The 114182-nt window shown below is 42.5% G+C and carries 116 protein-coding genes and 2 tRNA genes (2 of these 118 cut by a window edge); 55 read left to right on the top strand and 63 right to left on the bottom strand.

All coding sequences use genetic code 11. The annotated features are described in order from the left end of the window. The 3 genes from holB to MAR181_RS08675 form a co-directional block, all read left to right on the top strand. Window positions 1–248 carry the final stretch of a DNA polymerase III subunit delta' gene (gene holB, locus MAR181_RS08665; RefSeq protein ID WP_013796207.1) on the top strand. Its footprint begins 688 nt before the window's first position, so 248 of the gene's 936 nt are visible here — the last part of the coding sequence; the start codon falls outside the window, past its left edge; the stop codon is at window positions 246–248. A 7-nt stretch (window positions 249–255) separates the two neighbouring features. After that, complete coding sequence (locus MAR181_RS08670; RefSeq protein ID WP_013796208.1) at window positions 256–1062, top strand: TatD family hydrolase; 807 nt, start codon at window positions 256–258, stop codon at window positions 1060–1062. A 111-nt stretch (window positions 1063–1173) separates the two neighbouring features. Further along, window positions 1174–3618: a Lon protease family protein gene (locus tag MAR181_RS08675; RefSeq protein WP_013796209.1), complete on the top strand. Its 2445-nt coding sequence runs from the start codon at window positions 1174–1176 to the stop codon at window positions 3616–3618. Here the strand turns inward: MAR181_RS08675 and MAR181_RS08680 are convergent. Beyond that, window positions 3615–3908 carry a hypothetical protein gene (locus MAR181_RS08680; RefSeq protein WP_013796210.1) on the bottom strand — a complete coding sequence of 98 codons (294 nt, stop codon included), beginning with the start codon at window positions 3906–3908 and terminating at the stop codon, window positions 3615–3617. The two genes, MAR181_RS08675 and MAR181_RS08680, sit on opposite strands and share 4 nt — an antisense overlap. Window positions 3909–4090: 182 nt before the next feature. Here MAR181_RS08680 and MAR181_RS08685 point away from each other — a divergent pair, with 182 nt between their 5' ends. From MAR181_RS08685 to MAR181_RS08725, 9 genes are all read left to right on the top strand, one after another. Then, entirely contained in the window at window positions 4091–4522 is a 432-nt protein-coding gene (locus MAR181_RS08685) for a cytochrome b562 (RefSeq protein ID WP_013796211.1), read from the top strand. A gap of 60 nt (window positions 4523–4582) precedes the next feature. Next, window positions 4583–4930, top strand: a complete 348-nt coding sequence (locus tag MAR181_RS08690; protein ID WP_013796212.1) for a hypothetical protein — start codon at window positions 4583–4585, stop codon at window positions 4928–4930. Between the two features lie 101 nt (window positions 4931–5031). Next, window positions 5032–6105: an AraC family transcriptional regulator gene (locus MAR181_RS08695; protein WP_013796213.1), complete on the top strand. Its 1074-nt coding sequence runs from the start codon at window positions 5032–5034 to the stop codon at window positions 6103–6105. Between the two features lie 128 nt (window positions 6106–6233). Continuing rightward, complete coding sequence (locus MAR181_RS08700; protein ID WP_013796214.1) at window positions 6234–8003, top strand: acyl-CoA dehydrogenase family protein; 1770 nt, start codon at window positions 6234–6236, stop codon at window positions 8001–8003. Between the two features lie 46 nt (window positions 8004–8049). Then, complete coding sequence (locus tag MAR181_RS08705) at window positions 8050–9699, top strand: electron transfer flavoprotein-ubiquinone oxidoreductase (RefSeq protein ID WP_013796215.1); 1650 nt, start codon at window positions 8050–8052, stop codon at window positions 9697–9699. 117 nt (window positions 9700–9816) lie between these two features. Further along, window positions 9817–10266 (top strand): YaiI/YqxD family protein, encoded by a 450-nt coding sequence (locus MAR181_RS08710; protein WP_013796216.1) that lies wholly within the window; start codon window positions 9817–9819, stop codon window positions 10264–10266. A 92-nt stretch (window positions 10267–10358) separates the two neighbouring features. After that, on the top strand, window positions 10359–11648 hold the full coding sequence (locus tag MAR181_RS08715) for an NAD(P)/FAD-dependent oxidoreductase (RefSeq protein WP_013796217.1): 1290 nt from the start codon (window positions 10359–10361) through the stop codon (window positions 11646–11648). A 158-nt stretch (window positions 11649–11806) separates the two neighbouring features. Next, window positions 11807–12259 (top strand): MerR family transcriptional regulator, encoded by a 453-nt coding sequence (locus tag MAR181_RS08720; protein ID WP_013796218.1) that lies wholly within the window; start codon window positions 11807–11809, stop codon window positions 12257–12259. Continuing rightward, window positions 12243–14804: a heavy metal translocating P-type ATPase gene (locus MAR181_RS08725; protein WP_013796219.1), complete on the top strand. Its 2562-nt coding sequence runs from the start codon at window positions 12243–12245 to the stop codon at window positions 14802–14804. Before MAR181_RS08720 ends, MAR181_RS08725 begins: the two co-directional genes overlap by 17 nt. 597 nt (window positions 14805–15401) lie before the next feature. Here the strand turns inward: MAR181_RS08725 and yjjG are convergent. The 6 genes from yjjG to sppA all read right to left on the bottom strand — a co-directional run bounded on the left by yjjG (window position 15402) and on the right by sppA (window position 20701). After that, on the bottom strand, window positions 15402–16073 hold the full coding sequence (gene yjjG, locus MAR181_RS08730; protein WP_013796220.1) for a pyrimidine 5'-nucleotidase: 672 nt from the start codon (window positions 16071–16073) through the stop codon (window positions 15402–15404). 27 nt (window positions 16074–16100) lie between these two features. Continuing rightward, a complete protein-coding gene (gene yjjX / locus MAR181_RS08735) occupies window positions 16101–16646 on the bottom strand; it encodes an inosine/xanthosine triphosphatase (RefSeq protein ID WP_013796221.1) in 546 nt (181 codons plus the stop codon). Between the two features lie 75 nt (window positions 16647–16721). Next, complete coding sequence (gene aroC, locus MAR181_RS08740; protein WP_013796222.1) at window positions 16722–17819, bottom strand: chorismate synthase; 1098 nt, start codon at window positions 17817–17819, stop codon at window positions 16722–16724. Window positions 17820–17828: 9 nt separating this feature from the next. Next, window positions 17829–18737, bottom strand: coding sequence for a 50S ribosomal protein L3 N(5)-glutamine methyltransferase (prmB, locus tag MAR181_RS08745; protein ID WP_013796223.1), 909 nt, complete (start codon window positions 18735–18737; stop codon window positions 17829–17831). A 50-nt stretch (window positions 18738–18787) separates the two neighbouring features. Continuing rightward, the gene (locus MAR181_RS08750; RefSeq protein ID WP_013796224.1) at window positions 18788–19555 is read right to left on the bottom strand and encodes a hypothetical protein; all 768 of its coding nucleotides are present in this window, start codon (window positions 19553–19555) and stop codon (window positions 18788–18790) included. Window positions 19556–19690: 135 nt separating this feature from the next. Continuing rightward, window positions 19691–20701 (bottom strand): signal peptide peptidase SppA, encoded by a 1011-nt coding sequence (gene sppA / locus MAR181_RS08755; protein WP_013796225.1) that lies wholly within the window; start codon window positions 20699–20701, stop codon window positions 19691–19693. A gap of 78 nt (window positions 20702–20779) precedes the next feature. On the opposite strand from sppA, the gene MAR181_RS08760 reads away from it, so the two are divergent. After that, window positions 20780–21202, top strand: a complete 423-nt coding sequence (locus tag MAR181_RS08760; protein ID WP_013796226.1) for a MaoC family dehydratase — start codon at window positions 20780–20782, stop codon at window positions 21200–21202. Between the two features lie 75 nt (window positions 21203–21277). Here the strand turns inward: MAR181_RS08760 and sdhD are convergent, their stop codons facing one another. The 3 genes from sdhD to adhP form a co-directional block, all read right to left on the bottom strand. Continuing rightward, window positions 21278–21628 (bottom strand): succinate dehydrogenase, hydrophobic membrane anchor protein, encoded by a 351-nt coding sequence (gene sdhD / locus MAR181_RS08765; RefSeq protein WP_013796227.1) that lies wholly within the window; start codon window positions 21626–21628, stop codon window positions 21278–21280. Beyond that, entirely contained in the window at window positions 21619–21999 is a 381-nt protein-coding gene (sdhC, locus tag MAR181_RS08770; RefSeq protein WP_013796228.1) for a succinate dehydrogenase, cytochrome b556 subunit, read from the bottom strand. Before sdhC ends, sdhD begins: the two co-directional genes overlap by 10 nt. A gap of 300 nt (window positions 22000–22299) precedes the next feature. Further along, entirely contained in the window at window positions 22300–23316 is a 1017-nt protein-coding gene (adhP, locus tag MAR181_RS08775) for an alcohol dehydrogenase AdhP (protein ID WP_013796229.1), read from the bottom strand. 212 nt (window positions 23317–23528) lie between these two features. On the opposite strand from adhP, the gene MAR181_RS08780 reads away from it, so the two are divergent. Both MAR181_RS08780 and MAR181_RS08785 read left to right on the top strand, forming a co-directional pair. After that, on the top strand, window positions 23529–23828 hold the full coding sequence (locus tag MAR181_RS08780; RefSeq protein WP_013796230.1) for a hypothetical protein: 300 nt from the start codon (window positions 23529–23531) through the stop codon (window positions 23826–23828). 48 nt (window positions 23829–23876) lie between these two features. After that, the gene (locus MAR181_RS08785) at window positions 23877–24470 is read left to right on the top strand and encodes a CBS domain-containing protein (RefSeq protein ID WP_013796231.1); all 594 of its coding nucleotides are present in this window, start codon (window positions 23877–23879) and stop codon (window positions 24468–24470) included. Between the two features lie 45 nt (window positions 24471–24515). Here MAR181_RS08785 and tusA read toward each other — a convergent pair whose 3' ends face one another. Both tusA and MAR181_RS08795 read right to left on the bottom strand, forming a co-directional pair. Continuing rightward, window positions 24516–24749, bottom strand: coding sequence for a sulfurtransferase TusA (gene tusA / locus MAR181_RS08790; RefSeq protein ID WP_013796232.1), 234 nt, complete (start codon window positions 24747–24749; stop codon window positions 24516–24518). A 33-nt stretch (window positions 24750–24782) separates the two neighbouring features. Continuing rightward, the gene (locus tag MAR181_RS08795) at window positions 24783–25379 is read right to left on the bottom strand and encodes an alpha/beta family hydrolase (protein ID WP_013796233.1); all 597 of its coding nucleotides are present in this window, start codon (window positions 25377–25379) and stop codon (window positions 24783–24785) included. A 137-nt stretch (window positions 25380–25516) separates the two neighbouring features. Between MAR181_RS08795 and hemN the strand changes: the two genes are divergently transcribed. The 3 genes from hemN to MAR181_RS08810 are packed head-to-tail and all read left to right on the top strand — an operon-like array spanning window position 25517 to window position 28237. Continuing rightward, entirely contained in the window at window positions 25517–26887 is a 1371-nt protein-coding gene (gene hemN / locus MAR181_RS08800) for an oxygen-independent coproporphyrinogen III oxidase (protein WP_013796234.1), read from the top strand. A 22-nt stretch (window positions 26888–26909) separates the two neighbouring features. Further along, window positions 26910–27671: a fumarate/nitrate reduction transcriptional regulator Fnr gene (fnr, locus tag MAR181_RS08805; RefSeq protein WP_013796235.1), complete on the top strand. Its 762-nt coding sequence runs from the start codon at window positions 26910–26912 to the stop codon at window positions 27669–27671. 23 nt (window positions 27672–27694) lie between these two features. Next, window positions 27695–28237, top strand: a complete 543-nt coding sequence (locus tag MAR181_RS08810; RefSeq protein ID WP_013796236.1) for an adenine phosphoribosyltransferase — start codon at window positions 27695–27697, stop codon at window positions 28235–28237. Window positions 28238–28321: 84 nt separating this feature from the next. On the opposite strand, the gene MAR181_RS08815 is transcribed toward MAR181_RS08810, so the two are convergent. From MAR181_RS08815 to MAR181_RS08830, 4 genes are all read right to left on the bottom strand, one after another. Next, window positions 28322–28891 carry a YfaZ family outer membrane protein gene (locus MAR181_RS08815; RefSeq protein ID WP_013796237.1) on the bottom strand — a complete coding sequence of 190 codons (570 nt, stop codon included), beginning with the start codon at window positions 28889–28891 and terminating at the stop codon, window positions 28322–28324. Window positions 28892–28901: 10 nt separating this feature from the next. Then, complete coding sequence (gene ttcA, locus MAR181_RS08820) at window positions 28902–29738, bottom strand: tRNA 2-thiocytidine(32) synthetase TtcA (RefSeq protein ID WP_013796238.1); 837 nt, start codon at window positions 29736–29738, stop codon at window positions 28902–28904. A gap of 102 nt (window positions 29739–29840) precedes the next feature. Next, window positions 29841–30377 (bottom strand): SprT family zinc-dependent metalloprotease, encoded by a 537-nt coding sequence (locus MAR181_RS08825; RefSeq protein WP_245546229.1) that lies wholly within the window; start codon window positions 30375–30377, stop codon window positions 29841–29843. Window positions 30378–30400: 23 nt separating this feature from the next. Next, on the bottom strand, window positions 30401–32149 hold the full coding sequence (locus MAR181_RS08830; RefSeq protein ID WP_013796240.1) for a RecQ family ATP-dependent DNA helicase: 1749 nt from the start codon (window positions 32147–32149) through the stop codon (window positions 30401–30403). Window positions 32150–32245: 96 nt separating this feature from the next. Here MAR181_RS08830 and MAR181_RS08835 point away from each other — a divergent pair, with 96 nt between their 5' ends. Then, the gene (locus tag MAR181_RS08835) at window positions 32246–32881 is read left to right on the top strand and encodes a UPF0149 family protein (RefSeq protein ID WP_013796241.1); all 636 of its coding nucleotides are present in this window, start codon (window positions 32246–32248) and stop codon (window positions 32879–32881) included. 13 nt (window positions 32882–32894) lie between these two features. Here the strand turns inward: MAR181_RS08835 and MAR181_RS08840 are convergent, their stop codons facing one another. The 7 genes from MAR181_RS08840 to MAR181_RS08870 are packed head-to-tail and all read right to left on the bottom strand — an operon-like array spanning window position 32895 to window position 40571. Beyond that, window positions 32895–34037: a SpoIIE family protein phosphatase gene (locus MAR181_RS08840; RefSeq protein WP_013796242.1), complete on the bottom strand. Its 1143-nt coding sequence runs from the start codon at window positions 34035–34037 to the stop codon at window positions 32895–32897. 8 nt (window positions 34038–34045) lie between these two features. After that, on the bottom strand, window positions 34046–34348 hold the full coding sequence (locus tag MAR181_RS08845) for an STAS domain-containing protein (RefSeq protein ID WP_013796243.1): 303 nt from the start codon (window positions 34346–34348) through the stop codon (window positions 34046–34048). Between the two features lie 24 nt (window positions 34349–34372). After that, window positions 34373–34678 carry a BolA family protein gene (locus tag MAR181_RS08850; RefSeq protein ID WP_013796244.1) on the bottom strand — a complete coding sequence of 102 codons (306 nt, stop codon included), beginning with the start codon at window positions 34676–34678 and terminating at the stop codon, window positions 34373–34375. Window positions 34679–34689: 11 nt separating this feature from the next. After that, window positions 34690–38106 (bottom strand): SbcC/MukB-like Walker B domain-containing protein, encoded by a 3417-nt coding sequence (locus MAR181_RS08855; RefSeq protein ID WP_013796245.1) that lies wholly within the window; start codon window positions 38104–38106, stop codon window positions 34690–34692. Window positions 38107–38115: 9 nt separating this feature from the next. Then, window positions 38116–38763, bottom strand: a complete 648-nt coding sequence (locus MAR181_RS08860) for a DUF4194 domain-containing protein (RefSeq protein ID WP_013796246.1) — start codon at window positions 38761–38763, stop codon at window positions 38116–38118. Beyond that, window positions 38763–40154, bottom strand: a complete 1392-nt coding sequence (locus MAR181_RS08865) for a Wadjet anti-phage system protein JetA family protein (RefSeq protein WP_013796247.1) — start codon at window positions 40152–40154, stop codon at window positions 38763–38765. The genes MAR181_RS08860 and MAR181_RS08865 overlap by 1 nt, the downstream gene beginning before the upstream one ends. A gap of 39 nt (window positions 40155–40193) precedes the next feature. After that, complete coding sequence (locus tag MAR181_RS08870) at window positions 40194–40571, bottom strand: sirohydrochlorin chelatase (RefSeq protein ID WP_013796248.1); 378 nt, start codon at window positions 40569–40571, stop codon at window positions 40194–40196. A 162-nt stretch (window positions 40572–40733) separates the two neighbouring features. Between MAR181_RS08870 and MAR181_RS08875 the strand changes: the two genes are divergently transcribed. Further along, entirely contained in the window at window positions 40734–41612 is an 879-nt protein-coding gene (locus MAR181_RS08875; RefSeq protein ID WP_013796249.1) for a TIGR01777 family oxidoreductase, read from the top strand. Window positions 41613–41628: 16 nt separating this feature from the next. On the opposite strand, the gene MAR181_RS08880 is transcribed toward MAR181_RS08875, so the two are convergent. From MAR181_RS08880 to MAR181_RS08905, 6 genes are all read right to left on the bottom strand, one after another. Continuing rightward, on the bottom strand, window positions 41629–42138 hold the full coding sequence (locus MAR181_RS08880) for a DNA topoisomerase family protein (RefSeq protein WP_013796250.1): 510 nt from the start codon (window positions 42136–42138) through the stop codon (window positions 41629–41631). A 5-nt stretch (window positions 42139–42143) separates the two neighbouring features. After that, entirely contained in the window at window positions 42144–42521 is a 378-nt protein-coding gene (locus tag MAR181_RS08885; protein ID WP_013796251.1) for a hypothetical protein, read from the bottom strand. Further along, window positions 42518–43252, bottom strand: coding sequence for an HAD family hydrolase (locus MAR181_RS08890; protein WP_013796252.1), 735 nt, complete (start codon window positions 43250–43252; stop codon window positions 42518–42520). The genes MAR181_RS08885 and MAR181_RS08890 overlap by 4 nt, the downstream gene beginning before the upstream one ends. A gap of 1 nt (window position 43253) precedes the next feature. Continuing rightward, window positions 43254–44246, bottom strand: a complete 993-nt coding sequence (gene hemH / locus MAR181_RS08895) for a ferrochelatase (protein WP_013796253.1) — start codon at window positions 44244–44246, stop codon at window positions 43254–43256. 106 nt (window positions 44247–44352) lie between these two features. Beyond that, entirely contained in the window at window positions 44353–45156 is an 804-nt protein-coding gene (locus MAR181_RS08900; protein ID WP_041651263.1) for a TSUP family transporter, read from the bottom strand. Window positions 45157–45227: 71 nt separating this feature from the next. After that, window positions 45228–46163, bottom strand: coding sequence for a chemotaxis protein CheV (locus MAR181_RS08905; RefSeq protein WP_013796255.1), 936 nt, complete (start codon window positions 46161–46163; stop codon window positions 45228–45230). Between the two features lie 115 nt (window positions 46164–46278). Here MAR181_RS08905 and MAR181_RS08910 point away from each other — a divergent pair, with 115 nt between their 5' ends. Together MAR181_RS08910 and MAR181_RS08915 are read left to right on the top strand one after the other, a co-directional pair. Further along, entirely contained in the window at window positions 46279–47466 is a 1188-nt protein-coding gene (locus tag MAR181_RS08910) for an EAL and HDOD domain-containing protein (RefSeq protein WP_013796256.1), read from the top strand. Next, on the top strand, window positions 47463–48254 hold the full coding sequence (locus tag MAR181_RS08915) for a TatD family hydrolase (protein WP_013796257.1): 792 nt from the start codon (window positions 47463–47465) through the stop codon (window positions 48252–48254). Before MAR181_RS08910 ends, MAR181_RS08915 begins: the two co-directional genes overlap by 4 nt. Here MAR181_RS08915 and MAR181_RS08920 read toward each other — a convergent pair. Genes MAR181_RS08920 through MAR181_RS08930 form a run of 3 tightly spaced genes read right to left on the bottom strand, consistent with a single transcriptional unit; the run spans window position 48251 to window position 53747 of the window. Further along, entirely contained in the window at window positions 48251–50584 is a 2334-nt protein-coding gene (locus tag MAR181_RS08920; protein ID WP_013796258.1) for a DNA polymerase II, read from the bottom strand. The genes MAR181_RS08915 and MAR181_RS08920 overlap by 4 nt on opposite strands. Before the next feature lie 23 nt (window positions 50585–50607). After that, window positions 50608–53067 carry an ABC transporter permease gene (locus MAR181_RS08925; RefSeq protein ID WP_013796259.1) on the bottom strand — a complete coding sequence of 820 codons (2460 nt, stop codon included), beginning with the start codon at window positions 53065–53067 and terminating at the stop codon, window positions 50608–50610. Continuing rightward, window positions 53064–53747 (bottom strand): ABC transporter ATP-binding protein, encoded by a 684-nt coding sequence (locus tag MAR181_RS08930; protein WP_013796260.1) that lies wholly within the window; start codon window positions 53745–53747, stop codon window positions 53064–53066. Before MAR181_RS08930 ends, MAR181_RS08925 begins: the two co-directional genes overlap by 4 nt. A gap of 24 nt (window positions 53748–53771) precedes the next feature. Here MAR181_RS08930 and MAR181_RS08935 point away from each other — a divergent pair, with 24 nt between their 5' ends. From MAR181_RS08935 to MAR181_RS08945, 3 genes are read left to right on the top strand one after another with little or no spacing between them, the layout of a single operon-like run. Beyond that, the gene (locus MAR181_RS08935; RefSeq protein ID WP_013796261.1) at window positions 53772–54389 is read left to right on the top strand and encodes an arylesterase; all 618 of its coding nucleotides are present in this window, start codon (window positions 53772–53774) and stop codon (window positions 54387–54389) included. A 15-nt stretch (window positions 54390–54404) separates the two neighbouring features. Next, window positions 54405–55340, top strand: coding sequence for a D-2-hydroxyacid dehydrogenase (locus MAR181_RS08940; protein WP_013796262.1), 936 nt, complete (start codon window positions 54405–54407; stop codon window positions 55338–55340). Beyond that, window positions 55340–56068 (top strand): pseudouridine synthase, encoded by a 729-nt coding sequence (locus MAR181_RS08945; protein ID WP_013796263.1) that lies wholly within the window; start codon window positions 55340–55342, stop codon window positions 56066–56068. The genes MAR181_RS08940 and MAR181_RS08945 overlap by 1 nt, the downstream gene beginning before the upstream one ends. Here the strand turns inward: MAR181_RS08945 and MAR181_RS08950 are convergent. Beyond that, window positions 56037–56585 carry a GNAT family N-acetyltransferase gene (locus MAR181_RS08950; RefSeq protein ID WP_013796264.1) on the bottom strand — a complete coding sequence of 183 codons (549 nt, stop codon included), beginning with the start codon at window positions 56583–56585 and terminating at the stop codon, window positions 56037–56039. The two genes, MAR181_RS08945 and MAR181_RS08950, sit on opposite strands and share 32 nt — an antisense overlap. Before the next feature lie 152 nt (window positions 56586–56737). Between MAR181_RS08950 and yciH the strand changes: the two genes are divergently transcribed. The 5 genes from yciH to MAR181_RS08975 all read left to right on the top strand — a co-directional run bounded on the left by yciH (window position 56738) and on the right by MAR181_RS08975 (window position 60566). Then, window positions 56738–57082 (top strand): stress response translation initiation inhibitor YciH, encoded by a 345-nt coding sequence (gene yciH, locus MAR181_RS08955; protein ID WP_013796265.1) that lies wholly within the window; start codon window positions 56738–56740, stop codon window positions 57080–57082. A 152-nt stretch (window positions 57083–57234) separates the two neighbouring features. Next, window positions 57235–58245: a GGDEF domain-containing protein gene (locus tag MAR181_RS08960; RefSeq protein WP_013796266.1), complete on the top strand. Its 1011-nt coding sequence runs from the start codon at window positions 57235–57237 to the stop codon at window positions 58243–58245. 12 nt (window positions 58246–58257) lie between these two features. Further along, a complete protein-coding gene (locus MAR181_RS08965; RefSeq protein ID WP_013796267.1) occupies window positions 58258–58665 on the top strand; it encodes an acyl-CoA thioesterase in 408 nt (135 codons plus the stop codon). A gap of 267 nt (window positions 58666–58932) precedes the next feature. Continuing rightward, window positions 58933–59256, top strand: a complete 324-nt coding sequence (locus MAR181_RS08970; protein WP_171810332.1) for a helix-turn-helix transcriptional regulator — start codon at window positions 58933–58935, stop codon at window positions 59254–59256. Then, window positions 59256–60566: a type II toxin-antitoxin system HipA family toxin gene (locus MAR181_RS08975; protein ID WP_216086360.1), complete on the top strand. Its 1311-nt coding sequence runs from the start codon at window positions 59256–59258 to the stop codon at window positions 60564–60566. The genes MAR181_RS08970 and MAR181_RS08975 overlap by 1 nt, the downstream gene beginning before the upstream one ends. 224 nt (window positions 60567–60790) lie before the next feature. Here the strand turns inward: MAR181_RS08975 and MAR181_RS08980 are convergent. Then, window positions 60791–60878, bottom strand: a tRNA-Ser gene (locus tag MAR181_RS08980). Window positions 60879–60972: 94 nt separating this feature from the next. Beyond that, window positions 60973–61539 carry a nitroreductase family protein gene (locus MAR181_RS08985; protein WP_013796270.1) on the bottom strand — a complete coding sequence of 189 codons (567 nt, stop codon included), beginning with the start codon at window positions 61537–61539 and terminating at the stop codon, window positions 60973–60975. 112 nt (window positions 61540–61651) lie between these two features. Between MAR181_RS08985 and MAR181_RS08990 the strand changes: the two genes are divergently transcribed. Then, complete coding sequence (locus MAR181_RS08990; protein ID WP_013796271.1) at window positions 61652–63178, top strand: coiled-coil domain-containing protein; 1527 nt, start codon at window positions 61652–61654, stop codon at window positions 63176–63178. Window positions 63179–63263: 85 nt separating this feature from the next. Here the strand turns inward: MAR181_RS08990 and nadA are convergent, their stop codons facing one another. The 13 genes from nadA to MAR181_RS09055 form a co-directional block, all read right to left on the bottom strand. Beyond that, window positions 63264–64310 (bottom strand): quinolinate synthase NadA, encoded by a 1047-nt coding sequence (gene nadA, locus MAR181_RS08995; RefSeq protein ID WP_013796272.1) that lies wholly within the window; start codon window positions 64308–64310, stop codon window positions 63264–63266. A gap of 116 nt (window positions 64311–64426) precedes the next feature. Beyond that, a tRNA-Lys gene (locus MAR181_RS09000) sits at window positions 64427–64502 on the bottom strand. A 41-nt stretch (window positions 64503–64543) separates the two neighbouring features. Further along, complete coding sequence (gene ybgF / locus MAR181_RS09005; protein WP_013796273.1) at window positions 64544–65353, bottom strand: tol-pal system protein YbgF; 810 nt, start codon at window positions 65351–65353, stop codon at window positions 64544–64546. Further along, window positions 65353–65937 carry a peptidoglycan-associated lipoprotein Pal gene (gene pal, locus MAR181_RS09010; protein WP_013796274.1) on the bottom strand — a complete coding sequence of 195 codons (585 nt, stop codon included), beginning with the start codon at window positions 65935–65937 and terminating at the stop codon, window positions 65353–65355. The genes ybgF and pal overlap by 1 nt, the downstream gene beginning before the upstream one ends. 19 nt (window positions 65938–65956) lie before the next feature. Continuing rightward, complete coding sequence (gene tolB / locus MAR181_RS09015; protein WP_013796275.1) at window positions 65957–67252, bottom strand: Tol-Pal system beta propeller repeat protein TolB; 1296 nt, start codon at window positions 67250–67252, stop codon at window positions 65957–65959. Window position 67253: 1 nt separating this feature from the next. Next, entirely contained in the window at window positions 67254–68216 is a 963-nt protein-coding gene (locus MAR181_RS09020) for a cell envelope integrity TolA family protein (protein ID WP_013796276.1), read from the bottom strand. A gap of 2 nt (window positions 68217–68218) precedes the next feature. Further along, window positions 68219–68644 (bottom strand): protein TolR, encoded by a 426-nt coding sequence (gene tolR / locus MAR181_RS09025; RefSeq protein WP_013796277.1) that lies wholly within the window; start codon window positions 68642–68644, stop codon window positions 68219–68221. After that, window positions 68644–69324 (bottom strand): protein TolQ, encoded by a 681-nt coding sequence (gene tolQ, locus MAR181_RS09030; RefSeq protein WP_013796278.1) that lies wholly within the window; start codon window positions 69322–69324, stop codon window positions 68644–68646. The genes tolR and tolQ overlap by 1 nt, the downstream gene beginning before the upstream one ends. Before the next feature lie 9 nt (window positions 69325–69333). Beyond that, window positions 69334–70347 (bottom strand): Holliday junction branch migration DNA helicase RuvB, encoded by a 1014-nt coding sequence (ruvB, locus tag MAR181_RS09035; RefSeq protein ID WP_013796279.1) that lies wholly within the window; start codon window positions 70345–70347, stop codon window positions 69334–69336. Between the two features lie 2 nt (window positions 70348–70349). After that, the gene (ruvA, locus tag MAR181_RS09040) at window positions 70350–70952 is read right to left on the bottom strand and encodes a Holliday junction branch migration protein RuvA (protein WP_013796280.1); all 603 of its coding nucleotides are present in this window, start codon (window positions 70950–70952) and stop codon (window positions 70350–70352) included. Then, window positions 70949–71506, bottom strand: a complete 558-nt coding sequence (ruvC, locus tag MAR181_RS09045; RefSeq protein ID WP_013796281.1) for a crossover junction endodeoxyribonuclease RuvC — start codon at window positions 71504–71506, stop codon at window positions 70949–70951. Before ruvC ends, ruvA begins: the two co-directional genes overlap by 4 nt. Before the next feature lie 160 nt (window positions 71507–71666). Then, window positions 71667–73436: an aspartate--tRNA ligase gene (gene aspS / locus MAR181_RS09050; protein WP_013796282.1), complete on the bottom strand. Its 1770-nt coding sequence runs from the start codon at window positions 73434–73436 to the stop codon at window positions 71667–71669. Window positions 73437–73624: 188 nt separating this feature from the next. Further along, the gene (locus MAR181_RS09055) at window positions 73625–74113 is read right to left on the bottom strand and encodes a GreA/GreB family elongation factor (RefSeq protein WP_013796283.1); all 489 of its coding nucleotides are present in this window, start codon (window positions 74111–74113) and stop codon (window positions 73625–73627) included. 158 nt (window positions 74114–74271) lie between these two features. Between MAR181_RS09055 and MAR181_RS09060 the strand changes: the two genes are divergently transcribed. Both MAR181_RS09060 and MAR181_RS09065 read left to right on the top strand, forming a co-directional pair. Then, window positions 74272–74706 (top strand): MarR family winged helix-turn-helix transcriptional regulator, encoded by a 435-nt coding sequence (locus MAR181_RS09060; RefSeq protein WP_013796284.1) that lies wholly within the window; start codon window positions 74272–74274, stop codon window positions 74704–74706. Between the two features lie 10 nt (window positions 74707–74716). Continuing rightward, window positions 74717–75451 carry a siderophore-interacting protein gene (locus MAR181_RS09065; RefSeq protein ID WP_013796285.1) on the top strand — a complete coding sequence of 245 codons (735 nt, stop codon included), beginning with the start codon at window positions 74717–74719 and terminating at the stop codon, window positions 75449–75451. A gap of 95 nt (window positions 75452–75546) precedes the next feature. Here MAR181_RS09065 and cysN read toward each other — a convergent pair whose 3' ends face one another. From cysN to MAR181_RS09080, 3 genes are all read right to left on the bottom strand, one after another. Beyond that, the gene (gene cysN, locus MAR181_RS09070) at window positions 75547–77160 is read right to left on the bottom strand and encodes a sulfate adenylyltransferase subunit CysN (RefSeq protein WP_013796286.1); all 1614 of its coding nucleotides are present in this window, start codon (window positions 77158–77160) and stop codon (window positions 75547–75549) included. A 17-nt stretch (window positions 77161–77177) separates the two neighbouring features. Beyond that, window positions 77178–78083 (bottom strand): sulfate adenylyltransferase subunit CysD, encoded by a 906-nt coding sequence (cysD, locus tag MAR181_RS09075; protein ID WP_013796287.1) that lies wholly within the window; start codon window positions 78081–78083, stop codon window positions 77178–77180. 198 nt (window positions 78084–78281) lie between these two features. Further along, complete coding sequence (locus MAR181_RS09080) at window positions 78282–79223, bottom strand: hypothetical protein (RefSeq protein ID WP_144011230.1); 942 nt, start codon at window positions 79221–79223, stop codon at window positions 78282–78284. Between the two features lie 156 nt (window positions 79224–79379). Here MAR181_RS09080 and MAR181_RS09085 point away from each other — a divergent pair, with 156 nt between their 5' ends. Beyond that, a complete protein-coding gene (locus tag MAR181_RS09085) occupies window positions 79380–79964 on the top strand; it encodes a superoxide dismutase (protein ID WP_013796289.1) in 585 nt (194 codons plus the stop codon). Window positions 79965–80088: 124 nt separating this feature from the next. On the opposite strand, the gene MAR181_RS09090 is transcribed toward MAR181_RS09085, so the two are convergent. Beyond that, on the bottom strand, window positions 80089–80529 hold the full coding sequence (locus tag MAR181_RS09090; RefSeq protein ID WP_013796290.1) for a tellurite resistance TerB family protein: 441 nt from the start codon (window positions 80527–80529) through the stop codon (window positions 80089–80091). Beyond that, on the bottom strand, window positions 80530–80991 hold the full coding sequence (locus tag MAR181_RS09095; protein WP_013796291.1) for a DUF6942 family protein: 462 nt from the start codon (window positions 80989–80991) through the stop codon (window positions 80530–80532). Window positions 80992–81097: 106 nt separating this feature from the next. On the opposite strand from MAR181_RS09095, the gene MAR181_RS09100 reads away from it, so the two are divergent. From MAR181_RS09100 to MAR181_RS09115, 4 genes are all read left to right on the top strand, one after another. Continuing rightward, window positions 81098–81496, top strand: coding sequence for a YeeE/YedE family protein (locus MAR181_RS09100; protein ID WP_013796292.1), 399 nt, complete (start codon window positions 81098–81100; stop codon window positions 81494–81496). A gap of 10 nt (window positions 81497–81506) precedes the next feature. Next, a complete protein-coding gene (locus MAR181_RS09105; RefSeq protein ID WP_013796293.1) occupies window positions 81507–81926 on the top strand; it encodes a DUF6691 family protein in 420 nt (139 codons plus the stop codon). A gap of 262 nt (window positions 81927–82188) precedes the next feature. Beyond that, window positions 82189–83355 carry a type III PLP-dependent enzyme gene (locus tag MAR181_RS09110; protein WP_013796294.1) on the top strand — a complete coding sequence of 389 codons (1167 nt, stop codon included), beginning with the start codon at window positions 82189–82191 and terminating at the stop codon, window positions 83353–83355. A gap of 139 nt (window positions 83356–83494) precedes the next feature. After that, window positions 83495–84331: an MOSC domain-containing protein gene (locus tag MAR181_RS09115; protein WP_013796295.1), complete on the top strand. Its 837-nt coding sequence runs from the start codon at window positions 83495–83497 to the stop codon at window positions 84329–84331. A gap of 78 nt (window positions 84332–84409) precedes the next feature. Here the strand turns inward: MAR181_RS09115 and MAR181_RS09120 are convergent, their stop codons facing one another. Next, complete coding sequence (locus MAR181_RS09120) at window positions 84410–85996, bottom strand: ABC-F family ATPase (protein ID WP_013796296.1); 1587 nt, start codon at window positions 85994–85996, stop codon at window positions 84410–84412. A gap of 317 nt (window positions 85997–86313) precedes the next feature. Here MAR181_RS09120 and MAR181_RS09125 point away from each other — a divergent pair, with 317 nt between their 5' ends. Next, entirely contained in the window at window positions 86314–86805 is a 492-nt protein-coding gene (locus tag MAR181_RS09125; protein ID WP_013796297.1) for a cyclic nucleotide-binding domain-containing protein, read from the top strand. Window positions 86806–86854: 49 nt separating this feature from the next. Here MAR181_RS09125 and MAR181_RS09130 read toward each other — a convergent pair whose 3' ends face one another. From MAR181_RS09130 to metH, 3 genes are all read right to left on the bottom strand, one after another. Next, on the bottom strand, window positions 86855–87208 hold the full coding sequence (locus tag MAR181_RS09130) for a RidA family protein (RefSeq protein WP_013796298.1): 354 nt from the start codon (window positions 87206–87208) through the stop codon (window positions 86855–86857). 106 nt (window positions 87209–87314) lie between these two features. Then, window positions 87315–87923: a cob(I)yrinic acid a,c-diamide adenosyltransferase gene (gene cobO, locus MAR181_RS09135; protein ID WP_013796299.1), complete on the bottom strand. Its 609-nt coding sequence runs from the start codon at window positions 87921–87923 to the stop codon at window positions 87315–87317. An 11-nt stretch (window positions 87924–87934) separates the two neighbouring features. Continuing rightward, window positions 87935–91669 carry a methionine synthase gene (metH, locus tag MAR181_RS09140; protein ID WP_013796300.1) on the bottom strand — a complete coding sequence of 1245 codons (3735 nt, stop codon included), beginning with the start codon at window positions 91667–91669 and terminating at the stop codon, window positions 87935–87937. Between the two features lie 266 nt (window positions 91670–91935). Between metH and MAR181_RS09145 the strand changes: the two genes are divergently transcribed. From MAR181_RS09145 to MAR181_RS09180, 8 genes are all read left to right on the top strand, one after another. Continuing rightward, complete coding sequence (locus MAR181_RS09145; protein ID WP_013796301.1) at window positions 91936–92649, top strand: response regulator transcription factor; 714 nt, start codon at window positions 91936–91938, stop codon at window positions 92647–92649. A gap of 12 nt (window positions 92650–92661) precedes the next feature. Continuing rightward, window positions 92662–94269, top strand: a complete 1608-nt coding sequence (locus tag MAR181_RS09150) for an ATP-binding protein (protein ID WP_013796302.1) — start codon at window positions 92662–92664, stop codon at window positions 94267–94269. Between the two features lie 133 nt (window positions 94270–94402). Further along, window positions 94403–94966, top strand: coding sequence for a porin family protein (locus MAR181_RS09155; RefSeq protein ID WP_013796303.1), 564 nt, complete (start codon window positions 94403–94405; stop codon window positions 94964–94966). Between the two features lie 415 nt (window positions 94967–95381). After that, entirely contained in the window at window positions 95382–96152 is a 771-nt protein-coding gene (locus MAR181_RS09160) for a transporter substrate-binding domain-containing protein (protein WP_013796304.1), read from the top strand. A 119-nt stretch (window positions 96153–96271) separates the two neighbouring features. Next, complete coding sequence (locus MAR181_RS09165; RefSeq protein WP_013796305.1) at window positions 96272–96976, top strand: ABC transporter permease; 705 nt, start codon at window positions 96272–96274, stop codon at window positions 96974–96976. Next, the gene (gene hisM, locus MAR181_RS09170; protein ID WP_013796306.1) at window positions 96973–97740 is read left to right on the top strand and encodes a histidine ABC transporter permease HisM; all 768 of its coding nucleotides are present in this window, start codon (window positions 96973–96975) and stop codon (window positions 97738–97740) included. The genes MAR181_RS09165 and hisM overlap by 4 nt, the downstream gene beginning before the upstream one ends. Continuing rightward, window positions 97737–98855 carry a succinylglutamate desuccinylase/aspartoacylase family protein gene (locus tag MAR181_RS09175; protein WP_013796307.1) on the top strand — a complete coding sequence of 373 codons (1119 nt, stop codon included), beginning with the start codon at window positions 97737–97739 and terminating at the stop codon, window positions 98853–98855. The genes hisM and MAR181_RS09175 overlap by 4 nt, the downstream gene beginning before the upstream one ends. A gap of 28 nt (window positions 98856–98883) precedes the next feature. Next, window positions 98884–99654 carry an ABC transporter ATP-binding protein gene (locus MAR181_RS09180; RefSeq protein ID WP_013796308.1) on the top strand — a complete coding sequence of 257 codons (771 nt, stop codon included), beginning with the start codon at window positions 98884–98886 and terminating at the stop codon, window positions 99652–99654. Here MAR181_RS09180 and MAR181_RS09185 read toward each other — a convergent pair. Next, the gene (locus MAR181_RS09185; RefSeq protein WP_171810313.1) at window positions 99651–100496 is read right to left on the bottom strand and encodes a helix-turn-helix domain-containing protein; all 846 of its coding nucleotides are present in this window, start codon (window positions 100494–100496) and stop codon (window positions 99651–99653) included. The genes MAR181_RS09180 and MAR181_RS09185 overlap by 4 nt on opposite strands. 602 nt (window positions 100497–101098) lie before the next feature. On the opposite strand from MAR181_RS09185, the gene MAR181_RS09195 reads away from it, so the two are divergent. Beyond that, the gene (locus MAR181_RS09195) at window positions 101099–102424 is read left to right on the top strand and encodes a GGDEF domain-containing protein (protein ID WP_013796310.1); all 1326 of its coding nucleotides are present in this window, start codon (window positions 101099–101101) and stop codon (window positions 102422–102424) included. 250 nt (window positions 102425–102674) lie between these two features. Here the strand turns inward: MAR181_RS09195 and MAR181_RS09200 are convergent, their stop codons facing one another. Together MAR181_RS09200 and MAR181_RS09205 are read right to left on the bottom strand one after the other, a co-directional pair. Continuing rightward, window positions 102675–103187: a cyclic nucleotide-binding domain-containing protein gene (locus MAR181_RS09200; protein ID WP_013796311.1), complete on the bottom strand. Its 513-nt coding sequence runs from the start codon at window positions 103185–103187 to the stop codon at window positions 102675–102677. Then, window positions 103177–103713 carry a cyclic nucleotide-binding domain-containing protein gene (locus tag MAR181_RS09205; protein ID WP_013796312.1) on the bottom strand — a complete coding sequence of 179 codons (537 nt, stop codon included), beginning with the start codon at window positions 103711–103713 and terminating at the stop codon, window positions 103177–103179. Before MAR181_RS09205 ends, MAR181_RS09200 begins: the two co-directional genes overlap by 11 nt. A gap of 607 nt (window positions 103714–104320) precedes the next feature. Here MAR181_RS09205 and MAR181_RS09210 point away from each other — a divergent pair. From MAR181_RS09210 to MAR181_RS09220, 3 genes are read left to right on the top strand one after another with little or no spacing between them, the layout of a single operon-like run. After that, entirely contained in the window at window positions 104321–105097 is a 777-nt protein-coding gene (locus MAR181_RS09210) for a metal ABC transporter ATP-binding protein (protein ID WP_216086361.1), read from the top strand. Next, entirely contained in the window at window positions 105094–105984 is an 891-nt protein-coding gene (locus MAR181_RS09215) for a metal ABC transporter permease (RefSeq protein WP_013796314.1), read from the top strand. The genes MAR181_RS09210 and MAR181_RS09215 overlap by 4 nt, the downstream gene beginning before the upstream one ends. Further along, a complete protein-coding gene (locus tag MAR181_RS09220; protein WP_013796315.1) occupies window positions 105981–106877 on the top strand; it encodes a metal ABC transporter solute-binding protein, Zn/Mn family in 897 nt (298 codons plus the stop codon). The genes MAR181_RS09215 and MAR181_RS09220 overlap by 4 nt, the downstream gene beginning before the upstream one ends. A gap of 186 nt (window positions 106878–107063) precedes the next feature. On the opposite strand, the gene MAR181_RS09225 is transcribed toward MAR181_RS09220, so the two are convergent. Together MAR181_RS09225 and MAR181_RS18470 are read right to left on the bottom strand one after the other, a co-directional pair. Next, a complete protein-coding gene (locus tag MAR181_RS09225) occupies window positions 107064–108194 on the bottom strand; it encodes an FAD-dependent oxidoreductase (protein ID WP_013796316.1) in 1131 nt (376 codons plus the stop codon). A 445-nt stretch (window positions 108195–108639) separates the two neighbouring features. Continuing rightward, a complete protein-coding gene (locus MAR181_RS18470) occupies window positions 108640–108804 on the bottom strand; it encodes a hypothetical protein (protein ID WP_013796317.1) in 165 nt (54 codons plus the stop codon). A 132-nt stretch (window positions 108805–108936) separates the two neighbouring features. Here MAR181_RS18470 and MAR181_RS09230 point away from each other — a divergent pair, with 132 nt between their 5' ends. Next, entirely contained in the window at window positions 108937–109884 is a 948-nt protein-coding gene (locus tag MAR181_RS09230; protein WP_013796318.1) for a helix-turn-helix domain-containing protein, read from the top strand. A 255-nt stretch (window positions 109885–110139) separates the two neighbouring features. Here the strand turns inward: MAR181_RS09230 and MAR181_RS09235 are convergent, their stop codons facing one another. Further along, the gene (locus MAR181_RS09235) at window positions 110140–110826 is read right to left on the bottom strand and encodes a GntR family transcriptional regulator (RefSeq protein WP_013796319.1); all 687 of its coding nucleotides are present in this window, start codon (window positions 110824–110826) and stop codon (window positions 110140–110142) included. 272 nt (window positions 110827–111098) lie between these two features. On the opposite strand from MAR181_RS09235, the gene MAR181_RS09240 reads away from it, so the two are divergent. The 3 genes in view from MAR181_RS09240 to MAR181_RS09250 are tightly spaced (at most 52 nt apart) and all read left to right on the top strand, a layout consistent with a single transcriptional unit that may run on beyond the window. Then, complete coding sequence (locus tag MAR181_RS09240) at window positions 111099–112148, top strand: ABC transporter ATP-binding protein (protein WP_013796320.1); 1050 nt, start codon at window positions 111099–111101, stop codon at window positions 112146–112148. A gap of 22 nt (window positions 112149–112170) precedes the next feature. Beyond that, a complete protein-coding gene (locus MAR181_RS09245) occupies window positions 112171–113502 on the top strand; it encodes an ABC transporter substrate-binding protein (RefSeq protein WP_013796321.1) in 1332 nt (443 codons plus the stop codon). 52 nt (window positions 113503–113554) lie between these two features. Then, window positions 113555–114182: the 5' portion of an ABC transporter permease gene (locus tag MAR181_RS09250; RefSeq protein WP_013796322.1), read on the top strand. Its footprint extends 227 nt past the window's final position; only the first 628 of its 855 coding nucleotides appear in the window; the start codon lies at window positions 113555–113557; its stop codon lies off the right edge, out of view.

The raw sequence follows: 114182 nt of genomic DNA on the forward strand, positions 1-114182 counted from the left end.
GACTTGATAGTCAAAATATAGAAGATTATTGCAATGGTTTAGCGGCCATTCTTCATCAGTCATTATGCCATTCGGCTGGGGCACCAATACATCCTGCACTTGAGGCGGTTTATGCAAACCTGATTCGACGAATTGGCATTCGTGCTCTGATGGATCGTTATCAGGCCATACAAAATTTAAAATTGGCCCTACAAAAAACAAATTTAAACCCCATTATGCAATTAACAAACGAATTAAATCAGTGGTAACTCTTGTATGTTGATCGATACCCATTGCCATTTAGATATGTTGGATTTGGCGCCTTACGATAATAATTTAGATCTTGCGATTGATGCGGCTTACCAGCAGGGCGTACGTCAACTTCTCAGCATTTCAGTTGACCTTGACAAAATAGACACCATCCTTGGTTTTACCCAGCGTGACGGTGTTTTTGCTAGCTGTGGCGTACATCCATTGCAAACAGAAGGCTTGTTAACCAGTCCTGACTCTCTGCTTGATTTGGCTCAACACCCTAAAGTGGCAGCCATTGGCGAGACGGGATTGGATTATTTTTATGAGAAATCTAGTGACATTCACGCCGCACAGCAAGACAGTTTTAAACATCATTTGATGGCCGCAGGTCAGCTTGGTTTGCCTGTTATCGTTCATACTCGTGAAGCAAAACAAGATACTTTGGCGCTGATTCGACAATACGGCAACCCCAACTCCGCTGGTGTTCTGCATTGCTTTACGGAAGATTATGACATGGCCAAAGCCGCTGTGGATGAGAATTATCTGATTTCCATTTCTGGTATTGTGACCTTTAAAACAGCACAAGATTTAAAAGAAACGGTGCAAAAATTACCCCTCGAGTCTTTGATAGTGGAAACCGATTCGCCTTATCTTGCGCCTGTGCCATATCGTGGTAAGAAGAATGAGCCTAAATATGTTGCCGAGGTGGCGCAATATGTGGCGGATTTAAAAGGCATTCGTTATGAAGAATTATTAGAGGCAACGGCGAGAAACTTCCACCGAGTCTTTAACCGAGTGTCCGCGAGCGAGAGCTTAGTTCTCAGTGCTTAGTATTTTTGTGGGACTGACCTCAACTGAGTGTTAGTCTTACGTATTTATCATTTTCAGACCCAAAGCATGACAAGCCATCTGCTGCTTGTTATCTCATAAGGAAGCTCATTGATGTCCAATATGGTTACTGCTTTACCTTACCAAGCGCTTGCTGCCAAAGTACCAACCGATCATTTACCTTTTAAAACTCTAAAAGACATTGAGCCTCTAAGTGGCATTCTAGGTCAGGAGCGTGCCGTAGAGGCGATTCAGTTCGGTGTGGCCATGCAACGCCCTGGTTACAATATCTATGCGATGGGCGATTCTGGAACGGGCCGCTCTTCCTATGTGATGAGTTATTTGAAAAGCGAAGCCAAGCGACGATCTGCGCCAACCGAATGGGTTTATGTCAACAACTTTACAGAAAGCTATCGCCCTAAAGCCATCGAATTTGCGCCAGATATGGCGTCTGAATTTGAAAAAGAAATTCGTGGTTTGATTGATGGTTTAATGGCGACCTTTCCTGCGGCCTTTGAAAACCCAACTTACCAACAGCAAAAGAGCATCATAGATCGCGCTTTTAATGATAAATACGAAGCGGCAATTAATCGTGTTGAGCGGGTGTCGGGCAAGATTGGTGTGGCCATGTTCCGTGATGCTTCGTCAGTCAGTTTTGCGCCGATGAAAGAAGGCAAAGCGCTGGAAGAAAATGAATTTGCTGCGTTAACAGATGAAGAGCGTGATGCCTTCCAAGAGGGCGTCTCGACACTAGAAGGGCTGCTTAACGAAGAGCTATTAGGTTTGCCTCAATGGAAGCGAGAAACCTATGATTTGTTGCGTCAATTAAATTTAGATACCGTCAAAGAAGCACTCGACCCCTTGATGCAGCCGTTGCTGGAAAGCTATCAAGAGCATGAGCAAGTGACAGAGTATCTATCAGCACTGCGCGCGGATCTCGACAAAACCATCATAGATCAAATGGCAGACGATAAAGCCTCAGAAAATCGTGATGAGGTGGGGCGTCGACAAATGTACGAAGATTTGTATTTGCCAAACATTGCGGTGACAAACGAAAAAGACGGTGGGCAGCCGGTTATTTATGAGCCACACCCAACTTATCGTAATTTGTTTGGCCAAGTCGAACACAGCAGTGATCAAGGCATGTTGGTGACCAGTTACCGTCTTATTCGCTCAGGCAGTTTGCACGCGGCAAACGGTGGTTATTTGATCTTAGATGCTGAAAAATTGCTGACGGATCATTACTTATGGGAAGCTTTGAAGCGAGCTTTAAAGAGTAAGACGCTTAAGATTGAGCACCCTTATTCTGATATGGGGCTAATGAATACTACCACCTTGACACCACAAGATTTGCCTTTGCAGGTCAAAGTGGTGTTGATTGGGGCTCGGGATATTTATTACTTGTTGCAAGATGCCGATCCAGATTTTCAAGAAATGTTTCGTGTGCTTGTGGACTTTGATGACAGCCTAAAGCGTACTAAGGATTCCGAATACGCGTTTGCTCGTTTGATGAAAGACCGAGTCGATAAAGAAGAGTATGCCAACGTGACTCGCGATGGTGTGGCGGCATTAATTGAATACAGTAGTCGTCTTGCGGAGCATCAGCGAGAAATGGCGGCAAAAATTGGTGATGTCTTTGAATTGCTTGGGGAGGCGGATTTTGTTCGTCAAATGGCCAAGGACGGCGAAATTACGGCTGATCATATTCAACGAGCGTTGAAAGCCAAGAAACACCGTACGGGTCGTGTCAGCGAGAAAATCATTGAAGAAATCATCGAAGGTACTGTGTTACTGGAAAGCGATGGTTATGCTGTGGGTAAAATCAATGGCTTAACCGTGATGCAGATTGGTGACAGCAGCTTTGGTGCACCAGCGCGTATCTCCACCACAGTGTATCCTGGTGGTAAGGGTATTATCGACATTGAGCGTGAGTCTAATCTAGGTCAGAACATTCACTCGAAAGGTGTGTTAATTCTGTCTGGTTACTTAGGTAACAAATACGCGCAACGTTTCCCGCTTGAGATTTCGGCTTCCATTGCCATGGAGCAAAGTTATGGTTATGTGGACGGAGACAGTGCCTCAACCGCTGAATTGTGTTGCCTGTTGTCTGCTTTGATTCAAGTGCCGTTACGTCAGGATTTAGCCATCACTGGCTCATTAAACCAATATGGTGAAGTGCAAGCCATTGGTGGTGTGAATGAAAAAATTGAAGGCTTCTTTAATGTTTGTCGTGCGCGTGAATTAACCGGCAAACAAGGTGTGATTGTCCCCAAGTCGAATGCCAACAACCTGATGTTAAATGATGACATTCTTGAGGCGGTAAAAGCAGGCTTGTTCCATATTTATGTGATTGAGTCGGCTGATGAGGCATTACACCTGCTAACGGGCATTGAACCTGGTGTACCAGATGAAAATGGCGATTATAAAGAAGGCACCTTGTCCTTCAAAGTGATCCAGCGTTTGGAAGAAATTGCCAAACTTGGAGAGGATGAAGAAGAGGAAGATGACGATAATGATGAAAGCGATGAGAGTACAGAAGCAAACACTAAGAAGGGTTAGTGTTTGCCATTGGTGCGTTTAATAATTTGTGCGTTGCATTTTGAATTAATCAATGCATAAACTGTGTAGTAGAGGTCGTCCGCTTTCACGTAAATATAGCTGGCGACCTCTTTGCGTTTACTGGGTAAATGTTTTTTTAGCACCATGCCACGTTTAAATATTTTACCTGATACATATTTTTCGGCGGCCTTATCTGCGGCGGCTCTCGCATCCCAATCAGGGCATTCAGCATAGGCTTGTGCAGCACTTAAAATGAGGATTAAAGTGCATAGGGTTTTTGCCAGATACATCGATATGTCTCTTAATCAATAATGCTCTCTAGTATCCATTAATGGTGCCTCTACTGGCAAGCTTAGAAATGAAAACCAAAAACTGCTTCCATTCTCTAGTGCTTTTCACTTTGAAAATGCTATTTTAATAACATGGGAAGAGTTCAAAACCAAATTACAGTGAACAATGAAAGGGTATTATTATGAAAAAAGGTTTGCTTGCCGGGGCAATCTTGTTGTCAACATTATCGTCTGTCAGCATTGCGCATGGTTCGTGTGGTGATACGGATTTACATGGTTATATGCAGGACATAAAAAGCGAAATGCGCCAAATGTCATCGGCTGTGAAGTCCGGTGATCATGATGCGGCAACAGAGTACGTTGATCAGTTAATCGTCTCTTTTCAAAAGTCTCGTAATACTCACCCACATCAGTTTGAAATAGAGGGTTTGGAAGGTGAAGCGCTGGCTCAACAAACTGAACAATATGTTCAGTTGATCGATAGCACGATCAAAACCTTACAAGATTTGAATGTCGCATTGGTGGCAAATGATAAAAAAACCATTCGGCAGCTTGTTGGAGAGATGGGGAAACATCGGAAAGCAGGTCACAGCACTTTTAAAGGAAGTTGCTAATCCCCTTGATGACCTAGACTTTAATCGCTGCTACAATGCGCGCGTTAAAGAGAGGAAATTATGGCTCGTGTAAAAAAATCACGTTCAATGCGTGGAAAGTTAGGTAAAACTGGCTCAAAAGAGATGATGAAAGAGCAAAATAAAGCTCGTAAGGCATCGTCTGTACGCCGTTTTGCAACAAAGAAATCGAAGCAGCGTAAAGATCAAGCTCATAAGAAATTAGAGCGTTTGGGGCTTTTACCAGACAAAGAAGAGGCGGTTCCAGCAACGCGTCCTCGTCGTTTTGTGTTTGTTAAGCCTGAAGCGGAAAAGTCCTCAGAGCCTACTAAGGTGTCTGAATCTGTCCAGTCTGACCGCGAAGATTTATCTGTAGATGAACTTTTGTCCGCATTTACAGAAGAAAATTAAGCAAAAGTATGTAGAATTAGAAAGGCTGCCTTGCAGCCTTTTTTTATGCCCCAAGTTTCTGATTCGTATTGATTAAATTCTGACTGATTAAGGTGACAACATTGAAAGCTTCCGTTCCTATGTCGAGTGTTCGATATCTTCTAAAAGCAGTAGAGAAGCAGGGGCTCGATCGAGAAGCAGTGTTAGAAAGTTTGGAGATAACCGCTGAAGAGTTGGAGCAGAGTGATGCTTTCTCCGCTTATCGATTTGGTATGCTGTATCAAAAGATCATGTGGCTGATGCAGGATGAGTCATTTGGTATGTTAAGTGGCGGAAAAATTCCCAATGGTACTTTTCGCATGATGTGTTTGTGTATTATTCATGCGCGCAGTTTGGCGCATGCTTTGTACCGTTGTAGTGATTTTTATGAAATTTGTCGTGGTCCAACCGTCAAGCCTGTGTTGATCAAAAAAGGTCGCTTTGCCATGGTGACCTTTGGGCCATTAAGCTCCTCTGATGAAGACATAGACAGTTTGGTGTTAGCGGAATCGAATGAACAGCTGAGAACGACGTTGTCCATGTGGCATCACTTCATTTGTTGGCTAATTGGTCGTCGTTTAAATCTAAAAGCAGCGTATTTTACCAATGATCGACCGGATGATGTGGAATACTACAAAACCATGTTCCAATCGGAAGTAAGGTTTAATCAACACGCCAATGCGTTGGTTTTTCCAGCCAGTTATCTTGATATGCCCATTGTCCAGACCGAGGACAGTCTGCGTGGTTTTTTGAAAACCGCACCTTATCAATTGTTGGTGATGGTCGAAAACGACAACAGCTTAAAGTCTCAAGTCATGGCCATGTTAGGAAAGGATTTCTCTAGAGAAATGCCAAGTGCTGAAGAAGTGGCCAGTGGTTTAAACATGAGTGTTTCAACCTTGCGTCGTCGATTAAATGACGAAAAAACCTCTTATCAGCAGATCAAAGATGAGTGTCGTAAGGAAGCGGCGATCACCTATATGAATGCACCACAGTTAAGTATTAATGATATTGCTGCCTTGATGGGCTTCGATGAACCCAGTGCTTTTTTTCGCTCATTTAAGAAATGGACAGGTATGACGCCTGGCGAATACCGAAAAAGTGAGGAATATTTGAAGTTCGGTAAGGACATGAAACGCCCTGATAGTAAGCCTTGAGTGACACCTTATTAGGTATGTGAATGTATTTGTTAGAAATATAGGTTTGAAATGTTATTGAGGAATTGGCTTTCTTTTTCCATTCTATAGGTATACATCCGCTCGGATAACTTACCGGAGAATAAAAAATGAGCGAATACCAATACCCTTATAATGATATTTTATTCAGTCTTTTGTCCGTGGCCGATATTGAAAAATTGACGCCTTACCTAGACGAACCTGTTGACCAAGAATTGCTTGAAGCCATTCTTGGCGAAGCTGGGAAACTTTCTGAACAAGTCATTGCCCCTATTAATGCCAGTGGTGACAGTGAAGGTTCAAGAGTTGAGAACGGTGAAGTAATTGAAGCGAAAGGTTTTAAAGACGCTTTCAAGGCTTACACAGAGGGTGGCTGGGTTGGACTGTCTGGTGACCCAGAGTATGGCGGTCAAGGCTTACCATCCTTCATTGCGACAGCCGTCAATGAAGGCGTTCAATCCGCTAATCTAGCGTTTTCCTTATGTCCATTGCTGAGTCATGGTGCGATTGAAGCCATTAGCTCTCACGCCAGTGAGGCTTTAAAAGCCGAATACCTACCTAAAATGTTGTCTGGTGAATGGGCAGGCACCATGAATCTGACAGAACCTTCAGCCGGTTCAGACCTGGCCGCAATTGCGTGTAAAGCCGAAGTGGATGGCGATGCCTTCCGTGTGAAGGGGCAGAAAATTTTCATTACTTGGGGCGATCATCAAATGAGTGACAACATCATTCATCTGGTGCTAGCTCGTCTTCCTAATGCACCATCCGGTGTGAAAGGCATCTCTTTATTTTTAGTGCCAAAATTCTTACTAGATGACGCAGGCAATCCTTCTCAACGCAATGATGTTCAGGTGGTATCCGTTGAACACAAACTCGGCATTCATGCGTCACCAACCTGTGTTATGAGCTTTGGTGAACAAGAAGGGGCGCTTGGTTATTTGGTCGGAGAAGAAAATCAAGGCATTAAAGCCATGTTTACCATGATGAACAATGCTCGACAGGGTGTTGGCCTTCAAGGATTGGCGATTGCCGAGCGCGCTTATCAACAAGCTTTATCTTATGCCAAAGATCGTAAGCAGGGCATGAAAGCAGATCGTTCTGGTAAAGCGGCCATCATTGAGCATCCAGATGTGCTTCGTATGCTGATGACGATGAAATCTCAAATCGATGCGATGCGTTCATTGGTGTATGTTGCGGCCATCGAGAATGACCTTTCTCACTTGGCCGATGGCGAAGTTAAGCAAAAGGCCGTCGCGAGAACAGCGCTTTACACGCCAATTGTCAAAGGTTGGATCACTGAGCAAGCTCAAGAGATTACTTCTCTTGCCCTTCAGGTGCATGGTGGTATGGGCTTTATCGAAGAGACAGGTGTTGCACAGCACGCAAGAGATGCTCGTATCTTACCAATTTATGAGGGTACCAATGGTATTCAGGCAATTGATTTGATTGGCCGGAAACTGTATTCAGATAAAGGGGTTGCCATGACGGCATTGCTTGAAGAAATTTCTGCAGATATAAAACTGTGGTCTTCAAGCGGCCTGGCAGATCAATTGCGTAAAATCGAGGCGGCGCTTGAACAGGCGCAAAAGGCCACTCAGACCTGCTTACAGTCAATGGAAAAAAACAGCACATTAGGGACGGCTTCAGCCTATTCTTATATGATGCTAATGGGGTATGTGATTGGTGCTTGGTTACAGGTAAAAGCCCTGTATTCGAGTCAACGCCATGACGGTTTTGATCAGAGCCAAAAACAGTCTTGGGCACATTCTGTTTCATTTTATTGTGATCAAATTTTACCTAGGGCCACAAGCTATTTTCAGGCCATTGAGTCCGGCCGCGATTCTGTTGAATCTTTAACTGAATCGAGTTTTATTCGTTGATTAGCGATGAGTGACAAGAATAAAAGTGCCGTTGTTGGGAGGCAGTATGACAGATAGAGAAGTAATGGAATTTGATGTGGTAATCGTAGGTGGTGGTCCAGCGGGTCTTTCCACCGCTTGTCGCATCATGCAAAAAGCCCAAGCTGACGAAAAAGAAATCAGTGTTTGTTTGGTGGAAAAGGGTTCAGAAATCGGTGCTCATATTTTATCTGGCGCCGTTGTGGACCCTAAAGCCTTGACTGAGTTGTTCCCAGATTGGCAGGAAATGGGCGCACCCCTTGAAACCAAAGTGAATGTAGACGAATTGCACTGGTTAAGTTCAGATACTTCTGGTCGTCAACTGAGCAGCTGGATGATGCCAAAAACACTTCATAATGATGGCAACTACATCATCAGTTTAGGCAACCTGACACGCTGGCTGGCTGAACAAGCTGAAAATTTAGGTGTTGAAGTCTTCCCAGGTTTCTCAGCCGCACAATTGGCTTACGATGAAGAGGGCAATGTTGAAGGTATTATCACAGGCGATATGGGGGTTGCTGAAGATGGTTCTGAAAAAGACAGCTACATGCCTGGTATGTTGTTAAAAGCCAAATACACCATTTTCTCAGAAGGTTGTCGTGGTCATTTAGGTAAAGAGCTTATTGCCAAATACAAGCTGGATGAAGGTAAGGCACCACAGCATTATGGTTTGGGCATTAAAGAGCTTTGGGATGTACCGGCAGGAAGCAGTAAACCTGGTACCGTCATTCACACAGCAGGCTGGCCATTAGGGAAAGAGGCTGGCGGCGGTGGTTTCCTATATCATCTTGAGAATAACCAAGTGGTTGTGGGTTTGATTGTCGATCTTAATTATAAGAATCCTCATTTAAGCCCTTATGATGAATTCCAGCGTTATAAACATCATCCTGTTATAGCGGAACATTTAGATGGTGCCAAACGGGTTTCTTACGGTGCACGAGCTATTGCCAAAGGCGGTTGGTCTTCATTGCCTAAATTAAACTTCCCTGGTGGTCTTATTATTGGTTGTGATGCTGGCACGCTAAACCCAGCTAAGATTAAAGGAACTCATACGGCAATGAAGAGTGGCATGATAGCCGCCGACACTGTCTATGATGCATTGCAAGCGGATGAGTTTTTAGCTGAGCTTGCTCATTTTGATGAGGCGCTCGCTTCATCTTGGTTGGGTAAAGAGTTGCAGCAAGCACGTAATTTTGTTCCTGTGATGCACAAATTGGGGACTTTTTTGGGTGGCGCTTACAACTGGTTGGATCAAAATATCTTTGCGGGAAACCTGCCTTTTACATTTAATGATTTGACGCCAGATTACGCTTGTCTTGAAACCGCAGATAAACACATTGCGCCGGATTATCGTAAGCCAGATGGCTTGCTAAGCTTTGATAAACCATCCTCTGTATTCCTTTCTAATACCAATCATGAAGAGGATCAACCTTGTCATTTGAGGTTGAAAGATGCTGCCATTCCATTAAATCACAATTTGCCTAATTTTGATGAGCCTGCTCAACGATATTGCCCGGCCGGTGTGTATGAAGTGGTTACATCCGAAGGTGAGTCGCATTTTCAGATCAATTCGCAAAACTGTGTTCATTGTAAAACCTGTGATATCAAAGACCCTGCTCAAAATATCACTTGGGTAACACCCGAGGGAGCCGGTGGTCCAAATTACCCTAATATGTAATTTAAGCTGGGTTAAACAGAGCAGGGAGACGGTTGTCTCCTTGTTTTGTTTCCTATTCCTCACTGGATTTAACTCACAGCCTGTTTAATAATGTGCTCCACAATATAAGGGGTTATTATGCGTTTATGGGTTGATGCGGACGCCTGTCCAAATGTGATCAAGAATATTCTATTCCGTGCGGCTGAACGTGTTCAGGTGCCATGCATTTTAGTGGCGAATCAGGCCATCGCCATTCCACCTTCGAAATGGGTTGAGCGTCGTGTTGTTAGCTCAGGTTTTGATGTGGCGGACAATTATATAGTAGAGCAAGCGTCTCCTGATGATTTAGTTGTCACGGCTGACATTCCATTAGCATCGGAAGTGATTGACAAAGGGGCGTTGGCAATTAACCCTCGTGGTGAGCTTTATACGAAAGAAAACATCAAGCAACGTTTAAATATGCGCGATTTTATGGAGCAAATGCGTTCCTCTGGTGTACAAACAGGTGGCCCAGCCAGCTTTAGTCAACAAGATAGAATGGCCTTCGCCAATACACTCGACAAGCTGTTAGCTCAACGGGCAACCTAGTTGCCTGTTAGTTGGCTGAATGAGAATTGTGTTATCGGGAAAGGGTTTCGCGAAACCTTTTCCCGATAATTCAAATTTATAGGTGAGCACATATGAAAAAGATTGTGGTTGTAGGTGGTGGTGCAGGTGGCTTAGAACTGGTTACCAAGCTTGGCAAGGCGTTTGGGAAAAAGCGTCAAGCAGAAGTGGTGCTGATTGATCGGAGTCAGACACACATCTGGAAACCCTTATTGCATGAAGTTGCTACCGGTTCTCTAGACATCAATAACGATGGGGTAAACTATCGAGCCCACGCCGCGAAACACCACTATCAGTTTCAGTTGGGCACACTAATTAATGTTGACCCAGCGCAACGTGTGCTTACCTTGGCTGCTATTTCGGATGATAAGGGCCATCAAGTCCTGCCTGAACGTTCAGTCTCTTATGATGTGCTGGTGATGGCTGTTGGTAGTGTCAGTAATGATTTCGGTACACCAGGTGTCGCTGAACATTGTTATTTCCTCGATTCGCACCGGCAAGCCGAGCGCTTTCAACAAGCCTTATTACAACAATTTTTACGAGTTAACCAAGAAGGTGCCGATTCTAAGCTCAAGCTTGCGATTGTGGGCGGTGGAGCAACGGGTGTTGAATTGTCGGCTGAATTATTCCATGTAGCGGAATTGATGAAATCTTACGGTATGCCAGACATGTCAGGTAAACGTGTTCAGGTGCAATTGATCGAAGCGGGTGAGCGAATATTGCCGGCTTTGCCCGAGCGTATTGCCGGTTTGGCCAGCAAAGAGCTACAGCATCTTGGTGTTCATATCAGTGAAAAAACTCGAGTGGTACGTGCCTTTGATGGCGGATTCCAGACAGCGGAAGAAGAAACCATCGATGCTCATTTAATGATTTGGGCCGCAGGGGTGAAAGCGCCGGACTTTGTCGCAAAAATTGAAGGGTTTGAAACCACGCGTAATAACCAAATATTAGTAAAAAACACCTTACAGGCCACCGGATTTGATAACGTTTATGTTATTGGCGATTGTTGTGCTTGCAAGCAAGCGGATGGCTCTTTTGTACCACCAAGAGCACAATCAGCGCATCAGATGGCATCATTAGTATTTGTTAACATTAAAGCGTCATTTTTGGGAGAAACTCAAAAAGAATATACCTATAAAGACTATGGTTCTTTGGTGAACTTAAGTCGCTACAGTACAGTCGGTAGTTTAATGGGGAATTTAAGTAGCCGTTCTATGTTTATAGAAGGTCGCTTAGCACGTTTTGTTTATGTGTCTCTTTACCGTCTACACCTGATTGCCATACACGGATGGTTCAAGGCGACCATTATTATGGCGGCGCAGAAGGTTGGTAAAGTCGTTAAGCCTAAGTTAAAGCTCCACTAATTAACTTTTGGCGAGAATCATTGTAGGGTCAAATTGGCTTTAGTTGAGGTCTAAAACCGATATACAGGGTTGTGTATCGGTTTTTTTTGCTCTGGCATTTGACCTATGTGTTACTCATAGGTTTTATACTCTTTAGGATTATTTCAGATGGAGGTGTTATGCGAGTCAGTGAAATAGCAAAAAAAGCCCTAGTCACTCCAGATACGGTTCGGCATTACACACGCATAGGCTTAATCTCAGCTGAGCGAAATCCTGATAACGACTATCAGCTTTATGACAATACGGCTTTACAAAGGTTGAAGTTTATTCGCCAAGCAACGGAATTGGGTTTTAGTCTTAAGCAAGTGGAGAATATCCTACAGCAATCTGACAGTGGTGATTCTCCTTGTCCTATGGTGCGAGATCTGTTGCAGCAAAAGGTTCCGGAAACAAAAGCCAAGATAGCACAGTTGCAAGCACATCTAGCAAAAATGGAAACGGCTTTAGCGGCTTGGGAATCCATGCCAGACGGTGTGCCGAATGGTCATTCTATTTGTTGTTTAATTGAAGATTGGGAAGGCGTTTCTCTACAAGATAAAGCATTGGAGGATTGTCATGACGGATGCAAATAACGATAAAGTGTTTTTGTCTGTTTATGGTATGAGCTGCCAAGGCTGTATTCGAAAAATCCGCGAACAGATTCAAGCAATAAGCCCGAATGCTGAGGTGATTGGTGAGCCAAAGGCTAATCATTTAGAGGTTTTATCGGATTTAAACTTGGTGCAAATTCAGGGAGCAGTTGAGCAAGCAGGGTTTTCAATAAGCGAAAATGAACCAAAGCAAGAAGCAAATACTTTGTCATCGAGTGATCATGCTGAATTGGAAAAGCAGTCCATAGAACGAGAGACAATACAGGCAGTGGATTATCAAATTGCGATCTCGGGAATGACTTGTGCAGGTTGTGTGAATACCGTTCAGTCAGCGTTAGCCAAAGTTGATGGTACCAAAAAGGTTGAGGTGAATTTTGCCAGTCACCTTGCTCAAGTGTCCAGTTCTGCCCGTTATCAAGACTTGTTGACGGCGATAAGTGATGCAGGTTATCAAGGTGAGTTAGTGACTGATGCGCAACAGAATGCAGAACAAAAAATGGCTAAGGATGCTAAAGAATATCGTCACAAAATCACCTCATCCTTAATGGGGCTTTCCCTTGGCGTACCACTTATGTTGTACAGTCTATTAGGTGGAAGCATGAAAGTGAGCTCGCTCATCGAGCAGTTTGTTTGGTTTTTCATTGGCTCTGTATGTGCGCTTATCATGTATTTCGCAGGCAGACATTATTTCATAAGTGCATGGAAAGCGGTGCGCTCACATCATGCCAATATGGATTTGTTAATCGCCATTGGTACTGGTAGTGCTTGGTTATATTCTATGTTTGTGGTGTTGTTTCCAGACTTTTTGCCAACGAATATTCGGCATTTGTATTTTGAAGCCGCGGTGATGATTATTGGTTTAATCAATCTTGGTCAGGCGCTTGAGGTCAAAGCGAGAAGCAAAACCAACCAAGCACTGCAGAAATTGTTAGATCTAGCCCCCAAACAAGCCATTCTTGTTCGTGGTGGACAGGATGTTCAGGTCCCTGTTGCACATGTAAATGTGGGGGATGCACTCCGATTGCGCTCCGGCGATGCGGTACCTGTTGATGGCAAGGTTGTAGAAGGGCAATCCTATTTAAATGAAGCCATGTTAACGGGTGAATCCGTTCCAGTTCACAAAACCATAGGGGATTTAGTCAAAGCTGGCACCATTAATACCAATGGTAGCCTAGTAATTAAAGTGCTTAAAACAGGCAAACAAACTCAACTGGCTAAGATAGTTGATATGGTCAGTCGCGCACAAAACTCAAAACCGCCGATCAGTCATTTGGCGGATAAAGTCTCTGCAGTTTTTGTTCCAAGCGTGATCATCATCGCCATATTGACTGCATTGGCTTGGTTTAACTTTGCAGATGCCGATGATTATTCCTATATGTTAGTGACGGCTGTTTCGGTGCTAATTATTGCTTGTCCATGTGCGCTTGGATTGGCGACACCAATTTCAACTATGATTGGGGTAGGCAAAGCCGCAGAGGTTGGCGGATTGATTCGTAATGGTGAAGCGTTACAGGTAGCAAGTAACATTGACTGCCTAGTTTTCGATAAAACTGGCACCATTACGCAAGGAAAACCCTGTGTTACCAAGGTTGATTACTTTAATGAGCAAGCTCAATATGAATTTATTAATTCTTTGGTTAAATCCCTTGAAAGCAAAGTAAGCCATCCGTTAGCTCATGCTTTACTTGAATACATTGATCGACAAGGCTCAAAACAAACCACAGATAAAGGCTCAGTTGATCACATCACATTGAGTGAATATGAAAACTTGCCAGGTTTAGGGGTTCGTGGTCGATATCAAAATGACTGGTATTACCTTGGTAATGAAAAGCTGCTTAACCAAGCAGGCCTTTCTGTACTGCCGTCAGTTAATACAGAGGAGGCGGGTAGTCATGTTTACTTGTTTTCGAGTGACACATTGCTAAGCCATTATTTGTTACAAGATCCGATTCAAGAAAGTGCCGCTAATGCATTGAAAAACCTTAAACGCATGGGCGTAAAATTGATAATGCTGACCGGCGATCAAAAATTGAACACATCACAGGTTGCTGCTCAATTAGACTTAGATGAGTATCACGCAGAATTGCTACCTGAAGACAAATTAGAATGGATTAAGTCTCTACAGCATCAAGGGAATGTTGTTGGCATGATAGGCGATGGTATTAATGATGCACCTGCATTAGCACAGGCAGATGTGGGCTTTGCCATGGGCGAAGGAACGGATGTGGCCATGGAAAGCGCGGATGTCACCTTATTGCATAATAACCTTAATGCCTTGGCAGATGTGATTTCTGTGAGTAAAGCAAGCATTCGTAATATCAAACAAAACCTCTGGGGGGCCTTTGCTTACAACACATTAGGGATACCTATTGCTGCAGGCTTGTTGTATCCCATAACGGGTTGGTTATTGAGCCCAATTATTGCTGGTGTGGCCATGTCGTTATCGTCCGTCACAGTCGTATTGAATGCTAATCGACTTAGACAGGTGGTTAAAAAGCAATTAAAGGGTATTGAGCATGCTCATTAATATTTTAGGGATGGCCGCAATTGGCTTTGTTATTTACTGGTTCTGGTTTGCAAATAAATGATCAATGTATTTTTGTCGAGATCTATCAAAATGGTGGCTTGTTTTATAGCTCAAGACTAGGTGCAATATTAATCAATCACTAATGCGAGCAGACAGAGCGAAGTGACGATAATAAACAGCATGGATGATATCACTATCATTTGAGCTTGTTAGCGTAATGGGCAGCAATCTCATATGGCACATGAAGACAGCTACCAACTTAGCCATTGATTTAATGTTGCGCATTTATAACGTCAATTATGAAGTGGATACGAGAAGACAACATTTGGATCAATTGAACATACCTTGCATCAGGCAAAATAGAAGTCATTTATTTTACAGCTAGGGCCAGAAAAATTTAGACAAGCCTTGTTATTTTCTTCAATGTCTTAGTTTATAAAGTATCTTAATAATCAACTTAACTCATTGATAAATCATTATTACAACAGAAACTGTAGAGCGCATATGGATAATATACTATTTCCGATAATAACATTTATCGGAAATAGTGAAGATAAATTAGAGTCCTATTTTGACTCTAATTCGTTACATATGCTTCTATAGATGATTCTTCAGTTCGGCTAGATGATTAACGGTATACGTTGGCTTAATGGTTTCATGCTCATCGAGTTTGTGATGATTCAACCAGCATGTGTCGACACCAAACTGGTTACCTCCCAAGATGTCAGATTCCAGCGTATCGCCAACCATGAGTACGTTTTCTTTGCTTGGTTGCGACATCTTATCAAAAGCGTATTCGAATATTCTTGCGTCTGGCTTAGCTACACCAACTTGCTCTGAAATGATTAGGTGTTCAAAATATTGACTCATACCGGTTTTTTGAAGGCGAATTTCTTGTAACTGAGTAAAACCATTGGTGATGATGGCCATTTTAACGCCTGATTGATGAAGGCTTTTGACCAGTTCATCTGCTCCAGGTAATGTCTGACAAATCTCCGCCATGGCATTGAGAAACTCTTGATTGAGCTGATTCGAACTTACGTTGAGTTTATCTGACCAGGAATCGAATCGTCTGGTTTGCAGCTCTAAGGCGCTGATATCACCGTTCTGATAATCCACCCAAAGTGGCTTGTTGATGTTTTGGTAGGCTTGAAAATCGTCTTTTTCAAAGGTTACGCCATACTGGCTGAACATGCGTTTCAGGCCTGAAAAGTTATCGAAGTGAAATAAGGTTTCGTCGGCGTCAAATAGTACCCACTGATACTTCATAGTTAGGCTTCTTTTCTGTCATTAATGTTAAAAGTGTTGAGGATGTAAAATCGGTGCCAAGGCTAAAATAATGGCTTGTGAATAAACGCTTTGCCTCGTTGCAGCATGATTGGTAAACAGTCCGATGGCGCCGCCTTTTTGACGAATGTTTTGTGTGTTAAACACTTCATCCATTATTGGCCCCAATTCTTCTCGGTTTTGAAGTCGTTTAAATATTTGATCTGGAAGTGGCAAATTAGCGGTTCGGCCTATATGCTGGGTGTCATTTTGATCAACAATTGCAATATAGGCAAAGGTTGCAGCGCCCTCCTCAAATTGATCAACGCCGCCTTCCATGGAAATATAAAAATCGAATTGCTGGTTGATGTCGTCTTGTTGGCAAGTTAATGCTCTATTAACCGCGCCAAGACGTGTTTCTGACTCTGTCATTGGCTGATCCGCTACACCTGATGGTGCCGACCGACCTTCACAATGAATAATATGATCAGGATGACATTGTTCAAAAGCCTGCTTGGCCGCGGCGACTTTTACAGGATTGCTTGAGCCAACTTGAATGCGAATCACGGAAGTCATATGTTCCTCATTAATATACCGTGTGAAACAAAAAAAGCCGCAACCAAAGGGTGCGGCTTTTGGGTGTGCTTACAGCTACGCTTGCCCTTTAATGATAGGTGTTGGGCACATTACATCGGCATTTTGACCTCGGTGACGAAGCAAGTGGTCAATGAGCGTGATGGCTAACATAGCTTCTGCGATTGGTGTCGCACGAATGCCGACACAAGGATCGTGACGTCCCTTAGTAATGACGTCAATGGCATTGCCATCACGGTCAATACTTTTGCCAGGTGTGGTGATGCTGGAGGTTGGTTTTAATGCCATGTTCACGACAATGTCTTGTCCTGAAGAAATGCCACCCAATACACCGCCAGCATGGTTTGTCAGGAAGCCTTCTGGTGTCATCTCGTCTCTATGTTGACTGCCTTTTTGCTCAATGACATCGAAACCATCTCCAATTTCAACCCCTTTAACCGCATTGATGCCCATCATGGCCTTAGCGATGTCTGCATCCAAACGATCAAATACGGGTGCACCGAGTCCTGGCATAACATTCTTGGCGATTACCGTAATTTTAGCGCCAATCGAATCACCTTCTCGGCGAAGGGCTGTCATATAAGTTTCCAATTCTGGAATGGCGTCTGGGTCTGGGCTAAAGAAGCTGTTGTCATAGACTTGAGATAGATCTTTAACCGCCAGTTTGATGGGACCTAGCTGCGACAAATAGCCTTGTATTTCGATGCCGAAAGTTTGTTTCAGGTATTTTTTGGCGATGGCACCAGCCGCAACTCGCATGGCTGTTTCGCGGGCCGAAGAGCGACCGCCACCTCGATAATCTCGGAAACCGTACTTTTGATCATAAGTGTAGTCGGCATGTGCTGGTCTAAAAGTATTGGCGATGTTGCCATAATCTTTTGAGCGCTGATCGGTGTTTTCAATCAACAATCCAATCGGTGTGCCGGTCGTTTTTCCTTCAAACACACCGGATAAAATTTTGACTTCGTCTGCTTCACGTCGCTGTGTCGTGTGTTTTGACGTGCCGGGTTTTCTAAGATCCAGATCGCGTTGTAAATCGGCTTCGCAGATTTCAATACCTGGTGGGCAACCATCTACGATAGCGCCTAATGCTAAGCCATGACTTTCACCAAATGTGGTGACTTTAAATAGGGTTCCGAACGTATTGCCTGACATAGGTTTATTCTACTCGTTTAATAATTCGATTAATTGTTCTTTGGTCAAAATGAATACGCCATTACCGCCCTGTTCCAGTTCCATCCACATAAATGGTGTGTCAGGGTATGCGGCTTGCAATGCCACTTCAGAATTGCCAACTTCGTACACCAGAATGCCATCATCATTTAAGTAATGTGCAGCTTGCGATAAAAACTGATGCGTAAAATCCAAACCATCTTCACCTGATGTTAGTGCGATTTCAGGTTCATTATGAAACTCTTCAGGTGCGCTCTGAAAATCATCTTGATCGACATAGGGCGGGTTGCAAATGATGAGGTCGTATTGCTTATTTTCTAGCCCTGCAAACATATCTGAATGAATGGTTTGAACTCGATCGTCAACGTCATGGCGATGAATGTTCTGCTGTGCGACGGTTAAAGCGGCGTCACTGATGTCGCTCAGATCAACCTCTGAATCCTCAAAGATTAAGGCTGCCGCAATACCAAGGCAACCGGAGCCAGTGCACATGTCCAAGATATTGAATGGGTAATGCATCAACCAGGGGGAAAACTCGGTCTCAAGTAACGATAATATGGGCGACCTTGGGATGAGAGTATCTTTGGTAACGTGAAAAGGTAAGCCCATGAACCAAGCTTCACCTAATAAATAAGGCAAGGGTTCTCGTTGATTGATTCGACGATGAACCAATTTGAGTATGTGTTTTTTTTCATTTTGCGTTAATGTGCAATCCAACATGTCGCGATCAAAGTCCAGTGGCAGTTTGAGTGCCCCCATAACCAACTGGACGGCTTCATCCCAAGCGTTGTCGGTACCATGTCCATAAAATAAATTGGCATTTTGAAAGCGCGTAAAAGTCCATCTAATGAAGTCTTTGATGCTGTGTAAATCGCGAATGGCTGTTTGTTTACGGCTCATTGTCTCTTCTTTGTGGTTGGATCGTTAAATAGCGTGCTTCATTATAACGATTATTTTCGCCTGCCTCTATCATTGTCTTTATCTTGCAGGCTATTTACGGATGAATTGAGAGACCGTAATTGATCTCGAATCTCTTGCCACTGTTGATTCGTTTGATCTGTAAATTGCTTTTCTTTTTGTTGTCGGGACAGTTCATCAGCGTGTGTTTGCTTCAAACTTTGAATGTGAGCGTCTTGTTTGGCGAGATCTAACTCTCGTTGCGCCAGATTGAGTCTTAAAGTTTCATTCGCTAGAAGAGCCTCTTCTAGTTGTGTCTTTAGTTGTTGGTTGTACGACATGACGTCATTTAGGCGTTTTTCTAGGTACTGATTTTCTTGGCTAAGGCGGTTTGTAAGAATTTGATGACTATGATGCTCTTCTTTTAATTCTTGATGTGTTTCTTCTAGTGTCGTAAGGCTCTCACTTAACGATAAATATTCTGAATCAATCGCGGACTGCTTTTGCTTGTGTCCCGCTTCCATATCAAAGGCTTTTTCTTCAATCAGTTGGTTTATCTGCTTAGCGGCTTCTCGCATGAACTGATTTATGGGGGTGGCGAGTCGATCATTCAGATTGCTTTCGATTTGTTTTTCATGGGCATCATAATCCAGCTGCCATTGATTAATCGCATTCAATAGAGTTGTGTTTGAACACTGTCGACCATCTTTATCAAGAAAATACTGAGCGACTCTTGGTATGTTTGGGTATTGATGTTTGTCGATTAACGTCCAGCACGCTTGCAGGATCTCTTGTCTTGAAATGTTCGCTTTTCTGGCCATGGAAAACTCTAAAAAAAATTAAGTAATTTATGTAAATAATTTATTAAATTTATCATTTAATGGAATTTTTTCCTATCTTGATATTCTAAGCACAAAAAAAGCGCCATTAGGCGCTTTTTTTTAAACTCATAAATCTTATTGCCACTGAAACTGGTTCATGGCTTTGACGGCAAATTCCACTCCCAGTTCTTTTGCCAATTCTTTTAAAGGCTCTTCCTTGGGTTCGAACACGACGGGGCTGGCATTTGGGAAGCGAGTTTCAAGCAATTGATTGATACTTGCCAGACCGTCAATTAATCCGATCTTTTCTGCTTGAGTACCTGTAAAGATAATGCCTGAAAAAACATCATCCGTGATGGTTAGTCGATCTTTACGACCTGCTTTAACTGCATCGATAAATTGCTGGTGAGTCTCGTTTAAAACAGACTGCCATTTTAGTGCTGCTTCATCTGTCATAGGGGTAAATGGATCAAGAAAGGCTTTATTTCGACCTGCTGTAAAGACTCGACGTTCTACGCCAATTTTCTCTAACAACTCTGATGCCTCAAAACCGGCGGAAATGACTCCGATAGAACCCACTAAACTGGCTTGATTGGCATAGATTTCCGTTGCTGCAGACGCAATGTAATATCCGCCCGATGCGGCCATGTCTTCGACAACCACTAGAATAGGAATATCAGGATAAACTGCTTGTTTGTTGCGGATTGCATCATAAATAATGCCTGAATGTACTGGGCTGCCACCAGGACTGTTCATTTCGATGATAACGCCCTGCAATTTATTGCTGCGGTAAGCGCTGTCCAATAAAGACACCATTTCGGAAGATTCAATATCGGCCTCGGCACCAATGATACCTTGCATCTCAATAATGGCGACGGTATCCCCTTGTATTTGCATATCGCTCAATTCGGCACGAGTAAACCAAGCGGCGAATATACCAACAAAGATGGCTAGAGTGGTAAATCGGAAGAAGATTTTCCAGCGTCTTGCTCGCCTCTTTTCAACCATGTTTTCAAGCAAGGTTTTCTCTAGCAAAGTCCAAATTTCGTTGTTTGCATCAATGCCCTGTTGTTGTGATTTACTTTCTGCCTTGATGGTAGGTTGATTGTGCTTCGCTGCCTTGTCTTCTTCTTCCGTCCAACTCATGAATTTAAGCCTTAAAGATTTGTTAATGTATTGGCTGAAAGTGTACCATAGCGAAAATTTTCACGATAAGGATTAGCAATGAATTCAGGCTTGACGTTAGAAGAATTGTCATTAGATCAAACTGTTGAATATAGAAAAACGGTGACGCAACAAGATGTTCATGCATTTGCTGAAGTAACGGGAGACACAAACCCTGTGCATTTAGATGCTGATTATGCGGCCACTACCTCTTTTGGACAGCCCATTGCGCATGGCATGCTTACTGCGGGCTTTATCTCAGCAGCCATTGGCACACAATTACCTGGACCGGGTTGCATATATTTGGAGCAAACTCTGAAGTTTCGGTCTCCAGTGTTTATTGGTCAAGAAGTCGTCACAAAAATTACCGTCGCTGATATTAATGAGCGTCGTCGCCGTGTGACATTGAAAACCGTTTGTGAGTGTGAAGGAAAAGCGGTCGTGACAGGTGAAGCAACTATTATGTTGCCAGCGGCTAAATAGAAGAATGAACAGCAAGGTGTTATTTATAAACGTTCGTTCGTGATGACACCTTGCTGTTTTAACTGAGATCAGCGTCTAGCTTAATCCCCACAAAACATACAAGCCAACCACTAGGTACGCCAAACTTATCAATCGAACTAAAAGATTGAAGATTAGATTGATCGCAACACCTTTAACGTAGTCGGTGCTTATTTGCCAACCAGCCAGCACTGAATTGAAAGCCGCTAGAATCAGCACAACACTCGACAAAGCCTTGTACCAAATAGGCGCAAGCAAAGCAGAAAAATCCGCTAGACTAGTTGGTTGATGATCAATAAGTAAAATCACCGTAATGATTGCCCAAAGACAAATTAAGGCATTTGATATACGTTGAAACAACCACTCTTTAGTGCCACTTCTGGCTTTATCTGCTGCACTTATAGCCATACCCAAACTCCCGATAAAATACTTAATACAATGCCAACTGCAATAGCAAGTTTGGAAACGAACATGCCACTTTCTAGTTCTTCAAAGTGTCCAAAGTCTTGGATAATATGTTTTATTGTAGCGACCACATAATAACCTAGTGCTGTCAGAATACCCCAGACAACAAATTGACCAACAACGTGATCAGTCATGAAGTTGTAAACTAAGTTAAAGCTGTCGTCAGACTGCAAAGAGAAGTAACCTGCTGTCAGTGACATGCCCAAGCCAACCCAAATGATGACGGCTGAGATGCGATGCAGGATAGAGGCGATAGCCGTAATCGGCAGGCGAATAGTCTTCAGATCTAGGTTGATCGGTCGAGCTTTGCTCATTATTGAGCTCCTTTATCAATCATTACGCAGTGAGATGATTTAATCTGGTCAAGATTATTAGTCAAGTTAATGCCAATATAGTCATGACATCGAAAAAACGCACACATTCTAATACAAACTGGCGCAGAACAAGAGCGTTAAATTCTTAGTTTAGGCTTAAATCGATCAGAATGGTGAAAATAGATACTGAAAATGGTGCTGCTTTAGATCACAAAATTAGGTTTCGTACGGTGAGGAAATTAAAAAAGGGCCGTGTATGCGGCCCTTTTTTAGGATTTTGGAGAAGATGTCTTTTGGTTGTTAATGATTTAATGACATCACGATCCGCCCTGTAATGTCGCCTTTTTCCATGTCGGAAAAAATGTCATTAATGTCTTCGAGTTGCTTCTCTTCAATAATGGCTTTCACTTTGCCACGTGCAGCGAATTCAAGACACTCTTCTAAGTCTTTTCGAGTACCAACGATGGACCCCACCACACTAACACCATTTAAAACGGTATTAAAAATAGGTAAAGGCATGTCTTCTGGTGGTAGTCCTACCAATACGCATTTTCCTCCTCGTCGGACCACATCGTAACTTTGTCGAAAGCCAGCTTTGCTCACAGCAGTACATACCGTCGCATGAACTCCCCCTGTAAGGTTTAATATTTCATCTACGACATTGTCTGTTTTAAAGTCAAAATACTGCTCAGCACCGAGTTTTGTGGCCAATTGACGTTTAGCGTCACCAGTATCGACTGCAACAACACGTAATCCCATGGCAGCCGCATACTGAACCGCTAAGTGCCCTAACCCACCAATTCCAAAAATTGCGACCCAGTTTCCTGGCTTAGCCTGGGAAACTTTTAAGGCTTTATAAGTGGTCACGCCAGCACAAAACAAAGGGGCAGCGTCCACATAACTTAAACCATCAGGTACTTTAATGACATAATCCGCATGCGCAGCACAGTATTCAGCATAACCACCATCAACAGAATACCCTGCATTTTGTTGAGATAAACAAAGGTTTTCATCTCCTGAAAGACAGTATTCACAATGTCCACAAGCACTGTACAACCAAGGGATGCCGACCCTGTCACCAATATTGAGATGCTGAACATTGGCACCAATTTCAACAATTTCACCGACACCTTCATGTCCTGGGATTAATGGTAGGCTTGGTTTGACCGGCCAATCACCATGACAAGCATGTAAATCCGTATGACATACACCACAAGCATGTATTTTGACTAAGACTTGATGAGAACTTATTTGAGGTTTGGCCACCTCTTCTATTTTCAATATGTTGCCAAATTGGTTTGCGACAGCCGCTTTCATCAACTTCTCCTATTTAATATAGAGTGATTTCGTCGGGGTGATGTTAGTCGATAGCGTGGTGAAGAAAGGCGACATAGGTCAAGTTCAGGGGAATTCTTTATACAAAAAACTGCGTCACATAGTGCAAATACTGGGCAATTTAATAAAAAAGGCTGTGATTTAGCTTTAAGCAGGCCTATATTAATTTCTTAGAGCATGGCTTTGGGTGTGATATGAAAGTGCAGTTACTCGTAATATTAGCGGTTTTGTTATCGTCTTTGTTGACGATATCTCAACGCGCCAATGCAAAAGAAGTGAGTCAATTGCGCTGGATTGAACCCAGTTTAGACCAAAGATTTTGCGAAGCCGCTGTCCCAGATCAGGATTTTGGTTCAGATAAGAGTCTTTTGTTGGTCTACAGCGATTATATTCCGCTGAACAAGGCTCTAATCAACCGATATATCTCACCTATTAAGATATCGTCCAATAATTGCATCAATCAAACTGAACCAAGAGCACCACCCATTTCATAGCGTTTTCAGAATAGTTGTATTAATACTGAATTTTGAAGGAGTTTCGTTATGAAAACACTTACCTATGTTTCAACAAAAGATGTAAATGAATTAACTTGGCCTCACGCGGCAGACAACACTAACTTGTATTCCTCTGCCCTAACAGTGTTTACTGACTTCACTGCAGGTGGACCAAGGGTAATAGAATCAAATGTTCGGGCCGATGAATTAGTGACTTTAATGCGCAAAGAGCATGTACGAATGAAGTTGGTTGTCGATTCAAACAATCATTTTATTGGTGTGATCAGTTTGGAAGACTTGTCTGAAGACGTGTTTATTCGCCAAGTGGCGGATGGTTATCAAAGATCTGAATTACTTGTAGCCGATTTAATGCGCCCAAAAGAAGTGCTTTTGGCTTTGTCCTACAAGTCTTTAAAGAATTCAGATATTGAGTCTCTTTTGTTTAGTCAGCGTAATAATCACTACCAACACTTGCTAGTCATTGACGAAGCAACTAAGGCGATTCGTGGATTGGTTTCATCTAATGATGTGGCTAGAGAATTAAGATTGGACATAGACGTGTCCTTCTCAAGTTTTCAACAGGTCTATAAAATCGCACTAGAAGAGGATAAAAAAGTGGCTCAAAAACTTAGAGTGGCTTAGTTTTTGAGGTTGCTTGCTCTTATATAAGGTGAGGCCTAATCATGATTAGGCCTCTTTCTTTTGAATCCAATAGTAATAGGTATCTTCTTCCTGAATCTGCTTCACTAAAGCGTGACCAAGAAATTGACAAAATTTTGGGATATCTCGAGTCGTTGACGGATCTGTTGCGGTGACTTTTAGTACCTCTTTTGCAGAGATCTCTCTCATTTTGGCGTGCAACATCATTACGGGTTCAGGGCACAATAATCCAGTCGCATCAAGCTCGGCTTGGTGTTCCATGTATATCCTCTATATAGAATTTGAACAATGAAATTAGGATGGCGACAGGATTAGCTTTTTCTGTAGCCATTCAGATGTAACCTGAGCAATCTCCTCGATCACTTCAGCTTGGTCCTTATTGTATTTCTTTAAAACTTTGAAGTCATGATCAGCGCCATTAACCCAATGAATTTCTACATTTTGGGGCAACTTTTGTTGGCTAACCCAATCCAAATTCCCCAATGGGTCTCGAGTTCCCTGAATAATCAAACATGGCTTTTCTAGGTTCTCTAAAAAAGACAAACGGTGCTTTTCTGGCTTTCTAGGTGGATAAAATGGAAAACCATAACACACAATCGCTTTAACCTGATCAAGTTTTGATAACTGGGTCGCAACACGCCCTCCCATTGATTTACCAGCTACCACACACGCCGTTTCATTCAATAGACAGTGTTCATATTCTACTACCAATCTCTTAAATTGAGTCGGCGGTCTTCGTTTGCCAGTGGCCTCTTGTTGTGTCATATAATCAAAGGTAACCGGGGTTACTTTTGTCGATGATGCATTCTGTAGAGACTGTTTAAGCTGAATCAAAAAGTCACTTAGATGCCCTGCTCCAGCACCGTGAGCCACATAAAAAGGTAGTGTCATAAGGTTTTAAATCTGTGGAAAATAAAGCTTATTATAAAGTTTTGTGTTGAGTTGGTCTAAGTTTATTGATCTGTGTCAGGCATCCACATCAAACGAAAGAGTAAACTTTCTATTAGAAATTTTAATAGGAACACATCATGATTTGGGATGACGCTTTAATTGCAAAGTATGACTTGTCCGGCCCTCGTTATACTTCTTACCCTACGGCACCACAATTTGATTCAAGCATCAATAAGATTGCCTTGATTGATCGAATGATGGCGCCATCCGATTTACCACTAAGCTTATATTTTCACATCCCTTTTTGTGCCAATCTTTGTTATTACTGTGCCTGCAATAAAATTGTGACAAAGCAATACCACAAGGCCACAGACTATGTTGAACTTCTTGGTGAGGAAATGCGCCTAAGAAGCCTAATGATGGACAATCAACGTCAGGTAACGCAATTACACTTTGGCGGTGGCACACCGACTTTTCTAAGCCAAGAGAACATTAAAACCTTGTTCGATTACATTCGTCAGCACTTTAATCTGATCAATGATGGCTCCCAAGATTACAGTATTGAAATTGATCCTAGGGAAATTGATCGTGAAAAATTAGCGCTGTTAGTGACGATGGGCATTAATCGGATTAGTTTGGGAATTCAGGACTTTGATGCAAAAGTTCAGCAGTCTATTCATCGTATCCAATCGATCGATCTGGTGACTAATTTGGTGAAGGAGGCTCGTGAACTCGGTATCCAATCCATTAACTTTGATTTAATTTATGGTTTACCATTTCAGTCTGAGACAGCATTTCGTAAAACCCTTGATGAAGTGATTAAACTATCGCCTGAGCGGATCTCTTTATTCAATTATGCTCACTTACCCGAACGTTTTCGGTCGCAAAAGCGCATTCCAGAAGAAAGTTTGCCTATCGCCAGTGAAAAGTTATCTATACTAAAAATGAGCATTCAATATTTGGTTGACGCAGGTTATGAATACATTGGTATGGACCATTTTGCCAAACCTGAGGATTCCCTTGCGCTGGCCCAAAAAACGGGTCATCTTCATCGTAACTTCCAAGGCTATACGACACATGCAGATACGGATCTGGTGGCATTTGGTGTCTCTGGTATCAGTAACCTGCATGGTGTTTATATGCAGAACCATGTAGATTTAACTGATTATAAAGGCAGTATAGAAAAGGGTCAGTTAGCCATTGCGAGAGGCTATATCAGCCATACAGATGACAAAATACGTCATGATGTCATTATGTCCTTAATATCCCAGTTTTCATTACACTTTGACAAGATTGAAAATCAATATAACATTAGATTTTCCGAATATTTCGAAAATGAACTTGAGAAGCTCCAACCTATGCTTAATGATGGCATGTTAGAGTTTATCGGTTCTCAAAAAAAGACAGGGATTCAAGTCACAGGGCGCGGCAGGTTGTTAATACGTGGCATTTGTATGGTTTTTGACAAATACCTTAATGGGACAATCAAATATTCTAAAGTTATCTAGATCAGGATTAGGGAGAATATACATGGCTATCACACACACGCAGCCAAGGTTCAGCAGTAAACTAACGTCTCAATGCCAAAATTGCAGTTTGAGTGCATTGTGTTTGCCCATCGCTTTAGCGGATGAAGACATCAACCGATTAGATCAAATTATTGAGCGAAAGAAACCTCTTAAAAAAGGCGAGTTCTTATTTAGGCAGGGTGATAGTTTTGATTCTTTATACGCCGTTCGCTCAGGCACGCTCAAAACCTATAACATCACCTCATTAGGTGAAGAGCAAATTACTGGATTTTATTGTCCGAGTGAATTGCTTGGTTTGAGTGGGATTGACTCAAGCACCTACCCTGTTTCTGCAAAAGCACTAGAAACAACGACGGTATGTGAAATACCATTTAGTCATTTGGAAGAACTATCTACACAAATCCCCTCACTTAAACATCAAATTTTCAAGATCATGAGTCGTAAGATCTCTGATGATCAGCAAATGATGGTTTTGCTAGGGAAAAAAAATGCAGATGAAAAAGTGGCCTCATTCCTACTTAACTTATCAAATCGCTTTAAACGTCGTGGTTACTCTGCTTCGTCTTTTCGATTGTCCATGTCTCGAGGTGAGATTGGTAATTACCTTGGTCTTGCGGTCGAAACTGTTAGTCGTGTCATCACACGTTTTCAAAAAAATGAATTGATTCATGTGGATGGTAAAGAGATTGAGATTGTTAATTTTGAAGAAATGCAAAAACTCGTTGGCGTGGCCAATGATTGTGATAAAATTGCACACTTTTGATTAATACAGAGGCAATTTTAGAGATGCTCTACGATGATTTTTATGTCAAATCACTCATTCAAACGGTAGAAGACTGGCCAAAGGAAGGTATTAGTTTTCGGGATATCACCCCGATTTTTAGTGACCCAAAAGGAATGAGGATGGTTGTGGATGCATACATTCATCGCTATATTGACTCTGATATCACTCACATTGCTTGCATTGATGCGCGTGGTTTTTTGATTGCGGCCGTTCTAGCGTATGAACTGCAAAAGCCGCTTATTCTAGTGCGTAAGAAAGGAAAATTACCAGGTAAGACAATTTCTCAGAAATACGCATTGGAATACGGCGAAGCGGAACTTGAAATTCAACAAGGCTCTGTGAAAGAAGGCGATCATGTTTTGCTTTTTGATGATCTCATTGCTACTGGTGGTACCTTATTTGCGGCGATAAAGCTCCTTACTCAGCAAGGTGCTGATATTAAAGAAGTCGCTGCCATTATTGATTTACCTGACTTAGGTGGTAGCCAAAAGTTGAGAGACAGTAATGTGCCTGTTTACAGTCTTTGTGCTTTTGACGGCGAATAATAAGTGATTCCATAAATAAAAAAGGTGACCTTATGGTCACCTTTTTTATTACAAGCGTTTAGTCTCTTTTGACATTAAGCTTTGTTAGAAATCAACCGTTGCACCAATAGATACGCCTTTGTTTGTTTCTTTACGAGATCCATTTTCATAGACAATGACAGTATTGCCATACTTCAAATAAGCGCGGGCGTTTCTCATGGTCATATATTCTAAGCGGAAATCATAAGTGTACATATGATTCAAGTTGGTAAAGGAAAGGACTTCTGGTGAATAATAAACAGAACCATAGAGGCTGATTCGATTCGCCTGTTGCAATGTATAGCGGTACCAGCCACCTAGGGTTAAGGCAAGAGAGAGTTCATCATCGTCATTTTCAAGCTCTGCATCTATTGCGTATAAACGCACTCCAATACCTATTTCTAGTGGTCCACCGCCACCTTCTGAATCTTGAACACTTAAGCCAAGATAACCAGTTGAAGTGGATTCATCTTTATCGTGAGATAGACCAGCGCCAATTCCAAAAGAGCCCATATCTAGGTTTACATTACCTTGAACCGTTTCGTTTGTTAAGTTGACTCCAGCCGTAGATGCTCCTGCAATAGTAGAACCCAAAAGGCCAAACGCTAAAAAAACGGTTTTAATATTCAAATTCATTTCTCAAATCCTATAGTGAAATAATGTTCAATCGATCAAAAGCTGATGGGGATTGCTTCAGCTCTTTAAAGTCAAAAAGTTCTGTGTCTGCTAAATGAGAAGGTACAACATTTTGCATCGCAGTGAACATAGTGTCCGTTCTGCCTGGATAGTCTTTTTCCCATTTTTGTAGCATGTCTTTAACTACTTGGCGTTGTAAGTTTTCCTGGGAACCGCATAAGTTACATGGAATGATTGGGTAGTTTTTCAATTCGGAAAAAGCCTCAATATCCTTTTCTTTGCAATATGCGAGAGGACGAATGACTACATGCTTGCCATCATCACTTAATAGTTTAGGTGGCATAGATTTGAGACGTCCACCAAAAAACATATTCAAAAATAATGTTTCTAGAATGTCATCACGATGATGCCCTAGTGCAATTTTTGTCGCACCAATCTCTTCTGCAAATCCATAAAGTGAACCCCGGCGTAGACGTGAGCAAAGTCCACAAGTGGTTTTACCATCTGGCACCACTTCCTTCACAATACTGTAAGTATCACGCTCCAATATATGAAAATCTACCCCCGTTTCTTTCAGGTAGGCTGGCAAAATATGTTCTGGGAAGCCGGGTTGTTTTTGGTCCAAATTCACCGCCACAATTGAAAAATCAATGGGGGCGCTGGCTTGTAAATTTCTTAAGATCTCCAACATAGTGTAAGAGTCTTTGCCGCCTGAAAGACAGACCATGACCTTATCGCCTTCTTCAATCATATTGAAATCCGCAATGGCTTGGCCCGTTTGTCTTCTCAAACGCTTTTGAAGCTTATTAAGCTCCAGTTTTTCTTTGGGACGATTTGTTAAATCCATTATTCACACACTAAAAATAAAACAAGATCATTTTACTATAAGCTCAGCAACATCGCATCAAAAATGAAATAGAAGCATAAAATGTGCATGAAAATCCATTATTTACATGTCGTTTGACGTGGCGCTTTCTGTCTGATGCATGTCTTTGATGAAGGTTAAACAGGAATGGCATTGCTTGCAAATGTATTCAACCCCCTTTTGGGCACGCGAATGACGCCGCTTGGTAAATTCATGCTGACGACAAGTACAAGCGTATAGGTAGCTGTTTTTGGTTGGGGGTAAGTCGAATGTGTGGGTTCGGTTAGGAGAAAGCTGATACACCTTTTTCATAACGGCTTGCCATTCTTTACCATGCGGGCGAACTGAAGTGCCGTAAATTTGATAGACGATAATATGTGCCACTTCATGAGGAACGACCGTGTTTAAAAATTCAACTGGGTCTTGTTGATACATAAAATGGTTAAATCTAAGTTCATTTTTCTGTAAATGAGCGGTGCCAGCGGCTCGCCCTTTTTGTTTGAAATTACAATGAGAAGGTTGGAATTTATGATTGAAAAACGTTTCAGCAAGCTCAAAGCAGAGCTCAACCTGGTGTTGCAGCTCAAGGATTTCTAAGTCTATGCTCGTATTGGTATTCATACAATCAAACATCAAGAAAGTGGTTAGTTAATGCTTTTTTCATGCAAAAGGCTTAAAAGAGAATCTGAGAACCGACTGACTTCGTCAATTGAAATACCCGACAAACGACTAAGTGAGGCAGCTGTTGTCGGTTTATGCTGACAGATTTTTCGTAATTGTCCATCTGTCATATTAATTTCTTGTTGGTTGTACAGCCAAGTTTTTACTTTGTGCCAATTAGCATGATCTTTCATCAATTCTTCTTCCGTCATCCTTGGGTAATAATGGTCGTTTGCTAGAATGACTTGACTTTGTCCCTTTAGTACTTGGCGGGCTTTTTCATTCAACTGGATAAGGAAAGAGTGGTTTCCTACTAGCTGAATGTATTCAAACGCCAAAAGGTGTCTAATAACGGTTTTCCATTGAGCTTCTGTTAGCTCCTTACCCTTTCCAAATAATGGCAATTTCTCAGCTTGAATGCTGGAGGTTGTTTTGGTTCTTTTGCCGAGCAAAATTTGAATGAGAGTAGAGAAAGCTTGAGTGCCTTTGGTGTAATAGATTAAGGACAAGAGTTTCTGGCTGGCAATAGTGGCATTATGTTCTGCCTGCTTACTAATACAGCGATCACAAATGCCACATGGTGTCGATATCTCATCAAAATGCGCCAATAAACTGAGTTTACGACATTGCCGATTTTCCAATATCTGAAATAAGCGCGTGAGTTTTGCTAATTCCACTCGCGCTTGCTCAGGCGTATCGCTCACCAGTTGTTGGGCTTTTAACATATCTTGCAACCCATACAAGAGCAGTGCTTTCGCTGGCTCATTATCACGACCTGCACGACCTATTTCCTGGTAATAGGCTTCAGGAGTGTTAGGAATATCCATATGAATCACGAAACGTATTTGAGGTAAATCAATTCCCATGCCGTATGCGGTTGTGGCGACCATAATGGTGCCTGTTTCTCGAGAGAATGTGGCATGGTTTCGTTGTTTGTCTTCATCTTTCATCGCAGCATGATAGGTTAAGCTATTGAAGCCTAGATGGCTTAGCCAAGCGCACAATTCTTCTGTTTTATTACGTGATCGGCAATAAATAATACCGGATTGACCAGAGACTTCATGATGAAGAAAATACAATATCTGTTGCTTGGCTTGTTTTTTCTGGGCAATTTGAATTTGGATGTTGGGTCGATCAATGCTGCCCTTAATCAAGTCCGCGTTTGGAATGCCTAATGAGGTTTGAATGCCTGCTAGAGTCTGTTTGTCAGCACTTCCTGTTAGCGCAATGATTGGAATAGTCGGAAAAGATTGCTTAACTTTCCCAAGTTGGCTGTATTCGGGGCGGAAATCCCCTCCCCATTGCGCAATGCAATGGGCTTCGTCAATGGCGAACAGAGCAATATCAACACTTTGCAAAAAGCCCATTACTGATGGTTGGATCAGCTTTTCAGGCGACAAATATAAAAATTCGATGCGATCATGGCGAATGGACCAAACTAAATCATCTTGCTCACCTGGATTTAAAGTGGAGTTGAGAAATTTGGCATGAATGTCTTTTGCATTCAATTGATCTACTTGCTGAGTCATTAGAGAGATCAGTGGACTGATAATCACAGCGACACCATGACGAATTAAACCGACTGATTGGTATATGAGCGATTTTCCACCACCGGTTGGTGCCGCAAGGACAACATCCTGCCCTGCTGATAAAGCGTCGATCGCTTCTTCTTGGAGAGGTCTATAATCTGAGTAACCTAAGCGCTTAAGAGCCTGTCGTTTTTTCAAAGTCATAAGACAATTATCTCTGATTTACGAGGCTTCTGCATCGATTTTTCTGGGTCTTTTCGCTAGAATCACAGTCTAAATTAACATTAGGAATTTAAATACATGGCACACCAACCTCTTGATGATCTGGAACTAGAAACATTAGAAGATTTTTTAGATTCAGACCAGGTTCACGAAGAATGTCAAAACTTTGTGATGGCTCATGGTTTTTTAACCGCTTTGGCCATTTGCCCTAAACCGATTTCCGTATCAGACTGGCTGCCTGTTGTATTTGAAGAAGCACCTAAGTATGAAAACGAAAAGCAAGAAAAGCAAATTACACAGTATCTGACTCGCTTATTCACCGATATTCAAAAAGAACTTGAATCTGAAGAGGGCTTCTTACTGCCTTGTGACATTGAAATGGGGACCTCCGCTGAGGAGCTAAGTGAGCTTCAAGAATGGGCGACCGGTTTCATGGAAGGTGTTTTCATGACGGAAGTTCAGTGGTTTGAATCTGAAAAAGAAGAGATTGTGGCCGAGTTACTTTTGCCAGTGATGGTGGCGTCTGATCTGTTTGATGATAAAGAAGTGCTCGAAATTCGTGCCAGTGACAAACTTACCGCGTCTTGCATCGCCCAAATTCCTGAAGTGGTAACGGACCTATTTTTGGTGCTTAGAACCGAACCAGAAAAGAAACCAATGCCTAAAAAAACGCCTAATAAAGGCAGTAATCATAAAAAGAAAAAAGCCAAATAAGTTATTTGGCTTTTTAATGTGTGCGCAGTGCAACTAGTGTGATGTCATCGAGTTGTACTGCGTCTCCTAAATACTCTTCTAATTCCTGCTCCGTTTTTGTTTGTGCGCTCATGAGATTTTCATCTGCATATGACATCTTAATGAGCGATTTCACCTGGTCTTCACCGTACATATTTCCTTCAGCATTTTTTAATTCCAGCACACCATCTGATAAAATAACTAAGGTGTCGCCCGTTTTTAAATGATCACGCTCTAAGCTTGAATCAAACTCATGAGTCGATTGTACCCCTAACGGCATATGACGAGATTGCAAACAATCCAATTTGCCTGACGAACGGCGAATCATGGCATCAGGCATACCACCGCCCCAATAACTGAAATGACCATCCGGTAACAACAAAATTAAATAACCTGCACAAAACATGTAATCAGGCAGAATACTGTTTAAGGTTTTATTAATTCTTATTGCTAACTCGCTTAGGCTTGTTAGGTCATCTACCGCATCGAAAAAGGTTTGCATGACGGGCAAGGCCCCAATCGATGCTGGTAAACCATGTCCGGTAAAATCGCCGACAAAAACCAATCTAGCACCATCTGCACGGGTTTTAACCAGAGCTAGATCACCATTAAAACTGGCAGCCGCAATACGTGTTATGACGACTTGGTCAGAGTTTTTCTCGCTTCTGGTCTGGATATGATCAAGCACCTGATGAGCCATTTCATGCTCGCGTTCAATCATGGTTTGAAAGAAAGTCAGTGCTTTATTTTTCTTATACATCTCTTTCACCAAAGCGACGTGACGCATATGGGTCTTAAGACGAATATTGAAAAGCATTTCATCAAATGGCTTTGGAAGGAAATCGTCCGCACCTGAATGGAAGCATCGATCCATTACTGAATCAGACGTATACGAGGCAAGAAAAAGCATAGGAACAAAACGTTTACCGCTTAGGTTCTTAAGTTTTTTCACCAAATCGAGACCATTACCACCTTTAATGATGACGTCCAATGTCACAATATCTGGCACAAAGTCTTTAAAGGCTTCAATGGCTTCATCGTATGAGGCCACCGTTTTAACATTAAGCCCTTCTCTTTCTGCGCAAAGTGTCAGGATGTCTCGGTAGACAGGCTCGCTATCTATGCATAATAATTTCATTCTTCTCTTTATATAATATTAAAGCGCTTATCAAAGCGAGAAATCATTAGGATGTTCTTGATAAAGGCATTTGCCCCTTTCAGATCAATTTCCTGTTCAGCAGGAATGGCATTGCGCATACTCAACAACATGCCCAGAGCCGCACTGTCCAAATACTCAACAGAAGACATATCAATAATGTAGCGATCAAATGTTTTGTCCAAGTCAGTATAAGCAGCTCGAAAGTCATTAAACAAGGAAAAATCGAAACTGCCCATTAAGCTGATAGTGACTGTGTTGCTTTTGTCATCATGGTTTACAGTAATACTCATACAGTTTGAGACAGGCTAACCAGCCTACTCTCCTCCGTGGCACTTAGGTGATAAAGGGGCGGATTGCTCACGATCCTGCCATTCATCCAATGTATAAAGATGCATAGCAAGAGCATGAATGTGCTGCATTTCTTCTTGTAAGCTGGCGTATATCAGCTGATGTCTTTGAACGAGTCTTTTGCCGATAAAATCATTTGAAATCATCACTAATTTAAAGTGAGATTCACTGCCAACTGGCACATTATGCATATGGCTTTCGTTTTCCAGTATCAGGTGATGAACATCAAGTGACTCTAGTAAACGTTGATGTATTTGCTGCTGAATTATCATGTTTCTCTCGATTAAGCGGATGTTAATAAACTTTCAGTTTGACCGTTCAATAACACTTGGCCTTTTTCTTTTGGATAAGCAACATCAATAGAGACAGCACCACCTTCTCGCCAAACGCTGATAATGGTATCCATGTTAGCCGCCATGACGGCTCGCTTATCATCAGGTGCCGCGGCGATTACTTGTAAGCCTATGTCTTTCATAAAGCCCATACAAGTGGATGTTTTTACCATATCAATCTTATTGAAGGCTTCATCAAACATGGCCAAGGAGAAGCCGCCAACGATATCCCCATCCATGGTTTCATGTAAGCGATACGTGGTAGAAAGCGCAGCCGCTATTGCCAAATAAAATGGAATTTGGTGTTCCCCACCAGACCCCGTCTGAATACGTTGACTCAAGGTGGTTTTCTTATTGCCATCGCTGTCTAGTATGTCGACTTCAAAGTTGTAGAACTTACGGTAATCAGCAAGGTCTTGTTGCTTCTCTTCGTCAGAAATCAATTCTTGGATGGCCTCAATAGCACGAGCATGCTCTGGGTCATTGCCCATTTGAGGGTCAAATAAACCACCAACATTCGCTTGATCTTGTGCACTAAAGCGTTCCACTAAATCCAAAATGTCTTTCATGTCGCCATTTGGGTAATAGCGGAATTGATAGATTTCTTGGTTGAATGGGCGACGTTTCAAACTGTGATTCAATTCACGGATGATGTGCGCCACTTGATCTAGGGAGTCTTTGAGTTTTGATACATAGTCAGAGCGGAAGGTTTCTTCGGCTTCACGACGAGCAATCTCAGCGCGTTTAGCGTATTTAGCCAGCTCAGTTTCACTCAAAATGTCAATTTGGTAAGAAACGTAATGCTCAAATTCTTCAAATTTCGACTCGAGGTAATCCAATTGGGTATCATTGTCTAGATTCGCTTGATGGTATTTGGCATAGTGATCAGCGACTTCTTTACGAACTTTCTGATCGAAGCTACGAGCTTTTTCACTGGCTTTGTCCGCTCGACTAATGGCTTCCTTATAAATGGCCGCGCCATGGACCATACTACTTTCCAGTAATGAATATCGCTCACTGGCAAACTCTGCGTCGTATTTTGGATTGGAAGTCAAACGTGTACGTTCTTCATCCAGTGCGGATAAGGCAGAACTCAGTTGCGTTTTTTGTGTATTGAGAGCACCAAATTGCTCTGCAATCTGTTGACGTTCACGATCTAGCTTCTTCTGCTCTAACTCAACATTTGCCACACGAGTCTTGAGCTCTTCAATGCGTTCTTGTAGATCGGTATCATCATGTTGTTGTAACTGAGTGATCTCGGCGTTGACCGATTCCAGTTCTTGAACCAAGCGAGTCACCGCATGGCTGGCGTTACCCAATGTCTCAACATCAAACTGATTGTTGGCAATAACCCGGCTAAGCAAAGCATCAGCTTGCTCAAGACGCTGATCTGATGTCAACAAACTGGCCAGTTCTGCACTAAGCGTTTTCAGCTGCTGCTCACGGGATTCGCGCATGCCTTCAGTGTTAATGCCAACCATCATATGAGGCACAGAACGAATGGTTGAAATGGTTCCCGATAGCTTTAACATGCCATCGGCGGTCATTGCACTGTCTTCTCTTAACAGCTCTCGTTCAGTTTCTACGGGCTTAATGCCACCCAGTCGACGATTCAAATACGCTTGCGCATGATCATTATTACAACGAATAAAGCGCAATGCAGATTGACGATCACCTCGGCTTAACCATAATCTTGTTTGAGTCGTATCAACCACTCGACATCCCATTAATTGACGTCGATGGGCGCGGAAGATACGAATGGCCTCTTCTGCATCTTCAGGCTCAACAATCAGGGCTTCTCGTTGTGCACCTAAATAGCCTTCAATAGCATCTTGCCATTTGCGCTCGGTAACCTCAGCCAAATGGCTTAAAGGCGTTGCCGTGATATTGGCGTCTTTTAATAAGGCAATGAGTCGTTTGGTATTTTGTGACAGCGGACTGACGCCGCCTTTTAATGATGACACATCGGACTCAAGTTGTTTGCATTCATCTTTTAGATTCAAGATGCTGCGGTTTAGCTCTGATCGCTGTCCAAACAATAGTGATTTTTCTTTGTCCAACGCGGCATTCAACGAGGACAGTTTCTGAGTCAAAGGTTTTAAATTGCCATCAATGCGGCCATCTTCACTAATCACGGTTTGCAGTGATGATAATTCTTGAGCCAGCTCAATCGACTCTTTCGATAACACTTCCGTGAAGCCATCCAGTGCTTTTAAGAGCACGGCCATTTGACGTAATTGCAAAATGGCTTTTTGGTCTTGTTGACCTTGTAGCTCAATCAACTTTTTATTTTGTTCAAGCTGTTGAAGTTTTAAACCAACGTCTGAATGCTCATATTGCTGCTCTAGTCGTAAAAGTTGTCCTTGAAGCTGCTTTAACAAACTTGATTGAGTCGCTAGTTCTTCTTCAATTTCCTCTTCACGCTCTTTTTGCAAATCGTATTGATCTTGAATGTCATCTTGTTTACTGCCCAGTTCATCAAAACGCGCTTCTGTCGCAATCCATTGGTAATTAATGGCATTTTGATCGTGCTGATGTTTTTTCTCACAATCTTGTTGGATGATTTTAAGGTCATCAATACGTTTAGAAACTTCCAGAGTTTTGGCTTCTAACTGGCGATATTCGTTCAGAGATTTTTGGTAAGCGCCAACTTGTAATGGCGCTTCAGTCAAAACAAAGTCTTGTACAAACCGAGTGGGTGACGCAATAGGAACGAATTTTAGTGCGTTCTTGAAGTTCTTCAAAAAGCCATCAATGGTAATGAGCTGATCAGAACTTGGACTCAATTCTTCTAAGTAACGGTTAATATATTGAGTGGCAGAAGCACTGCCGGACTTGATAAAAGGATCTAGGCAGATTTTTTTGAAGCTTTCTCGAACTTCTATCCAAGGCTTGGCTTTGTAGCTCTTACCTTCCATTGCATCAATGAAGTCTGATTTACGTGCACCAAAATTAGGTAAGACAAAACGCCCTAATACGTCTTCTTCCGGCGACGCCAGAGAGGCACTTAAAGTGAGCCCGACAGTTGACTCTTTTCCTGTGACACTGTCTTCAAACACTAAGGCAAGGTAACAGGTGGCATCTTGTCTTGGCTCTGTTCCAAATACTTTTGCATTGGCTTGACCAGAATCGATCATCCCTAAAATGTAGGAACGAATACTACGACCACTCGCCTTTCCATCATTGGCACTGGCGTTGTAATTTAAGTGACGTTTACTGGCACCGGTCAACACAGTTTGAATGGCATCCAGTAATGACGATTTGCCTGATCCGGTTGGTCCAATAATGGCGGTATTACCGCGAATGTTGATTTCTTCTGCACCAAGTAGGTACCAATTTACTAATACAATACGATTTAACTTTTTCATTATCAGGCCCTAGTCTTGGTTCGTCTCAGAGGTGATTTCAACATCACTGTCGTCACTTTCTATATCGTCTTCATCTGGGTCTGTTCCATTGAAAGACTCTAATTGTCTTAAATAAGCTTCCGTGACAATCAGGCGTACCACAGGCGTAATATTGATGATCTGGTTTTTGCTGTCTTCTTCATAAGTTTTGCCACGGATGATCACCCCATGACGACTGAATAAAGATAAAATATCTTTAAAGCGAGTTTCACTTGGGATCTCTCGTTTTACCAAATGCACAAAGCGATCTAAAATAGTGTGGGTATTCGTAGCCACAAAACCGTTGTCCACTTCGAAATTTTCAATTTTCTCTTCGTATATTTGTCGTAGTACAAGCAAGAATAAAGTTTCGTCGGTTTTCAATCGAACAAAAGCTTCTCTCTGCACAGGTAAAACCCCTGCCAAACGTTCATTTTCATTAATGTAGAGTTTCATGCCAAGGGCATCAAATAAGCGATCAAAATATTCTTGATAAGATTCAAGTAATAAGTAGTGTTTGCGTTGGCCGTGTTTGTAAGCACTGGCAAATTGATTGGCAATGACATAATTCGCTGTCTGTTGGAACTCTTGTGCGTCCTTTCCTGACTCTTCAACGACCTTTTTTAATTCTTTAAGCATTAAGCTTCGCTCCTACGTACAACATTGAACTCACGGCATTCAACAAAATCATGAACATCTACAAATTGATCGGTAAATTGTATTTCAAACACATTTTCTAATTTCTTCGCACTCACGCCTAAAGAGCCGATGTAACGAAGATGATCAAAGCAAACAAAGTCTTCCACTGATGAAATGGTAAAATCCAGAATGTGTTTCTGAGTGCTGCTCGCCATTTGTTTTTCAAGATAAGTCTGCATTTTAGCAACTGTCACCTGACGAGCTTCATGGAATCGACGTTGCTGATCTCTAAATTTAATGGCATCAGCCGACACTTCGGCAGGCGTCATTATACGAGGTGGCGGAGCCTCACGACGTTTTGTCGGTTGTGCTGCTGAAGCCATGCCAACGAAACGTGAACCAACCACTTGTTTCATTACTGGCAAATGGTCGAATTTCGCCACATCACTGATAATACCGGCAATTTTAGTCGCCATGCCAGGACGCGAACTGTCCATATAACGGGCGGTATCCGCGGCACGTTTTTCCAACCGATAACGATATTCGTCAATCCGTTCTAGGCGTTGCTCTATGTTATTAAACGTTTTCAATATGTCGCGACAATCTTGTTCAACCATGGCTTGAGCTTCTGCCATGGTAATCAGTTGTTGATCAACATAACATTGCGCGACTTGCCCCATGGTGGTCGGGTTGGCTAAAAAGTCTTGCGTTAACTCAAGAATTTGTCGGCGAAAACGAAACGGGTTGTTACTGGTTTTAATGGTTTTGTAGTCGGCGATTAAAATGCCTTCAACAAATAAATCAAAAAAACCAGAAACAATGGCTTTGGGGTCTCGGCTGGCAAATAACTCACGTTGCAAGCTACGAATACCTAATAAAATTTGATTCAAGTGTGCCGAAAATTCGCGCGCAGCTTCAGCCGATTGGCGAAGTGTCACGCCTCTTTCTTTCGGTTGCTTTGCTACGGCCTCAAGATTACTCAAAATACTTAGCACAGTCGCGCCATAGTTACGCTTGCCATGACTGCTGATCTCAACCAAAGATCTAAGCAACATGGATATCTGTGGCGTCATGAGCACGCTAACACGATATAACTCTTGTTCTTCAACAAGCCAACCTGTGTTGACTAATCTGTGGTAGATACGCAAGGCATAATCATGAATTGTTTTTGGTGAATCGAAAGACTCTTTTTGGTCCTCATGCCAAGACAAGGTATCCAGCTTATGAAGGGTATCTTCAATTGACTCAATAATGGTGGACTTATCTTTTATCGGATCCTCGGCATGATCATAGAAAACGTCAGCTAGATCTTTGAGTACTGCTTCGATGAGAGTCTTATTCGAGCCGCTTAACGCCTGAAAAATTTCATCTGGCAAATGACTAAACAACATTGTCATGGCTCCATGGCTTCACTAAAAACAATCGCATTCTTATTCCTTACCTAAATATCCAGCTATCACACTTTCCATTGCTTTTTTAACGGCATTATCTTCACCGACTGGTGGCAGTAATACAATGTTTAATTTTTCGCTTTGAAGTGCTTCTATTTGAGCTGGCACATCCGTGCGTAAGTGCCGTCCAACTGCTAGGAAAAGTGGTAAAACGGCCACAGACGTCACATCTGCATTCAGTTTTTCAACTACGTCTTCTAAAGACGGCGTGGTTAGTTCCATATAGGCTAAGCTTGTATTTGCCTCACCATAAAGTTCTGCGACTCGATGGTGAAGGGTTTCGAATGGCTCTTTCCAAAGAGGATCGGGACTTCCGTGTGCCAGAAGTATGATGTGATCGTATTCTTTGCGTAACATTATCTTACCTAAATATTAACAATGGTTACCATTTTAGCCATCCTGTCAGAGAAAAAGAAGGTGCGAATTAAAAAAACGCAAAAACAAAGAACTGCTTGATCCAATTTTAGTTTTTGGACGTTTACTCACAGTCTGAATAATAAAAAATCATAAGGATTTACCATGAAGATTTTAATGACAGGGGCAACAGGGTTTATTGGACGCTCATTAGTGGATGAGCTATTGAAAAGTGGCTCAGAGATTTTTGCGCTTGTTCGCAAAAAATCCAATGACTTGCCCATAGAAGTCAAACAGATTGATTTTTCAGCGCTCTCTCAGTTAACCCAAACCTTTGATGCATTCATCAATCTTGCGGGAGAAAGTATTGCGGCTCAACGATGGACTTTGAAGCGTAAACAAACCCTGTTGAACAGCCGTGTCAATCTGACCAACCGCGTCTTTGATTTATTACAACATCCACCTAAAACTGTCATTTCTATGTCGGCTGTTGGCTTTTATGGGATGACCAATGAAGGTGAGTTCATCGAAAACACGCCTCCTGCTTCTGGATTTGCTCATCAATTATGTCGGTTGTGGGAACACTCAGTGACGGACTCGACCGCTAATGAAAGCCGTGTGGTCATTTTTAGGTTGGGGGTTGTATTAGGTCATGGCGGCGCGTTAAATAAAATGCGACTGCCCTATCGTTTGGGGCTCGGTGGCAAGATTGCTTCCGGAAAACAATGGTTCAACTGGGTTCATTTAGACGATGTGAAACAGTGTATTTTAAATGCGATAAGTGATTCCGCGTATCAAGGAGTCTATAACCTGGTCGCGCCTAACAATGCAACACAAGCTGAATTTGCCAAATGTTACGCCAAAAGCCTAAAGCGTCCAGCCATCATTTGGACGCCTCAATGGGTATTTAGAATGCTATTCGGTGAAATGTCGACCCTACTAACTCATGGCCCTAAAGTCATTCCTGACAAGCTGTCAAAACAAGGTTATCAGTTTCAATTTGAGCAATTGAATCAAGCCCTTAAAGACATAGAAGGAAATTGAAGCATTGTATATGCCCTTAGCGTTTCTTTCGTAGCTCGGGTAAGCCTTTGTCATCGTTGAGTGTGTGAGTGCATTTGGGATAGGTTATACAGCCCCAAAAATAGCCATTTTTACTTTTCTTTCGGACAAGGTAGTGACCACAGGCTCGACATGGGTACTTTTTCGTTGCTGATGGCGCACCTTCATCATCTTCTACCGTGACTTTACAATCAGGGTAATTTGAGCAGCCCCAAAAAACATTATCTTTGAACTGCCTTTTGCGAAGTGGTGACTGGCATGCTGGGCATAAATAGCGTTTTGCTCGAACCGGCTTTCCCTCTTGATCATTCGCTGTGTAGTCACAATTTGGGTAAGACTCACAGCCCCAAAACACGCCATTGGCGCCTTGCTTTTGCCTTAGCAAACTTTGGCATTTTGGGCACCGGTAACGAATTTGAGCCACAGTAACTTTGGCGTCATCTTGGTTTAGAAACTCCTGTTCCCAATGACTGCTTGGCAAGTGTGATGTTTTGGAATCCTTTGGCATGATGATCACTTCTTGTCTTTATAACAAAGAGCAGAATCCTCCTGACACTTGTTTTTATCGTCTTCTGCAAAAACAGTACGTACTTTTGAGGCCCCTTTTCGAGCCGCATCGGCAGTGGCTGAGCCTGCTTCTTGCAAGCTTTCCCAGACAATTACTCCCGTTTCTTTAGCGTTATGACGCACTTTACTTCCAAGCGCCGCTGCTTTACTGCCTATCTCACTAGCCTTTTCGGACGTTTTGTCGGTTACGTCAGAGCCTGTACTTTTCGCATTTTCCCAAAATTCTATGACATTGTTTTTTGCTTTATCAAGCGTTGAGTCGTCTGCGTGCACGACATTGATCATCAAACTCAACAATACAATCATTAAATGATGGCGTGTCATACCACTACCTCTTGAGCCTTTTTACAGTGCAAATACTCGAGAACTTGCATTACATCCGATAGCTGCACCAAATCATCGTATTCCGCCAAGACTGTATCATCAACCAGCTCATGAGCCCAGGTACTGTGGTATGGGATATGAATGGCTTTTGCTCCTAGGTCGAGAACCGGCAAAATATCCGATTTAAGGGAATTCCCTATCATTAAGAAGTCCTCGGTACGGATGTGATGTTTGTTGAGAATCTGCTCATAGGTCGCAGGCGTTTTTTCACTTACCACTTCTATGACATCAAAGTAATCGACAATACCTGAACGAGCGAACTTACTCTCTTGGTCAAGTAAATCCCCTTTGGTAATCACCATAAGTTGGCATTCTGACTGAAGTGTTTTAAGCACAACTTCAATATTTGGCAATATTTCAACTGGCATAGCAACCATGCATTTTGCTAAATCAATAATTTGATGAACTTCACTACCGAGAATGCGCCCTTCCGTTAATTCGATGGCGGTTTCAATCATGGAAAGAGTAAAACCTTTAATGCCATAACCAAAGTGTTCTAAGTTTCTGATTTGCACTTCACCAAGATGATCTCGAATATAGGTTTCAGAATGGTAAGGCGAGAGCAATCGAATAAACTCATCTTGAGCATTCATGAATATTTCTTCGTTACGCCACAAGGTATCATCAGCATCAAATGCTATGGTTTTAAAAGCTTGGCGTGTTTCTTTCATATCAAGTCCAATTTTTAATGTTATCTTCAATGATGTTCATATAGAGCGCAATTTGATCCGGACTATCGTTTAAGGCTGGAATATAGTCAAATGCTACCCCACCACTGTGTTTAAACTCATCACCCAATTCAAGCGTGACCTCTTCCAAGGTTTCAATGCAGTCAATTGAAAAGGCCGGACTGATGACGTTGATTTTTTTAATGCCCATATCAGGCAAGGCTCTCAACGTTTCGTCGGCATAAGGTTTTAACCATTCTTCACGACCAAATCTCGACTGATAAACGTGAGTCCAATCGTTGTCACCTAATTCTAGTTCTTCCGCCACCAAACGACTGGTCAATTCACAACGACGTGAATAAGGGTCGCCGTTACTAACGTAACGTTTTGGAATGCCATGGTAAGACAACACCAGATGACGACGTTCTCCCTGCTTTTCCCATTGGGCTCGTACAGAATCCGCCAAGGCTGTTATGTATAAAGGGTTGTCTGCATAATCGCTGGCCAAATGTAATTCTGGCCAATGCGGACAAGCTTTCAAGGATTTCATAAGGCGGTCATAGGCGGCCGCAGACGTGGTAGATGAAAATTGAGGGTACATAGGGATCACGAGAATTTTATCTGCCCCCTGTGCTCTCAATTTATTCGCGGCACTCTCGACACTTGGGTTGCCATATGTCATTGCCAATTCAACCGCAACTGGCACAGGAAACTCTTCCGTGACTTGTATTTGTAATTTGTCTGTTAAGCGCTGACTTAATACTAGTAAGGGAGAGCCGCCTTCCATCCAGACTTGTTGATATACCTTAGCGACCTTAGGCGGTCTAAGGGTTAAAATCACCAAGTTCAAAATGGGTTTCCACAATAATGGATTTAAATCTACCACTCGAGAATCCGATAAAAACTCTCTCAAATAGCGACGAACAGCCCCAGTTTCAGGTGCATCGGGAGTGCCAAGATTCATCAACAGCACACCAATTTTTTTGTTATCAGTCATTAAAACAAACCCTTGAAATTTACTAATGCATTATAGGGCATCAGGCACAAAACAACGTGTAAATTCACGTTATTTTAAGATCAATATATCTCTTTTGATATGGATATCATTGCCAAATTCTGAACAAGCACACAATTAAATACAGATTGAAGCACGCTAACAAAATTTTATGTTCATAGTGGCTTACTTGCCATCGAGTTAACAGAGATCCAAACAATAAACCAGCGCCTAATGCCAATGCGGCGGGTATGTAGATGGCGCCTGCTAACCAGGCATCTGATGCCACTATGTGAGATATCGCAACTGGCTGTAATGCTGGAAACACAAACCCTATCAGGGCGGAAAATGAGAGGAATACTGACATACCATGAAGTGTTCCATCTCTATTTTCGTTTGAATGAGGGTGTAATTGATAAAGTAAGCGTGCAACTGTATGACCATCATTGGCTCCCAACACACTCATTCCACCAGCCAACAGTCCAATGGGAAGAGGAAAGTTTGGAACAGATCGCTGTTGATGGACTTGCCATTCCAAAACACTGATGAAGATATTTAGTAGCAAAGTGAAAGAAATAAAAGCTAATAAAACCTCCACATTAGACAAACTAACCAATTGTGCGCCAATGACGCCACCCATCGCTAAACCAGGGGCGTATTTTAGTAATAGCGAGTACTCGACTCGACCAGCCTTCATGGCTGTCAGCCAATGATAAAGATGCATTGGTAAACAAGCGACAAGGATGGTTGCGATGACAATCGATATATACTGATCAACTGGCATCCCGATCACAGGCAAAAAAAAGTAGAGTGCTGTTAGGCAGGTTAATGCTGGAGAGACTCTAATTTGCGTACTGACTAAACCGCACGCTAGACCGATTAAGATCAGAAAAACAGTAAATTCAATTGGCATGTTCATATCATAATGAGGTTAAAAAAACAAAAAAGCGGGCCATAAGCCCGCTTTTTTGATGAGCTGAAACGTTAATCTCGATAGACGACGCTTCGAATTCGTTCTTGAATCAAAGAAGCCAGTTTATCCGGTTGGAATTTAGATAAGAAATCGTCACAACCCACTTTTTGAACCATGGCTTTATTAAAACTGCCACTTAATGACGTATGCAGTACTATGTACAAATCCTTAAGCCTCGGGTCTTCTCGCACCTCTCGAGTAAGGCGATAACCGTCCATCTCCGGCATCTCTGCATCGGTAATCATCATGAGCAATTTTTCAGGTACAGTTTCACCCTGATCAGCCCACGCTTTAAGTCGCTCTAAGCCACGCTTACCATCTGTCGCAGTATGTACTGTGATGCCCATGAAATCCAAAGTAGATCGACATTGTGCAAGACCAACAGAAGAGTCATCAACGACCAGCACTTCTAAGCCCTTTGCAAGTGTCAAGAGATCGTTATCAATGATGTCATCACTGACTGTACTGTCATAAGGTGAAATTTCAGCGAGTACTTTTTCTACATCGATAATTTCCACAATACGATCATTAACACGGGTGATCGCCGTTAAGTAATGCTGACGACCAGCACCATCTGGTGGTGGAAGGATTTCATTCCAATTCATATTGATAATGCGATCTACTTCACCAACCATAAAGCCCTGAACAGTATTATTGTACTCTGTAACAATCAAATTACAGGATTCGTTTCGCTCAATTGGCTTCATACCGATGGATTCGGACAAATCGATCACCGGAATGGTGCGACCACGAAAGTGTGTTACCCCAGCAACTGATGGATGTCTGTGAGGCATCAGGTTTAATTTTGGTAGCTGCACAACCTCTTGAACTTTAAAGACATTGATCGCAAACATTTGCATTCCACCAAGACGGAACATTAACAATTCTAGGCGGTTTTCACCCACCAGCTTGGTTCTTTGGTCGACAGCGTCTAACATGCTCGCCATACATCACTCCACACATTTTCAAATAAAGGCGTTATTCCATTATAACCATGATATTGTATTCAGCTATGGGTTACAGTATTTTTTTGTGATGTCTTTTTAATTATAGGGAAGTGAGATGAAAAACGATGATGTGCTTTTTTGTCGTAAAGCTGTCGTGAACCAAAAATCGCAAACAATGGCTTATCACCTTCTTCACCCTGAAGACACGTTATATGAAGATGAGAAGACATTTTTCAGCTCTTTGTTTGTGGATGTGAACCTCAATGAGTTAACGCAGCAAAAGGCGATTTTTTTCATCGGATCAATTGATCAGTTAACTAAATTGCCGGAACTCAACGGGTTACAAGTCACGTTATTTATAGATTGCTCTAACTTAGATCAAACAAAGCACATTGATAGCCTGTCAGAAGCTCGCTTAGATGGTTACCAATTTGGCCTCGTTAATCCTCAGCCTGAGGACTATGACAGTGACTTTATGAATGTGTTTTCGTATGTTTTATACGATTTAGAGCAGATTTCTTTAGATGAAGTATTAGAGTCGAGTCAACATCCAGACATTGTCTTAAAAAATATTTGGGTTCATAAAATTGAGCGCGCTCAAGATTTTGATCGTCTCAAACAATCCTTGCCGCATGCTTATTTCAGCGGTTGCTTTATCCGCAAAATGACCAAGATCAAAGGCAAACGAGTTCTAGCTTATAAAGACATACTCATTGAATTACTGAATCATTTAAACAATCACCAAACCTCCCCTCGTCTTTTAGCAGATTGCATTGAGCGTGACCCAACACTGACATACAGAATTATCAAATTAACGCACACAGCTCGATATCACAGCCAATTTAATGTGACTAACGCACAGCGAGCAGTAGAAATTATCGGAGTGCGTGATCTCGTTAAGTGGGTAGGCCTAGTGATGCTCAGTAGTGTTTCAGGAAAGCCGGATTGTTTATTTTTAATGGCGGTTTCTCGTGCTTGCTTCTGTCATAACATCAGTGCGGTTTTGTTTCCAAAATTAGAAGGTGGTTTCTTAGTTGGATTGTTTTCGTATCTGCCGAGCTTTTATGATGAAGATTTGACCACGCTATTAAAAGAACTTCCTTTGGATGTCAACATTACTAAAGCCTTATTAGAATACCAGGGGAACTTAGGTGGTGTATTGCGAATGGTTGAAGCTTACGAATCGGGCCGCTGGGAAAAAATCCCGTTTGACCAGTTGGCAATGATGAACATTTCTAAGGATGCATTAAAGAACATTTATATTGATAGCTTAACCATGGCGAGAGAAATGACTCAAGCATGATAGACATTGGCGTTAATTTAAATCATTCACTGTTTTTAGACGATTTAGAGCACACCTTGTTGGAGGCAAAGCAACAAGGGGTTAATGGCATTATTTGCATAGCGTCGGATCTTGAAGAAAGTCAGCTATTGACTCAATACAGTCGTCTTCATCCAAGCCTTTGGCAAACCATTGGTTGTCATCCTCACCAAGCTAAGACATGGCATGCCGACAGTCAGCAAATATATCGGGCGTTACTGCATAAACATCAAGCTGTGGCAATTGGTGAAACAGGATTGGATTTCAATCGCAATTACTCTACTCAAGAGCAACAACGTTTTGCTTTCCATCAGCAAATCGACCTAGCCAAGGAATTGGCTCTGCCTCTCTACTTACATGAAAGAGACGCCCATGAAGAAATGATTGCGACCTTGAAGCAGCACCCTGAAGTTGCTCAGAATTCCGTCATTCATTGTTTCACAGGTTCAAGAAGAGAATTGGATCACTATCTAGAGCTTGGTCTGTACATTGGCATAACAGGTTGGGTTTGCGATGAAAGAAGAGGCAGCGACTTACAAACCTCCGTGCCTCACATCCCTTTGGATAGATTGCTATTAGAAACCGACGCGCCGTATTTATTACCCAGAAACATACGCCCCAGGCCGAAAAAGAATCACCCGAAATATTTGCCCTACGTTGCAGAAGAAGTAGCCCGATTACGAAACATGACGGTTGAAGCATTAATCAAAGCCAGTGTCGATAACACTCATAGACTGTTTAATCTGCCTGCTAATATTCATACAAGTTAAAGTAACGAAATTTGCTGAGATAGTAGGCTTGCCATGTTTGTTTTAAAGATTGGTAAGAGGCTATCCGCAATGGGGACGAGTTGTTTTTCGATATAATGTTCATAATCTAAATGATTTAAATCGGCTTGTGTTTCATAGGGCATGACCCCAGAAGTTTGATACACGTAATGTATTCGTTTTCGTCCTTTATTATATTCCAGCGGCAAGCCTAGACTTGCACGCTTTTCATCAATCATCATAGCAGCGCGGACATGAGGTGGTTTGTGTTTCGAATACTCTGACAGAGGTCGACTCAATTGTTTACTGTACACGAGCCATTCATCAAGCTGACCAGCCTTGAGTTGCTCAATAATGGACTGGATATAAGCAATAGGGTTTTCATCATTAAAGACAATGTCAAAAAGGTTACGTTGAAATTCCCGCGCCAGCTTGGTCCAATCTGTGCGCGCGGCTTCTAGCCCTTTGAAAACAACTTTGTTGTTGGTTTTGCCTGCATAACGCTTTTTACTGCCCTCTTCTTGACCACGTATAGTTGGCATAAAGAAGCGTTCATACAAGGTTTCAAATTCAAGTTCTAGATGAGAATCTACATTGGCATAATCACGACACCATGCGGTTAATGTTTGATTAATGTCCTCGCATAAGTGTTTTCCTAATACGTCAGGCTCAGCGCTCTCATCATTTAGCACCACGAATAATGAATCGGTATCGCCATAAATGACGTTAGCGCCCTTCTCTTCCATCCAAGTTTTGGTAAGTTGCAATATTTCATGGCCACGCATGGTAATCGAACTGGCGAGCTCAGCATGATAAAACCGACACACATTTGACCCTAGTACGCCATAGAAAGAGTTCATAATAATTTTAATGGCATAACTTAAGATATCATTGTGTGATGACTTTGCTTCTTCTCTGGCCTTAGCAAGTTCCCCAACTAACTCAGGCAATATGGCTTGGTCTACTTCAAAATGTGCTCCCAAATAACCAGGTACGATATGTTGATTGTTTTGCTGTGGGGCTTTTTGTGCCGTGATACGGGCTAGAGGGTCAATGAAAAAGGTTCGGATAATGCTTGGGTACAAACTTTTGAAGTCGAACACCAAGACATTTTTGTAAAGCCCGGGAAGAGAATTCATTACAAAACCACCGGGACTGGCAACAAAGGCTTCGTCTTTCCATGACGGAGCAACGTATCCAGCTTGGTGTAAACGTGGAATATAAAGGTTTTCAAAGGAGGCAACAGAACCGCCTGTTTGTTCCATTGGTATGCCCGTGAGGTCCACTCGCGTTTGTTGTAGTTGAATCAATTTTAATTGTTTAAAAATACGCCATACCAAGTCGCAGTCTTGTAAATTGTAAGCGACAAAGGAAGCTAGGTCATGCTGATGCATTCGCTCAATTTCTTGCCATCGATCGCCGCCGTGTAACAACTTACGGTCGCCTAAGATTTCGTGGCTGACATTGTTTAAACTGTATGATTCAAAGTGATACCCGCCCACCTTAAGCAAGGTGATGCCGTCTAAGGCCACTCTTCCGGGAATAGAGGCAAAGTATTTTCCTTGATTCTCTGAAGAGCGAATATTCCATGTTTCACCATTCACACCAAAAGCGGCGCGAATGCCTAACTGTTGGCAGCGTTGATCAATAAAGTGAAGATCAAAACCAATCAAATTCCAGCCAATGAAAATATCTGGATTGTGCTTTTTTACGAATTGCATAAACCCGAGTAATAAGCTGCGCTCATCAGAAAACGCCGTGACATTCTCAAGATTGGTATTATCGGGTGCCACGACAAAGGCTTGTCGCAGCAGATCATTGGTGATGCCAATTGACAGGATTTTGTTATGTGTCACTGAGGTTTCAATGTCTAACGACCAGATGTTCCAATTAGGTGCGTAGTCACCAGCAATCACCTTAGCTTGCCGATAAACCAGCCCACCCTGCTCAACCAAACCAATAAATCGAATTGAACCACGGATGTTTCTTTCCATTAAATAGCGATCATGGGCCTTAATGTCTTCTTCAAAAACCGCATGACCAGTCTGTTTAACAAATTTCAGGATTTGACTGTGTAAGGTCATGCTGTTGGTTTGGATTAAGGTAACCGTTTGGTGGTCAAACGAATTGAGTTCAGTGGGATGATACTGAACCCCTTTTACATCTACAGGAAGTTCGGAGATCGGGATGGTGCTAAAAAAACTGGTTTGTTGGCGGTCCGGTATGACTTTCACCGTACCATCAGGCGTTTTCACAAAAAGGCTCATTTCGATCTGACCATTCACTTCTTTTGTATGGCGACTGACAATGTAGCCTTTTTGCTCTTTAAACATTACAAACCTTGTTTGAGTTAAAATCAGATATCGCGTAATAGATGCATCGGAGGCACATTTAATACTTTACGACTGGCAAATACACCGATGGTTAAAATAACACACACTCCAATTAATGGACCAAACAACCAAAGGTTTGGGTGCCAATTTGCTTGGGTATTAAAGACATAAACTTGCAGGCCGTAAAGACATAGTTCAGCGCCAAGGGCCGAAATAATGCCAGAGAAGAATCCTAACGCACCAAATTCCACAAAAATTGATTGGCGAACTAAACCGCTTTTCGCGCCCAAAACTCTTAGCAAGGCACCTTCTTCCAATCTTTCTTCTAGGGTCGATCGCACACTGGCGAGTAATACTAAACCGCCTGCGCACAATATACACAAAAGTACTAACTGAATGGCCTGTGATAATTGGCCAATAATGGTTTGAATCTGTTTTAAGATATCTCCGACATTCAAAATGGACACCGTTGGGTAATTTGACATGCCTTTGTAAAAATCTTGCGCCTTAGCTTCGTTAACAAACAGACTGCTGACGAAATTGGCGGGATAATCTTGCAGAGCTTGCTTTGGCAAAATCAAATAGAAATTAGGCTGCATTGTTCCCCAATCAACTTCTCTCACTGAGGTTATCGGCAGAGTAATGATATTGCCGCCAATATTGATGGTTAATGTGTCACCAAGAGAGACACCGACCTCTTGCGCCACACGCTGTTCAATGGATAGACCCTGAGCCAAAAAGTCGCCCTCAAGAAGTGTGTTCCCTTGTCCTAGCTGATCTGACCAAGTGAGGTTTAATTCACGATCTACCAATTCAGGCTCATTGCGACCATCAGGGTATAAGTCGTCTACATCATCATTATTAATCTTTATGACACGGCCACGTACCATGGGATACCAATCGGAATGTGGAATGCCCAATGTTTGGCTGGTGTTATCAATTTCATTAATCTGATTGTGTTGGACATTAAAAATGTAGTGGTTTGGGGCATCTTCAGGAAGTTGCTTTTGCCAGTCACTGATCAGGCTCGACTGCACGCCAATCAAAATCAGCGTTAACATAATAATCAAAGTAAACACCAACAACTGGAATAAATTAGGTACCAAGCGACGATACAGTGAGGCCAAGCCAATTTGCCAGCCACTGGTGGCACCAGAGGTTAATCTTCGCCCTAATTTGAATGCACTAATGCCAATTAATCCGACAATTAGTCCAATTCCAGCAATGCTCAATGTCATCACACTGGGTAATAAAAAGCCTTTGGTGTAAATACACATAAGAGCGTACATACCGACAAAACCAAGGCTGTAAATAATGGCGGTATTTTGCTCGATTTTGGCCGTTGGTTGTAACACAGAAAGTGGTGAAATCTTGATCAAACGCATAACCAGAGGCAAACAAAAAGCCAACATTGACACCAAGCCTGTTGCGATTCCAAGCCATAAGCGACTGATAGAGGGTGAAGGTAATTCAGTAGACATCAAACCAGATAATAATGAGGCGATGATTTCTTGTATGCCCCAACCTATTGCTAAGCCAATCAAGGTTCCCACACAGAAGAGTAAGCATAATTGTTGGAAAAAAGCCCAACTAAGAAATCTAGGGGTTGCACCAATGGTTTTTAAGATGGCGACCTGCATCAGATGGCGCTTTACAAACCGAGCCGACGCTAATGCCATGGCAATGCCTGACATCACCACGGCCAAAGTGCCTGCTAACAACAAAAACGATTCAGCGCGACTGATTGTGTCACCAACACGCTCACCTCTTTGTGAAGGTGTACGCCATCGCTGACCATCAACAAGCTGAGGTGTTAGCCAATCGCCGTATGCTCGCAAAGTCTGTCTATTACCGGCTAATAGTAAAGAGTAACGTACTCGGCTGCCGGGAATGATCACTTGTGTTTTGGCTAAATCCTTGTCATTGATTACCGCTCTTGGTGAGATGGTAAAGGCCGATGTCGTTGAGCCAGGGTCTCGGACCAAATACTGGCTAACGTGAAATTTCGCTTCACCGATTTCTACTTGATCGCCAATGTTGACGCCAAGCAGGCTGGCCAGCCTTGAAGACAACCAAACTTCTCCTGTGGCTGGTGGCTGCGTCCATTGCTGCCCCTGACCAAATAGCGTTTGATCTACTAGATAAGCGCCTCTTAGTGGATAAGAATCCGTGACGGCACTAATCTGTGCAAGCTGTAAACTGTCTTTCGCGAACATCATAGTGGTAAAGGAGGTTCGCTGAGCTTGCTCTAAGCTAAGATTATTTGCTCTTTCAATCCAGTCTGACGGGATGGTTTCATCACTTCGAATCAAACGATCGGCCGCTAATAAATTGGCAGACTGTTCCTCAAAAGAAAGTTGTAAGCGGTCAATAAAGAGACCGATCGACGTCACGGTGCCTACTGATATGACGAGCGCGGCTAACAATGTGAGTAAATCACCGCTGCGAAAATCTCGAACCATTAATCGGAAGATGAACATCATAAGGATTTTTCCGTTAGCTGACCGGACGACATGATCAATTGACGACCACACATTTTCGCAAGTTCATTATCATGAGTCACCATGACGAGTGTGGTTCCCTGCGATTGGTTTAGATCAAACAACAAATCAATAATCAATTTACCGTTTTCTTCATCTAAATTGCCGGTTGGTTCATCCGCAAATAGAATTTTCGGCTGAGAGGCGAATGCTCTTGCGATAGCAACGCGCTGCTGCTCACCACCGGATAATTGATTAGGGTAATGTGTCAAACGATGGGATAGGCCAACTTTGTTGAGTAAGGCCTCGGCTTTTTGTCGCGCGTTTTTATCCCCTTTCAATTCGGCAGGTAGCATCACATTTTCAATCGCTTGTAAGCTGGGAAGCAAATGAAAAGACTGAAAGACAAAGCCTACATATTGTCCTCTAATGATGGCGCGTTTTTCTTCGTTCAAGCTCGAAAAGGCTTGATCATAAACAAAAATATCCCCCGACGTGTTAATATCCAACCCTGCCAATAGGCCAAGCAATGTTGACTTGCCTGAGCCTGATGCACCGACGATCGCCACAGACTCACTTTCCAGAATTTCCATATTGATTCCTTTCAATATGGTTAAATCTCCTGTATTTGATGTCACTGTGTGAGTAAGATTACTGACTTTAATCGCCGTTCTATTGCTCATGTTTTAATACTCTAAAGGTTAAATATGTTTGTAAAAATAACTCAAAAAATCGTTTTAATATTTGGCTTTCTGTGTCTAACAACAAGTTCATTTGCTGCCAATTTACTGGTAATGGGTGACAGTCTTAGTGCTGCCTATAACCTAAGACAACAAGATGGTTGGGTAAGTTTACTAAAAAATCAATTAAATCAATCACACCCTAGTATCGAGGTAATCAACGCCAGTGTCAGTGGTGAAACAACTCAAGGGGGCTTGTCTCGTTTTCCTGCGCTACTGACACAATATCGACCTAAATGGGTGATATTAGAACTGGGGGCCAACGACGCTTTACGTGGTTACCCTTTAAATCAGACCTCTGATAATTTAAAAAATATGGTCGAACTATCTTTGCAAGTTGGTGCTGAGGTGTTGCTAATTGGCAACCAAATCCCTCAAAACTATGGTAAACGTTACACTAAAATGTTTTTTGAGTTATATAAAGGCATTGCCGATCAATATCAAATTGCGTATTTACCTTTCATGCTGCAAAACGTCGCACTCGATAAAGACCTCATGCAAAATGACGGACTACACCCTAATAAAGCAGGCCAACCTATTGTGCTAGAAAATATCCTGCCATATTTACAGCCATTATTAGACTAAAAATAAGGAAAATACATGAAAGCCGTTTTTTTGGATCGAGGATCCTTCCCTCGCGATTTAAGTATTCGCTTTAATGATACCATCACCAGCTATGTCGAATATCATAATACCCTTGAGACTGAAGTGGCTGAGCGCATTATGGACGCTGATATTATACTCACCAATAAAGTTGTCATCAGCCGTAAGCAGATTGAAAACTCAGCGTCTCTTAAGCTCATTCAAGTGATGGCAACCGGTACTAACAACGTAGCGATTGAAGCTTGTCAGGAAAAAGGTGTTAGGGTTCAGAATGTAGAGGGTTATTCGGCCATCAGTGTGCCTGAGCATACTTTTGCAATGCTGTTGGCTCTGCGTCGTAATCTTGTGCCCTACCTTCAAGAGGTTCAATCTGGTGCGTGGGAAAAGGCAGAATTTTTTTGCCTGATGGACCACCCTATTAAGGATTTGTCTGGTTCAAAAATGGCCATTATTGGTAGCGGCCAACTGGGCAAGCAAGTTGCAATACTGGCTAAGGCGTTTGGAATGGAGGTCATGTTAGTAGAGCGAAAGCATCAAACGGATATACGAAACGGTTATGTTTCATTTGATCAGGCCATTCAAGAAGCCGATATTATCAGCTTGCACTGCCCTCTCACGACAGACACAAAGAACCTTATTGATGACATTGAATTTAAACGCATGCAGAATCATGCGCTATTGATTAATATGAGCCGAGGCGGCATCGTCAATGAAGAGGCGCTTGTTAGGGCCATTGAATCTAAGCAGATTGCAGGGGCAGCTTTTGATGTTGCAACACAGGAACCCATGCCTAATAGTTCACCATTATTCTCCTTAACACAATCGCTAAATTTCCTGCTTACGCCTCATGTCGCCTGGGCAAGTCAAGGTGCGATGGAAAAGCTTGTGCAGATTGCCATTAATAATATTCATGCGTTTGTAGAATCAAAATAATGCAGCTAGACATTCTTTATCAAGACGAGTTTCTTGTGGCAGTAAACAAGCCGGCCGGTTTACTGGTTCATCGAACGTATTTAGCAAAAGGCGAAGAAGATGCCGTTGTTCAACGTTTAAGGGATCAAACAGGACAATGGGTATTTCCTGTCCATCGATTAGATCGAGGAACATCCGGAGTCTTGGTGATGGCCTTTTCGCCTGACATTGCTCGTGGCTTAGCGGAGCAGTTTAGTCAATCTCAAACGGAAAAAATCTATCATTGTTTAGTGCGTGGATTCAGCTCTGAGAAAGGTGAGATTAACTATCCTCTTGCTAAATTGAATGAGCAAAAAGGCCGAGCTAGATTTAAAATCACTGGCACAGAAAAAGAAGCCGAAACGCTTTTTAAACGACTGCACCGTTATCAGCTACCGATTCCCGTCAGTCGTTACCCTGAAATGCGTCTAAGTTTACTAGAAGTCACACCGAAACAAGGACGGAAACATCAAATACGTCGACACTTTAAACATTTACTCAACCCCCTGGTGGGTGATACCTGCTACGGTTGTCGACACATTAATAAAGCCTTACGAGTTGAATGGAATGAAGCGTTGCGCCTGATGCTGCATGCGTCCTCTTTATCCTTTACTCATCCAATTGGGGGTCACAGGCTAACCATTCAAGCTAAGTTTCCAGACAGCTTACAGGCTGTTATTAATAAGATAACACCTTATCAAATTGATTAACGTCTTGATTAGGCTGTTGGCTTTCTGACCATTTAAACACCCAACCATCATGAGCCTTTGTTTTTAAATTGACCGTTTCTGGGCAGAATTCGTCTATCCAGAAACCACATGACAATAAGACTTTTATCGAGGATCTGTTGTAATCTGCGACTTTCGCATAAATTTCCTTCACCCCGCGACACGTCCAGACAAGCAGTAAATGCCTCAGGGCAAATCGCGCAATGCCACGGTTTACAAAGTACTTGTCTATACGATAAGACACTTCAATGATCTCTTTATTTTGATCTAGGTATTGTGCATTAAAGCGACCAATGATTTTGCCATCGTGTAAGCAGACTAAAAACTGCAATCCAGCCTCTTGGCCTCTTAGTAGCTTGTTTAATTGAGGTTTGGTCGGTGCATAGCCAGCATAATGAGGTAAGAAGTGAGCGAACCACTCTTGATTGTTTGTTTCAAATTGCAAAATATTGGCTAGGTCATCCAATTTCGCGGGGCGTATTTTCAGTAAATCTTTCATGTGTCTGTTGTGTCGTTGAAGCGTATTTAAATGTTAGACCAGTTCACCTAAAATTGCGCTTAATTGTTTTAATATTACTAATATTCACTTAAGACTCTACCTTGAAGTGGTATACTTAAAATTAAGTTGTATAAGCATTTTAGAAGTTAGACATGAAGAATCGTAATATCGTTTATTCCACTGATCAGGGCCGTTTATGCCCTGATTGCGAGCAACCTACTGCTGAGTGTCAGTGTCAACAAATGGAAGCTGTTGGTGATGGCAATGTAAAAATTGCACTAGAAACCAAAGGTCGCAAAGGAAAAGGCGTCACAACAGTGAAAGGATTACCTTTAACTGAAGCGCAACTCAAAGGCTTAGCCAAGAAATTAAAGGCACAATGTGGTACCGGCGGCTCTGTTAAAGATGGCCAAATTGAAATTCAAGGCGATAATCGACAAAAACTAAAAACACTACTTGAAAAAGAAGGCTATTCCAGTAAATTTGTGGGTGGCTAATGTCACAATAATAGCCTTTAATTAGACAAGCTCATATTTCTATCAATTATTATATATATCAACATCATCGATATGGCTGAGTAATTACTCAAAAGATGGAATAACGCCAAAAAAAGACTCTTTAATGGTGATGAGTTGCAGTAGAGGTACCTATGTTCCAGCATAGTATGAAACAGGCCAACCAGCTTATGCGTTCGGCCATTCCATTAATGGTCAAATTGGACATCCCACCAACACCATACAATTATGGTATTTGGTATGAATATGCATCAAATAACAACCCAAAATTAAATCAAGTCGTTGATCGTACTATTCGTCGCTTCGGTACCTTACCGGCTTTTGTTTCAAAAGAACTGTTCAATGAATTTATTATTGCCGATGATATTAAACCTGCAGACGCACAACGCAAAAGCCTAGATGAGCTCACCGAGAAGCTCAATGACGAGAGCGCCTCTGTTACCAAAGAACTCTCTACCTTCACCCAATCTCTCAGTCACACTCGTGCCGCTTTAAAAGTAAATACTGACAAAGAAAAACTCATTCATATCGCGAATTTACTTGACCGGCGTACTTTTAAAGCCAATCAAGTGGTAGAGCAATTTGGCGAAACCTTATCAGAGGTACAAAACGAATTGACACGTCTTAGACGTGAATTAGCTGAGGTTAAGAAAAGCACAGAACTTGATCAAATGACGTTATTGGCTAATGAAAAAGGCTTTGAACGCACCTTGTTTGCTTGGGCGCCATTTGCAGAAGATGACCTTACTTTATTGATAATTGACATAGATAATCTGAGTCAAATAAATCAAGACTACAGCAAGAAAGTGGGCTCTTCACTTATTTTGTATATTGCGAAGACCTTATCAAGTGTTTTACCAGATAAGGCCTATATTGCTCGCCTTAAAGGTGGTCAGTTTGTTGTCTTAGTCAAGGATATGGAGCTTGGAGAGGCTTCTAAATTGGCTGACTCCATCCGATTGAATATCTCAAATCAAAAAATTCGTAATAAGGACAACAATACTTTGTTGAAGCAAATTACTGTGTCGATTGGTGTGGCCACTTTGTTAGGCGATGAAGGTCCCTCTGAATTAGTCCAGCGTGCTCAGCACTATTTAACTTATGCGAAACGATCTGGCAAAAACTGTATTGCCCATCATGTATAAAGGAGTAATGTTGTGACATCGGTTGAACTTCAGTCAAACCAGATGCTTTTTGAAGTAAGAGATTATGAGTGCGATATGCAAGGAATCGTCAATAACGCTGTTTATCAAAATTATCTTGAGCATGCTCGTCATAAGTTCATTAAATCTAAGGGATTGGATTTTGCACAAATCACAGAACAAGGAATCAACCTAGTGTTAATGCGTGCTGAAGTTGATTACAAACGCTCATTAAAAAGTGGGGATGAGTTTTACATAGAGACCTATGTAGAGCGTGAATCGAAGCTCAAATTCGTATTTTATCAGAAAGTGGTACGCTGCCATGATCAACAGCTCATGCTGCAGGGAAAGATGACAGTGGCATCCACCAATCAACAGGGCAAACCGGTTACTTTTGATCAAGCAGATAAGTTGTTTGAATAATTTCAAGCAACTTAATTTCACCAGCCTATTTTCTTTCCTCATAGGTCCATGCCCATAAGTCATGTATTTTTCAGATATAACAGGCTCCCCTCTCATAAGCCATAAAATCCCAGAATGTCCTATATTGGTCACTTTGCATCAATAATTTTCACTAAAGTAACCAAAAAAGAACTTTATGAATTATGTTGACATATCTTATATAAAGTCCTAATTTATACTCATTAGTATTTAATATATATTCAATGTAACTATATTTGGACTTTAATGATGGGGAACTTGACAGCATCAGCCCTTACTGAAGAAATTGGTGAACGCTTAAAACAAGCCAGACTCAATAAAGACCTCACTCAATCCGAGGTTGCCATGCTGGCAGGGGTCGCTCGCAAAACCGTTCTTAATGCAGAAAAAGGTAAAGTTCAGCTCGAAATATTTATCGCACTTTTGATGGCGCTAGAGTTAACGGAACAACTAGATTTATTTTTGCCAAAACAGCAAATATCCCCTTTGCAACTCGCAAAACTACAAGGAAAAAAACGTCAAAGAGCCTCAAAACAACGTCGCGACATAAATGAGGAGCAAACTGGATGGTAATGGAAGTCATCACTATCAAATACCATAATGATGAAGTTGGCGCGGTTAGTTTTGATACCGAAAAAGGCTTAGGTGCGTTTGAGTATGCACCAAGCTTCATAAAAAAAGGGGTTGAGCTTTCTCCCATCAAAATGCCATTGTCAAAACGCATTTATAATTTTCCTGCATTAAGCTATAGCACATTCAAGGGGTTACCCGGCCTCATTGCGGACTCTTTACCAGATGATTTTGGTAATGCGGTACTCAATGCCTGGGTAGCCGCCCAAGGCCGCTCGCCAAATGACATCACTCCTCTGCAGCGACTCCAATATACCGGTAAGCGAGGCATGGGGGCTCTGGAATACGCCCCAGCCACACAGTTCCGCAGTTTGAATGCATCACAGCCAATTGAAATTCAAGCACTGATAACCATTGCGCAAGAGATTTTGGATTCTCGCGGTCAATTTGAGGTCGAATTAAAACAGAATGAGCAGGAAGATCGCGAAGCAATGATGTCTTTGCTGTCGGTTGGTATGAGTGCTGGTGGAGCAAGACCCAAGGCCGTATTGGCTTTTAATGAAGAATTTACTCAGGTGCGTTCAGGGCAGACTGATGTACCAGATGGTTTTACGCATTATTTAATGAAATTTGATGGTGTTAGTGAGCACAACAAAAACCAAGAAACCTTTGGTGATCCGCTTGGCTATGGTGCCATGGAGTTCGTCTATCATTTGATGGCTAAAAAATGCGGTATTGATATGATGCCTTGTCACCTTCTTCAAGAAGGCAATCGCAGACACTTTATTACCCAGCGCTTTGATCGAATTAAAAATAAAAAAATACATGTGCAGACACTGAACGGAATAGCTCACGTTGATTATAAAAAACCTGGCTCATTTTCATATGCAGAGCTGTTTGGTACTGCTCGCCAATTGAAGCTTTCAGCACCGGAGGCAGAACAATTATTAAGACGTATGATTTTTAATATCATCGCGCGAAACCATGATGATCATTCAAAAAATTTTGCTTTTGCTCTAGCAAACGGAAAATGGTCTCTTACACCCGCTTATGATCTTGCCTACAGCTATAAACCTGGCAGCAAATGGGTAAACAGTCATTGGATGAGTTTAAATGGCAAAAGAGAGCATTTTAACCGAGCTGATTTTTACAGTCTTGAAAATCTTAGCCCGTTATTTAGTAAAAAGAAAATAGATAACATTATTGATGAAACCATTGAGCACGTATCTTGTTGGCGTCAACTGGCGAACGAATGGGAAGTGCCAAATACTCTAATAGAAGAAATCAACGACCATTTGCGTCTTAATATTTAAAATACGCACTAAGACGCATTAATTAAAAATGAATTCCAGTTTTTTTAAGGACTTAGAGCAGAAAAAAGCCACTTAAAATAGCTTTAATAGAATGGCATTTTAAGAATGGGATATTCTTGCAATTATGATTCTATCAATCATACCAGTTTTCTTACTCGTATGATTGTAGATGTTGTAAATCACTGATAAGTCGAAAATTTGACTCATCAATGACTTGGGGATAATGGCGGTGAGCAAGAGATTCGAACTCTTGATGCCTTTCGACATACACACTTTCCAGGCGTGCTCCTTCGGCCACTCGGACAGCTCACCAAAACCGATCAATACGCTCTGCGTAATGGGTGCGCATATATTAGTGATGGTGAACTATTTTTGCAACTGCTTTTTCAGGAATTATTGTTAAAAATTAATCCCTTACCCATTCTAATCTGTCTGCCAGTAAAGAATCAGGAAAAGACTTTGGTTGCTCTTTTGCTGTTCCGACATAAATCAGGCCAACTATCTGGTCATTCGACTCAAGCCCTAAAAGATCTTTTGTTTTCTGAGTGAAACAAGCAGGTCCACTGCGCCACATTCCGCCATAACCTAATGCATTGAGACCTAAGAGAACTTGCTGGGCAGCGGCTGAAGTCGCCATAACTTGCTCAATGGCTGGTACTTTAGGGTGATCTTGAATGTGTGCATAAATTAAAAGAACAGCCGGTGCTCGATATGCTTTTTTAATAAAAGAATCCATTTTACTTTCAGGTAAAGTATCGACTTCTGATAAAGCATGCTGCCAATATACTTGACCAAGCTTGGTACGCCCTTCTCCTTCATATATACGATAACGCCATGGTTTAAGGTTTCCATGGTCGGCAGCGCGACTGGCGGCCTCGAGAATCTCTTGCCATTCATTTTCTTGTGGTGCAGGTTCGGTTAAGGCCGGTTGAGATACACGATTACGTATAAATGTTAAAATTTCTTTACTCATAAAAAAACAAATTCCTTTAATATAAAAGCATGAGGATGGCGATACTCTAACATCCATCACATGTTAATGATAATGGATATCACATAAAGCCTTTTTAGGTCTAGGAGTTTTTATGTCAAAGTGGCTAATTTGGACGACGCTGGAACTAGCAACACTGCTTTTGGTGGGATGCATTACGCTTCTTTGGCTATCCCACTCACTAAAGAAAAAAATTGCCGCGCAAGAAGAGACTAATCAGTTAGATACAAGCACGGAAATTGAAGCACATCCACAAGGTGCATCACAAGAAGAAGACCAGTCCTATAAACATTTTGCGCAATATCTTGATAAGCAAATCAGTCATGCCGCTGAATCCATAAAGCCCAACATCATGGAGCCGCATCAAGTCAACACTCTGAAAATTTGGGGAACTGTATTAAAAGCTGAGCGCGCCATTGTGCTAAATCAGGTTAGTAAAAACCCAAAACCTATTTTATCGCGTTTTTTATCCAGTCTGCTGTACGCCCTATCTACGCCTAAATTGCAAACAACCAATCCTGACGATTTAACCAAAAATCTCAAAAGTATGGAGGAAGAGTTCTATCAAACCTCGGAATTGCTGATTAGCAAAGAAACTTTGTCTAAAAACCAACAAAGACTGAATGAAGATTTGCGTAAAAGCATTGATAATGCGGCTGCCAAATTGCAGCGTTTAAAAGTCAAAAAGAATGAACAACAAAGACTCCATAAAGAAGCTGAAGCGCTTAAAAAACGCATTTTACGACTTGAAGAGTTACAAAGCCAAGAAGCGGATCAGGCAAATGTCGTGACCATGAAAGCCAAAACAGCCACGAAATCCAGTGAGCAAAACCGCACCGCATCTTACAAGCAAATTATGTCATTAAATAGTTTGGCTGACCGACAACAAATGGTCATCGATCAACTCAGAAATGAACTTGAGCATGCTGGACACAATCCATCTTCAGAGCAAACGACAGAGGCGCAAAAAGTCGCTGTTACTAAATTAGAGCGCATGTCTCAAGAGTCACAAAGTCTTATTTTTCAATTAGAGGCCGAACTAGAAAGCTCCGATTTATCCATTGAATCACTTAGACAAGATATTCAGTCTAAAGACGAAAAATTAGCAGAAATGGAGAAGCAACTAAGCTCGAATAACGAAACCGTTATCGGCAATCTGCAAACTCTGTCTACTAACAAAAAAGCAGCATTAGGTTCACTAAAAGAAGGCTTGAGTAATGCCATTGAATCTAATTCAACAAATAATTTGCTTGAGCAGGAAAAAGACACTCAATCTTTAGAGCGCTTATTACAAGAGTCAGAAACTTGTGTCACCTTATTAGCACAAGAGCTGGAAATGGCAGAACAATCCAATAATGAGTTGCAAACTAAAATGGAAGCCCTCATTTTGAACACCCCTGATTTTGGCGCTAACTCTCTTCCATTGAGACAGGAGAAAGAGCGTAACCGCAAGCTGGCGCAAGCAACAGCTCAACTCAAAGATCAGTTGGCAACCCATATTAGTGAACAAGATTATCAGGAACTAAGGGTCAGTTATAATAAGAAGAGCTTGGAGTATGATCGTCTGCAACTTGCTTATTCTGATTTAGAAATGAAATATTTGGGTACATTAAACAAATAAGCTTCAATGCAAAGTGCATTGCTCTATGGGGTGTTTACGCCTTTATTTAGAGCGTGTGCTTTTGTCTTTGATACTTACTAAAAATTTATGCTTTATTAAAATTAAGCATTCTTTGAAGTGGAATTAACGCCTTTTCACGCAAAACATCAGATACTTCAATTTGCCCCGAGGTGTCTCTTAAAGAATTGCGTAACAGCTCAAGGCTATTCAACGCCATCCAAGGACAGTGCGCGCAACTTCGGCAATTGGCTCCTGAACCTGCGGTAGGCGCTTCAACAAAGCGTTTGTCAGGTGATGCTTGTTTCATCTTATAAAAAATACCACGATCAGTGGCTACGATATAAGTGCTATTTGGCATGGATTTAGAGGCCTTTAAAAGTTGAGACGTTGACCCAACCACATCGGCCACCTCTACAACAGACTCTGGCGATTCTGGGTGAACTAATACCGCAGCATCTGGGTAAATGGCTTTCAGATCCAGTATGCCCTTTGCCTTGAATTCTTCATGAACAATGCAAGCACCATCCCATAAAATCATGTCGGCACCTGTCTCTCGTTGGATATAACCACCGAGATGCTGATCAGGTGCCCAAATAATTTTTTCACCCTGGTCCACCAGATGATTCACGACATCGAGTGCAATACTGGAAGTAACAACCCAATCAGCACGTGCTTTTACTGCAGCCGATGTATTAGCATAAACCACAACAGTGCGATCAGGATGCTGATCACAAAACGCTGAAAATTCATCAATTGGGCAGCCAATATCCAAAGAGCAAGTGGCCTCCAGGGTTGGCATTAGAATGGTCTTTTCTGGGCTTAAGATTTTTGCAGTCTCACCCATGAATTTCACCCCAGCAACGACTAAGGTTTGAGCTTCATGGTTTGCTCCGAAGCGAGCCATTTCAAGTGAGTCAGCAATGACGCCACCCGTTTCTTCTGCGAGCTCTTGAATAGCATCATCCGTATAGTAATGAGCAACAAGCACCGCATTTTTTTGTTTTAGAAGTTGTTTGATTTCCTGGCGAATCTGCTCATTATCAACAACAGGCGATTCAAGACTTTTTTCAGCCTCAGCTAAATATTGTTGAACTGTGTTACGGAGAGTAGCTTTTGTGGAAGTATCAAACATCTTATTACCCCTGCTAAAACTGGGCGCGAAAAGTGCATTGCTAACAGAATGTATGGTGTCACGCCAAGCTATTATGGCGAAGTATCAAGATATAGCCAATGCCAAAAAAAGAAAATTGGTGGGTCGTACTGGATTCGAACCAGTGACCAATTGATTAAAAGTCAACTGCTCTACCAACTGAGCTAACGACCCAACGGGATGCGTATAATACAGAGCCCGTTGAGAATTGCAAGTTATTTAAGATTACTTAAATAACCGGCAGCTAACTTAGCTGTCTTACTGTTTGGAAAACGTTGAATGACGTCTTGCAGATAAGCTTTTGCCTGTTCTGTGTTACCCAATTGATCATTCACCGTGCCAAGCTTATAGAGAGCATCTTTTTCTTTACCGTGACCAGGAAATTTCTGGATAACAGTATTAAAAGACTCTAACGCCTCTTCCGATTTGCCTTGCACCAACTTAACTTCACCTAACCAATAGTAACCATTACCCGTTAACGTGTTGCTTGGGTACGCTACTACGAATTGACCAAACGCCTGCTCAGCTTGAGCAAAATCACGTTGATGAATTAAATTGTAAGCTTGGCTATAAGCCTCCTTCGCAGCAACAGATGGCACCCTTAGAGAAACAGGTGCTAGCGGTGTGGCAGGAAGATTTGCTGACTGATCGGAGCTTGGAGCAATTGGCTCAACCACTTGTTGAGAAGACTGAACTGGGCTTGATAGAACAGGTTGTGAAGAATATGTCACAGGTACTGCATCTTTTTTGGCGGACGCAGACATCAATAATGAAATGCGCTTATCAAGATCAATATAACGATCTCTTTGGCTTTGTTTCATTAATTTAAGTTCGTGGCCTTGTTGTTCTAACTGCCCTCTTAAATGCTGCACTTCTTGCTGTAATGTTTCCAGCTGAAACAACAAATCTGCAGCAGCACTAGGCGACAAACCTCCTGTAGGTTGACTTGATTCAGACAAAGCAAGTGGTGCTGTTAAAGACAGCACCACTGCTAAAGAGCGAATCTTTATGTCTTTGCTGTTCATTATTCGTAACGAACTTCAACACGACGATTAAGCTGCCAAGCATTATCATCGTGACCAAATGCAACAGGCACTTCTTCACCAAAGCTTACTGTTTCAATTTGAGAAGCAGCAACACCTTGGATTGTTAGATAACGACTTACCGCTTTAGCACGACGCTCACCAAGAGCCATGTTGTATTCACGAGTACCACGCTCATCAGCATGACCTTCAAGAACAACACGTGCGTCTGGGTTTGCTACCAAGTATTGGGCGTGCTTAGCTAAGGCTTCACGTGCCGCTGGACGAACAATAGACTTGTCGAAATCGAAGTAGAATACAGTCTCAACACCAGCAAGCATATCAGCCATTGATTCTTTTGTTGCTTCAGCAGAATCATCAACGATAACACTTGTAACAGCACCATCTTCACCAGCACCAAATGATTGGTCTGTAGATCCAGCAGCTGAATCATCAACTTGTTCAGTTGAAGCTGCATCTTCTGCAACAGTTGAAGAATCAGTATCTGTTGCTGTTGTACTACAGCCTGCTAGCCACGCAGCAGACAACCCAATTACAGCAAACTTACCCAGTTTGTTTACACTCATTATTCACTCCTCAATGTCTTTATTTGAAATACGGGGACCAAGATGGCTCACGTACATCTCCGTTTGCTGATGGTAACCTATATTTAACAAGCCCATCAACGGATACTACGGCTAAGATACCCTTTCCTTTATAGGTTGTGGCATATATCACCATGCTACCATTTGGCGCAATGCTTGGCGATTCGTCTAAGTAAGTCTCTGTTAGAATTTGAACTCGACCCGTTTTCATATCTTGTAACGCAATATGATAGTTGCCATCATTTTTCTGAACAGTCACAAGGTAACGACCATCAGGCGTCATTCTTGCTCTGGTATTAAGGTCGCCTTCAAAGGTCACCCTTTCAACCTGCTTACTATTAACATCTAATCGATAGATTTGTGGATTACCACCACGATCAGATGTGAAAACTATTCCTTTACCATCAGGCTCCCAACTCGGCTCTGTGTCTATCGCATAATGGTTTGTCATACGCTCTAATTTTTGTGTCGCAATATCAAGCGTATAAATTTCTGGATTGTTATCTTTTGATAACACGATAGCCAGTTTTTTTCCATCTGGAGACCAGGCAGGTGCACCATTTAGGCCTTTAAATTGTGCAATTTGCTGACGTTTACCAGAAGCTAACTCTTGTATAAAAATGTTAGGCCTTCTGTTACGAAACATAACATAAGCAATTTTGCGACCATCACTACTCCATGAGGGAGATAGAATCGGCTCTTTCGATTCCACAACTACCTGAGGCCTGTGACCATCAGCGTCTGCTACCTGTAATTTAAACAGCGGCGCTTTTCTGTCGCCCTCAGCAGTAACATATAAGATTCTAGTACTAAATGCACCACGAGAACCTGTTAATAATTCGTAAATTTTATCACTAATATAATGTGCGGCATCTCGGAAGTTATTTATTCCCACATCAATAGAAGAATGTTTTTGCACTGGCTTTTGACTTAAAACATTCAGTAATTCAAAACCAATTCTATATTTATTATTTGGCAATTTATTAACCGAACCAATCACAACATAATCGCTTTTTAATAAACGCCAGTCACGATAAAAAACATCTGCTTCTTTGCTTGGCATGCTCAGCATATTACTGCGCGGTATTGGTTGGAACAATCCGCTACGAGCTAAATCAGCCTCTACAATTTGAGCGATGTCTTCAGGTAAGGCTTCAACACCGTCATAACCAAATGGCACAACTGCAATGGGTAATAATTGATCTGCTCCACTGGTAATTTCAATTACTAATTGCGCTTTCGCTGTACTTACAAAAAAGAAAAAGACAAAAACAGCACTTAAGCATCGTTTAAACATATTAGTTTCTCAAGTCTTGCGGGTTAAAAATTAAATCTACTTTCCTGAAGTTACGCTCAAATATATATGAATCCACTTCTGCTAATTCCTCTATGCGCCTAACTTTATTAATAGCGTCTAACGCACGTTGATCAAATAAAGCGTCACCGCTTCCTTTTATCACCTGGGCATTCATTACTTCACCATTAGGTAAGAAATCAATACGCAATTCCGTTTTCATACCATTTCGAGCACTCGGCGGGCGACTCCAAGCGGCGGCTACCCTAGCATTAATCAAACTGCTAATCGACTGTACCATTTGGGTTTCTTCTGCCGCCAACCGTTTTGCTTCTTCTTCCGCTGCAGCTTTTTGTGCTGCAAGCTCCTTGGCGCGCTTTTCTTCTGCCAATCGTGCCGCTTCTTCTTGTCGCTTACGCTCTTGCTCAGCCAGTCTATCGGCCTCAGCTTGGCGAATTAAAGCTTCTTCTCGCTGTTTTTGTTGACGCTTGAGTTCTTGTTGACGCTTTTCTTCCGCTAAACGTTTTTTCTCCGCCTCTTGGGCTTGTTTTTTCTTTTCGGTTGCTTGGGCAATGCGTTTCTGCTCAGCGGCTTTTCTTTCAGCTTCTTGCTTTTTCTTTGCGGCGTCTTGTTCTTTTTTCCGCTGAGCTTGGGCCGCTTTCTTGCGCTTGTCTTCTAAGGCTTTTCTAGCAATCTCTTTTTTACGTGCTTGCTCAGCCGCCTTTTTCTTTTGTTTTGCAATGGCAGCCGCTTGTTTTTGAGCGGCTTTTTTCTCGGCCTCTCGCTGGCCTATGATAGTCTGCGAAACATCCACTACTTTCGCATTAACAATCACGGGACGTTTTGGCTCAGTTTTTTTACTGTCTGAAAAATCTACGGCCAATACCGCCGTTAATACAATACCAGCATGTAAACCTATTGCCAGTGCAACGGGCAAACTATAACTGTCACTACGCAACCACTTCATACTCAGTTATCCGGCTCTGTCACTAAGCCCACATTAGGCGCTCCAGCACCTTGTAATGCGACCATCAAACCTACAACGTCACCATAAGGAACGTTTTTATCTCCGCGAACTAATACTGACATACTGGGGTTTTGATTGAGAATTTTGCGAACTTTGGTTTGTAAATTCGATAATGAAATCGTTTCTTGCTGTCCACCCACATCTAAATAAAACTGACCAGTCGAGTCAACGGATGCTATTAACACGTCATTTTCGTCATTTTGTATTGGTGTTGCATTTGCATTGGGCAGTTCAACATCAACACCTTGAGTCAGCATAGGCGCGGTGATCATAAAAATCACGAGCAATACCAACATAACATCAATATAAGGTACGACATTGATTTCCGCCATTGGGCGACGTTTGTCTTTTCGTCTTGAGCGAGCCACTATGCTGCGCCTCCCTCTTTGACATGGACTTTACGGTGTAAAATGCTTGCAAACTCTTCGGCAAAATTGTCATAACTTGAACTAAGAGACTCTGCAGCTGTGGAGAAACGGTTATAAGCTACTACGGCCGGAATAGCCGCCGCCAAGCCTATCGCTGTGGCAATAAGTGCTTCTGCGATACCCGGGGCCACGCTGGCCAATGTTGCCTGTTGAACTTCAGCCAAACCGATAAAAGAGTGCATAATCCCCCAAACAGTACCAAATAAACCAACATAAGGACTGGTTGAGCCAACTGTCGCCAAGAACGGCAAATGTTGATCGAGTTTTTCTTCTTCACGATACAATGCCACCCGCATGGCTCTTTGCACACCATCCATAACAGCATCAGGGTCCACATTTTGGTTCTGTCTTAAGCGAGTAAACTCTTTGATTCCTGCGGTAAAAATGGTCTCCATGCCTTCAACTTTACGTCCTTCTTGAGTCAACTTGCGATACAACTGACTCAGATCCATACCGGACCAAAATTGATCTTCAAATTCAGAACGAATTTTCTTTGCTTGCTTAATAACTCGAATTCGTTGAAAAATAACAATCCAAGAAAACACAGAAGCAGCCAACAAGGTCAACATAACAAGCTGTACGACTAAACTAGCACTGGCGATTAAACCCCAAATTGACATTGTGGACCTCTATTTAAAATCGGTTGGTAATTGGTAATTAAAATGTTCATAAGCTCTTTTTGTCACTTGCCGACCACGCGGGGTGCGTATGACAAAACCCTGCTGTATCAAAAAAGGTTCGATAACATCTTCGATGGTATCTTTATCTTCACCAAGTGCGGCAGAAACACTGTCAAGCCCAACAGGTCTACCGTCAAACTTTTCTATCATAGTCAACAACATACGTCTATCTAAATGATCAAAACCCTGACTGTCTACACTTAACATATCTAATGCACGTTGAGCAACTTTTTGTCCAACTAGGTCGACTCCTTCCACTTGTGCAACGTCACGAACTCGTCGTAATAAGCGGTTAGCAATTCGAGGCGTGCCTCGTGAACGCCTAGCCACTTCAAAACTGCCTCTCTCGTCTAATTGAATGCCCATTTTAGACGCAGAGCGAGACACTATGGTGGTTAATGATTCAACATCGTAAAACTCAAGTCGCTGCACAATACCAAAGCGATCTCGTAAAGGCGAGGTTAACAAACCCGCTCGTGTTGTAGCTCCGACAAGCGTAAAGGGTGGGAGTTCAATTTTAATTGAACGAGCGGCAGGGCCTTCACCAATCATGATGTCCAATTGATAATCTTCCATGGCAGGATAAAGCACTTCTTCAATCGCCGGACTTAAGCGATGAATTTCATCAATAAATAAAATATCACCTTCATTTAAGTTGGTTAATAAGGCCGCCAAATCCCCAGCACGCTCCAACACAGGACCTGAGGTTGTTCTAACTTCCGCCCCCATTTCATTTCCGATGATGTGCGCTAATGTTGTCTTACCAAGCCCAGGTGGACCAAACACTAAAGTATGATCCAATGGCTCATTACGTTGTCGAGCCGCTTGGATGAAAATTTCCATTTGCTCACGCACAACGGGCTGGCCGATGTATTCTGATAAGGCTTGTGGTCGAATCGCTCGATCCACTTGCCGGTCGTTACCTTTTAGTTCGGCTGAGATAATACGATCTTGTTCAATCATTTTTACTTCCTCAACATTCCTTGTAGTGCGGCTTTAATAACAGACTCACTGTCTGCACTATCCATTGGCACTGCGGCAATGGCTTTGGCCGCTTCTTGGGGCTTGTAGCCTAATGCTATCAACGCTGCCTCAGCTTCCTGCCTTGGGTCAGCTTGAACTTGCTTCAATACCGCAGGCGTGGCAAACAAATCCCCTTTTGCAGCCTGACCAAGCTTATCACGTAATTCAATAATTAATCTCTCGGCGGTTTTTTTACCAACACCTGGAATGCGCGTTAATGCGGTGACATCCGAATCCTGTACATTAGCAATAAGCTCTTCCGCAGACATACTCGATAATATGGCGAGCGCCATTTTAGGGCCAATGCCATTGACTTTAATTAAGACCCTAAACAGCGCCCTTTCACTTTTATCGCTAAACCCAAAGAGAGTATGAGAATCTTCCTTAACAATAAGGTGGGTAAATAAAGTGACCCGCTCACCAACTTGCGGCAAATCATAAATGGTCGTCATAGACGCGCTAATTTCGTAACCAAGACCCTGTACATCAATCAATAATTCTGGCGGCGATTTTTCCGCCAAAGTTCCGGTAATTCGCCCTATCACAACACTTTCCTTACATCTTGTTCTGACCAACGTTTTGAACTTCGTCCGGCACGCTTACCTGTACCATATTCTAAACCACCAGATGTTCGGGTATTAGCATGACACAAAGCAATCGCCAAGGCGTCGGCGGCATCAGCTTGAGGCTTAGATGTTAAGCCAAGCAGCAATTGCACCATGCTTTGAACTTGTGCCTTATCAGCGCTGCCGGTACCCACTACAGACTGCTTCACTCGACGAGCAGCATATTCGTTAACGGTTAATTCTTGCAGCGATGCGGCGACGATCGCGGCGCCTCTGGCTTGGCCAAGCTTTAAAGCGGAATTGGCATTTTTTGCCATGAAGACCTCTTCGATAGCAAACTCTGTTGGTTGGTACTCTTTCAAAAGTGACTCAACCCCATTAAAAATATGCTTCAACCTCACGGACAGTTCTTCATCAGGTAAGCGAATACAACCACTGTTTACATACACTGGTTTGCCTTTAATAATATCGATAATACCAAAGCCAGTGACACGTGAACCTGGGTCAATCGCCATAATTCTAGTTTCAGTCATGGGTTTCTCATATGCACCATCATTACTGTATATTTCAACAGGGCTTTACACTAGATGCAATGTGTAAATACAAAAAAGGCCGCGAAGTAGCGGCCTTTTACGTTTTTCTTTCGTTTCCTTAACAGCAACCGCTTAATTTAAGCGATTCACTTGCAAAAAGTTATTCTGCAACCGGCTTACGAACACGAATGCTTAACTCTTTCAATTGCTTCTCGCTGACGTCACCTGGCGCTTGAGTTAACAAACAAGTCGCACTTTGAGTTTTCGGGAAAGCAATGACATCACGGATAGAGCTTGATCCTGTCATCAACATAACCAAACGGTCCAAACCGAATGCTAAACCACCGTGTGGCGGTGCACCAAACTTCAATGCATCTAGTAAGAAACCAAATTTCTCTTCTTGCTCTGCTTCACTGATGTTCAACAATTCAAAGACGGCTTCTTGCATAGAAGCTTGGTGGATACGAATTGATCCACCGCCCAACTCCGTACCGTTAAGCACCATGTCGTAAGCTTGTGACAAAGCATTTAATGGGTCTGCTTTCAACGCTTCAGGTGAGCAAGAAGGTGCCGTAAATGGATGGTGAATTGCGGTGATACCACCATCACTGGTTTCTTCAAACATTGGGAAATCTACTACCCACAATGGCGCCCATTCGCAAGTGTACAGGTTCATGTCTTCACCCAACTTACAACGCAATGCACCAAGGGCCTCATTAACGATTTTTGCTGAGTCTGCACCGAAGAAGATTAAATCGCCATCTTGCGCCTCTAGGCGCTCAAGTAAAGCCGCACGAACTTCAACTGGAAGGAATTTCACAATTGGTGATTGCAAGCCTTCTTCTAGGTTAGATTTGTCATTCACCTTGATGTAAGCCAAACCTTTAGCACCGTAAATACCAACAAACTTAGTGTAGTCGTCGATTTGTTTACGGGTTAAGCTGTTACCGCCTGGCACTTTAAGCGCCGCAACACGGCCTTTAGGATCCGTCGCTGGGCCAGAGAAGACTTTAAAATCAACGTCTGCCATCAAATCTGATACTGTGACCAATGTCAGCGGAATACGCAAATCTGGCTTATCACTACCATAGCTTTCCATCGCTTCTGAGTAAGGCATGCGTGGGAAAGCCCCCAAATCAATGTTCATTAACTCTTTAAATAAGTTAGTGATCATCTCTTCCGTCATTGCCATGATCTGCTCTTCGCTCATGAAAGAGGTTTCAATATCAACTTGAGTAAACTCAGGCTGGCGATCAGCACGCAGATCTTCATCACGGAAACATTTAGCAATTTGGTAGTAGCGGTCAAAACCAGACACCATCAACAACTGTTTAAACAATTGTGGTGATTGTGGCAGCGCAAAGAAACTGCCCTGCTGTGTACGGCTTGGTACCAAATAATCACGTGCCCCTTCAGGAGTTGCACGAGTTAGAATCGGTGTTTCAATGTCCAAGAAACCGTTGTCATCTAAGTAACGACGCAGTACGGACGTCACTTTAGAGCGAAAACGCATTTTTTGCTGAATCTCTGGGCGGCGCAAATCGATAAAACGATTTTTAAGACGAATGTCTTCACCAACCGCTTGGTGTTCATCCAACTGAAACGGTGGCGTTTGCGCTGCATTGAGTACTTCTAAGCTCGTACCCAAAACCTCAATTTCACCAGTACGCATGTTCGGGTTAATGGTTCCTTCCGGACGCGCACGAACCAGTCCTGTTAATTTGATTACGTATTCATTACGAACACTGTCCGCTAACGCAAAACTGTCTGCGCGGTCAGGGTCAAATACAACTTGAGTGATACCTTCGCGGTCACGAACGTCTAAGAAAATAACCCCACCGTGATCACGGCGACGATGAACCCATCCGCATAAAGTAATTTCTTGTGAAATGTTAGAAGCATTTAATTCGCCGCAATAATGGCTGCGCATAATTTCTTTCCTATTACTGTCTCAGTAAGAGAGTGATGTTCTTAGTGTGTTTTCCTGCCAACCAATCAATGTGAGCAACTCAGCATATTAATTTGTCAGGACAACAGAATATTTTAAGGCCAAGCATTATATGCGAAGCGAGTCCGACTCTCTATAGGTAGAGCCAAATTTGTCACAAGACAATGCAATTATTGAATCGCATCGATCTCAAATTCCGTTAATTTCCCAGATATAGTGATTGATACGCACTCTCCCTCTTCTTGCCCTATCAGTATTTTACCAACCGGAGTCGCAGGAGACACCAACACCAAAGGTAAATTTTGATACTCTAAAGCTAACCCGCCAGCGATGTTTGAGATGAAAAAAAATCGCGATGCTAGCTTACTGTCTACAGGAACAAGCCTCACTAAACTCCACAAACAAACCTTATCAATCACAGCAAACTTAACGGGCACTTGGCGACTAAATTGCAACCAATCATTTTCGCATTCGATTACCCGTTGGGATTGGCCGTGAGCCAAATAAGAGGATTCAAGACCAAAAGTATCGTATTTAGTTTCGGCGACACTTTCTTCATTGACGGCCGCCTCTCTTGCTTGAAGCGCAGCAGAACGGGCCGTTTTAAAACGTGCTTCAAGAGCGTTTACAAGCAAATTTATAACGTTCTGTCTGTTCATATAAGCGGTTATCCCCTCCAAAACTGGGCGCCATTCATCTCAATATGCGTAAAATAAATCATGCAAATAATGGGATCTTATAGGGCCATAAAATTATAGAGTTGACAAAGTCAACCCTAAAAAGTAAAATATAATCATTCTCAAATAGAGCCAAGTGCATGCAACATACTTTAAGCGAAGCATTACATAGCTTAATATTAAGCTACCGCAAGGCATTAAAGCAGCTTGCGATTGAGGCAGGGATTCTACTCCCTGTTACGCATATCAGGGCGCTAAAATGCATTACCAACATAGAAAACTGCAGCGCTCGAGACATTGCCCTAAAACTAAGGCTGGATAAATCTCAAGTGGCAAGACTTGTGAAAGACTTAATCGAGCAAGATTACATCGAAAAAGCCAAAGATCCGACCAATTATCGCTGCCAAGTTATCTCATTAACAACAGCCGGTAAAACTTTACATCAAAAAATCATTCGTATTGATACCCAAGCACGCACTCAGATGTGTGATGGCATGGCACAACAAGATATAGAAGGCTTTATTCAACTAACTGAGTTGATGAAAAGCAACCTAACTCAGTATTCAAAAGATTAAGGTCAAAATTATGAGCAGAATGCAACCTCGAGACTTTATCGTTATCCGCAAAGAATTGATCACCCCACACATGCTAAGAGTCACGCTTGGTGGGGAAAACATTCAAACCATCCCTGACAATCAGGAAAGCGGTTACGTTAAGTTAATTTTTCCAACCAATGGCAAGCCCTTGTTTCGGACTTATACCATTCGCCATCAACGTCACAATGAAATTGATATCGATTTTATGCTGCATGAGGATAGTGGTCCGGCATCATCTTGGGCAAAGTCCACTCAGCCAGGTGACACCATTTGTGTCGGTGGCCCCGGCCCTAAGAAAATGATTGCCGATTCAGGTGACTGGTATTTGTTGGTAGGCGACATGACTGCGCTGCCCGCTATCAGTGTCAACTTAGCTCAGTTGCCAAACGATGCAAAAGGTTATGCGGTTATCGAAGTCGTATCCGAGTCAGACATGCAGCCGCTAACACACCCAAAAGACCTTAGTATTGTATGGGCAATCAACCCTCAGCCAGGTCAACAAGCCGACTTTCTGTTAAAGCAGGTGCAGTCACTCGAGTGGTTGGATGGCTCGCCCGCTATTTGGACGGCTTGCGAGTTTAATAGCATGAAAAACCTACGAAACTTCTTCAAGAAAGACAAAGCGGTTTCAAAAGACAATCTTTATATTTCCAGTTACTGGAAACTGGGCAGCAATGAAGACCAGCATAAAGAAGTAAAGCGTCAAGATGCTGAGATGGCTTGATATCACTCATCACCCTTTTTTGAACCTTTCTAGCAAAACAAAAAGGCCTGCTCATAGAAGCAGGCCTTTTGCGTTAGCAAGTAAGCAAACCGTCTTTATAAACGGATGCTTTCTATAATTTGTTCTACCACCTCTTCGACCGCTGTTCCGTTAATCGAGTAATCGGCAATATTGTCATCGGAAACCAAGATTGCTACGCCGGTTTGGCGAACTAGATTGGCTTCCTCACTTGTTGCGTTAGCTTTCGCGAGCGCAGTGACACCGCGTCTTAGTAGCAAACGCTCAACCGCATCAGATTTCTCCAATACCACGGAGGATAAAGCAATAATGGCAGGTTTTTGACCCAGTCGTGCTGCACGATCTTCTGCACTGACAACCGATTCTTGATCTAGCTCAACGATCGCTTCTTCAACCATGCCAGCACCGACGGTGACATTGGTAAGGCGATCAATGATGACCAAAGCACCTGTCAAGCGGCTGTTTTGGTATTCATCAAACGCCACAGGTGTATCAAATTGCAATACAGCATCACCAATACCATTTAACTCAAGCTCAGCAATGGTGCTGTGCTCAAGGGTATTAACATCTATTTTATGATTAAAATGATGCACTTTACCTGGTACAGTCTGCGTACCTAGCTTGAAGTCATACAGCTTGCCCGGTACTAAAGGTTGTTCCGCCATCCACACAAGAGAGGCTCGTAGTGCCGATGAAATTAATGGCTCTTCATCAGCGTGTGACAACATATCGCCACGGCTAATGTCAATTTCATCTGTTAAGGTAATGGTGACCGCCTGACCTGCTTTAGCTGTCTCTAGCTCACCATCGAAGGTGACAATTTTATCTACGCTAGAGGTTTTTCCAGATGGCAAAGCAACCAGTTTGTCACCTGGTTTTACTTGCCCAGCTGCAATCGTGCCTGCGAAACCACGAAAATCCAGATTAGGACGGTTAACATATTGCACAGGCAACCTGAATGCCGCCTGCTTAACATCTCGATCAATTTTCACTGACTCAAGAATCGACATCAAAGAACCACCTTGATACCAAGGCGTGCTCTCAGATGGATTAACAACATTATCACCGCGCAAGGCTGACATTGGAACAAAGTGAATGTCACTAGGCTTGCGATCACCGAGCTGGTCTACAAAGTCTAAGTAATCCGCTTTGATATGATCAAACCTTTCTTTGGAGAAATCCACCAAATCCATTTTGTTAACGGCCACAACGACATGTTTAATGCCTAGTAGTGAGGCGATATAACTATGACGACGAGTTTGAGTTTGCACACCGTAACGAGCGTCGATCAAGATGATCGCCAAATCACAGGTCGATGCGCCTGTTGCCATGTTACGAGTGTATTGCTCATGCCCAGGTGTATCGGCAATGATGAATTTACGCTTTTCCGTTGAAAAATAACGGTAGGCCACGTCGATGGTAATGCCTTGTTCACGTTCAGCTTGCAAACCATCGACTAATAGTGCGAGATCAACTTCTTCGCCCTGTGTTCCAGATTTTTTACTGTCACGTTTAACCGCATCCAAATGATCTTCATAAATCAATTTAGAATCGTGTAACAAACGGCCGATTAAGGTACTTTTACCATCATCAACGTTACCACATGTCAGAAGACGCAATAGGTCTTTTTCTTCATGCTGCTTTAGGTAACCAAGTATGTCTTGGCTGATCAATTCTGACTGGTGAGACATGCTCTTTTACTCCAAACTTAGAAATAGCCTTGTTTCTTTTTCTCTTCCATTGACCCAGCAGAGTCATGGTCAATCATTCGCCCTTGGCGTTCTGAGCTCTTGGTTAGCAACATTTCCTGGATAATCTCAGGAAGTGTGTTGGCTTCAGACTCAACCGCCCCAGTCAGGGGATAACAACCCAATGTACGAAAACGCACAGATTTCATTTCAGGTTGTTCACCGTTTAATGGCATACGATCATCGTCAACCATGATCAAGGTGCCATCACGCTCAACAACAGGACGCTTCTCAGAGAAATACAAAGGAACAATTGGAATGCTTTCTAAGTAGATGTATTGCCAAATATCCAGCTCAGTCCAGTTAGACAAAGGGAAAACACGTATGCTCTCGCCTTTATTTACCTTACCATTGTAGATATTCCATAATTCAGGACGCTGGTTTTTAGGGTCCCAACGGTGTTGCTTATCACGAAAAGAGTACACACGTTCTTTCGCACGGGATTTTTCTTCATCGCGACGTGCGCCACCAAAGGCCGCATCAAAGCCATACTTGTCTAACGCTTGCTTTAGGCCTTGAGTTTTCATGACATCTGTGTGTTTCGCGCTGCCATGGGTAAAAGGGCCGATGCCTTGCTCAATGCCTTCCTGATTCTGATGCACGATCAGTTCGAGCCCAAGCTTCGCAACCATTTCATCACGGAACGTAATCATTTCCTTAAATTTCCAGCCTGTATCCACATGCATTAACGGAAACGGTGGCTTTCCAGGGTAAAAAGCTTTCATGGCCAAATGCAGCATGACCGCTGAATCTTTACCAATAGAATAAAGCATTACAGGATTATCAAATTCGGCAGCCACTTCACGGATAATATGAATACTTTCCGCTTCCAGCTGTTTTAGGTGTGTCAGTCTTGCCTCTGTCATAATGTCCCATCTCTAATATTAAGGCTTTAGCATTTCTCACACTATAACATGCCTTTAAGTTATAAAAACCACACCATCTAGACTTTAGTAGAATATGTATATTAAAAAAGCTATATAGACTTAACTTATGAAACATCATAAAAAAGGCTAAAGAGTCCCCCCCTTTAGCCTTTTTAAAATGCGATATCTTGCAGAAAACTACTGAGCGTTAAGTTGTTGCTCTAACATCAGCTGGTTAATCTGTTTGCGTAACCGAATGATCTCAGCATTGACCTGCGAACGGAACGCGTCGTTAGATTGGATCGCTTCCTGCTGTTGCTTCAAGGTCTGCTGCACTTGTGTTAAATCAGAGGCATCTGATGCATTGGCCTTTTGCTCAACTGTATTGAGTTGCTTTTGCAGTCGCCCAATTTCCTGTGAAACGCTTTCAACGCTCAAACCAAGTGCTTGTGTGGTACCTGTCTGCTCATTAAGAACTTTCTCAACGCTACTAAGTTGCGCTGCTTGCCCCTGAATTTTAACATTTTGACTTTTAACCTGATCCCCTAGGCCCTCTGTTAAACTATCAAGCTCGACCACTGTTGGTAATAGTTTGTTGTAAGCGGCCTCCAAATCACTGAACGCGCCATCTTGATGCGCAATACGTTTGGCTTGTGTTGACACATCGGCTTTCAACGTCTTGATTTGCTGCTTTAATAAATCAACAGCATCACTATTTGCAGCGATGGTTTTGCGGTTTCTATCATATGACACCCCCCACAGTTTACGAATCTCGCTCTCATGAGTTTTGAGTGTCTGTTCCACTGTTTGGCCCTGCTCATTGGCCGAGACATCCGCGGCCAACAATTGGTGATCAAGGTTTTCAATTTCGCTTTTTGCTCCGTAAAGCTCATTACGTAATTGTTGATTTTGCTGCCACAACCAAAAACCAGCCGCAGCAGAAAAGGCCAATATCAGAAACAAAAGAAGGTAAATACCGAATAAGCTTTGCTTCTTATGAACCACAGCGGGGGCATGAGCGGGTTGGGCAGGAGAAGGCGCTGGGCGGGCCTTTGGCGCGCTACTATTATGCCTTCTTTGGCTTACTTCATCTTGATCCAAAGTCATACTTGGGATCTCTACATCGTCGTCTCTTCGCATGGAAATCTAATATATTGGTTATTAACAAAAATTATGGAAAAACAAGATAGAACAATTCTAAATAATATTATCTTAGTTCTTTCGGTGCTACTATATAAGCACCATTAACTGCTTGATAACAAGCACTTTAGTTAATTAAAAGCAAGGAGAATCGTAATGTCTTTTGAATTGCCCGCGCTTCCATACGCGAAAGACGCACTAGAGCCACATATGTCTGTAGAGACATTGGAATATCACCATGGTAAGCACCATAACACTTATGTTGTTAAGCTTAACGGTCTTGTTCCTGGCACTGAATATGAAGGCAAAAACCTTGAGGAGATCATTGAGTCAGCTCCTGCAGGTCCAGTCTTTAACAATGCGGCACAAATCTGGAACCACACTTTCTTCTGGAACAGCTTAAGCCCAAATGGTGGCGGTCAGCCTACCGGCGCATTAGCGGATGCTATTAATGCTAAATGGGGTTCTTTCGAAGCCTTCCAAGAAGCGTTCAACGACAAAGCCGTTAACAACTTTGGTTCTAGTTGGACTTGGTTGGTTAAAACCGCTTCAGGCGAGCTAGACATCATCAACACTAGCAACGCAGGCACACCATTGACTGACGGCCAGACTCCGTTAATCACGGTTGACCTTTGGGAACATGCTTATTACATCGACTACCGTAACGTTCGTCCTGATTACCTAAAAGGTTTCTGGGCGCTTGCAAACTGGGAATTTGCAGCAGCGAACTTTGCCGCTTAAGATTCGTCAATCTTAAGCCAGTCAATAAGGCGGCCTTAGTCTTAACTAAGGCCGCTTTTTTTATATTTAAAGTCTCAATGCATCAATTGACGCGTTATCAATTAAAGTATTATCAATTTAACTGCTATTGCTTCAACTCTTTCTGCACAGCCAACTTAGTCTGTATAAATTCTGAATGCGGCATAAAAAGTAATTCGCTAATACGGCGTATTCTATGATCTTCATGGGCATCAAGATCTCCATCAGACAAAGCCACATGCCAAAGCCCCTTTAATAGCTGCATTTTTTGCTCTAACGATGCATGATCATTGATCACTTTGGTAAATTGATACAGATCATTGGCCTCATCGACGCCTTTACGAGCCTCTTCATATATTAACGCTATGTCATCACCAAGATCACTGACTTCATTTAAAATGCGTTTAATTTCTTTTTCTTCTTCAGGGGCCACATGATGATCTGCCAACATCACTTCCATTAATAATGCCGCCACTGCCTTTTGATAGGATATTTGTTCTTCCGAGTCAATTGGCATACTAAAAAGGCTTTTTAAAAGATTTAACATTTATAACGTCTCCAACAAGGTCTCTCTTAACTCTGAAATTAATGCATTTGGAAATTGGCGGTAATCTAAATATGGACACCAAACATATGGCGGCTTAACCCAAGCATCCTGACCCACCGACACACTAGCCTCTAACACAGGCCATTGTTCTCGTAATTTAAGACCAACAATAAAGATAGCGGTTGCTTTATGTGCAATGGACATTACTTCCTTTGCATTAAAAACGACCCCAACCTCGTCAAATAGACTTAAATCCCTGTGTTCACGCCATTGATCAGGATCATCTGACGTCAACTTCGCCATGATAGTAAGTATTTTACGCCAGTGATTGCCATTAAGTTCAATCAACTGATTAACACTGTGTGATGAAGGCAAAGTACTTTCATCTAGTTTGGGTTCGTTTGGCAACACAAACAGATAGTTAGCCGTATTTACTTTTTGGCCGAGCCATAACCCGTGCATATGCCCTCTTTCTCTAAATAAGGTGGTTTACTCTAAATTCAACCTAAAACATTAGACAAAACTAATAAATATAAATTAGAATTATCTAATGTTATAGGAGAACCAAATGGAAAATTTAACATACCCAATAGCGGGTGGCTTACTGATTGGGCTTACCACCAGCTTTTACCTTCTCACAGCAGGCCGTGTGATTGGAATAAGCGGGATTCTAGCACAGCTATTATTTAATAAAGGTCGACTTCTACCCTTATTGTTTATCTTAGGATTAATTATAGGTGGCAGTGCTTATGGCACACTCATTCAACCAAGCACGCCTTTGCCTGAAATGAGAAACCCGCTCTTGCTAATTATATCTGGTTTATTAGTTGGTTACGGTACACGCTTGGGCGGTGGTTGCACGAGTGGCCACGGGGTCTGCGGCATTTCTCGTTTATCCATTCGTTCAATCGTTGCGACACTGGTGTTTATGGCAATGGCCATTCTGACCGTCGCCATAACGTATTAGGAGGCAAACCATGTACGCAGTGATTACCTTTCTATCTGGATTACTATTTGGCTTAGGTCTAGCCCTGTCAGAAATGACCAATCCAGCGGTGGTTATTGGCTTTCTAGACATCTTCGGTGACTGGAATCCTTCTTTGATCGCGGTTATGGTCAGCGCTATTGCTGTTGGCATGATCGGCTATAGGATCAAAAACACACGTTTTCAACCTTACTTTGCCAATCAATGGCAAATTCCTAATTTAAAGCACATTGATCAAAAATTGATTCTCGGTGCCAGTACATTTGGTATTGGTTGGGGGTTGAGCGGATACTGCCCTGGACCAGGATTAACCGCGTTAATCAACAACCCAATGGAAGGCGTATACTTTGTTGGCGCATTGATTATTGGTAGTGCCATTCATCATTTACAGAATCGATTCATACAGAAATAATTTCTTAAAAAAAGTGCAAACTAACCCAGGGGCTTTTTATAGCCCCTTTTTTTTGTATAAGGTGCCAAAAAATACTTGACGGACGGTCAATTCAGCCTTAAATTTCGGCCGCGTCATTGCTGAACATAATCCGCACCGCTTCAACTGCTGCGCTAGTCGCTTAAGGCCATCGAGCCGGATAAGTAACAGCCATAAGTAGGACGGGAGAAGGTAAAGACGTTTACTAATTTTCGGTTTATGTTTGCATAATAGGAGAACCTCCATGTCTATTGACGTTAATGAATTCTACACCCCGGAACGCTTCGCACGACTGAAGGCGTTTGCTGATGAAAAAGACACCCCTTTTGTTGTCATTGATACTGAAATCATTAATGAAGCTTACACCGAATTAAGCAAAGGCTTTCCAGTGGCGGATATCTTTTATGCTATTAAAGCCAATCCAGCCCCACAAATTTTAGAACTGCTCAGAGATCGCGGCTCAAACTTTGACGTAGCCTCTCGCTATGAGCTAGACAAACTGTTCGCGATCGGTGGCATTTCTCCTGATCGCGTGAGTTATGGCAACACCATCAAAAAAGCCAAAGACGTACGCTACTTCTATGAAAAAGGTGTGCGCATGTTCGCGACCGATTCAGAAGCGGATTTGCGAAACATCGCTAAAGCTGCACCTGGCTCTAAAATCTATGTGCGGATTTTAACGGAAGGCACTGTAACAGCCGATTGGCCGCTGTCACGTAAATTCGGTTGCCGCCCAGACATGGCAATGGATTTATTAATTCTGGCAAAAGAACTTGGCTTGGAACCCTATGGTGTGTCTTTCCATGTTGGCTCACAGCAACGTGATATTGGCGCATGGGACGCCGCTATTGCCAGTGTGAAGGTGATTTTTGAACGCCTTAAAGAAGAAGATGGTATTGTTCTTCAAATGATCAATATGGGGGGCGGTTTTCCAGCGAACTACATCTCTAAGACAAACGAGCTATCCGTTTACGCTGAAGAAATCACTCGCTTTTTAGAAGAAGATTTTGGTGAAGACATTCCTCGCATCATACTCGAACCTGGTCGCTCACTGATTTCAAATGCCGGCATTCTGGTCAGTGAAGTGGTGCTGATATCCCGAAAATCTCACACCGCACTTAATCGCTGGGTGTTTACTGATGTGGGTAAATTTTCAGGTTTGATTGAAACCTTAGATGAATCCATCAAATACCCCATTCACGTGGAAAAAGGTGGCGAATTGGAAGAAGTGATCATCGCTGGCCCTACTTGCGACAGTGCTGATATCATGTATGAGAACTATAAATATGGCTTGCCATTAAATTTGGCCATTGGGGATCGCATGTATTGGCTTTCAACGGGAGCTTATACCACCACTTACAGTGCGATTGAATTTAATGGCTTCCCGCCATTAGAATCCTACTATTTATAAGTAACCTTTATAGGGCATTTTCGCGTTAAAAAATCGCGCACGGAAGAGTCTCAGTTAGCTTTCTAGTGAGACTCTTTTTTTGTCTTTTATCTGCAATAAAATTGCGTAATAATCGGCCATCAGATTAAAAGAAGTTTTTATGGTCTACTCTCTCTCAGATCTTGTCATTTACCCGATAAAATCCATCCATGGTATCCATAAACAACAAGCTCAAGTGGGTTTTTCTGGTCTAGAAGACGATCGATGCTTGGTATTGGTAAAACCAAATGGCGATGTCATCACAGGACGCAAATACCCTGAGCTAACCCGCATTCAAGCGTCTAAAAACACTCAAAATCAATGGCTCTTAAAGCATCCAGATCATAGTCAAATCCTCACTCTCGATGCCACTATGCTCACAGAAGAGTATCGTTTGGTAACAATATGGAATAATGCGATACAAGCACAGTCCTTGGTCCCTGAAGTAGACCAATGGTTTAGCGAATTACTTGGTGAAACAATACATTTAGCTTTTTTTGGACAAGAATCCAAACGCCACACGAATCGCCGCCCTAATTCTCCTGTTGCTTTTGCAGATGGTTACCCGTTTCTATTAACCACAGAAGCGTCTTTAGAAGAACTAAATCGTTCATGCCCTGAGTCAATTCAAATGGCGCAATTTCGTCCTAACATGGTGGTTAAAGGTGGCAAAGCCTTTGAGGAAGATACCTGGAAGCGCATTCGGATTGGCGAAGTGGAATTTGAGAATGTGCAGCCTTGCGTAAGATGCATTTTTGCCACACTTAACCCAGATACAGGTATCCGCAGCCGCAAGGGCGAACCACTGAAAACCTTAGGTAAATTTCGATTATTAAAAAATGAAGGCATTACCTTTGGTCTTAATCTCATTGCCTTGAATACGGGCCTTATTCAACAGGGCGACGAAGTTGAGATCCTAGAATATCAAGAAGCCGATCAATATATTGATAAACGTTAGCAACACATTATTAGAACAACATATTTTCATCAAAAAAGGGAAGCTAAATCGCTTCCCTTTTTTATAAACACCTAAAGATTAAGCGTTGGTTTTTGCCAAATATTCATCGTACGTTCCATGGAAGTCAACGATGCCATCTGCCGTGACCTCAACAATGCGCGTCGCCAAAGAAGAAACAAACTCTCGGTCATGGCTGACAAACAGCAAAGTTCCTGGGTAATGCTCAAGGGCAAGGTTCAAGGATTCAATCGATTCCATGTCCATGTGGTTTGTCGGTTCATCCATAACAAGAACGTTCGGCTTTTGCAGCATCAATTTACCAAACAGCATACGACCTTGTTCACCACCTGATAAGACTTTAACCGATTTCTTAATGTCATTCTGAGAGAACAACAAACGGCCCAATGTACCACGAATGACTTGTTCATCATCCCCTTCTTGTCCCCATTGCCCCATCCAATCTAATAGATCGACATCTTTTTCAAACTCATGCGCATGGTCCTGAGCGTAATAACCAATATTGGCGTTATCAGACCAATTTACCTCACCATGAGTTAATTCCGTATCGCCAACCAAACATTTCAATAGAGTTGTTTTACCAATACCGTTTGGACCAATCACCGCAATGCGCTCGCCCACTTCTACCATTAGGTTCAAGTCACTGAAGATTTTCTCATCGTAGGTTTTGGCTACATTCTCTACTTGCAAGGCTAAACGGTGCAGTTTTTTCTCTTGCTCGAAACGAATAAATGGATTTTGACGACTAGAAGGCTTCACCTCTTCAAGTTGAATCTTATCAATTTGTTTGGCACGAGACGTCGCTTGTTTAGATTTTGACGCGTTCGCAGAGAAACGACTGACAAAAGACTTAAGTTCATTGATCTGCGCTTTCTTCTTCGCATTATCCGCCAGCAAACGGTCACGAACTTGAGTCGCTGCCGTCATATATTCATCATAGTTACCGGAGAATAAACGCAATTCACCATAATCCAAGTCAGCCATATTGGTGCATACGGAATTTAGGAAGTGACGGTCATGGGAAATAATGATCATGGTACAAGTACGTTCGACCAACACCCCTTCCAACCAGCGAATCGTATTGATGTCCAAGTTGTTGGTTGGTTCGTCTAGAAGCAAAATATCAGGATCGGAGAACAAAGCCTGAGCCAACAGCACTCGTAATTTCAACCCTGGAGCAACTTCACTCATTAAACCGTAATGCTGCTCAGTTGGAATGCCAACGCCTAGCAACAGCTCACCGGCACGAGCATCGGCAGTATAACCATCCATTTCGGCAAATTCGGCTTCCAAATCCCCTGCACGCAAACCATCTTCTTCAGTCATTTCAGCTTTAGCATAGATGGCATCTTTTTCAGATTTAATCGCCCAAAGTTCAGTGTGCCCCATGATGACGGTATCAATCACTGAATACGCTTCATAGGAAAACTGATCCTGCTTCAGTTTACCCAAGCGCTCATTAGGATCTTTAGAAACGTTACCCGCACTTGGCTCTAAATCACCACCCAGAATTTTCATGAAGGTGGACTTACCACAACCATTTGCACCGATGAGTCCATAACGTTTGCCTTCACCAAACTTTACAGAGACGTTTTCGAATAGAGGTTTTGCACCAAATTGCATGGTGATATTGGCTGTTGTTAACAAGGTATTGTTCCACTCTTCATTAAATAAAATGTTTTTACCCTATTAAGGGCAATTTAGTGGGCGCATTATCGCATAGAAAGCCCCTAGGTTGCGAACCTGATCTGACATTGATAAATACACTTTTAGTGAATAATCGACATTTCATCAACGCACTCTCACTTATGATTACAAAGGAATATGATGCGTTACTCGACCGCACAAAAAACACCTAGTTTATTGAATGGCGTCACGCCACACTTAAATTATCAAAAAATCATTTAGAAACGACAAGATTGGTCGATTACAAATAGAACAGAGACAATGACGGGAGGGTTCTTATGCAAACCGTCTTAGCAAACGAAGCAGTATATGACATATCACCAACTGAATTAAAAAAAGGCTCCATCTTTGGCGCCCTATCCGATTCAGGCATTCAATATCTATTGGACAAGGGTGTTATTCATAAAGTGGGTGTGGGTGAAGAAATCTTTTCTTATGGCGGTAAAGGCAATAGCTTTCACACTGTTCTACATGGAAATTTGGATTTCTTTAAACAACATGGTAACAAACAAACCCGTACACGTACCATTAAGTTCGGAGAAGCCATTGGCTTTGTGTCAATGATTGCATTACATGAACGAGTGGGAAACTTACGTGCCAATGAAGACAGCCTATTATTGGAAATATCAAGCCAGTTATTTAGTGACTTCCATGACGACTTTCCTTTCGATTTTGGCATCTTATTGATGAATCTTTCTCGGGATATGGCCCGAACTATTAGGGTATTGAGTAATGCCCTGGTTGAAAATGATGTAGTGGTGATGAAATAACATCAATAAACTGGCATCGAGAGACACCAGTTTACCTTATTCCGAGGAATTATTTTTCCGCTGCAACCACAGAGACTTCTACCAATAACTCAGGACGAGCCATTCTGGCTTCAACACAAGCACGGGCAGGAGCATGACCTTCCGCCACCCAAGCATCCCAAACCGCATTCATTGCAGCAAAATCCTTCATATCACGGATATACACAGTCGCTGATAAGATATGCTCTTTATCTGACCCTGCTTGTCGTAATAACGCCTCGACTTTATCCAGCATGGTTTGGGTCTGTTCCGTAATGTCTGCATTGGCATCCGCTGCCACTTGCCCGCAAAGATAAATGGTTCCATTGTGTTTAACGATACGACTCATTCGTTGACCTACTTCTAAACGCTCAATTGCAGACATACATAACCTCAAAGTGTTGGGCAGTTAAAAAGCAAATCATACCAGCGAGACAAAAGAATATTCAGCTAAATTTCAGATAAAATGCAAACGATAATCCTACAAAAAACTAGAATTCTAGCCCTTTCTGGGCTTTAATGCCTCGTTTGAAAGCATGTTTCACTTCCTTAATTTCACTAACCGTATCCGCCAGCTCAACCAGTGCATCGGATGCCCCTCTTCCGGTCACGACAAGATGCTGATTATCAGGACGCTGCATCAAGGCCTTCAACACCCTGTCTTCATCCAAATATTCATAATGCAACAAGTAGGTCAGCTCATCCAAGACAACTAAATCAATACTCTCATCGGCTAACATGGTTTCAGCAAGCAGCCAAGCTTGTTCAGACGATTCAATGTCTGCTTGACGGTTTTGCGTCTCCCAAGTAAACCCCGACGGCATGATTTCCCACTGCACATTTTGTTGTTGACGAAAAAAGTCAATTTCACCGGTATTCCATTCACCTTTTAAAAATTGCACCACACCAACATTTAAGCCATGACCAAGCGCTCGAGCAATCATACCAAGTGCAGAACTGGACTTACCTTTGCCATTCCCCGTTAATAGAACAAAGGTTCCTTTGTCTTCCTGCGCTTTTTCGATTCGCTTATCGACGTGTTTTTTAATCGCTTGCATGCGATTTTTATGTTGTTCTGAGTCTTTAATTACCTTCGCCATACTGAATCAATTTACACTCTGTCATCTTCAGGATCATAACCGAGGTTAGGCGCTAACCAACGCTCAGCATCTTCTTTTGTCATGTTTTTACGTTCTGCGTACTCTTCTACCTGATCTGGCCCAATTTTACCAACCCCAAAATAGCTTGCATCAGGGTGTGCAAAATACCAGCCGCTCACGGCCGCGGTAGGCAGCATGGCAAAACTTTCTGTTAATTGCATGCCAATACGTGCTTCAGCCTGTAAAAGGCTCCACAATTTGCTCTTTTCTGTATGGTCGGGACAAGCAGGATAACCAGGCGCAGGTCGAATGCCTTGGTACTTTTCTTTGATTAATTGCTCATTGGTTAATGTTTCTGTCGGCGCATAGGCCCACAATTCCATACGAACTTTTTCGTGTAAATATTCCGCGGTTGCTTCAGCCAGTCGATCGGCCACGGCTTTGATCATAATCGAATTATAATCATCATGATCCGCTTCGTACTGTTCCACCAAAGACGCTATGCCGTAACCTGCCGCACAAGCAAATGCGCCCATGTAATCGGTCACGCCAGATTCTTTTGGTGCAATAAAATCCGCTAAACTGTGATTGTATTTACCCGGTGCTGTGAGTTCATTTTGTATTCGTAAAAAAGACAATGTCTCAATGACTTCTTGGCGAGTGTCATCGGCGTAAATTTCAATATCATCATCACCTACTTGATTGGCTGGAAATAAGCCCACTACAGCACGCGCTTGTAGACTGGCGCTCTCAATCACTTGATCCAGCATCACCAAGGCATCCTGATACACTCGCGTCGCTTCTTCTCCCACCACTGCATCTGACAAAATTCGAGGGTAAGCGCCCGCGAGCTCCCAAGTTTGAAAAAAGGGTGTCCAATCTATGTAGTCTTTCACCACACCAAGGTCGATGTCTTTTTCAGTGAGCACAGTCACACCAAGTTGCTTAGGCCGTACTACTTGATGTTCAAAGGTGACTGGGGCTTTGTTTTGACGGGCCTTATCAATGGACACACGACGTCCTGCTTTGGCTCTGTCCTTGTATCGGATTCGAGTCTTTTCATAATCGCTTTGAATGTCCTCAATGAAGGCCTGACGCTTCGATTCATCTTTGCTCAATAAGGTGCTGGCCACCCCAACACTGCGCGACGCATTGGTGACATGGACCACCTGATTACGCTTATAGTTTTGTTCAATTTTAACCGCTGTATGCGCTTTGGATGTGGTGGCCCCACCTATCATCACAGGCAAATCAAAATGTTGTCGCTCCATTTCTTTCGCAACGTGAACCATTTCATCCAACGATGGCGTGATAAGGCCAGACAAACCTATCAAATGCGCACCTTGCTCTTTCGCCGTTCGTAAAATGGTTTCTGAAGACACCATTACGCCTAGGTCAACAACCTCAAAGTTGTTACATTGCAACACCACACCAACAATGTTTTTGCCAATGTCATGCACATCTCCTTTGACGGTCGCCATCACAATCTTGCCATTACTGGAAGAAGCCGTGTCCATATTTCGGGCTTTTTCTTCTTCAATGAAAGGCATTAAATAAGCCACGGCTTTTTTCATCACGCGAGCCGACTTCACTACCTGAGGTAAAAACATTTTACCTGAGCCAAAAAGATCTCCGACAATGCCCATGCCATCCATTAATGGCCCTTCAATCACCTCTAATGGGCGATCAAAATGCTGACGAGCTTCTTCCGTATCCTCGTCAATAAACTCCGTAATGCCTTTTACTAATGCATGACTGAGTCGATCAGACACAGGTAAACCACGCCACTCTTGGGTTTCTTTCTCGGCCACTTCGCCGGTTCCAGCAAACTCTCCCGCAATGGCCAATAAATTGTCGGTAGCATCAGGAGTGCGATTGAGCACGGCATCCTCAACCGCATCACGTAATTTGGGCGGAATGTCTTCATACAAGGCCAACTGACCCGCATTGACAATGCCCATTGTCATACCTTGCTTGATCGCATGGTATAAAAACACAGCATGAATGGCTTCACGAACAGGATTATTGCCACGAAACGAAAAAGACACATTCGATACACCACCCGATACTTTGGCATAAGGCAGTTCACGGGTAATATCCCCTGTCGCTTCGATGAAATCCAACGCGTAACGATTGTGTTCTTCGATACCAGTGGCGATGGCAAAAATATTAGGATCAAAAATAATGTCTTGTGCCGGAAAGCCAATTTCCTCGACCAAAATCTTGTAAGAGCGACGGCATATTTCAATTTTACGCTGGCGGGTGTCGGCTTGCCCAGCTTCATCAAAGGCCATAACAATCACCGCCGCACCATATTTCATCAGTTTTTTAGCTTGCTCTTTAAACTTCTCCTCACCCTCCTTGATGCTGATGGAATTAACCACCCCTTTACCCTGAATCCATTTTAAGCCCGCTTCTAAAATCTCCCATTTGGACGAATCCAACATGATAGGCACACGAGAAATATCTGGCTCAGAAGCAATCAGCTTAAGAAAACGCTCCATCGCCGCTTGCGAATCGAGCATGCCTTCATCCATGTTGATGTCGATGATTTGCGCACCGTTCTCAACCTGCAGCCTTGCAACATCCAGCGCCGTATCAAAATCACCTTCTTTAATGAGGCGTTTGAACATCGCAGATCCAGTGACATTGGTACGCTCCCCTACGTTAACAAACAAGCTATTGCCATCAATGTTAAAGGGCTCCAGTCCAGATAGACGGCACGCCTTTTCTATTTCAGGAATGAGGCGTGGCGTTGCATCAGAAAATGCGTTGGCGAAAGTTGCAATATGTTCAGGGGCGGTACCACAACAACCACCAAGGATGTTAAGAAAACCCGAATCGACCCAGCCTTGGATTTCCGCCAGCATTTCTTCAGGCGATTCATCGTATTCGCCAAAGGCATTCGGCAAACCTGCATTTGGGTGAGCGGAGACATGGGTGTCTGCAATTCGAGATAGTTCTTCAACATATTGGCGTAACTCTTTTGGTCCCAACGCACAATTCAAGCCGACAGAAATGGGCTTTGCATGCGCGACTGAATTCCAAAACGCTTCAGTCGTTTGACCCGATAACGTACGTCCAGAAGCATCTGTAATCGTGCCCGAAATCATAATTGGGTAACGCACGCCCGTTGTATCGAAGTAATCCAACACAGCATAAATCGCCGCTTTAGCGTTCAAAGTATCGAAAATGGTTTCAATTAAAATGATGTCGACACCACCCTTGATTAAACCATCGACCGCTGTGGTATAAGCCTCTACCAACTCATCAAAATGAATATTACGAAAACCTGGATCATTGACGTCTGGGGAAATGGTACAAGTCCGACTAGTGGGTCCTACTGCGCCAGCGACAAAGCGTGGTTTCGTTGGATTCTTAGCGGTATATTCATCGGCCATTTCTCGGGCCAATCGAGCCGATTGATAGTTAAGCTCGTAACTCAGGTCTTCCATGTGGTAATCCAACATGGAAATGAAGTTGGCATTAAAGGTATTAGTTTCAATAATGTCAGCACCCGCTGAAAGATACTGAGCATGTATTTCTTTGATGATGTTAGGTTGAGTAATCGACAATAAGTCATTGTTACCTTTTAAGTCGCTTTGCCAGTCTGCAAAACGTTCGCCTCGATAATCCTGCTCTTCAAGCTTATAAGCTTGAATCATGGTTCCCATCGCGCCATCCAAAATCAATACGTTTTCAGATAGACGCTGCTCAAGAACAGAATACGAAACAGACTTAGTCACTCTTCACACCTCAAAAATTTATATGCCGCTTTACTATATCAAACGTCCTTATTTTTACGTTGAAAAAAAGTAATGTGTAAGTGAATGATTCAAGGGATAGGCATGTTTGATGTGTAATTAAAAAAACGTCCTTCTCTTCTCCTGTCCCAAACGGTCACAAAATGCCTGTACCATTAAGGTATAATGAAGAATTACAACAAGACTTTTTATAGTTAGATGTTCTTGTTACTGTCTGTCTGACACTGACTGATTCTTGGATAATAAAAATGAAGCCGATTCCTTCATCTAAACACATTTTACTGATCGAAGATGACATTGAACTCGCTGAATTGATGTCAGCCTATTTTACCCACAATCATTTTACCGTTTCGATTGTGCAAAATGGTCTTGAAGCCGTTGACGCGATTCGTCGTTTGAATCCAGACTTGGTCATATTAGATGTTATGTTGCCTGGGCAAAGTGGCTTAGATGTCTGCCGACAAGTTCGTGAAAGTTATCCAGGCATTATTTTAATGCAAACTGCATTAGATGATGATATTGACCAAATCATGGGGTTAGAAGCTGGCGCCGATGATTATATCGTCAAACAAGTGCACCCTCGATTACTGCTATCGCGAATTCAATCTATCTTTAGACGAACTGAACGACAATCTAGTACAACAGCCTGCTTAGGTCAAAATCAACTCATTGAGTGTGGCCCACTGACAATATCACTAACTGATAGAGGTGTGTCTATTAATGCGGTTCAGCTAGATCTCACAACAGCGGAATTTGACTTGCTGATATTGCTGGCCTCATCACCCGGTAAAGTGGTAAATCGTGATGATATCATTCAGCAACTAAGAGGATATGAATACGATGGGCTTGACCGTTCTGTAGACCGTCGTGTATCAAGATTACGCAAGAAATTGGCTATTCACTATACTGGATCTGAGCTGATTAAAACCATTCGCGGCCAAGGCTACCAACTTTGTTTTTAAAGGGATGAAAGCATGTTCAGATCGTTTACAGGTTTATGGCTGTTAGTATTTGTGCCTTTGATTTTTTTACTCTATCCTCACCCCTACAATCCTATTCAACTTTTTAATGAACACATTGAATCAGAACGCTATGTAAGTCTTTACAGTGGCACCTTCATCTTAATCGAATCACAACTAGATTCTCTCCCAGAAAAAAATTGGCCCTCTCGAATTAAGGAATTAGAGACTCACTTTGGCTATGGTTTAAAAGTGTTACCCTTAGCTTCGATGACCCTGTCTCAGCATCAAAAAACGCAATTAAAAAATCACCAGATAGTGTTTATCAATGATGAACCTGAATTTCTCATCAAGCTTATCAATGACAGTAACTATGTGATATGCCTAGAAGTGGATTTAACGTTAGATGAAGACATCGTACGTGGGGCTCAAGGCACGCTTTATTTAATACGCCAAACTTTTGAAAATGCCCCAGAAAACCAGTGGAAACAAATCATTAGCGAACTCAATCCAATACTCGACTACCAACTACAACTGATCGATAAATCTGACTTTGAGCTGACGGAAAAAGAACAGAATTTATGGCAAAAAAAGCAGATATTTTGGCGTTTAAACGCAAACAAACAATTACGTCTGTTTACCCCAATACCTAACTCAGAAAAGGTATTGGTTGCTCAACAATTGCCTTACACTTCGAACACCCCCATCGCACTATTAATCCTGTTGTTAATGTTTGTTGTGTTTATATCAATCAGCATGTTTTTTTGGATTTACCCGCTGTGGAGAGATCTCAAACAACTCAGTAAAGTCGCTACCCAGTTTGGACAAGGTCAACTCAACCTAAGAACAAACATACCAAACATTTCTGTAATCGCTTCGTTAAGTCATGAATTTAATCAAATGGCACATCGAATTGAAAATTCAGTAATAAGCCAACGCACTTTAACGAATGCAATTGCACATGATTTACGCCAGCCGCTCTATCGAATTCGTTTTGCCTTAGAGATGTTCAATGACAGTCTATTATCGATTGAACAACGCCAACAATATCGTCAAAGTATTGAGAATAGCCTTCGAGACCTTGATCACCTTATTAATCAAAGTTTGCAATTATCACGTTACACTAATGATCAAGCTCAAATCCGCTTATCCCAGCACAATATTATCCCACTGTTAGAAGACGAAATTGAGCACATTAAAATCACTCAACCTGACATACAAATTGGCTTAACACTTGCCCCTGAATTATCAACTAAAAAGCTTATTCTAGACCCTGTGGCGACACGTCGTGCTCTTAACAACTTACTGACCAATGCGGTTCGATATGCCAACACCACCATCGAAGTGAACGCCTTTATTGATGCTGAGCAAAACTCATTGATTATTGAAATCGGCGATGATGGCCCGGGGATAGCGCCAGAAAAAGCACAAAACATCTTTGCACCCTTTGTCCAACTTAATAATGATCAAAGAAAGGCGCAATCAGGTCATGGACTAGGGCTGGCCATAGTCAAACAAATAACCTTATGGCACAAGGGAAAAGTATGGCTTGAAGACGCGCCTATTGGAGGAGCAAAATTCGTATTATGTTGGCCGACAGATCCCACAAGCCAAGCTAATTAATCTCCCCTTTAAGTTGTCTCATACTGTCACAATTGGTCACCCTGTCGCCACATACTTACCTCCCCTTCTTTCCTACTATGGCTAACACCAGCTTATTCGCTAGGTCATTTTTAGTAGTAAGGAGAAAACTATTATGAAAAACCACGTTTTATTCAGCATCGCATTACTTTTAGCAACGGGTACTGTGAGTGCACAATCAGCACGCAATGCAATCAGTGCAGAATTAGGTTTAGGAAGCCTAGAGTATGGAAACTCAATTGAAGATATTGATGACAGTAATTCCGATGTCTCTTGGAGTGGTTCGCTCTTTTTCGAGCGAGGTCTTACGCCTTATATTGGTCTTAGCATAGGCCTTCATACTGGTGAGGGTTCAAGCCTTGATATCAATGAAGCAGGCACTAACGCCACGACAAAAGCGGAGCTGAAATACCAAGCTGTTTCAGTCAGTGCCATCAGCTATTTTCATTTTTCCTCGGTTAACCGACTCTATGGAGCAGCCGGAATCAACTACAACACGGTGGAATTAAATTCTAGTTCAAATCGCCTGTTAGATGAAAGTGGTGTGGGTTTTAACGTACGAGTAGGATGGGAACATCAGTTTTCTCAAACGCTCTCTATGTCAGTCGGAATCCAACGTTTAAGTCTTGAAAAAATCGATGTAAACACCACCAACATCGGCGTAAAAATGAGCTTCTAAGGTGTTCACTGGTGTCGTTCATACGCCATAGTGACAAGCAAAGATCTATGGCGTTTTTTTAATGGTGATAAAAATCTGGCAGGTACATCAACAATGGATGATTCGCTCCTGTGCAGTCACTTTAGCCTTTGCGTCCTTAAGAATTTGTGATTGATATTGCTGTTATTAGGCGCTCCTTTTGAGGAGTGTTTATCAAACCACAGCCACCCGCAAAGTCCACAACCTAATTAGACAGATGTTTTTGACGCAACTTGACGCTAGTTAGCGACAACCCGCTTAGCCAAATCTTGCAGCGTTAATGGACGGCCCAAGAAGCCATAAGATACAGTATTGTTAGGGTCTCATAACGACAATTACAATCGATTGACCTAGGTTATACAAAAGACAATCATTCTCACATCAGGAAACTCCCAATATGAAGAAACTCGCTTCTACCTGCTTGGCATTAGCAAGCTTAATGCTGCAAAATTCTGCGGTCGCCTCTGACACTATCCGAATTGGCGTCGATCCTACCTACCCTCCTTTTGAATATAAACAGGCTGATGGCTCCCTAGCTGGTTTTGAAATTGACCTTGGTAATGCCATCTGTGAAAAAGTGAGCAAACAATGCGAATGGGTGCCTATGAGTTTCGATGGTTTGATTCCCAGCTTACGCGTTGGCAAGATAGATGCGGTATTTTCGTCACTAGGCATTTCTGAAAAACGTAAAAAAGTGGTCGATTTTTCAGATAGAACCTGGACGGGGTTTTCATCCATGTTGAGCCTTAGCAGCAAGAACTTGCTACCCACTGCGGAATCTTTAAAAGGCAAAGTGGTTGGTGTGCAACAAGGCTCAATGCAAGAAGATTATGCCAAGATCAAATTAGCGCCGTTTGGGATAAGAGTTCAGTCATATCAGACTCAGGACCAAGTTTACGCTGACTTGCTAAATGGTCGTATTGACGCTTCTATGCAAGACATGACACAAGCTCAAGTCGGTTTTATTGAGGATGCCAATCATCCTGAGTTTAGCAATCAGAAAATGGTCGACAAACTGCTACCAGCCGATTCGGCTATTGCACTTCGTAAAGGCGATAGTAAAATTGCAACACTGATTAATAACGGCATCAAAGCCATTCATGCAGATGGCACCTTTGCTACCATTCAACGTCAACACTTCGGTGATCTGGATCTCTACAGCAAGTAACTAGTAAGTGCATTGAAGGTGCCGATAAGTCGTCTATCTAAAGGACAGTCTTATTAGTGCCTTCTTGCGCTTCTCTATCCTTCAATTAATGTACCTGAGAAAAGTGAAAGCAATTAACAATGATGAATAGTCTTTTCCATTTGGAGGGTTATGGCGGCCTGTTACTATCAGGTGCCTGGATGACCATAAAATTATCTTTGTTGTCATTCTTCTGCGCGATGCTGTTAGGTGTCATCACCGCATTAGCAAAACGTGCAAAAAGTACCACACTGTATTTAATCACCAGCGCTTACACCACCTTGATTAGAGGTGTTCCTGATCTGGTGCTAATGCTACTGCTATTTTATGGCATTCAAAGTTGGGTCGGCGATGTCTGTATGTACTTTGGTTGGGAATATATCGTAATTGATCCTTTTCACGCCGGTGTGATTACTTTAGCGTTTATTTATGGTGCCTATTTTTCCGAAACCTTTCGAGGCGCTTTGCAATCCATTCCAAAAGGTCAAATCGAAGCCGCTTTAGCGTATGGCCTAACTAATATTCAAAGTTTCCGGTTTGTGATTTTTCCCCAAATGATGCGTTTATCCATTCCGGGTATTTCAAATATCTGGCAAGTTATGATCAAAGCAACCGCACTGGTTTCGATCATCGGCTTAAATGACCTTATCAATGCAGCAGTTGAAGCCGGAAAATCAACTAATAACGTGTTTTCCTTCTTGCTTCTCGCTGGCGCCATGTACCTTGCATATACCATGGTAAGCAATGCTGTCTTCTCAAAACTAAATCGTTATTTCCATGTTGGTATCAAGGAAAGTAAATCATGATCGAACTCCTACAAACCTATTGGAAGCCCTTCTTGTATTCTGATGGATACAACTATTCAGGAATGGCGATTACGCTTTGGTTACTGATCTTCTCTGTTGTTTCAGGTTTCCTAATGTCGATACCGCTTTCACTAGCGCGTAACGCTAAGATGCCTGCAATACGTTGGAGTGTCCAAGCATTCACTACTCTCTTTAGAGGGACACCGCTTTATCTGCAATTGCTCATTTGCTATTCAGGTATTTATAGTCTGAGGCTTGTTCAAGATCAGCCTCTACTAAACAGTTTTTTTCGGGATGGTATGAACTGCACTTTATTGGCCTTCTCTATTAACACTTGTGCTTATATGTGTGAAATGCTCGCTGGCGCATTAAAGAATGTCGATGCCGGAGAAGTGGAAGCCGCCAAAGCGTTTGGCATGAGTAAGTTTCAAGTATATCGACACATTATCTTTCCAGCCGCCTTTAAACAATCGCTGCCACAATACAGTAACGAAGTCATCATTGTTCTCCATTCAACCACCATTGCCTTTACCGCCACGGTAGCAGACATTTTAAAAGTAGCAAGGGACGCAAATTCCGCGACTTACATGACGTTCCAATCATTTGGTATCGCCGCCATTCTTTATCTTATTTTGTCGTTTGTGATCTTCTACGGTTTTAAAAAGTTTGAAACCTACTATACCGCTCACATTGTTAAACCACATACTTACAGACCTACTATGCTGGGGCTCTTTGAAAAAATGAGAAAAGTTGTACGAAAATGAAACATATAAAATCGCCACTTATTTCGCCCTCTTTAGGCACCAGCCGAGTAATAGACAGTTTTCACTTCGGATCGGTTGATGGACCAAAAGTCTACCTGCAAGCTTCATTGCATGCCGATGAAATACCGGGAATGCTAGCCGCTTGGAAATTAAAGCAACAACTTACTGTTCTTGAACAGCAAGGACACATTCAAGGTGAGATCATACTGGTACCCGTGGCCAATCCTATAGGGCTAAATCAGCATCTTATGGATATTCCATTGGGGCGCTACGAGTTAGAGAATGGCTTTAATTTCAATAGAGGCTACGCTGATACCTTCGAGCAGGTAAAAAACCTGATTGATGGCAAACTTGGAAAGGACTTAGCAGAAAACCGTCAACTGATTCGCTCTGCGATCAGACAAGCGGTCAATGATTGGTACGTTGATACTGAATTTCATTCTATGCAAAAAACGCTGTTGTCGCTTTGCTGTGATGCCGATTACATTATAGACATGCATTGTGACTTTGAAGCAATTCAACACACCTACAGTACTCACTATTCATGGGACAGTGTTAAGCCCCTTGCTCATTACCTAGGCTCTCAAGTAAACATGCTTGCAGATGAAACCGGAGGAAATCCATTTGATTCTTCCATTGACATGGTATGGAAACGCTTAACGGATTGTTATGGCGATATAATACCGAAAGCCTGTCAAGCCATAACACTTGAATTGTGTGGCCAAAACGACGTGTCTCATGAAAAGAGCGATCATGATGCCAATGCCATCTTAAATTTCCTGAGAAGCATTCATCTCATTACCGACACCCCCCCTGCACTTCCTTCCTACCCTGAGTCCAACATTCAGGCCAAATTACTGGCCGCCGTTGAACCTTTGAAAAGCCAGACCTCTGGTGTTGTGGTGCAGTGCGCAGATCTCGATTCACACATTGTGGCAGGACAATTAATTGCCGAAATCATCGATCCAATATCTGACAATGTTGAACAAATAAGAGCAAAACAATCTGGCATACTGTTTTCATTCACAATGAGAAAAACGGCGACGGCGGGCATGTTAGTTGCTCATATTGCTGGCGATGATGTGATTCGCAGCGGCTATTTATTGGCGCCATAACCCTAAATGTAACAAAGTTGATTAAAGCATGAGTTTAGAAAAGAAACTGTCTATTGAAGGGCTGAGAAAAAGCTACGGAAGTCATGAAGTATTGAAAGGTATTGATCTAACCGCTAATGCTGGCGAGGTCATTACTCTAATAGGCTCCTCTGGTTCTGGAAAAAGTACATTGCTTAGGTGCATTAACTTTCTTGAGCAACCTAGCGATGGCGTCTTCTACTTTGATAATCAGATGATAAAAATGGCCTCTGATCATGAAGGCATGACATTCGCTAACGCAAAAGAGTTGCAAACACTTCGTACTAAACTTGCCATGGTGTTTCAGCACTTTAATCTCTGGAACCACATGACAGTATTAGACAACATTACATTGGCGCCGATGAAGGTCTTAGGGCAAGACAAAAGTACTGCCATCAAACAGGCGCATCTTTACCTTGAAAAAGTTGGCCTTGATACAGATGTCGCAACTAAATACCCAGCGTTCCTATCTGGTGGACAACAGCAGCGTGTTGCCATCGCAAGAGCGCTGGCCATGGAACCGGATATTTTATTGTTTGATGAACCCACTTCAGCACTCGATCCCGAGTTAGTGAAAGAAGTACTCAAAGTCATTCGACTTCTGGCTGAAGAAGGCCGCACCATGATCATGGTGACACATGAAATGGCGTTTGCGAAAGAAGTCTCTGATACGATCGTCTTTCTTGCTGACGGAAAAATTGAAGAATCAGGGTCACCAGAAGCGATCTTCGAGCACCCCAAAAGTGACCGTTTAAAGCGCTTTCTTAATCACGAGTTTTAATTTTCTAACGCGCTAAAAATATGTGGGTGCCCTATGCTGCTGGACGTTTCAAGCCGGGATCGGATAACAGAAGAAATATCAGCAGCGTCTACTTCAAATAGACCCACATTTTTAAGTTTTCGCTTTAACGAAATGTTTGATGCAATTTTTTCAAACACAATACGAGAAGAAAACGGAATCCGAGAATTACGACCTTGAACCCCAAGGGTAATACCAGACAGCAAGCTAAAACTGCCTTTAGTGGCGCCATACAGAATTGTTTGAGAGATAGCCCGTTGGCAATGGACACCATAATCTACAATTTGTATTCGTTCACCTAAGACAAACACCACACCAACAAATTTTCCAATTTCGTAGCCCTCTAACATGGCTTGGCCTGGCTCGGCACGCTCATAAAAATGTGAATAAGCAATGCCATCTACAAGTGAAATGCGAGCAAAACCTTTACTGATATGACCCTCATAAGACGGCGTAAAGTAATAATAATAGTAGTCACCAAGGTAGGGCTGAATATCTTCGGAAGACTTCAGCATCATACTCTCAAGCAATTTAGTGTGTCGCTCTCCTTGAGGACTGTTATCTAATATGGACTTAGGTTTTTTAACTCGTCTTCTTGATGAAACCAGCTTTTTAAAGGCAGCTGTTGCCATCGTAATCTCTTCTGTTTCGACGCCAAAAAACGCACACATCTTACGCAGGTTTTTAACAGAAGGGGCACTTGTCCCATTTAAATATTTGGTGAACTGCTGACGGTTGATGCCCATCTTACGGCAACAGCTAGAAATACTATCGCTATAACTACACAACACCTTCAAATTCGCAGATATATTTTTTTCTGACAATCGACTCATCCCCAAACATGATGAAAAAGACCAAACCACTGCTCTCAACTAACCTACGAACGAGAGTAGTTTATCAATCTGCTAAGCAAATATCGTGCAATAGATAGCAAGCTTGATTTTATATGGTACAAATTGAGTACAAAGCTCGGCCTGTCTCTTAGGTATTTATCCGACTTATCGCACTAGTTCACAATAACGCCATTCATTATATAGAGATAACAAGGTAGCTTGAAGGCGTTATATAACACAGGATACAAATGCCAGTTTTGATTAGAGAGAGTATTTGGCAACTACTTGGCAACTAGATGAGTCGATTTGCTCAAAAAAAGCCCCCTTTAGGCGTTTTTAGACTTTTACTGTTAAACTTTGAATCAAGGAAAAAAATTAGTTGGTTTCGGAATTCGTCTTCATTGACTCGAACCGTTAAAATGACGGTGTTGTCGATTATTGGTATATTTGCCAAACTCAAGCTCAAAGCATCACCATAGTGATCTAGCATTGTGGCCGAATATTTATTACCTTAAGCACACTAACCCCCTATCAACAAGTCACTGCGTAATATCACAAATATGTGGTTCAAGCGTTTAATGGAGCAGCCATATATGTCGTCATTTGAAGCTTTTTTAATTAATATCTTCATGTTTTCAGCCTTTCCAATTTATGCCACAAGCTTACCGCATAAATTGCGATCTCCTTCCTTATACGCTTACTTAAGCATCATATTGATTGTCGGAGGATTAGCTGGCGCTATCTATTCCTTTCCCATTGGTGAAGATACCTTCATATCAGGGGGAAATATTGCCTATGGTTCCTTCATGATGACAGCGGTCATGCTGATTATCAGTGAAAGAAGTATCGCAACCTTTAAGAACCTATTCAGACTATTAATCCTTGTTGATATCTTTGTGTTTGTTGGTTTTAACTATACAGCATGGCTACTGGACTCAGATGCGATAACATCACCTGTTGAGCTGCCATCAGAGATCTTTAAAGTATCACTTAGTGTTATGTTGATTGGGGGGGGATTGATATTAAGTGAAATTTTGCTGTTATTGATTATTTTCATTCAAGTCAGACGTTACGTCACCAATTTAAATGCCTTAGCGGGAATTTATACTATCGCATTTATTGCCATTGTTTGTTTGGACGGTGTCTTTTTCCCTCTTGTTGCCCTACACAGTCATCCCGAATTAGGCAATATTATACTTGGTAATGTAACGGGCAAAGTGATACTAGCTGTATCTTATAGCCTACCTCTGATGATGTTCTGCCTTATCTATCGAAAACAATTCGCACATTTTATTGAAACCCCCCTTACGATTGGTGAATTGATTCGTTCTCCAAGAAAGAAACTGCTTGATACCTTGTATCAATACGAAATAAGAGATCGACAACTGAGGCAGGATAAACAAGAACTGCTAACCAAAGCAGAAACAGACTTTTTAACAGGGTTATTTAACCGCGGCAAATTCAACCAAACCTTTGAGTTAGAATGGCAAGAATGTAAGGCATCTGGTCAGCCTATTACCTTAGTGATCGGAGATGTCGATTATTTTAAGCAATTTAATGACACCTATGGCCATGAAAAAGGAGACACTTGTATCAGATCCATCGCGCAACTATGGCGAGAGATCTTAGACAGTGAGGCTGGTCTTGCTGCTCGGATTGGCGGTGAGGAGTTTGCTTTATTATTACCCAAATGCCACCCTGAAGAAGCAAAAATAGCATTAGAAGAATTCCTTGTTCGTCTTGATAAAGCGGCGATTCTTCATTCTAATTCTTTAATATCATCTCATGTCACAATGAGCATAGGCATCGCAAGTTGCATACCAACTAACGACACCAATGTAAAAGACCTCTATGTGGCCGCAGACAACTGCTTATACAAAGCGAAAAATGACGGTCGGAATAGAATAATCACCGAATAGATACGCATATACAGCTGAGCTTGCCACAATAAAACGGATGAGAATTAAGCAACAATACTGGACACACAAGCAAAAAAGAAAGCGCCATTGCATAAAAAAGGTCATAGAACAGAAGCATGGTGACTCAGTGTTCGATTGCTGTTCAAAGCATCAAGTTCATCATCAAAATAGTAAGTTGAATTGCTGATTTGTCGACTTCTGGGCCTTTGCATGACAAGCCCCTCTTCCGTAAAAATATTCCGTTTATTGTCTAGCCTTTCCAATTAATGCTGATCTTATGATCTGCTAGGGTGTCGCTGACAAGGCGTAGTTTTCGTGCCATATCACGAGAAAGATTTAGAATTAGCACACCAAAATCAAACGGGAATTGATCGTGAAATTGGGCAAAGGTGTGAGTATCAATCTTTAATGTTACTGTGTCCTTTGAAGCCATCGCATCCGCTACTCTTGGGAGAAGAGCAATCATGGAGACATAACCTATATCCTGGCCAAAACTGATGATGCCTTCACCAAATAGCTGGCGATGTTGATTATCTTGATCGTGTCTGGATATGGCGATTTCACCCGATAATACAATGTAAAACACGTTAGCCACATCGCCTTCTTTAAATAGAAAGTCGTTAGACTTATGGTGTGATATCGTCCCCCTGTCTAGCAAAAACTGAATACTATCTGAGCTCAGCGCACCAAAAATAGCCCCCGTTTTGAGATGATCAATACTGAGATCGCAGTTGTACTGGTTAGAAACTGTTTCAGTTATCATATTGGCTCATTGGTTTTTTGTGATTACTGTCTATTGAAATACCATTTTCGGCTAATGTGCCGCCCACCAGGCGTAACTTCCTAGCCATATCCCTCGATAAATTCAAGATTAATATACCGAAATCGAACGAGTGATTGTCATGGAATAAACCAAATGTATATGAATCTATCTTAAGAACCAGCGTTGGTTCCATAGCCATGGCATCTGCTGCGCGGGGCAACAAGGCGATCATAGTGACGTATCCTATCTCTTCTCCAAAGCCAATATCACCTTCGCCAAACCGAATAGCTACTTCGCTACCTTGTTGTTTACGGAACAGGCCTATACGTCCGTTTATCACAATATAGAATGCGTCGGCGACATCATCTTGGTAGAAAAGTGTCTCTCCTGCCTCTAATTCTTCCAGTACCCCATGTTTAAATAAGAAGGCAACGGCATCGTTTGCTAGAGCGCCAAAAATGGAAGCGGTTTTTAATCGCTCAGTACTGATGTCTAATTTACATTCGTCTAGGCTAATCGTTTTCATACTCAGGCTCCATTAAGGTATTGGCCTTGTCCTTAAGAATAGTAAATAAAGCACATTTTCACCCATTCAGTTAGGTGTGGTTTTAGTGGATTTGAGTATATGAATAGATAAAAAATGTAAAAATAATTATTAAGCTTATTCGATTCCCTGTCATGAGTAATGGGTTGTTCTGACTTAACAAAGTGTCTTACGAGCCTAATTTGTCTTTTCAACTGAGAAGCTCTCTCATATCAAGCAGCACAAGATAGTCTGATAACTGTAACGCTAATCCTTTTGGCATATCTTTTTTTGTGGGTTACCGACAAAAGGATAAAGTGAGGATGCCAATGACACAGCAAAAGCCACTGAGCAAATACTCATAGACAGGCAGCTCAACGTCAGTCTTGCCTTAAGCGCTACCTCCAGCATTCCCTTCCGTAAGAACAGCATAAAGATTAATCATCAATTAAAGATTAATTATGAAAATAATGTGTGTTTGAAATAAATACGAATTGATATGTTATAACGTTTTAAAACCAAAGAGGCTTTAGAGAAAAATGCGATCCACGTTACTCAATCAATCCGCTTACCAACGCCTAATATTCATCATCCCAATAGTGGTGATGTTATGGGGACTTATAGCTTGGGCAGTAGCACTACCATGAGTGACATAAAACTCAATAACGTCAGCGTATCCTATGGTCAAAAGTATGCTGTTGACAGTGTCTCCGGAAGTTTTGCCGCCGGTAGCTTAACCGCCATTGCAGGACCGAATGGCGCCGGTAAATCCACCCTATTAAAAGCTCTAATGGGCGAACTCCCTCTCACTATGGGCGAGATACATCGAGGCAACCTAAAGATACAAGATTTTTCTTATTTGCCGCAAGCAAACGAAATTAACCGACAATTTCCATTAAGTGTGGAAGATCTCGTTAGTCTAGGAATATGGCGGCAAAAAGGCGCATTTGGCCGCATCACAAAAGATTGTCTAACAAGAATCAGAGAAGCTCTGGTGATGGTCGGATTAGAAGACTTTGGAAAACACCAAATTGGCACTCTATCAGCAGGACAATTCCAACGAGTATTGTTTGCCCGCTTATTAGTGCAAGATGCTCAAGTCATCATTTTAGATGAACCATTTAATGCTATTGATGAAGGCACCATCAACGACTTACTTAAATTAATTCGTCAATGGCACCAACAACAACGTACTGTCATCGCAGTGCTGCATGACTTCGAGCAAATACAACAGCACTTTCCCAATACCCTATTGCTTGCTAGACAAGCCGTTTACTGGGGTGACAGTAAAACCGCCCTTTGTGCAGCCCATCGGCAATTCGCTAAAAATCTTACCAGCAGTTGGAATTTTAACCGCTCGCCAATCCGTAACGGGACAGCGGCATGAGTATTTACGATTTAGCGGTTGCGCCTTTTTACGATTACGGTTTTATGCGCCGCGCACTCGTTGCTTCAGTGGGTCTTGGCCTTGGTGCAGGGCCTGTGGGCGTTATTTTGATGCTTAGGCGCATGAGCTTGATCGGTGACGCCATGAGTCATGCTGTGCTACCCGGTGCTGCCATCGGCTTTATGATTGCCGGCGGCCTCTCGCTACCTATCATGGGGTTAGGAGCACTAATTGCAGGCCTAAGTGTCGCCACACTGTCTGGTATTGTTAGCCGTACCACGGCTCTAAAAGAAGACGCTTCCTTTGCCAGTTTCTACTTAGCTTCCTTAGCATTAGGCGTTCTCTTGATTTCGCTCAAAGGGTCAAACATCGACCTGCTGCACGTGCTGTTTGGCACTATTCTGGCGATTGATGTGCAAGCCATGTATCTAATCGGTGGCATTACCAGCGTGACACTCATCTTACTGGCGATTATTTATCGGCCACTGGTCGTAGAATGCTTTGACCCAAGGTTCTTGCGCTCAGTACACGGCAAAGGCGTGGTTTATCATGGTTTGTTTTTATTACTCGTGGTGCTCAATCTGGTGGCGGGATTTCAAACCTTAGGTACTCTTATGGCAGTCGGTATGATGATGCTACCGGCGGTGATCTCTCAACTCTGGGCAAAAACCTTACCCTACATGATGATGGTGGCGACTCTTAGCGCCGCCCTGTCCGGCCTAGTGGGCCTGCTCATTTCCTTCCATCTCAACCTGGCCTCTGGCCCGACAATTATTTTAACAGCGACAGTCTTCTATCTTCTGTCACTGGTGCTTTCCCCTGCCGGTATTTTTTATAAATACCTTCCTAAACAACGATCCTTACAAACCATGGAGAACAATCAATGAAACACCTTTCCCTTGCTCTATCACTCGTATCTATTGCCATTTTTGGCTTCAACAGTGCTCAGGCCTCCCAAGCCAATCCGATTAATGTTGTGGCGAGCTTCACCGTATTGGCGGATGTCGTCCAGCATGTTGGAGGAGATTATGTCAAGGTCACCAGCTTGGTGCCAGCCAATGGTGATCCTCATGACTTTGAGCCGTCACCAAAAGACGTAAAAGCGATAAAAAATGCCGCCGCCACCTTTATCAGCGGAGAAGGTCTAGAAACCTGGTTCGCCCGACTTGTCAAAGCGTCAGGTTCAAACCGCCCCACCACACTGGTATCAACAGGTATAAAAACCCATACTTTTGAAGAAGATGGCGAACAAATTACCGATCCACACGTGTGGAACAGTATTCCAAATGTTATTCAATGGGTAGGTAATATTGAAAAAGCCCTTGAGAAAGCCGATCCTGTCGACGCAGCGGCTTATCAAGCAAATGCCAACACCTACATTCAACAGCTCAAACAATTAAACCAAGATATTCACGCACAAATTAATGCTATTCCTAAAAGTCAGCGTCAGGTTCTAACCAGCCATGATGCCTTTGGTTATTACGGAAAAGAATACGCTGTACATTTTCTTGCGCCATTAGGCATGTCGACCGAAACCGAAGCCACCGCGTCGGATGTCGCTGAACTGATAGATCAAATCAAGCATGAAGACGTCAAGATCTACTTCTTTGAAAACTCCAATGACTCAAGACTGGTCAAACAAATCGCCAATGCCACAGGCGCAAAACCAGGCGGTGAACTTTACCCTGAAGCCTTGTCAGAAGCGTCAGGACCAGCACCTACCTATATGCAAATGATGGCCTATAACACTCAGCAAATTGTGGATGCCTTGAAAAAGTAATGCTCCTATAAAATATAAATGGGAGCACTTAGCGCTCCCATTTATATTTACCCAAATTACCATTTTTTCTTCTGGCCAGCTCATGTGGAGCTTGCTCTAATGTTTCTGTTTTCCCCCAATAATTTACTATTTAAAATAGCGTATACAAGGCAGCTAAGAGTACGAGTAAGTGTTGGAAACGACATTCTAAAAAGGCGCTAACAACGCAGCCGCTGATACCGCCATTATTTGTGCGTGCTCTTCTTTAGGATAACCATTGTCCAGTTCGATTTCTCCCAGTCTTAAAGAGTTGTTAACCACTAAACGGCAGCGTTCCCAGCGTCGATTTTGGTAGCGATCAAGTACGTCAGTTAATTCACCGCCTTTAGAAAATTCCTGCCCGAGTACCACCGCATCTTCAATGGCCATGCCAGCGCCGGAAGCCAGATGCGGTGTGGTGGCATGCGCGGAATCGCCAATAAGGAGTACTCGGCCTTTGTACCATGGTCTTGGTAGCAAGATGTCGTCTAAGGGACGATAAAGAATTTGGCAGTTCTCGTCTAACGCTTCTCTAACCTTTGCTATCAATTCAGACTTGAATGGTTCGAGTAGTTTAAGTAGATGCGGTAACATTTGATCTTCCGGAATACGGTCTCGGTCTGGTCTCGCTTCCGTGTAAAACATGTACATGGAATCTTCACTCACTGGGTTGAACCCGACTTTGCCGGTTTCACCCAAAAACATAGGCGAGCCATCAACGCCAAAGCGAGGTACAACGGCACGCCACACGCCTTGCCCCGTGTATTGTGGTTCTTGAGCATCAGGAAACAGCGCTTTTCGGACACTCGAATAAACACCATCAGCGCCCACTACCATATCGTAATTTGCGCTTGTACCGTCAGAGAAGCTAACCTCAACGCCATCAGAATGCTCTTTTATACTGGTAAAGCTTGTCCCTAATTTTACCTTTACATTTGCGGCGATGGCCGCTTCGGCAAGAATGTTAGAAAGCACTGGTCGCATAATTGCGCCACTCGTTCGTATGTCAGTTCCAGGAACCAAAGCCGCGGGGACACGCATGAGTAGCTGGCCATCTCCTGTGTACATTTCAAATACATCCTGTAAACAGCCTTCTTCAGTAAACCGCTCAAACACACCTATATCTTGCAGTGCTCTTAATGATGGTCCAGTCATGTGAATTCCAGCACCTTCTGTACACCAGTTATCATCCATTTCAACTAGCTCTACGTCAGCGCCCTGTTTGCGAAGTTCAATGGCAGCACTCATTCCTGAAAAACCACCACCGATAATAAGGATGGATTGTGCGGGTAATGTCATTAGCTCTCTCCTAGTGTGCTGTTAGCACCAATACTGTGTAAATAATTTAATCGATAAGAGAAGAGGACTAGGGAAGGTGTGAACAAGTCCTCTTGCCTCAGCATGTGGATAAAAGCCTGTTATTCGAGGCGAGTGCCGAATGAGAATAGTTGGCCTATTGTCGAGGTGCTCAACAAAGAATACAGGCTTTTAGACCTTGCCCTATGGGTCTTTCAGAGAAAACGTCCTACTGTGTTGCGACTCTTTGAAAGGTACCTACATTCCTTCAGAGTCGCGCCTTATTTGACGATTTCTCTGAAAGACTGAGGCTTAGTAGACTTATTCGTACCTTCCCTAGTTGAACGATATTCAATCCATATCCAAATAAGCTAACGTTTCTAACTAAGAACACCGAATTCCCCTTCAACTTTCGCATGAGTCATTCTCGTACTAGCTCAAACCTTAGTTATTTCATGGGGGCTCCCCAAAAAAAATAGGCCGCCAGTAATAGCGGTAAAAAGACACCCAAGGTGTCGATTTTTTCTCCCCATTCCGGAGAGTAGGCTTGACGAATGCAGGTTACGCTGTCTTTGCAGAAAGCATCCATTTGTTCTTGAGAGAGCTTATTCATCTGATAGACCTTTTATTCTTAGAGTTTCTATAACGAATTTTGATGAGTTCAGAAACAGTATAATTCTCTCAACCAACACCAAAAAGGTGCAAAAAGATTCCAATTCCGGATGAATCGTACATAATATTTAAGATGGATATTCTAAGTGACGCCCTTTTGGCGCTAAAAATAAAAAATTTGATGATAGGTATGTTTAACCTCAGTGCACCCTGGGGCTTCTATACCAAAAACGACAATGTTGGGATGAGCTATACCGCACTGGATCAGTCAGTGTGGGTGACGTTTGAAAATGCGAATGCCGTTGAGCTTTACCAAGGCGATTCTATTATTCTCCCCCGTGGCGGCCTTTTGTCTATCGCATCAAATCGGGATGCACAACTTAGTCGTATCGAAGACGTTTGGCAGACAACATTCAGTCAAGGCTTTGATGGATTTGATCGGTACCCTCCTGGCTCCTATAACGAAACGTCTTGGGGCGGTGGTGGTGAAATCAGCCATTTAATGGGGATGATATTTGAAATTGAGCAAACCACTCGAGGAGCGTTATTTGATGCTTTGCCGAACTTTATTCTGTTACGTAAATATGAATGCCCGCATTTTCAAACAATTAAGCAAGCATTGCTGTCAATTGTTGCAGAAGAAAATAATTTAGTGTCGGGCGAATACGCCCTCAAAAACAATTTAAGTGAGGCGCTTTTAAGAAGCCAATTACGCGCTCATGTACTGCAAACGAATTATTCATCAGGAATTATTGCTGCGATAAAAGATGCCTTTTTGCATCGAGCCTTATTGGCAATACATAGAGAGCCCCAAAAAAAATGGACCGTCGCAACGTTAGCAGAGAAAGCTGGGCTATCTAGAACCGCCTTTTCTGAAAGATTCCGAAAAACTCTTGGCGATACGCCGATGAATTATACGCACAGCTATCGCATGCAATTGGCGGTGTCCCTATTAAAAGACACGAAAATGAGCATTGAACAAATAGCCCATAAACTAGGCTACTCCTCAGACCGGATATTTAGGGCGCATTTCAATAGAGTATATCGCCTATCGCCAAGTCATTATCGAAAACTCACTTAAATCGACATCGAATAACCATCGAATAACCATCGAATAAGACATCCACACTCCAAAATCACGTCATGATCGCAAAGCGTTCTTCGAAGAGGATGATTCTCATACGCTACATAACGCCTTTCTTTACACTCCATAAATAAACCAACTCATGCCCTATCCCTATAGCTGGGAGTAATCAATAGATGTATGTAATGGATCATCAAGAGAAATGTATGAATTGATCTAAAGAGCTAATTATTGTTTTTTAATTCCCGTTTTTTAGTCACCGTCATTAAAGACGTTCTCCATGTTGACTTTTTTGTTTTCCCAAAAGTCCAGTTTTAAATGGCATTCAATATCGGCTAAGTGTTGTTTCATATAGAGAATAGCGGCGTTGATATCGTTGCTTTCGAGTGCTTGAACAATGTTTTTATGATCATCACAGCCGCATAATTCGCCCGCTTCAATTTGATAGAGAGAAATAATGAGCGAACTCCGCGTAATGAGATTTTGCAACATGTCTGCAAGGACGGAGTTGCCCGAGAGCCTCGCTAAAAGAAGGTGAAACTCGCCAGATTCCTTAATGATCTGCTCACGTTTATTGTGCTGAATAGCCGCCAGTTCCGCCTTGAGTTGCTTTTTAAGAATGGCGATGTCCATTTGGCGGCATTTTTCACTCAGTATCTCAATAATGCCGCGTTCCACAATGGATCGGGCAGTAAAGACTTCCCTGGCCTCTTCAACTGAAGGCTGTGAAATGCTGGCACCTTTGTTAGGAACGATCGAAACGATACGCTCTAGTTCTAATCGTTTTAGAGCAGAACGAACATGGTTTCTATTGGCCTTTAGGCGTGCAACCAACTCGGCTTCGACCAATCGTGTACCAGGCGGAAGTCGCTGTTCGGCGACCGCATTGCTGATTGCTCGAACCAGTCTTTGAATTTCAGCTTCTTTGCTATTGGACATAATCAATCCAAGATTGTTAACAATAAATCTATGGAGACTAGCATAGGCTCTTTTCGCATGCCAATTGTCAAAAATGCACTTGTTTTGATCATCATCGGTAAGATTGCACTAATTTATGGTGCTATTGACGATCTTTAACGGCTGCTTCTCTTTACTTATAACCTTCCCCTAGACCTGTGCAATCAGCACGTTAGCGAAAATGGCATCGCATTTGCAAATAGGTTAATCAAGATTGCTAACAATTTATGGATAATTATTTAGGATTCTGAGGTATGTCAGGTTCGATAGAGTTGGTGCAGACAACGAAGGTTTATGACCAAGTTTCAGTCGTTGATGCCATTAATGTTAAGGTCGAAAAAGGCAGTTACTGCTGTCTGCTTGGGCCTAGTGGCTGCGGAAAAAGCACGACGTTACGGATGATTGCAGGTCATGAAGCTGTCACAGAAGGCGACATTTTATTAAATGATCGCAATGTCACAAGATTGACGCCACGACAACGTGGTACCGCCATGATGTTTCAAGACTATGCGCTGTTTCCCCATATGAACTGTCTAGATAACGTTTCATATGGATTGAAAGTGAGCGGTGTCAGCAAGCTAGTTCGGTACGAGCAAGCGAACGAAATGCTGAGCTTAGTGAACATGGCAGAACATGCCAATAAGTTTCCCGGCCAACTTTCTGGTGGTCAACAACAACGAATTGCCTTGGCGAGAGCGTTAATTTGTAAGCCCGATGTAGTGCTTTTAGACGAACCATTGTCTGCTTTGGACCCATTCCTTAGAATACAAATGCGTAAAGAACTAAAGCAGCTTCAGCAAAAACTCGGCCTTACTTTTATTCACGTTACTCACTCACAGGAAGAGGCTTTTGCTTTAGCGGATCAAGCGATTGTCATGTCTCGTGGAAAAATTGAACAAGTGGGCTCGCCAAGGGCCATTTTTGAGTCTCCCAATACCCCATTTGTGGCCAATTTTATTGGTGGTCACAATGTTCTTAAGGCGTCGGGATCGCTTGAATTTTTAAGCAACCGCGTTGTTAACCCAGACTCGGATGATGCGCTTTTAGAAGCGAATTTATCATTCTCGGTCAGGGCGGATCATATCACCACCCAACCTCGATCTGATAAAGACATTGTAGTCAAAGCAGACGTAATCAGTACCGAGTTTCAAGCCCAATTTTATCTTTTGGAATGTGTTCTTGAAGACGGTCAAAGCATTACCTGCTATCAGCCTGAAGAATCCTTCGACGTCCATTTGATATCCAGCGGTAAATCTCTTTACCTGTATTGGCCCCAAGAACGGATCAATACGTTTCGTTGTTAGTTAACCTCAATGGAGACAAAAAATGAAAGACAAAACGGTCATTGATCAAGTAACTCAAGACAACTCTTCTGTCGAGATGGATCTCAAGTCTCCATCTGTGAGTCGTCGCGAATTGTTAAAAGGCGCAGCCAAAGCAGGCGTTGCTGCGGGGGCCATTTCAGGCTTCCCTATGATTTGGGCGCAAAATATAAAAAACGTTACCCTTCGTCAGTTTGGTACAGGCGTGTCTAACCTAAATGCCATTGCCGATAAATGTAAAGAAGACTTAGGCTTTAACTTGCAACTGACGTCGCTTGATTCAGACAGTGTGACACAGCGTGCCGTAACCCAGCCGAACTCATACGATATTGCCGATATTGAATACTGGATCTGTAAAAAGGTCTTTCCTTCTGGTGTGATGCAGCCGCTGGACACAAGCAAGTTAAAGAACTTCAGTAAAATTTCCCCCTTGTTTATTAACGGTAAGCTAACGCCAGATTCTACTATTGCCCAAGGCACCGCACCTCATACCGTTGGTTTTGTCGAATCAAAAGACTCTAAACGATTCGCCATAGAGCAAACGAACTGGATGACGCTCATCCCCACTATCTACAACGCCGACACATTGGGAATTCGCCCTGATTTGGTGGGGCGTCCAATCAATACTTGGGCGGACATTATGGATCCTGCGTTTAAAGGCAAAACCTCGATACTGAATATCCCATCCATTGGCATTATGGATGCGGCCATGATCTGTGAAGCGATGGGAGAAATTAAGTACGCTGATAAAGGCAATATGACACGCGAAGAAATAGATAAGACCATCGAAATTTTGATCGCGGCGAAGCAACAAGGACAATTTCGAGCCTTTTGGAAATCCTTCGATGAGTCAGTCAATCTCATGGCGTCGGGTGAAGTGGTGATCCAAAGTATGTGGTCACCTGCGGTTGCAGCAGTGCGAAGCCGCGGTATTCAGTGTGCGTATCAGCCTTTAAAAGAAGGGTATCGAGCTTGGGGTGGGGGGTTAGGTTTGGCGTCTCATTTATCGGGTTTGGAGTTGGAAGCCGCCTATGAATACATTGATTGGTATTTGTCAGGTTGGGTTGGTGCCTACCTTAACCGTCAAGGTTACTACAGCGCGGCACCTTCAACATCGAAAGGTTATATGACACCGGATGAATGGGGATTTTGGATTGAAGGTAAACCTGCACAAGGCGCAATTCTAGCTCCCGATGGTAACTTGATGGAAAAAGCAGGTGCCGTGCGTGACGGCGGTTCCTATTGGGATCGTATGGGAGCGGTTGCCTGTTGGAACTCCGTCATGGACGAAAACAAATACATGGTTAGGAAGTGGAACGAGTTTATCGTTTCTTAAAGGGGAATGAGGATAGGGATATCCTCAATTTTATAAGGTAAGTGAATTGACCATGATATTGTCGAGACAAATACACAGTTACTGGCAAGCATTACCGCTGACGCTCATATTGCTTGGTTTTTTAGTGTTTCCTATTTGCGTTATTTTAGTAGTGAGCTTTTGGGACTATAACGAATATTCATTGATACCGGATTTTATTCTGGAGAATTACGAATTTTTGCTCACCTCAAACGTGACGTTAAAAGCCTATTTGCAGACGTTCAAGTACGCATTTCTTTCTTGGTTCTTTACCTTTTTGATTGGGTTTACCCTAGCCTACTTTTTAGCATTCCATATACGCAGTCAAAAAAACCAGACAATCTTGTTTCTTCTTTGTACCGTGCCCTTTTTTACCTCCAATATCATTCGCATGATTTCGTGGATTCCTTTATTGGGCCGAAATGGGCTGGTTAACTCAGCCTTACAAACCAGTGGTTTGATTGAACAACCTCTGGATTGGCTACTCTACAGTGACTTTGCCATTGTTTTGGCCTACATCCATTTGTATACCTTGTTTATGGTGGTTCCTATTTTCAACAGCATGATGCGAATCGACCGCAACCTTGTTGAAGCCGCGTTAGATGCAGGGGCAGCACCTTGGCAAATTCTGAAGGACATTATTGTACCCTTGTCTAAATCTG

Origin of the sequence: Marinomonas posidonica IVIA-Po-181 (genome assembly GCF_000214215.1) — a bacterium.
Taxonomy (GTDB): Bacteria; Pseudomonadota; Gammaproteobacteria; order Pseudomonadales; family Marinomonadaceae; genus Marinomonas; species Marinomonas posidonica.

What these genes read in the sequence shown, in the direction of transcription:
- MAR181_RS08670 (WP_013796208.1), top strand. Translation starts at nt 256, where the DNA reads ATGTTGATCGATACCCATTGCCATTTAGATATGTTGGATTTGGCGCCT.
- MAR181_RS08675 (WP_013796209.1), top strand. Translation starts at nt 1,174, where the DNA reads ATGTCCAATATGGTTACTGCTTTACCTTACCAAGCGCTTGCTGCCAAA.
- MAR181_RS08680 (WP_013796210.1), bottom strand. Translation starts at nt 3,908, where the DNA reads ATGTATCTGGCAAAAACCCTATGCACTTTAATCCTCATTTTAAGTGCT.
- MAR181_RS08685 (WP_013796211.1), top strand. Translation starts at nt 4,091, where the DNA reads ATGAAAAAAGGTTTGCTTGCCGGGGCAATCTTGTTGTCAACATTATCG.
- MAR181_RS08690 (WP_013796212.1), top strand. Translation starts at nt 4,583, where the DNA reads ATGGCTCGTGTAAAAAAATCACGTTCAATGCGTGGAAAGTTAGGTAAA.
- MAR181_RS08700 (WP_013796214.1), top strand. Translation starts at nt 6,234, where the DNA reads ATGAGCGAATACCAATACCCTTATAATGATATTTTATTCAGTCTTTTG.
- MAR181_RS08705 (WP_013796215.1), top strand. Translation starts at nt 8,050, where the DNA reads ATGACAGATAGAGAAGTAATGGAATTTGATGTGGTAATCGTAGGTGGT.
- MAR181_RS08710 (WP_013796216.1), top strand. Translation starts at nt 9,817, where the DNA reads ATGCGTTTATGGGTTGATGCGGACGCCTGTCCAAATGTGATCAAGAAT.
- MAR181_RS08715 (WP_013796217.1), top strand. Translation starts at nt 10,359, where the DNA reads ATGAAAAAGATTGTGGTTGTAGGTGGTGGTGCAGGTGGCTTAGAACTG.
- MAR181_RS08720 (WP_013796218.1), top strand. Translation starts at nt 11,807, where the DNA reads ATGCGAGTCAGTGAAATAGCAAAAAAAGCCCTAGTCACTCCAGATACG.
- MAR181_RS08725 (WP_013796219.1), top strand. Translation starts at nt 12,243, where the DNA reads ATGACGGATGCAAATAACGATAAAGTGTTTTTGTCTGTTTATGGTATG.
- yjjG (WP_013796220.1), bottom strand. Translation starts at nt 16,073, where the DNA reads ATGAAGTATCAGTGGGTACTATTTGACGCCGACGAAACCTTATTTCAC.
- yjjX (WP_013796221.1), bottom strand. Translation starts at nt 16,646, where the DNA reads ATGACTTCCGTGATTCGCATTCAAGTTGGCTCAAGCAATCCTGTAAAA.
- aroC (WP_013796222.1), bottom strand. Translation starts at nt 17,819, where the DNA reads ATGTCAGGCAATACGTTCGGAACCCTATTTAAAGTCACCACATTTGGT.
- prmB (WP_013796223.1), bottom strand. Translation starts at nt 18,737, where the DNA reads ATGAGCCGTAAACAAACAGCCATTCGCGATTTACACAGCATCAAAGAC.
- MAR181_RS08750 (WP_013796224.1), bottom strand. Translation starts at nt 19,555, where the DNA reads ATGGCCAGAAAAGCGAACATTTCAAGACAAGAGATCCTGCAAGCGTGC.
- sppA (WP_013796225.1), bottom strand. Translation starts at nt 20,701, where the DNA reads ATGAGTTGGACGGAAGAAGAAGACAAGGCAGCGAAGCACAATCAACCT.
- MAR181_RS08760 (WP_013796226.1), top strand. Translation starts at nt 20,780, where the DNA reads ATGAATTCAGGCTTGACGTTAGAAGAATTGTCATTAGATCAAACTGTT.
- sdhD (WP_013796227.1), bottom strand. Translation starts at nt 21,628, where the DNA reads ATGGCTATAAGTGCAGCAGATAAAGCCAGAAGTGGCACTAAAGAGTGG.
- sdhC (WP_013796228.1), bottom strand. Translation starts at nt 21,999, where the DNA reads ATGAGCAAAGCTCGACCGATCAACCTAGATCTGAAGACTATTCGCCTG.
- adhP (WP_013796229.1), bottom strand. Translation starts at nt 23,316, where the DNA reads ATGAAAGCGGCTGTCGCAAACCAATTTGGCAACATATTGAAAATAGAA.
- MAR181_RS08780 (WP_013796230.1), top strand. Translation starts at nt 23,529, where the DNA reads ATGAAAGTGCAGTTACTCGTAATATTAGCGGTTTTGTTATCGTCTTTG.
- MAR181_RS08785 (WP_013796231.1), top strand. Translation starts at nt 23,877, where the DNA reads ATGAAAACACTTACCTATGTTTCAACAAAAGATGTAAATGAATTAACT.
- tusA (WP_013796232.1), bottom strand. Translation starts at nt 24,749, where the DNA reads ATGGAACACCAAGCCGAGCTTGATGCGACTGGATTATTGTGCCCTGAA.
- MAR181_RS08795 (WP_013796233.1), bottom strand. Translation starts at nt 25,379, where the DNA reads ATGACACTACCTTTTTATGTGGCTCACGGTGCTGGAGCAGGGCATCTA.
- hemN (WP_013796234.1), top strand. Translation starts at nt 25,517, where the DNA reads ATGATTTGGGATGACGCTTTAATTGCAAAGTATGACTTGTCCGGCCCT.
- fnr (WP_013796235.1), top strand. Translation starts at nt 26,910, where the DNA reads ATGGCTATCACACACACGCAGCCAAGGTTCAGCAGTAAACTAACGTCT.
- MAR181_RS08810 (WP_013796236.1), top strand. Translation starts at nt 27,695, where the DNA reads ATGCTCTACGATGATTTTTATGTCAAATCACTCATTCAAACGGTAGAA.
- MAR181_RS08815 (WP_013796237.1), bottom strand. Translation starts at nt 28,891, where the DNA reads ATGAATTTGAATATTAAAACCGTTTTTTTAGCGTTTGGCCTTTTGGGT.
- ttcA (WP_013796238.1), bottom strand. Translation starts at nt 29,738, where the DNA reads ATGGATTTAACAAATCGTCCCAAAGAAAAACTGGAGCTTAATAAGCTT.
- MAR181_RS08825 (WP_245546229.1), bottom strand. Translation starts at nt 30,377, where the DNA reads ATGAATACCAATACGAGCATAGACTTAGAAATCCTTGAGCTGCAACAC.
- MAR181_RS08830 (WP_013796240.1), bottom strand. Translation starts at nt 32,149, where the DNA reads ATGACTTTGAAAAAACGACAGGCTCTTAAGCGCTTAGGTTACTCAGAT.
- MAR181_RS08835 (WP_013796241.1), top strand. Translation starts at nt 32,246, where the DNA reads ATGGCACACCAACCTCTTGATGATCTGGAACTAGAAACATTAGAAGAT.
- MAR181_RS08840 (WP_013796242.1), bottom strand. Translation starts at nt 34,037, where the DNA reads ATGAAATTATTATGCATAGATAGCGAGCCTGTCTACCGAGACATCCTG.
- MAR181_RS08845 (WP_013796243.1), bottom strand. Translation starts at nt 34,348, where the DNA reads ATGAGTATTACTGTAAACCATGATGACAAAAGCAACACAGTCACTATC.
- MAR181_RS08850 (WP_013796244.1), bottom strand. Translation starts at nt 34,678, where the DNA reads ATGATAATTCAGCAGCAAATACATCAACGTTTACTAGAGTCACTTGAT.
- MAR181_RS08855 (WP_013796245.1), bottom strand. Translation starts at nt 38,106, where the DNA reads ATGAAAAAGTTAAATCGTATTGTATTAGTAAATTGGTACCTACTTGGT.
- MAR181_RS08860 (WP_013796246.1), bottom strand. Translation starts at nt 38,763, where the DNA reads ATGCTTAAAGAATTAAAAAAGGTCGTTGAAGAGTCAGGAAAGGACGCA.
- MAR181_RS08865 (WP_013796247.1), bottom strand. Translation starts at nt 40,154, where the DNA reads ATGTTGTTTAGTCATTTGCCAGATGAAATTTTTCAGGCGTTAAGCGGC.
- MAR181_RS08870 (WP_013796248.1), bottom strand. Translation starts at nt 40,571, where the DNA reads ATGTTACGCAAAGAATACGATCACATCATACTTCTGGCACACGGAAGT.
- MAR181_RS08875 (WP_013796249.1), top strand. Translation starts at nt 40,734, where the DNA reads ATGAAGATTTTAATGACAGGGGCAACAGGGTTTATTGGACGCTCATTA.
- MAR181_RS08880 (WP_013796250.1), bottom strand. Translation starts at nt 42,138, where the DNA reads ATGCCAAAGGATTCCAAAACATCACACTTGCCAAGCAGTCATTGGGAA.
- MAR181_RS08885 (WP_013796251.1), bottom strand. Translation starts at nt 42,521, where the DNA reads ATGACACGCCATCATTTAATGATTGTATTGTTGAGTTTGATGATCAAT.
- MAR181_RS08890 (WP_013796252.1), bottom strand. Translation starts at nt 43,252, where the DNA reads ATGAAAGAAACACGCCAAGCTTTTAAAACCATAGCATTTGATGCTGAT.
- hemH (WP_013796253.1), bottom strand. Translation starts at nt 44,246, where the DNA reads ATGACTGATAACAAAAAAATTGGTGTGCTGTTGATGAATCTTGGCACT.
- MAR181_RS08900 (WP_041651263.1), bottom strand. Translation starts at nt 45,156, where the DNA reads ATGCCAATTGAATTTACTGTTTTTCTGATCTTAATCGGTCTAGCGTGC.
- MAR181_RS08905 (WP_013796255.1), bottom strand. Translation starts at nt 46,163, where the DNA reads ATGGCGAGCATGTTAGACGCTGTCGACCAAAGAACCAAGCTGGTGGGT.
- MAR181_RS08910 (WP_013796256.1), top strand. Translation starts at nt 46,279, where the DNA reads ATGAAAAACGATGATGTGCTTTTTTGTCGTAAAGCTGTCGTGAACCAA.
- MAR181_RS08915 (WP_013796257.1), top strand. Translation starts at nt 47,463, where the DNA reads ATGATAGACATTGGCGTTAATTTAAATCATTCACTGTTTTTAGACGAT.
- MAR181_RS08920 (WP_013796258.1), bottom strand. Translation starts at nt 50,584, where the DNA reads ATGTTTAAAGAGCAAAAAGGCTACATTGTCAGTCGCCATACAAAAGAA.
- MAR181_RS08925 (WP_013796259.1), bottom strand. Translation starts at nt 53,067, where the DNA reads ATGATGTTCATCTTCCGATTAATGGTTCGAGATTTTCGCAGCGGTGAT.
- MAR181_RS08930 (WP_013796260.1), bottom strand. Translation starts at nt 53,747, where the DNA reads ATGAGCAATAGAACGGCGATTAAAGTCAGTAATCTTACTCACACAGTG.
- MAR181_RS08935 (WP_013796261.1), top strand. Translation starts at nt 53,772, where the DNA reads ATGTTTGTAAAAATAACTCAAAAAATCGTTTTAATATTTGGCTTTCTG.
- MAR181_RS08940 (WP_013796262.1), top strand. Translation starts at nt 54,405, where the DNA reads ATGAAAGCCGTTTTTTTGGATCGAGGATCCTTCCCTCGCGATTTAAGT.
- MAR181_RS08945 (WP_013796263.1), top strand. Translation starts at nt 55,340, where the DNA reads ATGCAGCTAGACATTCTTTATCAAGACGAGTTTCTTGTGGCAGTAAAC.
- MAR181_RS08950 (WP_013796264.1), bottom strand. Translation starts at nt 56,585, where the DNA reads ATGAAAGATTTACTGAAAATACGCCCCGCGAAATTGGATGACCTAGCC.
- yciH (WP_013796265.1), top strand. Translation starts at nt 56,738, where the DNA reads ATGAAGAATCGTAATATCGTTTATTCCACTGATCAGGGCCGTTTATGC.
- MAR181_RS08960 (WP_013796266.1), top strand. Translation starts at nt 57,235, where the DNA reads ATGTTCCAGCATAGTATGAAACAGGCCAACCAGCTTATGCGTTCGGCC.
- MAR181_RS08970 (WP_171810332.1), top strand. Translation starts at nt 58,933, where the DNA reads ATGGGGAACTTGACAGCATCAGCCCTTACTGAAGAAATTGGTGAACGC.
- MAR181_RS08975 (WP_216086360.1), top strand. Translation starts at nt 59,256, where the DNA reads ATGGAAGTCATCACTATCAAATACCATAATGATGAAGTTGGCGCGGTT.
- MAR181_RS08985 (WP_013796270.1), bottom strand. Translation starts at nt 61,539, where the DNA reads ATGAGTAAAGAAATTTTAACATTTATACGTAATCGTGTATCTCAACCG.
- MAR181_RS08990 (WP_013796271.1), top strand. Translation starts at nt 61,652, where the DNA reads ATGTCAAAGTGGCTAATTTGGACGACGCTGGAACTAGCAACACTGCTT.
- nadA (WP_013796272.1), bottom strand. Translation starts at nt 64,310, where the DNA reads ATGTTTGATACTTCCACAAAAGCTACTCTCCGTAACACAGTTCAACAA.
- ybgF (WP_013796273.1), bottom strand. Translation starts at nt 65,353, where the DNA reads ATGAACAGCAAAGACATAAAGATTCGCTCTTTAGCAGTGGTGCTGTCT.
- pal (WP_013796274.1), bottom strand. Translation starts at nt 65,937, where the DNA reads ATGAGTGTAAACAAACTGGGTAAGTTTGCTGTAATTGGGTTGTCTGCT.
- tolB (WP_013796275.1), bottom strand. Translation starts at nt 67,252, where the DNA reads ATGTTTAAACGATGCTTAAGTGCTGTTTTTGTCTTTTTCTTTTTTGTA.
- MAR181_RS09020 (WP_013796276.1), bottom strand. Translation starts at nt 68,216, where the DNA reads ATGAAGTGGTTGCGTAGTGACAGTTATAGTTTGCCCGTTGCACTGGCA.
- tolQ (WP_013796278.1), bottom strand. Translation starts at nt 69,324, where the DNA reads ATGTCAATTTGGGGTTTAATCGCCAGTGCTAGTTTAGTCGTACAGCTT.
- ruvB (WP_013796279.1), bottom strand. Translation starts at nt 70,347, where the DNA reads ATGATTGAACAAGATCGTATTATCTCAGCCGAACTAAAAGGTAACGAC.
- ruvC (WP_013796281.1), bottom strand. Translation starts at nt 71,506, where the DNA reads ATGACTGAAACTAGAATTATGGCGATTGACCCAGGTTCACGTGTCACT.
- aspS (WP_013796282.1), bottom strand. Translation starts at nt 73,436, where the DNA reads ATGCGCAGCCATTATTGCGGCGAATTAAATGCTTCTAACATTTCACAA.
- MAR181_RS09055 (WP_013796283.1), bottom strand. Translation starts at nt 74,113, where the DNA reads ATGAACAGACAGAACGTTATAAATTTGCTTGTAAACGCTCTTGAAGCA.
- MAR181_RS09060 (WP_013796284.1), top strand. Translation starts at nt 74,272, where the DNA reads ATGCAACATACTTTAAGCGAAGCATTACATAGCTTAATATTAAGCTAC.
- MAR181_RS09065 (WP_013796285.1), top strand. Translation starts at nt 74,717, where the DNA reads ATGAGCAGAATGCAACCTCGAGACTTTATCGTTATCCGCAAAGAATTG.
- cysN (WP_013796286.1), bottom strand. Translation starts at nt 77,160, where the DNA reads ATGTCTCACCAGTCAGAATTGATCAGCCAAGACATACTTGGTTACCTA.
- cysD (WP_013796287.1), bottom strand. Translation starts at nt 78,083, where the DNA reads ATGACAGAGGCAAGACTGACACACCTAAAACAGCTGGAAGCGGAAAGT.
- MAR181_RS09080 (WP_144011230.1), bottom strand. Translation starts at nt 79,223, where the DNA reads ATGCGAAGAGACGACGATGTAGAGATCCCAAGTATGACTTTGGATCAA.
- MAR181_RS09085 (WP_013796289.1), top strand. Translation starts at nt 79,380, where the DNA reads ATGTCTTTTGAATTGCCCGCGCTTCCATACGCGAAAGACGCACTAGAG.
- MAR181_RS09090 (WP_013796290.1), bottom strand. Translation starts at nt 80,529, where the DNA reads ATGTTAAATCTTTTAAAAAGCCTTTTTAGTATGCCAATTGACTCGGAA.
- MAR181_RS09095 (WP_013796291.1), bottom strand. Translation starts at nt 80,991, where the DNA reads ATGCACGGGTTATGGCTCGGCCAAAAAGTAAATACGGCTAACTATCTG.
- MAR181_RS09100 (WP_013796292.1), top strand. Translation starts at nt 81,098, where the DNA reads ATGGAAAATTTAACATACCCAATAGCGGGTGGCTTACTGATTGGGCTT.
- MAR181_RS09105 (WP_013796293.1), top strand. Translation starts at nt 81,507, where the DNA reads ATGTACGCAGTGATTACCTTTCTATCTGGATTACTATTTGGCTTAGGT.
- MAR181_RS09110 (WP_013796294.1), top strand. Translation starts at nt 82,189, where the DNA reads ATGTCTATTGACGTTAATGAATTCTACACCCCGGAACGCTTCGCACGA.
- MAR181_RS09115 (WP_013796295.1), top strand. Translation starts at nt 83,495, where the DNA reads ATGGTCTACTCTCTCTCAGATCTTGTCATTTACCCGATAAAATCCATC.
- MAR181_RS09125 (WP_013796297.1), top strand. Translation starts at nt 86,314, where the DNA reads ATGCAAACCGTCTTAGCAAACGAAGCAGTATATGACATATCACCAACT.
- MAR181_RS09130 (WP_013796298.1), bottom strand. Translation starts at nt 87,208, where the DNA reads ATGTCTGCAATTGAGCGTTTAGAAGTAGGTCAACGAATGAGTCGTATC.
- cobO (WP_013796299.1), bottom strand. Translation starts at nt 87,923, where the DNA reads ATGGCGAAGGTAATTAAAGACTCAGAACAACATAAAAATCGCATGCAA.
- MAR181_RS09145 (WP_013796301.1), top strand. Translation starts at nt 91,936, where the DNA reads ATGAAGCCGATTCCTTCATCTAAACACATTTTACTGATCGAAGATGAC.
- MAR181_RS09150 (WP_013796302.1), top strand. Translation starts at nt 92,662, where the DNA reads ATGTTCAGATCGTTTACAGGTTTATGGCTGTTAGTATTTGTGCCTTTG.
- MAR181_RS09155 (WP_013796303.1), top strand. Translation starts at nt 94,403, where the DNA reads ATGAAAAACCACGTTTTATTCAGCATCGCATTACTTTTAGCAACGGGT.
- MAR181_RS09160 (WP_013796304.1), top strand. Translation starts at nt 95,382, where the DNA reads ATGAAGAAACTCGCTTCTACCTGCTTGGCATTAGCAAGCTTAATGCTG.
- MAR181_RS09165 (WP_013796305.1), top strand. Translation starts at nt 96,272, where the DNA reads ATGATGAATAGTCTTTTCCATTTGGAGGGTTATGGCGGCCTGTTACTA.
- hisM (WP_013796306.1), top strand. Translation starts at nt 96,973, where the DNA reads ATGATCGAACTCCTACAAACCTATTGGAAGCCCTTCTTGTATTCTGAT.
- MAR181_RS09175 (WP_013796307.1), top strand. Translation starts at nt 97,737, where the DNA reads ATGAAACATATAAAATCGCCACTTATTTCGCCCTCTTTAGGCACCAGC.
- MAR181_RS09180 (WP_013796308.1), top strand. Translation starts at nt 98,884, where the DNA reads ATGAGTTTAGAAAAGAAACTGTCTATTGAAGGGCTGAGAAAAAGCTAC.
- MAR181_RS09195 (WP_013796310.1), top strand. Translation starts at nt 101,099, where the DNA reads ATGTCGTCATTTGAAGCTTTTTTAATTAATATCTTCATGTTTTCAGCC.
- MAR181_RS09200 (WP_013796311.1), bottom strand. Translation starts at nt 103,187, where the DNA reads ATGATAACTGAAACAGTTTCTAACCAGTACAACTGCGATCTCAGTATT.
- MAR181_RS09205 (WP_013796312.1), bottom strand. Translation starts at nt 103,713, where the DNA reads ATGAAAACGATTAGCCTAGACGAATGTAAATTAGACATCAGTACTGAG.
- MAR181_RS09210 (WP_216086361.1), top strand. Translation starts at nt 104,321, where the DNA reads ATGGGGACTTATAGCTTGGGCAGTAGCACTACCATGAGTGACATAAAA.
- MAR181_RS09215 (WP_013796314.1), top strand. Translation starts at nt 105,094, where the DNA reads ATGAGTATTTACGATTTAGCGGTTGCGCCTTTTTACGATTACGGTTTT.
- MAR181_RS09220 (WP_013796315.1), top strand. Translation starts at nt 105,981, where the DNA reads ATGAAACACCTTTCCCTTGCTCTATCACTCGTATCTATTGCCATTTTT.
- MAR181_RS09225 (WP_013796316.1), bottom strand. Translation starts at nt 108,194, where the DNA reads ATGACATTACCCGCACAATCCATCCTTATTATCGGTGGTGGTTTTTCA.
- MAR181_RS18470 (WP_013796317.1), bottom strand. Translation starts at nt 108,804, where the DNA reads ATGAATAAGCTCTCTCAAGAACAAATGGATGCTTTCTGCAAAGACAGC.
- MAR181_RS09230 (WP_013796318.1), top strand. Translation starts at nt 108,937, where the DNA reads ATGGATATTCTAAGTGACGCCCTTTTGGCGCTAAAAATAAAAAATTTG.
- MAR181_RS09235 (WP_013796319.1), bottom strand. Translation starts at nt 110,826, where the DNA reads ATGTCCAATAGCAAAGAAGCTGAAATTCAAAGACTGGTTCGAGCAATC.
- MAR181_RS09240 (WP_013796320.1), top strand. Translation starts at nt 111,099, where the DNA reads ATGTCAGGTTCGATAGAGTTGGTGCAGACAACGAAGGTTTATGACCAA.
- MAR181_RS09245 (WP_013796321.1), top strand. Translation starts at nt 112,171, where the DNA reads ATGAAAGACAAAACGGTCATTGATCAAGTAACTCAAGACAACTCTTCT.